The following is a 114,259-nucleotide window of genomic DNA, read 5'->3' as shown; positions in this document are numbered from 1 at the left end:
GATGAGCCCCGCCGCGCTGTACATCCACTACAAGACCAAGGAAGAGCTGCTCCACCGGATCAGCCGCATCGGTCACGAGAAGGCCCTGGACGTCCTGCGTACGGCGGCCCGTTCCGAGGGAGGACCGGCCGACCGGCTCGCCGAGGCCGTGCGCTCCTTCGTCCGCTGGCACGCGGGGCAGCACACCGTCGCCCGTGTCGTGCAGTACGAGCTGGACGCCCTCGGCCCCGACGCCCGCGCCGAGATCGTCACCCTGCGCCGCGAGAACGACGCGGCCGTGCGCGGCATCATCGAGGACGGCGTCGCCTCGGGCGACTTCGACGTCCCCGACGTCCGCGGCACGACGGTCGCCATCCTCTCCCTCTGCATCGACGTGGCCCGCTGGTTCAACGTCAACGGCTCGCGCACCCCGGACGAGGTCGGCGCGCTCTACGCGGATCTGGTCCTGCGCATGGTGGGTGCGAAGAAGTGACCCCGGCGATCGGGCCGACCTTCGAAACATTCGAAGGTTGCGGCCGTTCCGCTGATCCCGCCCCTGACGGGCTTGGCGGGTAGTCGCTGGTGCGGGGTGCGAATGTTTCGGGTTCGGTGCCGAAAGTATTGACAGTTGGCAGGGGCAGGCCAACACTCCCGGGATGACAGGGCGAACCCCACGAGCCCGAGGAGGACGCGCGCGTATGAACGACGGCCCCGCACCCACTCCCACCCCACCCCCCAGCCGCCGGCTCTTCATGAGCGGCGTCTGCGCGACCGCCATGGCGGCGGCGACCACGCTGGCGCTGCCCGGCACGGCCCGCGCGGACACGGTGGTCACCACCAACCAGACCGGAAGCAACAACGGCTTCTACTACTCGTTCTGGACCGACGCCCCCGGCACGGTCTCCATGACCCTGGCCTCCGGCGGCACCTACCGGACCTCCTGGCGGAACACCGGCAACTTCGTCGCCGGCAAGGGCTGGAGCAACGGCTCCCGCAGGACCGTGACCTACTCGGGCTCGTTCAGCCCGTCCGGCAACGCCTATCTGACCCTCTACGGCTGGACCGCCAGTCCGCTCGTCGAGTACTACATCGTCGACAACTGGGGCACCTACCGGCCGACGGGCGCGTACAAGGGCACGGTCACCAGCGACGGCGGTACCTACGACATCTACCGGACCACGCGGTACAACGCGCCCTCCGTCGAGGGAACCCGCACCTTCGACCAGTACTGGAGCGTGCGCCAGTCGAAGCGGACCGGCGGGAACATCACCACCGGCAACCACTTCGACGCCTGGGCCCGCGCCGGGATGCCCCTCGGCAGCTTCCGGTACTACATGATCATGGCCACCGAGGGATACCAGAGCAGCGGCAGCTCCAGTATCACGGTGTCCCCGTGATCGCCGGACCGCGCCGCTCGCCGCGCCGGTCGGTGAAGCGGCTGGCCGCCGTCGCGACCGCCCTGGCGAGCGTCGTCCCGCTGACGCTCACCGCCGCCACGGCCGCACCGCAGCGGGCCGCCGCCTGCACCGGCTATGTCGGGCTCACGTTCGACGACGGTCCGTCCGGCAGCACGTCGGCCCTGCTGACCGCGCTCCGGCAGAACGGCCTCAGGGCCACCATGTTCAACCAGGGCCAGTACGCCGCCGCGAACCCCGCCCTGGTCCGGGCGCAGGTCACCGCCGGCATGTGGGTGGCCAACCACAGCTACACCCACCCGCACCTCACCCAGCTGAGCCAGGCGCAGATCGACTCGGAGATCTCCCGCACCCAGCAGGCCGTGGCGGGCGCGGGCGGCGGCACCCCGAAGCTGTTCCGGCCGCCGTACGGCGAGACCAACGCGGCCGTGCGGTCGGCGGCGTCCAGGTACGGCCTGACCGAGATCCTCTGGAACGTCGACTCGCAGGACTGGAACGGCGCGAGCACCGACGCGATCGTGCAGGCGGCGGCCCGCCTGACGAACGGCCAGGTCATCCTCATGCACGACTGGTCCGCCAACTCCCGCGCCGCGCTCCCGCGCATCGCGCAGCAACTGTCCGGCCGTGGTCTGTGCGCGGGGACGATCTCGCCGCAGACCGGCCGGGCCGTGGCGCCGGGATAGGGCACGCGTGTGGCGCGGCGGTCGCGAACGCCGCGCCACGGCGCGCTCAGAAGTAGTACCGGGACACCGACTCCGCCACGCACACCGGCTTCTCCCCGCCCTCGCGTTCCACGACGACCGCGGCCGTGAGCTGGACACCGCCGCCGACCTCCGTGACGTCCTGGAGTGTCGCGGTGGCCCGCAGCCGGGAACCGACCGGCACCGGTGCCGGGAAACGGACCTTGTTGGTGCCGTAGTTCACCCCCATGGTGACGTTGTCGACCCTGAGGATCTGCGGGACGAGCAACGGCAGCAGGGACAGGGTCAGATAGCCGTGGGCGATGGTCGTCCCGAAGGGCCCGGCCGCGGCCTTCTCGGGGTCCACGTGGATCCACTGGTGGTCACCGGTGGCCTCGGCGAAGAGGTCGATGCGCTTCTGGTCGACCTCCAGCCAGTCGCTGTGCCCCAGCGACTCACCCACCGCCGCCTTCAGCTCCTCGGCGGACGTGAAGATCCTCGGCTCTGCCATCTCTCGGCCTCCCTGGTCCCGATGTCTAAGCGACTGCTTAGCATGGTCGGCCGGGCGGTCCCTGTCAACGGACCACGACCCTTTCGGGTATGGGTAGGCTCGGAGGGGTGCCCCAGATCCCTGAGAAGATCCACGAGTTGACCGTCGGCCAGCTGTCGGCCCGTAGCGGTGCCGCCGTCTCCGCATTGCACTTCTACGAGTCCAAGGGGCTGATCAGCAGCCGCCGGACCGCGGGCAACCAGCGCCGCTACAGCCGCGACGCCCTGCGCCGGGTGGCGTTCGTCCGGGCCGCGCAGCGCGTCGGCATCCCGCTCGCCACCATCCGCGAGGCGCTCGCCGAACTGCCCGACGAGCGGACGCCCACCCGCGAGGACTGGGCCCATCTCTCCGAGGCGTGGCGGTCCGAGCTGGACGAACGGATCAAGCAGCTGAACCGGCTGCGGGACCACCTCACCGACTGCATCGGCTGTGGCTGTCTGTCCATGGACACCTGTGTGCTCTCCAACCCCGACGACGTCTTCGGTGAACGGCAGAGCGGCTCCCGCCTCCTGGTGGAGCGCCGCAGGACCGAACGGCGGGAACCCGGGGGCTGACACGGCGGGAACCCGGGGGCTGACACGGCGGGAACCCGGGGGCTGACACGGCGGCTCCCGGGTCCCGGACACCCGGCCCGAGGGCGTCACTCGTACTCCGTGCCGCCCTTACGGGTCAGATACGCCGGGCTGACCGCCTTGGCGACGGCACGCCCACCGGTCACCGGGCTGTACCGCTCGGTGGCCGGCCGGATCACCACGCCCTCACGCAGGTGCAGTCCGCGCCCGGACACCGTCTCCCGTCCGCTCGCCACCTCCAGGACCCGGTCGACGGCGTACGGACCCTCGTACAGCCGCGGCACCAGCGGCAGTTCGCCGTCGAGCAGTTCCAAAAGCTCCGCCGAGTCCAGCCAGCGGACCCGGCCGTCGATGTCCGCGGAGACGTCGAACACGGCGTACCCGAGGCTCTCGCGGCGGCCGTCCGCGCCGTACGTCAGGTCCTGCACCCCGGCGCCGTAGACCTCGCCGAAGATCCCGACCCGGCGTGCGCCGAGCCGCTCGGCGAGCCGGGCGGCGACCTCGCCCACCCGGTGACCGTGGACGGCACGCCAGTACAGATTCCGCGGATCCTCCTTCAGGGCCAGGGACTTCGACCCGAAGCCCTTCGAGGAGACCTGGACGCGGCCGTCCTCGGCGAGATACGTGACCAGGCAGGCCGTGCCGTGCAGCTTCTCCGTCAGGACGACCGGCTCGCCGGGCGTGAAGATGTCGGGGTGGCGCTGGATGTTCTCGATGTCCACCCAGGGCAGCAGCTCCGGAGCCGACTCGACCTCACCGCTCATGGTGGGCGGGATCGGCGGTACCCACTTGACGATGCCGAGCCGCTCCGCGAAGTCCGTGCCCTCGGCAACGGCGGCCGTGAGATCGACGTCCGCGAGGGCCCGGGGGCGGCAGACGATGCCCTGCGACAGCTCGCCCCGCAGCCGTACCGCCTTCACACGGTCCGCGTTGCCGCCGGCCAGCCGGCCGGTGAGTCCCAGCTCCTCGATCAGCGGGGCGGGGAGCACGGACTGCTCCGGGATGTACACGGCGGTGTCACCGGTGCGGAACGCCCCCTTCGCCACGACGGCTCGGTACAGGCCCACCTGGGCCAGTTCGAGCGCGTCGGCGTTCGGGTGTTCGTGGATCGTCAGCACTTCGGCGGTGACGCGCAGCGTCGACATCGGCCTCTCCTCGGTCCTGGGTCGCTCAGGGCTGTTTCATCGCCCCCAACTGTCCGGACGGGAAAGGGGTGGAGCGAGGGAATTTCGTACTGGTAAGAGCACGCGCCGCAACCGCTTTCACCCCCAACGGTGTCATGGACACGGAGGGGCGACGCGGTGCGTCCCCCGGCCCGGCGGGGCACGTGCACAGCTAGGTCACAGTGAGGGCAGGGAGCGCCGATGAGCGTCGTCATCAGTTCGCTGAAGTGGGAGCGGGCACACTCGGGTCCGCAGCGGATCACCTACGACGCGGACGGCTACCACCTCGTGCGCTTCCCCTACGAGGCGACCGAGGAGTCGTACGACCCCTGGAAGATGCACGACCCGGCGAACGGTGCAGGCGCCGCCTCGAAGTTCCCCGACCCGCGCTCCGGCCTGATCTGGCCCAGCCACGACGGCTGGGGCGTGCTGTCGGCGATGGTCTTCTGGGAGGCCGACCCCAGGACGCTGGAGTACCGCACCCGCTTCGTGCGCGACCCGCTGAGCCTGACGAAGAAGAAGTACGACTCCACGGGCACCACGGACAGCGTGAGCACCCGGGGCGGCCAGTACCGCACCTGCGTGTGGCAGATGTTCGTGCACAAGGGCATGCCGCTGGGCCTGAAGATATCCGCGCGTGGGGCGGGGGACACCAGGCGGGCCACGGCGATCACCCTCGCCGAGTTCAAGCTCGCCATCCACACGGACGTCAAGAAGCCCTAGGAGTCCTGCTGATGGATCTCCGCGGCGTCGCCCTGGCCGTCGCGCCGTACCTGAGTGTCGTACCCGAGTGTCGTCCACGCACATGCATGGGGGTGCGGCATCCCCGGCGCACCCCCGCCGAGCTAGGCCGAGACCAGCAGTCGTCCGCGCCTGGACTCCGCCAGGGCCTCGGGTGTGAGCACCGGTCGCGGCACCACGATTCCGCACTCCGTGCAGACCGGGCCCGAGGACGGTTCATGGGCCAGGTCGTACATCCAGACGAGGCGCGCGCCCTCGCACACCGGGCAGGTCGAGCCCGGTTCGCGCTCCAGCGCGGCGATGAGCCGGCGCAGCACGTCCGCCAGGGGTTCCCGGGGGTGGACCCTCGGGTCGTCGCACCACGCGACACCGAAACCGCCCCAGGTCAGCCGGTGCCAGTCGTCGACACTGCCCGGCCTGCGCAGCCCGTCGTACTTCTCCTTCTTGCGGCGCCGCGCGAACTGCACCTCGTAGTCGAGCCAGACGGAGCGGGCTTCCTCCAACTCGTCCAGTGCGGCCACGAGCCGCGCCGGATCGGGGTCGCGGTCCTCGGGACCGAACCCGGCCCGGGAGCACAAGTGGTCCCAGGTCGCCCGATGTCCGTAGGGGGCGAATCGCTCAAGGCACTTGCGCAGCGAATAACGCCGCAGTGCCAGATCGCACCTGGGATCTCGCACCTGTCTTGCCAGACTCCGGAAACCGGCCATCGCCCTGCACCTCCGTCACACCTGCACCTGTACTTCGGTCACTTCGGCGTCGTCGTCGGGACGTCGCCGAATAGACGTATCGACACGCGATTCGGCTCCATCCGATTTCCGATGACCTCCATAAGTCGTCTGCTGAGCCGTTCACGGACCGTTCCTGCCTACGTCTGACTGCCTCTGACTTGTTGTCGCGCTTCTCGTCGCGCTTCTTGTTGTGCTTCTTCTTGGGCTTACGACTACTTCTGAGTACCTGTTCACGCTGTCCATCACCTGTCCGTCGACGGTGATCCCAAAAACGTGACGCATGTTCATCTTCAAAGTCGGGGATACCGGCGGTAACATCCGGCCCACCCCCGTCAGGAGGAGCTGCCATGCCCTGGCGCACCCCACGCACCTCACGCAACGCACCGGACGGACTGAGAACTCCCCGCAGATTCCCGGAGTTCCTCAAGGCCGCCTCCCTATGCGCACTCGTTGCCGGTCTTTTGTCGCCTCTTTCCCCGGCTTCCCCGGCGTCGGCCGCCGACACCGGCGCCGTGCAGGCCGCGGCGGTCACCGACCACTGCGGCGGACAGTGCTCCGACATCCTGCCGCCCGGCCAGAACGGCAATGCCACCCTCGCCCAGATCCTGCTCAACCAGGGGTTCGGCTCCATGCCGGAGAACGCGAGCAATCAGCTCGGCCCCTACAACAGCCTGGCCACCGGATACCCGGGCCTCACCAACTCCACGATCAACACCTTCTTCAACGACGCCTCCTTCGGCGTGGCCTCCGACCAGGTCGCCTCCACCCTGAAGCCGGCCGGCCGCACCGACGTCACGATCGTCCGCGACAAGAAGACCGGTGTGCCGCACATCACGGGCACCACCCGCTACGGCACCGAGTTCGGCGCGGGCTACGCCGCCGCCCAGGACCGGCTGTGGCTGATGGACGTCTTCCGGCACGTCGGCCGCGGCAAGCTGACCCCGTTCGCGGGCGGCGCCGCCTCCAACCAGGGCCTGGAGCAGGAGTTCTGGCGCCACGCCCCCTACACCGAGGCCGACCTCCAGGCCCAGATCGACAAGGCGGTCGCCACCAACGGCGAGCGCGGGCAGCTGGCCCTCGCCGACGTCAACGCCTACGTCGCCGGCATCAACGCCTACATCGACGCCGCCGACAGCGGGCGTTACTTCCCCGGCGAGTACGTCCTGACCGGCCACAAGGACTCCGTCACCAACGCCGGCACCATCGAGAAGTTCAAGTCCACCGACCTGGTCGCCCTGGCCTCCGTCATCGGCGCCCTCTTCGGCTCCGGCGGCGGCGGCGAGGTCAACAACGCCCTCTCCCTGCTGGCCGCCCAGGAGAAGTACGGCGTCACCGAGGGCACCAAGGTCTGGGAGTCCTTCCGCGAGCGCAACGATCCCGAGGCCGCCCTCACCGTCCACGACGGCAGCTTCCCGTACGCCACCAAGCCCGCGAACCCGCAGGGCAGGGCCCTCCCCGACGAGGGCACGGTGGCCGAGGAACCCCTCGTGTACGACCGCACCGGCAGCGCGGCCACGTCGGCGTCCACGAGCCTGTCCTCGAAGGCCACCGACAGCGCCCTCAGCTCCGCCCGGCGCGGTATGTCCAACGCCCTCGTCGTCAGCGGCGAGCACACCGCGAGCGGCCGTCCCGTCGCCGTCTTCGGCCCGCAGACCGGTTACTTCGCTCCGCAGTTGCTCATGCTCCAGGAGATCCAGGGCCCGGGCATCAGCGCCCGCGGCGCCTCCTTCGCGGGCCTGAGCATGTACGTCGAGCTGGGCCGGGGCCAGGACTACGCCTGGAGCGCCACCACCTCCGGCCAGGACATCATCGACGCGTACGCCGTCGAGCTGTGCCAGGACGACGTCCACTATCTCTACCACGGCACCTGTACGGCCATGGAGAAGATCGAACAGACCAACGCCTGGAAGCCCACCACCGCCGACTCCACCCCGGCGGGCTCGTACCGCATGCAGGTCTGGCGCACCAAGTACGGCCCCGTGACCCACCGCGCCACGGTCGACGGCAAGAAGGTCGCCTACACCACCCTGCGCTCCTCGTACCTGAACGAGGCCGAGTCGATCATCGGCTTCCAGATGCTGAACGACCCGGACTACGTCAAGGGTCCCGACACCTTCCAGAAGGCCGTCCAGAACATCAACTACACGTTCAACTGGTTCTACGCCGACTCCGCGCACACCGCGTACTACAACAGCGGCGACAACCCGGTGCGCGCGGCCAACGTCGATCCGGAGTTCCCGGCCTGGGCGCAGTCCGCGTACGAGTGGCGGGGCTGGAACCCCACCACCAACACCGCCGACTACACGGCACCCTCCGCCCACCCCAACTCCGTCGACCAGGACTACTACATCTCCTGGAACAACAAGCAGGCAGCCGACTACACCACCGCCCCCTGGGGCAACGGCTCCGTCCACCGCGGCAACCTCCTCGACGACCGGGTCAAACGCCTGGTCGCCGCGGGCGGTGTCACCCGGGCCTCGCTGACGAAGGCCATGGCCGAGGCGGGCCTCGCCGACCTGCGGGCCGAGGACGTCGTCCCCGACCTGCTCAAGGTCATCAACAGCAGCACGGTCACGGACACCGCGGCCGCCGCGGCGGTCACCAAGCTCCAGACCTGGGTCACCTCCGGCTCGAAACGCACGGAGACCTCCGCCGGTTCGAAGACCTACGCCGACGCCGAGGCGATCCGCATCCTGGACGCCTGGTGGCCGCTGCTGGTGAAGGCGGAGTTCGAACCCGGCCTCGGCACCGACCTGTACACCGCCATCACCGCCAACCTTCCCGTCGACGAGTCCCCGTCGGCCGCGCACGGCCCGACCGGCTCGCACGCCGGCAGCTCCTTCCAGTACGGCTGGTGGAGCTACGTCGACAAGGACATCCGCTCGGTGCTGGGCGAGACGGTGCGGGGCCCGCTGGCGAACCAGTACTGCGGCGGCGGCAGTCTCGGCGCCTGCCGCACCCTCCTGATCAACACCTTGAAGGAGGCGGCCGGCAAGACCGCCGCGCAGGTCTACCCCGGCGACGCGTACTGCTCGGCGGGCGACCAGTGGTGTGCCGACTCGATCATCCAGCAGCCCTTGGGCGGCATCAAGCACAACAAGATCAGCTGGCAGAACCGGCCGACCTACCAGCAGGTCGTGGAGTTCACCTCACACCGGTGAGCCCCGGCCGTCGCCCGCGGGCGACGGCCGGTGAACGTGTGACGGCGGCGGGCCGGGATCAGCCGATACGGCCCGCCGCCAGCACCACCCGGGCCAGCTCACGGTGGCAGATGTCACTGTGGGCGCCGGAGGGCGCGCCGCCGCGCCGCACCACGGCCGAGGCGTCGATGTTCACGCACCCCGCCGCCGGCAGCCGGGACTTGAGCGCGTCGGCCAGCTCGAACGACCGCGTGCCCTCGACCGCCTGCACCCCGTCGTAGCCGAGGGCGCCCCATTTCCTGCCCAGCAAACTGTTCACGCTCAGCCCCAGCACCGTGCGCGCGTCGCCCGCCATCCGGGAGGCCAGCGGGTAGATCGTGCCGAGCGCCGAGTCGTGCTTGGAGTGGCAGCACACCAACGGACCGTCGACGCGCTTGTGTTGCCCGTTCAGCACGCCGCTCGTCCGGGCGTCGTGCGGCAGCCGGGCCGCGAACGCGTAGTGGGAGAAAGCGGCCTGAAGGAGCGTCACCGATTTCACACAGCGCACGCCCTCCGGCAGACCGGGCAGCGCGAACGACACCAGCCGGGCGCCGAAGCTGTGCCCGACGAGGTGCACCCGCACCTTCGGCGAGGTCCGCGCGAGCCGGCCGAGCAGCGGCCCGAGCCCCCGCTCGCCGACGGTCCCCGCCCGGCGCTTCATCGCGAAGTAGGTGGCCTGCCGCAGGAGTTCGTGCGCGCCGTCCCACACCCGGGGCGGGGTGAGGGCGGCCCCGGCCGGCCCCGCCGGGGTCTCGACCTCCGCCAGCGCCGCCGCGAAGTCCGTGCACACCGCCCTCGCGTCCCCGCGGAGCATCCCGGGCGTGCCCTCCGGCACCCCCTCAGCGACGGTGTCCGCCGTGAACGCGCCCTGCGGCCCCTGCGGCTCCACCTCGACCAGCAGCCGTACGAGCCGTCCGAACTCCTCCAACGAGGCGCCGTCGTCCGGCTGTTGCTCCAGCAGCCGGGCGAGCTGCTCGACGACGACGGCCCGCCCGGGGAAGACCTCCACCAGCGCGTGCCGGGTGTGCTTGTCGAGCGCCGGGCGGCCTGGCGCCAGGGCCGGCACCGGCTTGAGGTCGGGGATCGGCTCGTCCGAGAACCGCATCGAGGGCCACAGCACGCCGACGTACCCCAGCTTCGCGTGCGGCGCGAGCACCGGGAACGGCTCGAAGAAGCGGCTGTAGAGCCCGGTCGCGCCGGACCGGTCGCTGTTCCAGCCGTGCGCGAAGACGACCAGATCGGCCACCCCGCGCCGCCCGACCCCGTCGAGCAGCCGGTCCCGCTGACCGGTGTCCACGTCCCCGTCCGCGTCGAAGGTCAGTTCCCAGTAGGGAGTCACGCTCATTTCCGGATCCGCCATGACGAGCCCCCTTCGGACCCCGTTGGTGGTGCGCTCAGGCGCATGGTCCTGCCAACGGCGAAAGATGGCCATACATCACGTACGGGCACATCCGCGGTGGGGCGGCCTAGCGGTACAGCAGATACTCCTCGCGCACCCGGCGGAACGCGGCCAGCTCCTCCTGCCAGCCCGCCACGACCTCGTCCGTGTCCGCCCCCGCGTCGATCATCGTCCGCACCCGCGCCGAACCGGTCAGCTTGTCGATCCAGTTGTCCGGCCGCCAGGCGAAGCCGCTCCACACCCGCCGGGCGGTCACCAGGAGACCGATCCCGGTGCGCACGGGGTCGTACGCGGCCCGGTCGTGGACATGGATCTGCACACCCCCGATGGTCTTCCCCTGGAACTTGGAGAACGTCGGCGCGAAGTACGCCTCCCTGAAGTGCGCGCCGGGCAGACCGAGGTCGTTCGCGGCGGCTGCCCACCGCCGGTCGATGCCCTCCGCGCCGAGCAGCTCGAACGGCCGCGTGGTGCCCCGCCCCTCCGACAGGTTCGTCCCCTCGAACAGACACGTCCCGGAGTACACGAGCGCGGTGTCCGGGGTCGGCATGTTCGGGCTCGGCGGCACCCACGGCAGCCCGAAGGAGTCGTAGAACCGCGACCGCTTCCATCCCGACATCAGTACGGTCTCCAGCGGTACGGGCGTGGCGAGGAACTCTCCGTTGAACAGGCGCGCCAGCTCCGCCACCGTCATCCCGTGCGCCTGCGCGACGGGCTGCCGCCCGACGAAGGACGCGAACTCCTTGTGCATCACCGGCCCCTGGGCGCTGCGCCCGGTCACCGGGTTCGGCCGGTCCAGCACGACGAAACGCTTCCCGGCCGGCTGCGCCGCCTCCATGCAGTCGTACAGCGTCCAGATGTACGTGTAGAAGCGGGCGCCCACGTCCTGGATGTCGAAGACGACCGTGTCCACGCCGGAGGCGGTGAAGACGTCCGCGAGGGCGCGGCCGGTCTTCTGATAGGTGTCATAAACGGGCAGCCCCGTCGCCGGGTCGTCGTGGCGGCCCTCGGAGCCACCGGCCTGGGCGGTGCCGCGGAAGCCGTGCTCGGGCCCGAAGACGGCCCTGAGGTCCACACGGTCGTCGGCGTGCATCACGTCGACGATGTGGCGGGCGTCGCGGGTGACGCCGGTCGGGTTGGTGACGATGCCGACCTTCTGGCCGCCGAGGAGTTTGTAGCCGTCGTGGGCCAGCCGCTCGAAGCCGGTACGGGGCCCTGGGCGGGCTGCCTCGGCCGGGGGCGCGGTGGTGAGGCCGGCGGTGGCTGCGGTCGCCGTGGCCGCCGTGGAGGCGGCGAGGAAGGTGCGGCGGGAGAGGTGCATGTGGGTGACCTCCGTCATCGCGGGGAGCGGTGCTATGTGCAAGCTAAGCGCTTCGGCAGGTGGTTTGTAGTCCGCGGGCCGCGTGTGGCTGGTCGCGCCCACGCGGCGGAGCCGCATGTGTCACAGCCCCGCGCCCCTTTGGGGCGGGGGTGGTGGCGCCCTTTCTCTGGCACATACCGACCGGTTAGTCTGGGCTCCTTGGTGGGCCTTTGTTGATGTGTCGCGTCGTAAGGAGACCGATCGTGGGAGCCGTGCAGGGTGCGGGTGTGGTCGTCACGGGAGCCGGTGGGGGGATCGGGGCCGCGCTGGCGCGGCGGTTCGCCGCCGAGGGGGCCCGGGTCGTCGTGAACGACCTCGACGGGGACCGGGCGAAGGCCGTGGCCGACGAGATCGGCGGGATCGCGCTGCCCGGGGACGCCTCGGCGATCGTCACGGCGGCGCGCGACGCGCTCGGCGGGACCGTGGACGTCTACTGCGCCAACGCCGGGCTCGCCTCCGGGGGGACCGAGGCCGCCGACGAGAAGGTGTGGGCGCTCGCCTGGGACGTCAACGTGATGGCACACGTCAGGGCGGCCCACGAGCTGCTGCCGACGTGGCTGGAGCGCGGCAGCGGGCGATTCGTGTCGACGGTCTCGGCGGCGGGCCTGCTGACGATGATCGGCGCGGCGCCCTACAGCGTCACCAAGCACGGGGCGTACGCCTTCGCCGAGTGGCTCTCCCTCACCTACCGCCACCGGGGCGTCAAGGTGCACGCGATCTGCCCGCAGGGTGTGCGCACCGACATGTTGACGGCCTCGGGCAGCGCCGGGGACCTGGTGCTCACGCCGACCGCGATCGAGCCCGAGGACGTGGCCGACGCGCTCTTCGAGGGCATCGAGAAGGACCGCTTCCTGATCCTGCCGCACCCCGAGGTGGCCGGTTACTACCAGGCCCGGGCCACCGATCCGGAGCGCTGGCTGACGAACATGAACCACATCCAGCAGAAGTGGGAGACGACGGGCTGACCGCCCTGCCCGGCGCACGGGCGCCGGAGAATGGGATGATCCTCCGGCGGGAGCGCCCGATTCCGCCCGATCGGGAACCGATCGAGGCGGGACGGGCGACCAGTAGGCGACAACAGAACCTCGGAAGGCAGGTGGCGGCAGTGCCCAGGACGACGGACGGAGACGGTACGCCCGTCCCGCAGCGGCTGCTGGCCGCCGCCACCCGGCTCTTCGCCGAGCGGGGGTACGACCGCACCTCCGTGCAGGAGATCGTCGAGGCGGCCGGGGTCACCAAGGGCGCGCTGTACCACTACTTCGGCTCCAAGGACGACCTGCTGCACGAGGTGTACGCGCGCGTGCTGCGGATCCAGCAGGAGCGGCTGGACGCGTTCGCGGGGGCCGACGCGCCGGTGGAGGAGCGGTTGCGGGGGGCCGCGGCGGACGTCGTCGTCACCACCATCGACAACCTCGACGACGCGTCGATCTTCTTCCGCTCGATGCACCACCTGAGCCCCGAGAAGAACAAGCAGGTCCGCGCGGAGCGCCGCCGCTACCACGAGCGCTTCCGCGCGCTCGTGGAGGAGGGCCAGGAGAACGGGGTCTTCTCCAGGGCGACCCCGGCGGACCTGGTCGTCGACTACCACTTCGGCTCGGTCCACCATCTGTCGACGTGGTACCGCCCCGACGGCCCGATGACCCCCCAGGAGGTCGCGGACCATCTGGCGGACCTGCTCCTGCGAGCGCTGCGCCCGTAGGTCCTCAGGGAGCCCTATAGCTCGGGGTGCGGGTTTCGTCGGCGGGTGCGGGTCCGGCGGGGCTTCTCGCGCAGTTCCCCGCGCCCCTGCTTTTCAGGGGCGCGGGGAACTGCGCGAGCAACCACGAACCACCCGCACCCGCCGACGAACCCGCACCCCCGAGTCACCAGGCGCCCAACCTCACACGTACCGCTTCAGCTCCCGCCGAGCCAACGACCGCTGATGCACCTCGTCAGGCCCGTCCGCGATCATCAGCGTCCGCGCCCCCGCGTACAGCTCCGCCAGCGGGAAGTCCTGACTGACACCCCCCGCGCCGTACAGCTGGATCGCCCGGTCGATGATGTCCACGACCGTCCGGGGCGTGGCGATCTTGATCGACTGGATCTCCGTGTGGGCCCCCTTGTTGCCCACCGTGTCCATCATCCAGGCCGTCTTCAGCACCAGCAGCCGCAGCTGCTCCACGGCCACCCGCGCGTCGGCGATCCAGTTGTGCACGACCCCCTGCTGCGCCAGCGCCTTGCCGAAGGCCTCCCGCGCCACCGCCCGTCGGCACATCAGCTCGATCGCCCGCTCGGCCATCCCGATGAGCCGCATGCAGTGGTGGATGCGCCCGGGACCCAGTCGCGCCTGCGCGATGGCGAACCCGCTGCCCTCCTCGCCGATCAGGTTCGACGCCGGCACCCGCGCGCCCTCGAAGATCACCTCGGCGTGACCGCCGTGGTAGTGGTCCTCGTACCCGAAGACCCGCATCGCCCGCTTCACGGTGACGCCCGGGGTGTCACGCGGCACCAGGATCATCGACTGCTGACGGCGGATGTCGGCCCCGTCCGGGTCCGTCTTGCCCATCACGATGAAGATCCGGCAGTCGGGGTTCATGGCCCCGGAGATGTACCACTTGCGTCCCGTGACGACGTAGTCGTCGCCGTCGCGCTCGATCAGCGTGGTGATGTTGGTGGCGTCCGACGACGCCACCTCCGGCTCGGTCATCGCGAACGCCGACCGGATCTCACCGGCGAGCAGCGGCTCCAGCCACTGCTTGCGCTGGGCCTCGTCGCCGAACTGGCTCAGCACCTCCATGTTGCCCGTGTCGGGCGCGGCGCAGTTCAGCGCGGTCGGTGCCAGCTGCGGGGACCGGCCGGTGATCTCGGCGAGCGGGGCGTACTGGAGGTTGGTGAGCCCCGCGCCGTACTCGGAGTCGGGCAGGAAGAGATTCCACAGGCCCTGCCTGCGGGCCTCGGCCTTCAGCTCCTCCACCACGGCCGGCGTGTCCCACGGCGAGTCCAGCTCGGCCCGCTGCTCCTCGGCCACGGCTTCCGCCGGGTACACGTACTCGTCCATGAAGGCGAGGAGCTTGGCGCGCAGCTCCTCCGTACGCGCGTCGAATGCGAAGTCCATGGGATCAGCCCTCCTGGGAGCCGGAACCGGAGCCGGTACGAAGAGTCGTCAGGCCGTGTTCGATGAAGACGGGGACCAGGTCGCCGATGCGGTCGAAGCCGCGGCCGACCGTCTGGCCGAGGGTGTACCGGTAGTGGATGCCCTCCAGGATCACGGCGAGCTTGAACCACGCGAACGCCGTGTACCAGGACACCGAGGAGACGTCGCGGCCCGAGCGCGCCGCGTACCGCTCGACGATCTCGGCCGGATCCGGGTGCCCGGCGGCCGTCGCGGTCGTCGAGACGGGGGAGTCGGGCGTGGCCAGCGGCACGCTGTACATCACCAGCAGGCCCAGGTCGGTGAGCGGATCACCGAGCGTGGACATCTCCCAGTCGAGGATGGCCTTGATCGCGTCGTCCTCGCCGAGCAGCACGTTGTCGAGGCGGTAGTCGCCGTGGATGACCGTCGCCGCAGGGGAGTGGGGGAGCCGACGGCCCAGCGTCGCGTGGAGTTCGTCGATGCCGGTCAGCTCACGGTTGCGGGACGCGTCCAACTGCTTCCCCCAGCGCCGCAGCTGGCGGTCCAGGAAGCCCTCGGGGCGCCCGAAGTCGGCGAGGCCCACCTCGGCCGGGTCCACCGCGTGCAGTTCGACGAGGGTGTCGACCAGGCCCAGCACGGCGGCCCGGGTGCGCTCCGGACCGAGCGGGGCCAGCTGCTCGGCGGTGCGGTACGGGGTGCCCTCGACGAAGTCCATGACGTAGAAGGGCGCGCCGAGCACCTCCTCGTCCTCACACAGCAGCACGGGGCGGGGCACCGGCACATCCGTCGGGTGCAGCGCGCTGATCACGCGGTGTTCCCGCTTCATGTCGTGCGCGGTCGCCAGTACATGGCCCAGCGGCGGCCGCCGTACGACCCACTTCGCGGTGCCGTCCGTGACCTCGTACGTCAGATTCGACCGCCCGCCCTCGATCAGCCGGCCGGTGAGCGGGCCGCTCACGAGTCCGGGCCGCTCGGCGTCGAGCAGGGCACGGAGCCGGTCGGGGTCGAGACCTGGCGGGTGGTCTGGGTGCATCATCGCTCCTACACGCGAACGCGTTCTACCGGGACCCGTCTCATGATGCCGACCGGTCGGTATGTCGTCCAGTGGGCCACACGAAAGTGATCGGCGTCTCCACGCGATCCGGCCGCTCACGGGCGGCCGGATCCCGCACACCCCGGCACGCGTGCCGTCACGCGTACTGCCGGGCGGGCCGTCACGCGTGGCAGGTCATCATCTCCCCGCCGTTCAGGGTCGCCATGTCCATGAACCCGGCGAACGGGTCGACGCCCTCGCCCTCCGGCTCCCCGTCCAGCTCGGCGTACGCCCGCCGCAGGTTCGCCACCAGCCGCTCGCTCTCCGGCAGCGCGGCGTACTCCCCGAGATCCGTGTTCCGGGCCGCCTCCAGCGGCGTGAGCCCCGCCGCGTGCGACTTCTCGGCGACCTCGGCCACGAACCGGATGTACCGCTCGGCCCTGTCGAACGCCGACGGGTCGGTCACGGGCCCGTGCCCCGGTACGACGGTCTCGGCGCCCAGCTCGCGCAGCAGCGCCAGCGCCCGCAGCGAACCGCTCAGCGACCCCATGAGGAAGAACGGCGTCCCGCCCTCGAAGACCAGGTCCCCCGCGAACAGGACCCGACGGTGCGGCAGCCACACCACCGAGTCGCCGACGGTGTGCGAGACGCCGGGGTGGATGACCTGGGCCTCGATGTCGCCGACGTGCAGCGTCACCCGGTCGTCGTACGTCAGATCCGCGCCCTGGATGCTCACGTCGCCGAAGTCGGTCTGCGGCCACAGCAGATGCAGGTGCTGCCCGCTGGCGAGGGCCTCCCGGCGGCAGGCCGAGTGCGACACGAGGGTGGCGGCCGGCGTGAAGAAGCCGTTGCCGTAGGTGTGGTCGCCGTGGTGGTGGGTGTTGACCAGGAGGCGGGGCCTGGGGACGCCGGTCGCGTCGAGCGCGGCGGCCAGGGCCCGGGTCCGGCGCTCCGTCGCCGCCGTGTCCACGAGCAGGGTGGAGGTGCCGTCACTGACGAGACCCGAGTTGTTCAGACACCATCCGCCGTCCGGCTGCACATAGGCGTACACATCGCTCGCGAGCTCGACGGTGTACGGCTCCTCCGCGGTCATAGTGATTCCCTTCATTCCCCCGGATCGTCGCCAACTGCTGGTCAGAGCCTGCCAGTCGGCGACGATCCGGTGGAATCCGGGGTGCGGGAACACCGTGGGTCAGTGGTCGTCCCAGTGCCCGTCGTGAGCGGCGTGCCGGTGTCCGTCGTGCACGTAGTCCACATGGTCCCCGTGCGTGACCGCCTGGTGCCCGCAGTCCTCGCCGTGCTCGTGGGAGTGCCCCTCGTGTGCCGCGTGCCCGCTCGGCTCGCACTCGTCCCAGTGCCCGGAGTGCTCGCGGTGCAGATGCCCGTCGTGCGCGTAGTCGGTGTGGTCACCGTGCGCGACGGCGGTGTGCCCGCAGGCAGGCCCGTGGTCGTGCTCGTGGACGGGGTGTTCCTGGTGAAGGGTGGTCATGGTGCTCGCCTTCGCTGGTACGAGGGGTGACATATCCAGGCTAGGCACAGAAGTCTCGATTCTTCCTTTCTGAAACTCCATGCACACACCACGACTTGCGCCTCAGAACACCAGCACCGCGCCGCACGCCGCGAGGGCGATCACGCACAGGACGGCCGTCGTGGCGGCCGGGGGCGCGAGGACGGGCGGCCGGGCGGCGGTCAGGGCGGCGATACGGCGGTGGGCGAGTGCCAGGAGGCCCAGCCACAGCACCGCGCACAGGGCCGCCGCCAGTAGGCCGCCCGTGGACGGTCCACCGTGCAGCGCGGACTTCGCCGCCAGCACGGCGATCACGGCCCCTGTGAGGGTCGTACGGCGCCAGGCGAGCCGGGTGCGCTCGGGCTGGAGCCCGGGATCGCGGTCGGGGGACGCCGGGGGAGCGGACGGCGTGCTCACCCCTCCCACCCGAGCAGGACGACGGCGACCATCGCCACGGCGACCACGGCGACGACGAGGCCGAGCAGCGCCGGGAAGCGCGAGACCGGCAGGTCCTCCCCGCGCCGCATCGCCCGCTCGCAGCGCACCCAGTGGTTGACCGCCCGCAGCGCGCACAGCACCCCCGCGGCCAGCAGGGCGAGCGCGAGCCCCACCCGCCAGCCCCAGCGCAGGTCGGGCAGGAACTGGTCCACGGCGAAGCCGCCGCCGATGAGCGCGAGCGAGGTGCGCAGCCAGGCCAGGAACGTCCGCTCGTTGGCCAGGGAGAACCGGTAGTCCGGGGTCCCGCCGTCCTTGCGGACGTCCTCGGGGACGAACCAGAGCCGGACGTTCCGTACAAATTCGATCACGCGCAGGACACTACCGGTCGACTTCGAAGCCTCCGCCGCCCCTGTGCTGCTTCAACCGCTCGTACGCCGCCTTCCCGTCCGGCACCCACGGCCACTCGCCCAGCCGCCGCTCCACCTCGTCCTCCGTGAGGAAGCCGTGCCAGGCGACCTCCTCGACCTGCGGGCTCACCGGCGACGCGCAGCGGACCTCGTACACGGCCGACCACCAGCTGGGCCCCGTCCCGTCCTCGTAGAGGAACGTGAACAGCGGCGTCGGGCGCGGCAGCCCCCTGACCCCCAGCTCCTCCTCGGCCTCGCGCAGCGCCGCGTCGTCGTAGGACTCGCCCGCGCCGACGACGCCGCCCACGAACATGTCGTACAGCGACGGGAAGACCAGCTTCGTCGCCGTGCGCCGGTGCACGAAGATCCGCCCCTCGGCGTCCCTGGCCAGCACGAACACGACCCGGTGCCGCATACCCCGGGCGTACACCTCCCCCCGCGGCGCCTGCCCGATGACCTGGTCGTTCTCGTCCACGATGTCAAGGATCTCGTCGGCGCTCATGACTCCATCCAAGCAGGGGGTGGGAGACGGCGAGTTTCGCCAGCGGGCCCGGTGGGGGTCGCTCGCGCAGTTCCCCGCGCCCCTGCTTTTCAGGGGCGCGGGGAACTGCGCGAGAACCCCCACCCACCCGCACCCGCCGACGCACCCGCACCCCCTCAGGCGCCCGACCCGCCCCTTCACGCCCCCCGCAGCTCCCGAACCCGCCCCACCCCGGCGGAGCCGCACGGCATGGCCGGATGCATCCCGAGCAGCACCACCCCCACCACGACCGCCGCCAACCCCACGCCCTCCCACGCGAGCGCCCCCGCGTCCATCCGCAGCCGGTCCCCCAGGAACCCCACCCCGCACGCGATCCCCGCCAACGGCTGCGCCGCCGTGAGCGCCGGCAGGGACATCCGCAGCGGCCCCGTCTCGAACGCGCTCTGCACCAGCACCAGGCCGGTCACGCCGAGCGCGGCGACCCCGTACGGCTGCCACGAGGTGAACAGCCCGCCCCAGCCCGTCTCCGCGAACAGCTGCCCACTGACCCGCGTGAGGGCGTCCTGCACGCCGTACAGCAGCCCGGCGGCCACCGCCAGCAGCACCGGCGTGGCGCTCATCCGCGACCGCTTCGCGTACGCCGCGAGCAGCAGCGCGAGCCCCACCATCACGCCGATGATCAGCCACTGCCGGAACGGGCCGCCGACCGCCGCCCCGCCCTCCGGCCGTCCGGCGACGATGAACGCGGTGACACCGCCCGCGAGCAGCAGCAGACCCGCCCAGCCCTGGCGGCCCAGCGGCTGCCGGGTCTGCCGCCGGGACAGGACCAGGGCGAAGAGCAGGTTCGTGGCGAGGAGCGGCTCCACGAGGGTGATCTCGCCCTGACCGAGCGCGACCGCCCCGAGCGCCATGCCGCACACCATCAGCCCGATGCCGCCGAGCCAGCGCGGCACCCGGATGAGGTCGAGCAGCAGGCGGGGCGAGAGGAAGTCGCTCAGCGGGGCGTGCGCCGCGGCCTGCTGCTGGAGGACGAAGCCGAAGCCCAGACAGCAGGCGGCGCCCACGGAGAGGAGGAGAACAAGAACCGACACGCGGAATACCTCGGGTCGTCGGACGGGCCGCGGCGGGTGCCCCCGGAAGGGTTTCCGCTCGACTTCCCGGTCGGAGGGGGATTTGTCCCTCTATGGGTGGCCCGATATGTATTCAGCCGACTGTAGCCGCCCCGCCGTGGGCTGTCCGTAAGAGGAGACACATCTCGGCAGTTGACTAGGTCACGCCTTCTGCCGAAGGATCTGATCCCTAAGCTGCTGACCGGCCGGTAACAAAGGGCGGGGCCGTACCCGGCCCGTTTCGGCGTGCCCCCGTTCGCCCCCGCTCGCCTGACCCGTTCCCGAGAGGACGTCCTCCATGTCGTACGACGCAGATGTGATCGTGATCGGGGCGGGCCTCGCCGGGCTCGCGGCGACCGCGGAGCTCGTCGACGCGGGCCGCAAGGTGATCCTGCTCGACCAGGAGCCGGAGCAGTCGATCGGCGGCCAGGCGCACTGGTCGTTCGGCGGGCTCTTCTTCGTCGACTCGCCCGAGCAGCGCCGGCTGCGGATCAAGGACAGCCACGCCCTCGCCCTCCAGGACTGGATGGGCACGGCCGCCTTCGACCGCGAGGAGGACCACTGGCCGCGCAAGTGGGCCGAGGCCTACGTGAACTTCGCGGCCACCGAGAAGCGGTCGTGGCTCCACCAGCAGGGCGTTCGGTTCTTCCCGGTGGTCGGCTGGGCCGAGCGCGGCGGCTACGACGCCAACGGACACGGCAACTCCGTCCCCCGGTTCCACATCACCTGGGGCACCGGCCCCGGCCTCGTCGCGCCGTTCGAGCGGCGGGTGCGCGAGGGGGTGGCCCGGGGACTGGTCCAGCTGAAGTTCCGGCACCGGGTGACGGGCCTGTCGCGCAGCGCGGGCGCCGTCGACACCGTCACCGGCGAGATCCTGGAACCGTCGACCATCGAACGCGGTCAGCCCAGCAGCCGCGACGTCACCGGCGCCTTCGAACTGAAGGCCCAGGCCGTGATCGTCACCTCCGGCGGCATCGGCGGCAACCACGACCTGGTCCGCGCCAACTGGCCCGAGCGCCTCGGCAAGGCCCCGGAGAAGATGATCTCCGGCGTCCCCGCGCACGTCGACGGCCGGATGCTCGGCATCGCCGAAGAAGCGGGCGCGCACCTGATCAACCGCGACCGGATGTGGCACTACACCGAGGGCATCCAGAACTGGAACCCCATCTGGGAGAACCACGGCATCCGTGTCCTGCCCGGCCCGTCCTCGCTCTGGCTGGACGCCCGCGGCAAGCGACTGCCCGTTCCGCTCTTCCCGGGCTTCGACACCCTCGGCACCCTCGAACACATCATGAAGACCGGGTACGACTACACCTGGTTCGTGCTCGACCAGAAGATCATCGGCAAGGAGTTCGCCCTCTCCGGCTCCGAGCAGAACCCCGACCTGACCGGCAAGTCCATCAAGGACGTCTTCATCCGGGCCCGCGCGGACGTCCCCGGCCCGGTGAAGGCCTTCATGGACCACGGTGTCGACTTCGTCGTCGAGAAGGACCTCGGCTCCCTGGTCCGCGGCATGAACGCGCTCACCAAGGAACCGCTGATCGACGAGGCCGAGCTGCGCCGCGAGATCGTCTCCCGGGACCGCGAGGTCGCCAACCCCTTCACCAAGGACCTCCAGGTCATGGCGATCCGAGGGGCCCGCAACTACCTCGGCGACAAACTCATCCGCACCGCCACCCCGCACCGCATCCTCGACCCCAAGGCCGGCCCGCTCATCGCGGTCCGCCTGAACATCCTGACCCGCAAGACCCTCGGCGGCCTGGAGACCGACCTCTCCTCCCGCGTCCTCACCGAGGGCGGCGACCCGCTGGACGGCGTGTACGCGGCGGGCGAGGCCGCCGGCTTCGGCGGCGGCGGCGTCCACGGCTACCGCTCCCTGGAGGGCACGTTCCTCGGCGGCTGCCTGTTCTCGGGCCGCACGGCGGGCCGGGCGGCGGCGAAGGCGACGGCCTGAGCGCCCCGACGTCCGCCCGGCGGAAGTGACGTGATTCCGACGAACATCCGCCGTCGCTGGCCCGACGGGGGCGGCGGATGTTCGAATCGGTACGTGAACCCTGAACATCCCGAGGCGCGACAGGCGCCGCCGGAGCACCCCGACGACGACACCAGGGAGGCGGAGCGCGGCAAACCCGTCGGCCGCCGCGTCCTCCTCGGCACCCTCGGCCTGGGCGCCCTCGGCGTCGTCGCCGCGCCGGTGCTCCAGCGCGGCATGGAGGCCTTCCTCGGCGAGGCGGCCCAGCAGGACCCCACCGGACTGACGGGCCTGCTTCCCAACGGCGGCGGCTTCCGCTACTACTCGGTGACGGCGTCGGTCCCCCGCAGGTCCGCCGCGAACTACCGCCTCACCGTCGGCGGACTGGTCGACAAATCCGCCACCTATACCCTCGCCGACCTGCGGGCCCTCCCGCAGACCCGGATGGTGAAGGACGTCCAGTGCGTCACCGGCTGGCGCGTGCCGGACACCCCGTTCGAGGGCGTACGGCTCTCCGCGCTGCTGGACGCGGCGGGCGTGCGCCCCTCGGCGACGGCGGTCCGCTTCACCTGCTTCGACGGGGCGTACAGCGAGAGCCTCACGCTGGAGCAGGCCCGCCGCGCGGACGTCCTGGTGGCCCTGCGCATGCAGGACAAGGACATCAGCCACAACCACGGCGGCCCCGTCCGCCTCTACGTGGCCCCCATGTACTTCTACAAGTCGGCGAAGTGGCTCTCCGGCATCGAGGTGACCGAGGAGGTCGAGCCCGGCTACTGGGAGGAGCGGGGCTACGACATCGACGCGTGGGTCGGCCGATCGAACGGACGGGACGATGAACCGACGACTTGAGGAGCGGCTGGTCGTCACCGACGCCCGTGTCGCCCGCTTCACCGCCGCCGAACGCTGGATCCACCGGACGACGGCCGCCCTGATGGGCATCTGCGTGGCGACGGCGGCCTGCCTGTACCTCCCCGTCCTCGCGGAACTGGTCGGCCGCCGGGCCCTGGTGGTGACGGTCCACCAGTGGGCCGGCCTGATCCTCCCGGTCCCGGTCCTGGCGGGCCTGGCCTCCCGCGCGTTCCGCGCGGACCTCGGCCGCCTCAACCGGTGGGGGCCGCACGACCGCCGCTGGCTCCGCGCCGCCCGCCGCCGGGTACCGGGCCCGCGCCCCGCCGCCAAGTTCAACGCCGGCCAGAAGCTCTACGCCGCCTGGATCGCCGGCGCCACCCTCGTCATGCTCGCCACCGGGCTGATGATGTGGTTCACCCACCTCACCCCCCTGATGTGGCGCACCAGCGCGACCTTCGTCCACGACTGGCTGGCTCTGACCATCGGCATCGTCCTGGCCGGCCACATCGGCATGGCCCTGGGCGACCCGGAGGCCCGCCGAGGGCTGCGCACGGGGTCGGTGAGCCGGGAGTGGGCGGACCGGGAACATCCGCTGTGGCGACCGTAGCGCCGGACACAGCGGATGCTCCCTCGGTCAGGCCCTGGTCCCGTACCGCCTAGATGATCAGCGACAGCAGCAGCACGATCGCCCCCGCCACCACCGAGATGATCGTCTCCATCACCGACCAGGTCTTGATGGTCTGGCCGACGCTCATCCCGAAGTACTCCTTCACCATCCAGAAGCCGGCGTCGTTGACGTGGCTGAAGAAGAGGGAGCCCGCGCCGATGGCGAGGACGAGCAGGGCGGTGTGGGCCGTCGACATGTCCGCGGCCAGCGGCGCCACCAGGCCCGCCGCCGAGATCGTGGCGACCGTGGCCGACCCGGTCGCCAGCCGGATCGCCACCGCGATCAGCCAGGCCAGCACGAGCGCGGGGATCGACCAGTCCTCGGAGATCTCCAGGATCATCTGCCCGACCCCGGAGTCGATGAGCGTCTGCTTGAACCCGCCGCCCGCGCCGACGATCAGCAGGATGCCCGCGATCGGCGCGAGCGACTTCTCGACCGTCGACCCCAGCCGCTCCTTGGTGAACCCGGCCGCCCTCCCCAGCGTGAACATGCCCACGATGACGGCCGCGAGGAGCGCGATCAGCGGCGAGCCGGCCACGTCGAAGACCCGCTGGACCATGTTCTCGGGATCGTCCACGACGATGTCCACGAGCGCCTTGGCCAGCATCAGCACCACCGGCAGCAGCACCGTCGTGATGGTCGCGCCGAACCCGGGCCGCTTCTCCAGCTCCTCCGAGGCGCGCGGAGGAATCATCCGCTCGGGCACCGGCACGTCCACCCAGCGGGCCGCGTACTTCGAGAACAGCGGCCCGGCGATGATCACGGTCGGTATCGCGACGACCAGCCCCAGCGCCAGCGTCACGCCCAGGTTGGCCCCCACGGCGTCGATCGCGACCAGCGGGCCGGGGTGCGGCGGGATCAGCCCGTGCATCACGGACAGACCGGCGAGGGCCGGGATGCCGATGCGCATCAGCGAGTAGTTGCCGCGCTTGGCGACCATCAGTACGACCGGGATCAGCAGCACGATCCCGACCTCGAAGAACAGCGGCAGCCCGATCACCGAGGCGATCAGCACCATCGCCCAGGGCATCGCCCGCCCGCCGGCCCTCGCGAGGATCGTGTCGACGATCTGGTCGGCGCCCCCGGAGTCCGCCAGCAGTTTGCCGAGGATCGCGCCCAACGCGATGAGCACGCCGACTCCGGCCACGGTCGTCCCGAGCCCGGTGGTGAAGCTGGCGATCGCCTTGTCCAGCGGGGCCCCGGCGAACGCGCCGAGCGCGAGCGAGCCGATGGTCAGCGCCAGGAAGGCGTGCACCTTGAACCTGGTGATGAGCACGACGATCACGGCGATGCCCGCCAGTACGGCGATGCCCAGCTGTGCGTGCCCCGCCGAGGTGATCGGCTCGACGGGGTCCGCTGCCAGCAGCTCGACGTTGAGTCTGGTCACGGTGATTCCTTGGTGGGTGGGTTTCGGGGGAGGTGAGGGGGTGGGGGAGGGGTGGGGGAAGGAGACGGCGGGCCGAGGGCCTACGACGACGCCGGATCCGACTACCGCAGCGCGGTGACCGCCCGCTCGGCGATCTCCTCGGGCGCGCCCGACACGTCGACCGTGACGCCCGCCTCGTCCGCCTCCAGCGGCTGAAGCGTGGCGAACTGCGAGTCGAGCAGGGCCGTGGGCATGAAGTGGCCCTGCCGGTGGGACATCCGGTCCTCGACGAGGGCCCGGTCACCGGCGAGATGCACGAAGACGACTCCGGGCGCCGCGGCCCGCAGCCGGTCCCGGTAGGCCCGCTTCAACGCGGAACAGCTGACCACCCCGCCGAGTCCGGCCCGGTCGTGCGCCCAGGCGCCGATGGCGTCCAGCCACGGCCCCCGGTCCGTGTCGTCCAGCGGTGTTCCGGCCGACATCTTGGCGATGTTGGCCGCGGGGTGGAAGTCGTCGCCCTCGGCGTAGGGAACGCCGAGCCGGGCCGCGAGCAGGGGACCGATCGTGGTCTTCCCGGTCCCTGCCACGCCCATCACCACGACGACATGAGGGGTTCGCATCACTACCTCGCTGTCTTCGTCGACATCTGGGACGTCATCCGACGCCGACGACACTGAAACCCATTAGGTACGACGAATTCAAGCCCCCGACACAATTAAGTCTGACTTTTTCTCCACTCCCCTCCCCTCGTACCCTGATCCCCATGACCACACCGGGCCGGGGGCTGCACGGCCGAGTTCTGGAGACCCTCGGACCGGCGATCACCGCGGGCGAGTACCCGCCGGGCAGCGTGCTGCGCACGGACGAACTCGCCCAGACCTTCGAGGTGTCCCGCTCCGTGATGCGCGAGGCGGTCCGCGTGCTGGAGTCCATGCACCTGGTCGAGTCCCGCCGCCGCGTCGGCGTGATCGTCCGCCCGCCCGCCGAGTGGAACGTCTACGACCCGCAGGTCATCCGCTGGCGGCTGGACGGCGCCGACCGCCCCCGCCAGCTGCGCTCCCTCACGGTCCTGCGCTCCGCGATCGAACCGATCGCCGCCGGTCTCGCCGCGCGCCACGCCACCGCCGAGCAGTGCGCCGCGCTCACCGAGTGCGCCATCGGCATGGTCGCCCACTCACGCGGCCACAAGCTGGAGGGCTACCTCCGGCACGACGTCGCCTTCCACCGCCTGATCCTCGACGCCTCCGGCAACGAGATGTTCGCCCGCCTCGGCGACGTCGTCGAGGAGGTCCTCGCCGGCCGCACCCACCACGCGGTGATGTTCCACGACCCCGACCCCGCCGCCGTCACCCTCCACGTCCAGGTCGCCGAGGCCATCCGCGAACACGACGCCCCCCGCGCCGAGAAACTCACCAGAGAGATCACCGAGGGCGCCCTCCAGGAACTGGACATCCTGGCCCCGTGAACGCGTGACCACGCGAGGGGCACCCGGCCCTCACAGCACGGGCAACCGGTCGCCGTCCCCGGGCGACCGCCGCTCCTCCAGCCAGTACAGGTACACCCGCAGGTCCGTGGCCAACCCGTCCGCGATGTACGCCTCGAAGTCCCGAACGGCCGCGACGATCCCCTGCCCCGACCGGGCGTCGAACTCCGCCCACTCGTCGCTCCGACCAGCCAGGTACTCCGTGATCCGTGCCCGCCCCCGCCACCACTCGCGCACCAGGTCCGACGTCCACCACGCGTCCCCGTCGCAGGCGTAGCAGGCGAACGGGTCCGCTCTCGCCGCCTCGACCAGCCGGGCCGTCTCCGCGGGCGTCCTCGGCTGGCGGTACACGTACTCGGACGCGTGCTCGCCGCCGTAGAGCACATGGGCGGGCGCGTGCAGCCGCCCGGTCCAGCAGTTGTCGGTGTCGGCGCCGTACAACGGACCCGGCACGTTCAGCCAGAGCCGGTCCTCCCAGCGCCCCTTGAACGCCTCCCGGTCGTCGCCGACGGACGGCAGCGGGTCGAAGTAGCGGGTCATGACTCCGGGAACTCGCCGTCCACGTACACCCATGCCCCGTCCACCCGCTCGAAGCGGCTGTGTTCGTGCGTCGAGCCGCCGCGGTACGAGGCGCGGAAGGTGACGGTGCCGGTGGTGTGGAAGGCGGAACCGTCCCGGGTGTCCAGGATCTCCAGGCCGGTCCACCGCATGGTCGTGTCGAAGGCGACGTCGGCGGGCCGCGTGCGGGGATGCCAGCTGCGCAGCAGATAGGCCTCGTCGCGCACGACGAACGCGCTGTACCGGGACCGCATCAGGGCCTCGGCGGTCGGCGCGGCGGCGCTCCCGGAGTGGTACCGCCCGCAGCACTCCTCGTAGGTCTTCCCCAGCCCGCAGGGACAGGTGCGAGGGGCCGGCGAGGACACCCCGGAGACGCTCTTCGACCTGGCCCTGGAACCACTGCGGCGCGACGACATGCCCGCCATTGTGCCCGCTACCCGGCCGACCCCGTGCACGCCGGCCGTTACGCCGACCCCGCGTTCGTCGGCGGATACGGCGGTCGCGCCGGGACCCCGGAGTCCCTCGGGGCGGGCAGGGGCGGCAGCGCCGGCTCCTGCAACCAGGCCCGGAACAGGTCGTCCAGCGGATCGTCGGCGTAGCGGCCGGCGTGCGCCGTGAAACCGGCCGTCGTCACGGCACCGCCGCGGTGCACGGTCGCCCAGCCGCGCAGCATCCGGAAGAACGCCTCGTCACCGAGGGCACAGCGCACGGCGTGGACGGTGAGACCGCCGCGCTCGTAGAGCCGGTCGTCGAACATCAGCTTGCGGCCCGGGTCGGCCAACCGCAGATCCTGGGGCAGCGCGGCGAGCTTCTGGTGCGCGGCGGCCGCCAGTTGCTGCGCCGTGCGCCCGCCGGAACGCTCCGACCACAGCCACTCGGCGTACTTGGCGAACCCCTCGTTCAGCCAGATGTGCCGCCAGTCGGCGATGGACACGCTGTTGCCGAACCACTGGTGCGCCAGCTCGTGCGCCACCAGCCGCTCCGAACCCCGCGCGCCGTCCACGTGGTTGGCGCCGAACAGCGACAACCCCTGGGCCTCGACCGGGACATCGAGCTCCTCCTCGGTCACCACCACCGCGTACTCCCCGAAGGGATACGGCCCGAAGAGTTCCTCGAACAGCTCCATCATGGCGGGCTGCCGCGCGAAGTCCCGCGAGAAGTCGGTGAGCAGGTGCGCCGGGATGTGCCCGTGCTGCGGCACCCCGCCCGGCCCCGGATCGCCCAGCAGCACCGTCTGGTACCGGCCGATCGCCAGCCCCACCAGATAGCTCGACGTCGGCGCCGACTGCTCGTACACCCACGTCGTCGTGGACGCCTTCGCCGTACGCGTGAGCAGCCGCCCGCCCGCCACCACCTGGTACGCCGACGGCGTCGTCACCGAGATCTGGTACGACGCCTTGTCCGCGGGCCGGTCGTTGCACGGATACCAGGACGGCGCCCCGACCGGCTGGCTCGCCACCAGCGCCCCGTCCGTCAGCTCCTCCCAACCGAGCCCGCCCCAGGGGCTGTTCACCGGCTTGGGATTGCCCGACCAGTGCACCTCCACCGTGAACGCGGCCCCGGGCCGGATCGGCTTGGCGGGCCGGATCCGCAGCCTGCCGCCCCGGTGAGAGTAGTGCGGCGCCCGCCCGTCGACCCGCACCCGCCCGATCTTGAAGTCGGCGAGGTTCAGCTGGAACTCGGCGAGCGCGGCCCGGCCCGCTATGGCGTTGAGCCGCGCGGTGCCCGACAGCCGGTTCGGCCCCGGCCGGTAGTCCACGGCCAGCTCGTACCGATGCACCCGGTAACGGGAATCACCGTTCGCCGGGAAGTACGGGTCCGGACCCACTGACTGCACAACCGCCACTGCCGCTTCTGCTCCCCGCTCCGCTCTCGTACGACGTCCATCGTCCCCCGGGTTCCCCCGCGCCGCACGAGCCGCGTTCAGCGGCGCCACGACTCGATCGGGTTGCCCAGCCACCGGGTGTCGTCGGGAACGGACTCCGCGGCCATGACCAGCGACGCCGGACCCAGCGTGGTGCGGGCCCCGACCACGCTGCCGGGCAGGACGATTCCGCCCGGGCCCAGGGTGGCACCCTCACGGAGTTCAACAGTATCCGTCCGCAAGATCCGGTCGTGGAAGAGGTGGGTCTGCAGGACGCACCCCCGGTTCACCGTGGCCCCGTCGCCGAGCGTCACGAGGTCGGTCTCCGGCAGCCAGTAGCTCTCGATCCACACCCCCTTGCCGATCCGCGCCCCCAGCCCGCGCAGCCACACGGTGAGCACCGGCGTACCGGGCACCGCGCCCGCCAGCCACGGCACGGCCAGCACTTCCACGAAGGTGTCCGCCAGCTCGTTGCGCCACACGAAACCGCTCCACAGCGGATGCTCACCCGTGCGGTGCCGCCCCACCAGCAGCCACTTGGCGACCACGGACACCAGACCCGCCAGCACGCCCGCCGAGAGCAGCACCACGCCGCCCGCCGGCCACGCCCAGCCGCCCAGCGCGCTCAGCGCCGCCACCGTCAGCAGCGCCAGCCCGGCGGAGCAGAACACCGGCACGATCCGGCACAGCTCCACCAGCCCCCGCGCCCACAGCAGCCGCGCCGGCGGTTCGTAGGTGAGGCTCTGGTCGCCGCCAGCCGCCGCCCGGGGCAGCCTGACCGGCGGCAGCCCCAGATACGAGCTGCCCTTCTTCGCCTTCTTCGGCGTCGCCGACAGCACCCCCACCAGACCGCCGTCCGGCACCGAACGCCCCGGCGCGGTCATCCCGGAGTTCCCCAGGAACGCCCGTCGCCCGATCTCCGCCCGCCCGATCCGCATCCAGCCGCCGCCCAGCTCGTACGGCGCGGTCAGGGTGTCGTCCGCGAGGAACGCCCCGTCCCCGACCGTCGTCAGACTCGGCAGCGCGAGCACCGTCGACACCTCGGCGCCCCGGCCGATCCGCATCCCCAGCAGCCGCAGCCACACCGGCGTGACCAGCCCCGCGTACAGCGGGAACAGCGTCTCCCGCGACCGGTCCATCAGCTGGGTGACCGTCCACGCCTGCCAGCCGACCCTGCTGTGCGTGGGATGCGTGCCCTCCCGCAGCCCGAGGCTCAGCAGCCGCACGGCCACCAGCAGGAGCAGCGCGTACGCCGCCCCGAACGCGAGCGTGGCCGGCACCAGCCCCAGGGCCGCGCCCCGCAGGGCACCGCCGAGCCCGGCGTCCGGGTCCACGAACAGACTCAGCACCACCAGGGCGGCGACCCCGGCGAGCACCGGCAGCGCGGTCAGCCCGAACCCGGTCACCCCGTACGACGTCCGCCAGATCAGGCCGCGCCGCGGACGCTCCTTGGGCCAGTTCCGCTTCGCCTTGCCCAGCTTGACCGCGGGCGCCCCGGCCCACCGCTGCCCGGTGGGAACCTGGCCGACCACGGCCGACCCGGGCGCCACCTCGGCCCGCTTGCCGACCCTGGCCCCCGGCAGCAGCATGCTCCGCGTCCCGACGACCGCGCCGGCGCCCACCTTGACCGGCCCGATCTCCAGCCGGTCCCCGTCGATCCAGTACCCGGAGAGGTCCACCTCGGACTCCACCGCCGCGCCCCGCCCGAGCTTGAGCATCCCCGTCACCGGCGGCAGCGCGTGCAGATCGACGTCGGCCCCGACCCTGGCACCCAGAGCGCGCGCGTACCGCTCCAGCCAGACCCCGGTGAGCGAGGTCGCCCCGCTGAACTCGGCCAGCCGCTCGGCCGCCCACAGCCGCAGGTGCACACCCCCGCCGCGCGCGTACCGGCCCGGCTCGACGCCGCGCAGCAGCAGCCGTGCCCCGCCCGCCGCGATCGCCAGCCGCCCCGGCGGGGTGAAGAACAGCACCGCCCCGGCCGCCACGGCCCACCAGGGCGCGGTCGGCAGCCAGGCGTACGAGCCGAGCAGATTCCCGAGCGCCGCCAGCGGGACGACCCACCGCAGGCCGAGCAGCGTGAACAGCGGCAGAAGCAGCGCGAGCTGGACGAGCCGCGCCCGCGCCGGCACGGGGGCCACGGCCCGCCGGGCCCCGTCCTCGCCGCCGGACTCCTCCAGGTACCGGGCCAGCTTCCTGAGTGTGGGCCGCTGGTAGACGTCCACCACCGCGACGCTCGGGTACCGGGTCCGCAGCCGCGTCGTCAGCTGCGCGGCGGCCAGACTGCCCCCGCCGACGGCGAAGAAGTCGTCGCCCGCGCCGCCGACCGGGATCCCCAGCACCTCGGTCCACTGTTCGGCGAGCCATGCCTCGGTCCCGTACAGCTCCTCGGTGGGACCGGCGGTCTCCAGATCCGCGAGCGGCCACGGCAGCGCGTTCCGGTCGACCTTCCCGGACGTCCGGGTCGGCAGCTCCGCCACGGGCGCCAGCAGCGGCACCAACGCGGCCGGCAGCTCGGCTCGCAGCTTCTCCACGGCCGCCGCGTGGTCCCACCCGTCCTGGGTGACCACATAGCCGACGAGGAGCTGGTTTCCGCTGCGCGCGGTCCGTACGGCCGCCGCGGCACCCGCGACACCGGGCAGGGCCTGCAAAGCGGCGTCGACCTCGCCCAGCTCGATCCGCCGGCCGCCGAGCTTGATCTGCTCGTCGGCCCGCCCGAGGAAGACCAGCCCCTCGGGCTCGGCCTTCACCAGGTCCCCACTGTGGTAGGCGCGCTCCCAGCCCAGCGACTGAAGCGGCGCGTACTTCTCCGCGTCCTTCTCGGCGTCGAGATACCGCGCGAGCCCGACCCCGCCGATCACCAGCTGTCCGCTGCCGCCCATCGGCACCGGCTCCCCGGCCTCGTCCACGACGGCCAGCTCCCACCCGTCGAGCGGCAGCCCGATCCGGATCGGCTCCGCACCGGACATCAGCGCGGCACAGGCGACGACGGTGGCCTCGGTCGGCCCGTACGTGTTCCAGACCTCCCGCCCCTCCGTCACCAGCCGCTGCGCCAGCTCCGGCGGACATGCCTCACCGCCGAAGATCAGCAGCCGTACGTCGTTGAGGGTCTCGGGCTCCCACAGCGCGGCCAGCGTCGGCACGGTCGACACCACCGTGATCTCCTGCTCGACCAGCCAGGGCCCCAGATCCGCGCCGCTCCTGACCTGCGCGCGCGGCACCGGCACCAGACAGGCGCCGTACCGCCAGGCCAGCCACATCTCCTCGCAGGACGCGTCGAAGGCCACCGAGAGGCCGGCCATCACCCGGTCCCCGGGCCCGATCGGCTCCTCGGTCAGGAACAGCGCCGCCTCCGCGTCCACGAACGCGGCGGCGCTGCGGTGGCTGACGGCCACTCCCTTGGGCTTGCCGGTCGACCCGGAGGTGAAGATGATCCACGCGTCGTGTTCGACGCCGGGCCGCGCGGCGGGGGAGCCGGACGCGCCGTGCACCGTCAGGTCGTGGCCGGCCCCGACGACCGCCCGTACCTCCGCCTCTCCGAACACCAGCTCGGCCCGCTCGTCGGGGTCCTCGGCGTCGACGGGCACATAGGCGGCCCCGGCGGCCAGCACCGCGAGGACGGCGACGTACAGCTCGTTGGTGCCGGACGGCACCCGCACCCCGACCCGGTCCCCGAGCCCGACGCCGACGGCTGCCAGCCGTCGCCGCAGGTGCTCCACCTCGACGGCCAGCGCGCGATAGGTCAGCCGGCGCTTCCCGTCGTCCAGCGCGGGCTCGTCCGGGTACGACCGCACGGACGCCTCGAAGACGTCGACGAGCGTGCGGGGGGAGGCCGCGGGACCGGCCGAGAAGCGCGCCACCTGGTCGAACCGCCCGGCTCCCTCGGCCAGCTCTCCGTCGAGCAGCGCCAGGTCAGGACTCTCGTACACGGCGGCCATCGGATCCTCGCCTCTCGAACCCGGACCATCCGGGGGCGCCGGAGGGCCACAGGTCTGCCTGGGGATATTTCCGTACCGGTGCCGAACAAGCCCCATACTCTAGTGCTCGGGTGACTACGGCCTGTCGTGACGGCCAAGCGAGGGCATCAGGACGGCGGCCCGCAGGGTTCGGCCGGGCGGCTGTGACCTGGGGTTTCTCGAACGCGGAGAGATACGTCCCACATTTCGTCCCCCAACGCGCGAAGGCCGCGACCCTTGGGTCGCGGCCTTCGCCACTGTGTGTCCGAGGGGGGACTTGAACCCCCACGCCCGATAAAGGGCACTAGCACCTCAAGCTAGCGCGTCTGCCATTCCGCCACCCGGACAAGGTGTCTGTCGCGCGAGGTCTCCCTCGCGGCGACGAAGGAAACATTACCAGGCTTTCGAGGGCCCCCGATCACACCCCGTCCCCGGCGACGGCCGGGCGTGAACGGCGTGTGACGGGCCGGTCCCGGTCTTGGGGCGGGTGGTGGGGCAGGAGGAGTATGAGGGGGAACCACCAGCAGCGACAGCGGGAGGAACCAGCGTGAGTGAGACGGACCCGGGCAGGCGCGTGACCGGCGAGGACGAGGTCGTCGACCTCTGCAGCGAGCTGATCCGCATCGACACCAGCAACTTCGGCGACCACTCGGGTCCGGGTGAGCGCGTGGCCGCCGAGTACGTCGCCGAGAAGCTCGCCGAGGTGGGGCTGGAACCGCGGATCTTCGAGTCGCACCCGGGCCGCGCCTCCACGGTGGCCCGGATCGAGGGCGAGGACCCGTCCCGGCCCGCGCTGCTCATCCACGGCCACACCGACGTCGTCCCGGCCAACGCGGCGGACTGGACCCACCACCCGTTCTCGGGCGAGGTCGCGGACGGCTGTGTGTGGGGCCGCGGCGCGGTCGACATGAAGGACATGGACGCCATGACGCTCGCGGTCGTCCGCGACCGCATGCGCAGCGGCCGCAAGCCCCCGCGCGACATCGTGCTCGCCTTCCTCGCGGACGAGGAGGCCGGCGGCACGTACGGGGCGAAGCACCTGGTGAAGAACCACGCCGATCTCTTCGAGGGCGTCAGCGAGGCGATCAGCGAGGTCGGCGGCTTCTCGTTCACGGTGAGCGAGCAGCGGCGCCTCTATCTGATCCAGACGGCCGAGAAGGGCATGCACTGGATGAAGCTGACCGTGGCCGGGACGGCGGGCCACGGTTCGATGATCCACCGCGACAACGCCATCACCGAGCTGTCGGAGGCCGTCGCCCGCCTCGGCCGCCACCAGTTCCCGGTGCGGGTCACCAAGACCACCCGCGCCTTCCTCGACGAACTCGGCGACGCGCTCGGCACCGAGCTCGACCCGGAGGACATGGAGGGCACCCTCGCCAAGCTGGGCGGCATCGCCAAGCTCATCGGCGCGACGCTGCGCAACACCGCCAACCCCACCCAGCTCGGCGCCGGTTACAAGGTCAACGTCATCCCCGGCGAGGCCACCGCGCACGTCGACGGACGGTTCCTGCCCGGGTTCGAGGAGGAGTTCCTCGCCGACCTCGACAAGATCCTCGGCCCGAAGGTGCGGCGTGAGGACGTGCACTCCGACAAGGCGCTGGAGACCTCCTTCGACGGAGCGATCGTCGACGCCATGCAGTCGGCGCTGCTCGCCGAGGACCCGGCCGCGAAGGCGGTCCCGTACATGCTCTCCGGCGGCACGGACGCCAAGTCCTTCGACGACCTCGGCATCCGGGGCTTCGGCTTCGCACCGCTGAAGCTGCCGCCGGAGCTGGACTTCGCGGGCATGTTCCACGGCGTCGACGAGAGGGTGCCGGTGGACGGCCTGAAGTTCGGTGTGCGCGTCCTCGACCGCTTCATCGACGCGTCCTGACCGTTCGGCACTTAAATCGGCCGGGCGTACGAAGGTCGACCGTGACGAGTGAATCCGACCATAAGCTCGTAGCTCCATTACTCCCTCCTCGTTACAGGTGATGTGACTCGCTACTTGGGGTCGCTTTGCCAACAAGGAGGAATAATGCTCAAGAAGGTCGTCGCCGCTGCGGCAGCCACCGGTGGTCTGGTTCTCGCGGGCGCGGGTCTGGCCGTCGCCGACGCCGGGGCTCAGGGTGCCGCCGTCGGCTCCCCGGGTGTCGCGTCCGGCAACGTCGTCCAGGTGCCGGTTCACGTCCCCGTGAACGTGTGCGGCAACACGATCTCGGTGATCGGGCTGCTGAACCCCGCCTTCGGCAACACCTGCATCAACAAGTGACGTTGTGCCTCACCCGGTGAGGGTCTGAACAAACCGTCGGCCCCGGAGTGCGCGCCATGCACTCCGGGGCCGTTCGGTCTCCCGACAAGGTGTACAAGATCACAACATAGGGCTTAAGGCAGGTAATTCAGCAATGCGACAGGTCACCCGCAAAGGCCTCATGACGGTGGCGGCCGCCTCCGGGGTCTTCGCCGCTGCCGGAGGCATGGCGCACGCCGACTCCGGCGCGCAGGGCTCCGCCACCAACTCACCGGGCGTGCTCTCCGGCAACACCGTGCAGGCGCCGGTGGAGGCCGAGGTCAACGTCTGCGGCAACACGGTGAACGTGGTCGGGCTGCTCAACCCGGCGGCCGGCAACACGTGTTCCAACGGCTCGGGCGGCAAGCACGCACGCGGCGGCCACTCCGACCAGGGCCACGGTTCCTCCCACGGGGGTTCCCAGGCCCGGGGTCACGCCAGTGACTCGCCGGGCGTGGCCTCCGGCAACGTCGTGCAGGCCCCGGTGCACGCGCCGGTCAACGTGTGCGGCAACAGCGTCAACGTGGTCGGCGTCGGCAACACCGCCGTGGGCAACGACTGCGCGAACGGCTCCGGTGGCGGCGGTTACGGCGACGACGGCCACGGTCCGTCGTACGGCGGCTCCCACGCAGGCGGTCACACCGGTGACTCGCCGGGGGTGGCCTCCGGGAACCACATCCAGGTTCCGGTCCACGTGCCGGTCAACGTCTGCGGCAACAGCGTCAGCGTGATCGGCATCGGCAACGGGGTCGCGGACGACGACTGCGGGAACTCGGGCGGCGGAGGGGCGCACGAGAACCCGGGCGGCCCGCAGAACCCGCCGGGCGACTCCGAGGAGGCGTCCCCGCAGGCACCGAGCAAGCCCGACCGTCCGGCTGGCCCCGGCGGCGAGGTCCCCGGCGGTGACACCAACACCCCGGGTACGCAGACCGTCACCCAGCCCGACGGTGCCGCGCAGCTCGCCCAGACCGGCGGCGACCTGCCCCTGGGGCTGATGCTCCCCGTGGGCGCGGGTGCACTGATCGGCGGCGCCCTGATCTACCGCAAGGCACGGGCCGCCGCGCTGTAACCGACCCGGGCGTCCACCGAACGGAGCGGGCCCCGCACCAGCGGGGCCCGCTCCGTTCCGTCGCGCCCACTCACCATGTGGCGCGTACCTGGCGGATGATCCGTCGGCGCAACCGCACCCTGCGGCTGCCGTCACGCAGCAGGCTCAGTCGGTCCAACTCCCAGTGTCCGTACTCGGCATGGTCCGTCAGCAGGCGTGTGGCGTCCTTGCGGGAGACCCCGCGCGGTACGTACACGTCGACAAATTCGTATTCCGGCATCGGTATCTATTGTGCGGGCTGGGGCCCGGTACGGATAGCGTCTGCACTATGTCTGATGCTGCGCAGCCCACCGCTGCCGAGGTACGCGCCGCCGCCGAGGCGGTCAAGACCGCGCTCGACCGCCACCTGGCCGCGGTCGAACGCCGGTCGGGGGAGGACGACCCGGCTGTCTACGAGGCGTTCAACGAGCTGGCCGCGGCCGCCGAGGAGTACGACGAACTGCTCTACGACCGCTATGACGAGGTCACTCCCTTCGAGATCCCCGGCACCGAGGACAGGCCGCCGTACATCGGCCCCGACGAGCCCGGCGCGCTCAGTGTGCTGATCCGCCGCGACTACACGGTGGGCGAGCCGCAGCGGCTGCTGGCACAGGCGCAGCGCGTGGAGGCGGCCGAGGAGCCGACCGCCTCCGAGGGGGCGGCGAGCACCGTGCTCGGCGCCCTCGGTGTGCTGTTCGGTGAGTTCGAACCGGACGAGATCGCCTCCCGGCACAAGGAGTTCGGCCTGGAGGAGGGCGACTCCACGCTCTGGGTGACCGCCGCGGACGACGCCGCCGAGCCCGGGGAGTGGCTGGAGGCCCCCTTCGAAGGGGTCGACACCCAGCGGACCGTCTGCCGCTTCGACGTCAGCGCGGTCTTCGACGACGAGCCGGACGACGACGACCTGGACGACGACGTCACCCTCGTCGCGGAGCTGGACGAGGACGAGGATCTGGAGCCGCTGGACGTGGACCGGTAGGGGTCCACGGCGGTGCCCCGTGGCCGGGAACGTCTCATAGCTCGGGGCTTTCCGTCGTCGGGCGGCCTCGGGTCGTGCGTGGTTGCTCGCGCAGTTCCCCGCGCCCCTGGAAGACGGCCCTGCGGGCCGCCCCAGGGGCGCGCGTCCGTTGTCGGGCGGTGCCTCAATCGGCCGACGGCACCTGGGCCTTGAGCAGCGCCGGCAGCCGGGTCGTGCGGGGCTTCGGCGGGATCTCGGCGACCGCGCGGGGCAGGGCCTGCTCCACGCCGTGCACCACGGACAGGTGCCGCTCGGCGCGACCGAAGGCCGTGTAGACCCAGGGGCGGGTGAGGGCCTGCGCCGCGTCACCCGGCAGCACCACCACCGCCGCCGGCCACCGGTGCCCCACGGCCTGGTGCGCGGTCAGCGCCCAACCGTGCCGCACGGTCCGCTCGACGCGCTCCTTCGGTACGACGACGGCCGCGCCCGCGCACTCCAGGTGCAGCCCCTCGGCATCGGCCTTCACCACGCGGCCCGGCGTCGTACGGCCCGGCGCGGGGGAGTGGGCCACACGGTCGCCCGGGTCGAAGCCGCCGAAACGACCAGGACCGGGGTTCAGCCGCTCCTTGAGCGCGGCGTTCAGCGCGCGCGTGCCGACGGCGCCGCCATGACCGGGGGTGATCACCTGCACGTGCTCCGCGGGGATCCCGAACGCCCTCGGCACCGAGTCCACGACGAGCTGCGCCGTCCGGTGCACCGCCTCACCGGCGTCCCGCACCGGCACGATCACGACCTCCTTGCCGGGCGCGTCGACCTGGTTCAGCTCGCCGATCCCGATGCCCGAGACCAGTTCGCCGATGGGCCCCGGGTCGGGTGTCCGCGAGGCCACCTGCGGGCAGGCGCGGGCGGCGAGCAGGTCGGCGAAGACCCGGCCCGGCCCGGCGGACCAGAGGACTCCCGGGTCGCCGCTGAGCACCAGCCGGGACCCGTCGGGCAGCGACTCGGCGAGCAGCGCGGCGGTCTCGACGTCCACCTGGGGAGCGTCCAGGACCACGAGCAGGTCCAGGGCGAGCGCGCCCTCCGCGTCACGGCCGGGTCCCTCCGCGCCGGACAGCAGCCCGGCGAGGGTCGTCACCACGGATGCGGCCCCCTCGACGGTGCCGGCCTCCTCGGCGGGCTCGCGGTCGGCGGAGCCCAGCTGCGCGGCGAAGCGGCGCCTGCCGTCCGCGCTGTGCGTCGCCGCGTAGGCCCGTAGTCCGAGCGTCCGCGCGGCCGTGACGAGTGCCGCCGGTTCCGCGCGGGCCGCCTCGCCGCCGGTGTGCAGCACGAGCCCGTGGCCGGCGACGGCACGGATCAGCTCCGCCGCGGAGCGCGGCGCCGACGCCGCTGCCGGGGCCCAGTCGGTCGGATCGTCCTTGGGCAGGGAGTTCATGACGCGGGCCAGGCCGTCGGCGAGGCTCTCCTCGGCGAGGGCGTAACGCTCCAGACCGATGAGGACACGGACCGGGCGCTCCTCCTCCGCCTCGCCGCCCTCGCCATCGCCCTCGGAGCCGGAGCCGGAGCCGGCGTCCGCGGAGGTCGACGTGGGGGCGGGTGCGGACCGGGGCGTGGACGGGGCGTCGTCCAGCGCGTCCTGGAAGACCAGGGCCTCGCCCTCGGCCACGGTGCTCTGGACGGCCTCGTCGGGGTCGGGGACGGAACGCTGACCCAGCGCGGCGATCAGGGCCGGGGCCTCCAGCGCCGTGTGGCCGGCCACGGCGGCCTGCTCCAGCAGCCACACGGTGACCGCCCGGCCCCGCCGCTCGTCGTCCGGGCCGCACTCCGCGCCGAGCAGGGCCCGCGCGAAGCCGTCCGCCTGCTCCGGCCGTACACCCGGCACGTGCAGCAGCTGCCAGGGATCCTCCCGCAGCCGGGCGCCCGCGCCCTCGCCGAGCGCCTCGGCGACCTGGGGCACCAGCGCCTCGGGAGCACCCCCCTCGGTCAGCACCGCGCGCACCGCCTCGACCGTCTCGCCGGAGGGCGCCGCCGTACCGACCGGGGGCGGCACGGGGTGCGGTCGCCGCGCCGGTTCCTGCGCGGGCCGACGGGGGGCGGGCTCCGGCTCGTCGAAGACGGTGGCCGTGGGCTTCCGGCCGCCCTCCACGGCCCGCACGGCGGCCAGCAGATCGGCGGCCGTCCCGCTGAGCTTGGCCCCGCTGGTGACCGGTGTCTTCTTCTCCGCCTTGCGCTTCTCGATCCGCTCCCGCTCCAGCCGTTGGGCCGCCAACTCGGCCTGGGCCTCGGAGACTTCGGCCGCGGTCCCGGAGGCGGCCTCGGAAGTGCTCTCGGGCGTGGCTCCGGACGTGGCCTCGGAAGTGGTCTCGGGCGTGGCTTCGGACGCGGTCCCGGCCGTCTCGGCGGTCTCGACAGTGCCGGCGTCGTCGGCGGAGCCTTCCGGAGTGCCCCCGGCGGTCGCGTCGTCGGGCGCCTCGGAGGCAGTCGCGTCGCCCCGTCCTCCCGGCTCGTCCGTCCCCGTGGTCGAGGGCTCCGTGCTCACAGCGTGCTCCAGTCGTGATCGGGATAGCGGTGCACGGGCGCCGACACGTCGTCGAGAGCCCGGCAGATCTCGTCAGGAAGACTAAGGCTCTCCACTGACAATGCCCCCGTGAGCTGCAGCGCGTTGCGCGCGCCCACGACGGGCGCGGCCACGCCCGGCCGGTCGCGCACCCAGGCGAGGGCCACCTGGAGCGGGGTAACGGCGAGACCGTCCGCGGCGGTCTGCACCGCTTCCACGATGCTGGTCGCCGTCTCGTCGAGGTAGGGCGCGACGAACGGCGCCATGTGCTCGGAGCCGCCCCGTGAGTCGGGGGGCGTGATGTGGCGGTACTTGGCGGTCAGCACACCGCGCCCCAGCGGTGACGAGGGGAGCAGACCGATGCCCAGGTCCAGCGCGGCGGGCAGCACCTCGCGCTCGACGCCGCGTTGCAGCAGGGAGTACTCCAGCTGCGTACTGGCCAGACGGGTGCGTATACCGGGGGCCGCGAGCTGCCAGGTGGCCGCCTTCGCGAGCTGCCAGCCGCAGAAGTTGGAGACCCCGGCGTACCGGGCGCGGCCGCTGCTGACGGCCAGGTCGAGGGCCTGGAGCGTTTCGTCGAGGGGCGTCTCGGGGTCGTAGGCGTGGATGTGCCAGACGTCGACGTAGTCCGTGCCGAGGCGGGCGAGGGAGGCGTCCAGGGCGGCGAGCAGGTGGCCCCGGGAGCCGTCGAAGCGGCGGTCGGGGTCGGGGACGCTGCCGGCCTTCGTGGAGATGACCAGGTCGCGGCGGGGCACCAGGCCGGCCATCAACTGCCCGAGCAGATACTCGGCTTCGCCGTCCCCGTACACGTCCGCCGTGTCCACGAGGTTGCCGCCCGCCTCCCAGAACACCTTCAACATGTCCGCGGCGTCGTGCTCGTCCGTGTCGCGGCCCCACGTCAGGGTGCCGAGCCCGATCCGGGACACGCGCAGGCCGGTACGGCCGAGATGCCTCTGCTCCATGAACGCCGACATTACTGGCCAGGGTTGGTCACGTGGGGGCCTGTGGATAACCGATCTGGCAGTGCGGGTTCGTCGTCCGCGGCCGAGTGGGGGCTGGTCGCACCCGCCGTACGACCTCCGCCTCCCGGGCTCTGCCGCGGCACCGCCCGGTAGGGTCGGCGGAAACACGGACGTTACCGATCGGTAAGGGAAGGCGGTCTCTATGAAGCTCGGGATCAACCTCGGCTACTGGGGTGCCGGAATGGACGGGGACAACCTGGCCGTGGCCCAGGAGGCCGACCGGCTGGGGTACGCGGTGTGCTGGGCCGCGGAGGCGTACGGCTCGGACGCCGCCACCGTCCTCAGCTGGGTCGCCGCCAAGACCGACCGCATCGACGTGGGTTCGGCCATCTTCCAGATCCCGGCCCGCCAGCCCGCGATGACCGCGATGACGGCCGCGACGCTGGACTCGCTCTCCGGCGGCCGCTTCCGGCTCGGCCTCGGCGTCTCCGGACCGCAGGTCTCCGAGGGCTGGTACGGGGTCAAGTTCGACAAGCCCCTCGCCCGCACCCGCGAGTACGTGGAGATCGTCCGCAAGGCGATGACCCGGGAGCGCCTGTCCCACGAGGGCGAGCACTGGACGCTGCCGCTGCCCGGCGGCCCCGGCAAGCCGCTGAAGCTGACCGTGCACCCCACCCGTGAGCACATCCCGCTGTACATCGCCGCGATCGGCCCGAAGAACCTGGAGCAGACCGGCGAGATCGCCGACGGCGCCCTGCTGATCTTCCCCTCCGCCGCGCACCTGGAGGACACGGCGATCACGTACCTGCGGGCGGGACGGGAGAAGGCCGGCAAGACCCTCGACGGGTTCGACGTCTGTCCGACCCTCCCCCTCGCCGTCGGCGACGACAAGGACGTGACGACGCTCGCCGACACCTTCCGCCCGTACACCGCGCTGTACGTCGGCGGCATGGGCAGCCGCAAGCAAAACTTCTACAACCAGCTCGCCCAGCGCATGGGGTACGAGAAGGAGGCCGCCGAGATCCAGGACAAGTACCTGGCCGGCGACAAGGCGGGCGCCGCGGCGGCCATTCCGCACGAGCTGATCGACCAGACGACGCTGCTCGGTTCCGTGGAGCGCATCGCCGACCGGATGAAGGCCTACGCCGAGGCCGGGGTCACCACCCTCACCCTCGCCCCGGCGGGCTTCACCCTGGACGAGCGGATCGCCTCGCTCCGGGCCGGCACCGAGGCCATGGAGCTGGCCGGGCTCGCGTAACCCGAACGGCGCAACCGCCGGCGAGCGCCGGAACCGGCCGCAACCGAAGGGCGGCGGCCGGGGGGCGGGGGTTCGGAGAGTTCCGCGGCCGTGGTGGGGGCTCGGGGGTCTTCCCCGCCACGGCCGTCACGGAGGACAACGCGGCGCGACCCGCTCGGTTACGCGTTCGCGCCGCCCCGGCATCCTTCGTTCGGCGGATTTGTCCGACACAGCTGTTGCCCGGCTCCTGGTACCCCATTTGACTCGTTTTCTGCAGGACCCCTGCCAGGACCCCTGCAGAGAGGTGCCTCAGATGCTTTCGGCCAAGAGTCTCTTCCAGGAGATCGTCGACAACGACGAGTCCTTCCGGCTGTTCTGTTCCATCGCCGCCAGCGGCGAGACACAGGGCGGCTGGGAGAACGGGCGCATCGCCGCGCTCGTCCCGCAGAGCGAGCGCGCGCTCGCACCGAAGATCACCCGTCACGGTGCCGACGAGGACAAGCACGGGCGGATCTTCCACGCCCTGATGAAGAAGCGCGGTCTCCAGCCGGTGGAGGTCCCGCCCGAGACCGACTACACCATGCTCCTCGAACGCCGCGGCATCGGTCTCGCGCACGAGAAGCTCAAGGCCGACCAGGCCCTCACGCTGCGGGACGTCATCGTCTACCTGTCCCACAGCCGGGTCACCGAACAGCGCGCCGCCGACCAGATGGTGATGCTCCGCAAGCACTTCGCGGACCACCCCGAGATCGGCAAGGCGGTCCGGATGATCTCCGACGACGAGGACAACCACCTCGCCTACACCCACGAGGAACTGCTGCGCTACGCGGCCGCCGGACACGGCCGTCTGATCCAGCGGACCCTGCGCGAGTGCGCCCTCGCGGAGATCGCCGTCCACCGGGACGTCAGCCTGGCCGTGATGGACCGGATGGGGCGCGTCCTCGGCTGGCCCAGGGCGAAGGCGGCCGTCCTCGCCGCCGGCATCCACGCCGTGTACGCGTACGAGCGGGCCGTCGGCTGGCGCCGCATGGTGACCCTGGCGATGCCGGAACGCCGCGACGCCCTGGGCGGACCGGCGACCGCCGCCCCCGAGTTCGCCTGAGCACCTCGCACACCCGCCACGCGCGCGTGGCCGCAAGGTCCGCCCACGCGCGCGTACGGCACGGGCGACGGCGGCAGGGGGCGTTCGTCGGCTACAGCCAGCCGCGGCGCTTGAAGAGCCGGTACACCAGCACCTCCGTCACGACCATCAGGGCCATCAGCGCCGGGTACGACCACACCCAGCGCAGTTCGGGCATGTGCTCGAAGTTCATGCCGTAGACGCCGGCGGCCATGGTCGGGATCGCGGCCATCGCCGCCCAGGCCGAGATCTTCCGCATGTCGTCGTTCTGGCGGACGCTCATCTGCGCCAGATGCGCGGAGAGGATGTCGGAGACCAGCCGGTCCAGCCCCTCGACGGACTCGTTGACGCGGGTGAGATGGTCGTTGACGTCACGGAAGAACGGCTGGGCCTTCTCCTCGACGAAGGGCACCGCCTGGGTGGAGGTGCCGGTGCCCGAGAGCCGGACGAGCGGTGCGGCGAGCGGGCCGGTGGCCCGGCGGAACTCCAATACCTGGCGTTTGAAGGTGTAGATCCGGGACGCCGTGTTCCGTGAGCCGCCGAGGTCGGGGGAGAAGACCTCCGTCTCCAGCTCCTCCAGGTCGGTCTGGAGCTCGGTCGCCACCTCCAGATAGTGGTCGACGGTGGCGTCCGTGATCGCGTACAGCACCGACGTGGGCCCCTTGCCGAGCAGTTCGGGCTCCTGCTCCAGACGACGGCGTACGACGCCCAGCGGTGCGCCCTCGCCGTGGCGGACGGTCACGACGAAGGCGTGGCCGAGGAAGACCATCACCTCGCCGCTGGTCACGGTGTCACTGGACGGCTCGTACACGACCGGCTTGAGGACCATGAACAGCGAGTCGTCGTACACCTCCAGCTTCGGCCGCTGGTGGGCCTTCAGCGCGTCCTCCACGGCCAGCGGATGCAGCGCGAACTCCTCGGTGACCAGGGCGAACTCCTTCTCCGACGGCTCGTGCAGGCCGATCCACACGAAGCCGCCGGAGGCACGGGCGGCGGCCAGTGCGTCGGAGAGGTCGTCGGGGCCCTCGGTGCGGTGCCCGTCGCGGTAGACGGCACAGTCGACGATCACGGGGAGTTTCCTTTCGCGGGGCCTTGTCCACAGGGCCGGGGGAGGTCGTCGGGCAGGCGTCTAGGCTGGGGCGCATGCCCACGTTGATCCTTGTCCGGCACGGACGTTCCACCGCCAACACCGAGCGCGTGCTCGCCGGGTGGACGCCCGGGGTCGCGCTCGACGAGCGAGGCGCCGCGCAGGCCGCGGCGCTGCCCGGCCGCCTCGCCGGGCTGCCGATCGCCGAGGTCGTCACCAGCCCGCTCCAGCGCTGCCAGGAGACGATCGGGCCGCTGCTCGACAGCCGGCCCGGCCTCGTCCCCCACACCGACGAGCGGATCGGCGAGTGCCACTACGGCGACTGGTCCGGCCGCAAGCTCGCCGAGCTGAACGACGAGCCGCTGATGCAGGTCGTCCAGGCGCATCCGACGGCCGCCGCGTTCCCGGGCGGTGAGTCGATGCGGGCCATGCAGCACCGGGCCGCGGAGGCGGTCCGGGAGTGGAACGCGCGCGTGGAGCGCGACCACGGCGCGGACGCCGTGTACGTGATGTGCTCGCACGGCGACATCATCAAGTCGCTCGTCGCGGACGCACTCGGACTTCATCTGGACCTCTTCCAGCGGATCTCTGTCGAACCGTGTTCCATCACCGCGATCCGTTACACCCGACTCAGGCCGTTTCTCGTCCGTCTCGGCGACACCGGGGACCTCTCGTCCCTGGCGCCGCGCGAGGAGCCCCCGAGCGGTGACGCGACCGTGGGGGGCGGTGCGGGGGCACCGTGATCGTCAACCGCAGTAGGGTGAAGCGGTCGCGGCGGCGCTGAACCTTCTCAGCAGCCGACGCGGCCCGGTCCCGACGTCGATTCCAATGGAGACAGGACGTGTCCCGTCAGGTGTTCCTCTACGACCCCCCGGACCGCTTCGTGGCCGGTACGGTCGGGCTGCCCGGGCGCCGTACCTTCTTCCTGCAGGCCTCCTCGGGGCAGCGCGTCACCAGCGTCGCCCTGGAGAAGACCCAGGTGGCCGCGCTCGCCGAGCGCATGGACGAACTGCTGGACGAGGTCGTGCGGCGCAGCGGCGGCAGCGCGGCGGTGCCGGCCGTCGCCCCCACCGAGGTGTCCGACACGGCACCGCTGGAGACCCCCGTCGAGGAGGAGTTCCGGGTCGGCACCATGGCGCTGGCCTGGGACGGCGACGAGGAGCGGATGATCGTCGAGGCCCAGGCCCTGGTCGAGCTGGACGCCGACTCCGAGGAGGACCTGGCCGAGGCGGAGGAGCGGATGCTCCAGGACGAGGAGAACGGCCCGCCGATGCTCCGCGTCCGCCTCACCGGCACGCAGGCCCGGGCCTTCGCCAAGCGCGCCCTCGACGTCGTCAACGCGGGGCGGCCGCCGTGCCCGCTGTGCAGTCTGCCGCTCGACCCGGAAGGACACGTATGTCCGCGCCAGAACGGATACCGGCGCGGGGAGTGACCTCCTCCGCCGAGCCGGCGCCCACCCCGCCGGCCGAGCCGTCGGTCCGGCTGCTGGCCGAGGGCGAGCTGACCGTGCGCGGACAGGTGCGGGAGGCGTCCAACGCGGTGCTGTACTGCACGGTCTCGCTCGAAGGCCAGGAGGCCGCCTGCGTCTACAAGCCCGTCGCCGGGGAGCGGCCCCTGTGGGATTTCCCCGACGGGACGCTCGCACAGCGGGAGGTCGCCGCGTACGAGGTGTCCGAGGCGACCGGCTGGGGGCTCGTCCCGCCCACCGTGCTGCGGGACGGGCCGTACGGGCAGGGCATGTGCCAGCTGTGGATCGAGGGCACGCCCGGGTCCGAGCTGCTGGCCCTCGTCGAGGGCGAGGAGGCCGGGGCGGGCTGGAAGGCCGTCGGCTTCGCGCAGGTCGGGGAGGGCGAGACCGCGCTCCTCGTGCACGCCGACGACCAGCGGCTGCGGCGGCTCGCCGTCCTCGACGCGGTCGTCAACAACGCCGACCGCAAGGGCGGGCACCTTCTGCCCGCCGCTGAGGGGCGGCTCTACGGCATCGACCACGGAGTGACCTTCAACGTCGAGAACAAGCTGCGCACGCTGCTGTGGGGCTGGGCGGGGGAGCCGCTCACGGACGAGGCCGTGGGCGTGCTGGAGCGGCTGCGGGACGCGCTCGGCGAGGGCGGGGCGCTGGCCGCGAAACTCGTCGCGTTGATCACACCGGCCGAGCTGGACGCCACACGGGAGCGGGTCGCCGCGCTGCTGAAGAGCGGACGCCACCCGGAGCCGAGCGGCGAGTGGCCGGCGATCCCCTGGCCCCCGGTCTGAGGGCACCCTCGGTCACGAGGCGCTGCTGCGCCCACCCGTGCCGCCCCAGCGGCACGACTGCCCGCAGAGAGCCGAAGACCAGGGCGCGCCCCATCAGGGGCACAGGGAACTGCGCGACCAGCCACGTACTGGCCGACAGCCGCAGAACAAGGCGTACCCCTGAGTACCCGGGCGCCCGGCATGGCAACGCGGCGATCGGGTTAGGCTCGTGGCATGCATGCCTGGCCCGCTTCTGAGGTCCCCGCCCTGCCCGGCAAGGGCCGCGACCTTCGGATCCACGACACCGCGACCGATGGGCTCATCACCCTTGACCCCGGTCCCGTCGCCCGTATCTACGTCTGCGGTATCACTCCGTACGACGCAACCCACATGGGTCACGCGGCGACCTACAACGCGTTCGACCTCGTTCAGCGTGTGTGGCTCGACACCAAGCGGCAGGTTCACTACGTCCAGAACGTGACGGACGTCGACGACCCCCTGCTGGAGCGGGCCGAGCGCGACGCCATCGACTGGGTGGCCCTCGCCGAGAAGGAGACCGCCCTCTTCCGCGAGGACATGACCGCCCTGCGGATGCTCCCGCCCCGCCACTACATCGGCGCGGTCGAGGCCATCCCCGGCATCGTTCCGCTCGTCGAGCGGCTCCGTGACTCCGGCGCCGCGTACGAACTCGAAGGGGACATCTACTTCTCCGTCGAGTCCGACCCCGACTTCGGCAAGGTCTCCCGCCTCGACGCCGCCACGATGCGCCTGCTCTCCGCCGAGCGCGGGGGCGACCCGGACCGGCCGGGCAAGAAGAACCCCCTCGACCCCATGCTCTGGATGGCCGCACGCGAGGGCGAGCCCAGCTGGGACGGCGGCTCCCTCGGCCGCGGTCGGCCCGGCTGGCACATCGAGTGTGTCGCCATCGCCCTCGACCATCTCGGCATGGGCTTCGACGTCCAGGGCGGCGGCTCCGACCTCGCCTTCCCGCACCACGAGATGGGCGCCTCCCACGCGCAGGCGCTGACCGGCGAGTTCCCCATGGCCAAGGCGTACGTCCACGCCGGCATGGTCGCGCTGCACGGCGAGAAGATGTCGAAGTCCAAGGGGAACCTGGTCTTCGTCTCCGCGCTGCGCCGCGACGGGGTCGACCCGGCCGCGATACGGCTCGCGCTCCTCGCCCACCACTACCGGTCCGACTGGGAGTGGACCGACCAGGTGCTCCAGGACGCCGTGGCCCGGCTCGACCGGTGGCGCGCCGCCGTCTCCCGGCCCGACGGACCGCCCGCGGAGGCGCTGGTCGAGGAGATCCGCGAGGCCCTCGCGAACGACCTGGACGCGCCCACCGCGCTCGCCGCGGTCGACCGCTGGGCCGCCCTCCAGCAGGAGCGGGGCGGTACGGACGAGAGCGCGCCCGGTGTGGTGTCGCGCGCCGTGGACGCGCTCCTGGGCGTGGCCCTGTGAGGCCGTTGCAGTAACGACCCTGCCGTTGCAGTAACGACTCTGCACAGGCGTCTCCGACGCCACACGTGCACGAGGAACCTCGATGGGGCGCGTCCTCCGACCGGAGGACGCGCCCCATCGCTCTGCGGCCGGGCCGCACGCCGGGCGGCCCGGCCGGCCCGCGAGCGGCCCGACCCGGACCCGAAGACGCGGTGCCCGGAGGGAAGTTCACCGGGCAGCGGAGGAGGAGCTGTTCGGCCGAGCCGGCCAGACCGTCACAATCCCGGCCGCGAGCCGTTCCGGGGCTGTCAAGGCGCTGTCGGTCGCGGGGCGAAGGGCTGCGGGGCCGGTCGGCATGTGATGGGGTGACAGACGTCAGTTGAAGCCGGACCGGCCAGCTGCCGGTCCCTTCGTGGAAGGGACGCACAGTGGCACCCCCGCTCCCCCCGCATCCCACGCACTCCCTGTCCGCCCGCCCCGCCCCCCACCTCAGTCGGCGAAGGCTGCTCACGGCGTCGGCCGCCACCGCCGGCGCACTGCTCGTCGGGACCTCCGCCGCCTCCGCCACGTCCGCCGCCTCCGCGACCGGCTCGGCCTCCGGGGACCCCTGGCCCGACGTCATCCCCCTGCCGAACGGCTTCCGTCCCGAGGGCATCACCATCGGCGCCGGCCCCTACGCCTACCTCGGCTCCCTCGGCGACGGCTCGATCTACCGCGCCGACCTGCGCACCGGCGCGGGCCGCGTCATCTCGGCGGGCCCCGGTACGCCCTCCGTGGGGCTCAAACTCGACGACCGGGGACGGCTGTTCGTCGCCGGGCGCGGTCAGGGCGCCCGGGTCGTGGACGTCCGTACCGGCAGGATCGTCGCGTCGTACACGCTCACCACAAGGACGCCGACCTTCGCCAACGACGTCTTCCTCACCCCGAGCGCCGCCTGGTTCACCGACTCGTTCCAGCCCGCCCTGTACGCCCTGCCGATCGGCTCCGACGGCCGGCTGCCGGGCCCGGACGAGGTCGTCACGGTCACCCTCAGCGGCGCCTGGACCCAGACGCCGGGCGAGGTGGTCAACGCCAACGGGATCACCCGCACCCCGGACGGCAAGGCCCTCCTGGTCGTCCAGTCCGGTGTCGGTGGCCTCCACCGGGTGAACCCGCGGACCGGCGTCACGACCCTGGTCGACCTGGGTGACGCGGCGCCCCTCACCAACGGTGACGGCCTGCTGCTGCTCGGCCGGCGGCTCTATGTCGTGCAGAACCGGCAGAACGCGATCGACGTGTTCCACCTCTCGGCCGACGGCCGCAGCGGCATCTTCGAGGGCCGCCTCCACGACGCCGACTTCGACGTCCCGACCACGGTCGCGGCCCACAAGAACCGCCTGTACCTGCCGAACGCCCGCTTCACCACGACCCCGACCTCGGACACGACCTACGCGGTGGTGGCGATCAAATGCTGAGCACCTAGCAACTCCCGGTCCAGTTCCCCGCGCCCCAAGGGGCGCGGGGAACTGCGCGACCAGCCACGACGAACCCGCAGATCCCGCGCAGCGTCACCGCAACGGCATCCCCGGCCCACTACTCCTCCGACGAATCCTCGCCCTCGTCCTCGCCTGCGGCCTCCGGCCGCGACGGCTTCGGCGGCCGTGCACGCCCGCCGGGGTTCTCCTTCGGATTCCACGCGCCGGGGCCCGTGTCACCTCCGTCGGCCGTGGCATGCCCCCCGGCCGGACCTGCGGTTCCGGGCCCACCGTCCCGCCGCCGCAGATAGCGCTCGAACTCACGGGCGATCGCCTCGCCCGACGCCTCCGGCAGCTCCGCCGTGTCCCGGGCCTCCTCCAGCGTCTGCACGTACTCGGCGACCTCGCTGTCCTCCGCCGCCAGCTGGTCCACGCCCACCTGCCAGGCGCGCGCGTCCTCGGGCAGCTCGCCCAGCGGGATGCGTACGTCGATGAGGTCCTCCAGGCGGTTCAGGAGGGCCAGTGTCGCCTTCGGGTTCGGCGGCTGCGACACGTAGTGCGGCACCGCCGCCCAGAGCGAGACCGCGGGGACACCGGCGTGCGTGCACGCCTCCTGGAGGATGCCGACGATGCCCGTGGGCCCCTCGTACTTGGTCTCCTCCAGATCCATCCGCTGCGCCAGGTCCGGGTCGGACGTGACACCGCTGACCGGGACCGGACGTGTGTGCGGGGTGTCGCCGAGCAGCGCGCCCAGGACGACCACCAGCTCCACGCCCAGCTCGTGGGCGAAGCCCAGCAGCTCGTTGCAGAACGAGCGCCAGCGCATCGACGGTTCGATGCCTCGGACGAGTACGAGATCGCGGGGCTTGTCGCCGCCGACCCTGACCACCGACAACCTTGTCGTCGGCCAGGTGATCTTCCGTACGCCGCCGTCCAGCCACACCGTGGGACGGTTCACCTGGAAGTCGTAGTAGTCCTCGGCGTCCAGCGCCGCGAACACCTCGCCCTTCCATTCCCGGTCCAGATGCGCGACCGCGGTGGAGGCGGCGTCGCCGGCGTCGTTCCAGCCTTCGAACGCGGCCACCATCACTGGGTCGATCAGCTCGGGAACCCCCTCCAGCTCGATCACCCAGCGCCTCCTTCCGACGTGCCCTCGCGTACGCCCCAACCTTACGGCGTGCCGAGGGGCCCTCCGCAGCCCCCTTGCACGGGGGAGTGAACGGATCACTGCCCCGTTCGCACGACTCAAACACGCGTCGGCGGCCGGAGCCTGAGGTGATCGACTTCTCGGAGCGACGTCAGAGCGACGATCGCAGCCACTGCTCCACGCTCGCGATGTGCGCCGTCGCCCAGGAACGCGCGGCGTCGGCGTCGCGGTCGCGGAGGGCGGCCAGGATGGCGCGGTGCTCGTGCAGGGTCCGGCTGACGGCGTCCTCCTGGGTCAGTCCGCGCCAGATGCGGGCCCGTGTGGTGGGGCCGGACAGACCGTCGAGCAGCGAGCAGAGCACGGAGTTCCCCGAGGAATGCACGATGCCCCGGTGGAACTCCAGGTCGCAGGCGACCAGTTCCTCCACCGACGGAGCGGTGCCGAGCTTGTCCAACTGGGCCGAGAGCGCGTCCAGTTGCTGCTCGCTGATCTTCAGGGCGGCCATCGCCGTCGCCGCCGGTTCCAGGATGCGGCGCACGGCGAGGAACTCCAGGACCGTGTCGTCGCGGTGGAAGTCGACGACGAAGCTCAGCGCCTCCAGCAGGAGTTGGGGATCGAGACTGGTCACGTAGGTGCCGTCGCCCTGCCGTACGTCCAGGATGCGGATCAACGACAGGGCGCGCACGGCCTCGCGCAGGGAGTTGCGGGACAGTCCGAGGTCGGCGGCGAGCTCGCTCTCCTTGGGGAGCCGGTCGCCGGGGCGCAGCGCGCCGGCGACGATCATGCCCTTGATCTTCTCGATCGCCTCGTCGGTGACTGCCATGGCGACCCCTCCCTGTCATGCGCGGTCGTTCCGGACATTCTTCGTGCTTCGGTGGTTACGGGTCGTTCAGACATCCGATGTATCAGGCCATTATGAGGGCTCCACCGTGTCCATCAGGCCAAAGTTTCCAGGTCCGCCAGGGCCGCCGCCTCGTCCAGGGTGGTGAGGACCCGCTCGCGCATCAGCACCCTCCCCTCGACGACGGTGTCGCGTACGTCCGCCGAGTGCGCGGCGTAGGCGAGGGTGGACCACGGGTCGTGGAGGGGCCGCAGATGCGGGGCGCCCAGGTCGAGCACGATCAGATCGGCCCGCTTGCCCGGCTCCAGGGAACCCAGGTGATCGCCGAGACCCAGCGCGCGGGCCCCCTCGATCGTCGCCATGCGCACCGCCCGCTCCGCGCCGACGGCGGTGGGGTCGCCGGCCGCCTTGTGCACCAGCGCCGCCTGCCGTACGGCCCCCAGCACGTCCAGCGTGTTCGAGCTGACCGCCCCGTCCGTGCCCAGCCCGACCGTGACGCCCGCGCCCAGCAGCCGGGGCACCGGCGCGATCCCGCAGCCCAGCTTCAGGTTCGACACCGGGCAGTGGGCGACCGAGGCCCCGGTCCGGGCCAGCGCCGCGATCTCCGGGCCGGTGAGGTCGACCGCGTGGGCGAGCAGCAGATCGGGGCCGAGCAGCCCGAGCGAGTCCAGCAGCTCCACCGGGCGCTTGCCGTACCGCCTCTCCACCGTGGCGACCTCGGTGGCGTTCTCCGCCGCGTGGATGTGCAGCAGCGCCCCGAACTCCCCTGCCAGGGCGGCTATGTCGAGCAGCTGATCCGGGTCGAGCGTGTACGTCGAGTGCGCGAAGAGGACCGGGCGGGTGCCCGGTCGGCAGGAGCGGTCGGCGAGGTCCCGCCGGGCCCACTCCAGCCGTTCCCCGTACGCCCGGCCGTCGGCGGGGTCGGGGACGTCCATGAAGGTCGGGCCGGTGTGCAGCCGCCAGCCCGTCTCGCGCGCCACCCGCTCGGCCGCCTCGTGGAACCAGTACATGTCCAGCGCGGACGTCACCCCGGCCCGCACGCTCTCGGCGATCGCCACCCGCACCGCCGCCGCCACGTTCCTCGGCGACAGCAGCCGCGCCTCCCACCGCAGCACCCGCTCCAGGAACCCCTGGAGCGTGACGTCGTCCGCGCGGCCCCGCAGGAGCGTCATCGCCAGGTGGGTGTGGGCGTTGACCAGCCCGGGGAGCACCAGGCAGCCCTCGGCGTCGAGGGTCTCGGCCGCCGCGTAGGCCGCCTTCAGGTCCTTTGCCGCTCCGACCGCGAGGATCTCGCCGTCCCGGACGGCGACCGCCCCGTCGCGCAGCAGGGTTCCGGCCTCGTCGACGGTCAGGACGTCACCGCCGTGGACCAGCAGATCGACGTGCTCGCTCACGCGGCGCCCCCCTCGACCCCGTCTCCCGGGGACCCGGTCCCCGCGTCCCCGAATCCCTCGTCCCCGTACTCCTCGGCCAGCAGCCGCAGTGCCTCCAGCGACACGACCGCCCCCCGCTCCACGCCCCGTGCGACGACCTCGCGGTGCGGGTCGTAGCCGCCGGTCGTCTCGACGTCGACCAGTTCGTCGGCGTTCGCACCGTCCACGACGAGGACCCCGCCGGCGAGCAGACCGCGCAGCGAAGCCGTCACGTACAGCGCCGACAGCTCCATCTCGATGGCCGCGAGCCCGGCACGGTCGTACGCGTCGAGCGGGATGAGGCCAGGCTGGAAGGCCGCCCTCGTCCATACGATGCCCCGATGATGCGGCGCTCCCACCTCGCGGGCGGCACGCTGGAGCGCGAGGACCGCCTCGGGGGCGGAGACGGCCGGGTACTCGGGCGGCAGCAACTGCTGGGTCACCCCGTCGTCGCGTACGGCCGCCTCGGCGATCACGAGATCGCCGTCGCCGATCCCGGGCCTCATCGCGCCGGCCGTGCCGAACCGCAGGAAGGTGCGGACCCCCGCGTCCGCCAGCTCCTGGAACAGCAGGATCGCGCCCGGACCGCCCACCCCGTGCGAGGCGACCACGACCGGCACACCCTTCCAACTCCCGCTGAACACACGGTACTCACGGTGGTACGACACCTCCTCGGCGCCGTCCAGCAGCGCGGCGACCGCCGCGGCGCGAGCCGGGTCGCCGACCACGACCGCGCGCGGCGGCAGCCCGGCCCTGGGTATGCGGGTGATGGGCAGGACGTCCTGTGTCATGCGGTGGCTCCAGAGCGATTCGTGCCGGTGCTGCGTGCGCCGGTGCTGCCTGTGCTGGTGCTGCGACCGGTACGGCGACGGCGGCGGGCCGTCGTCAGGAAGAGGGCGCCGAGCGTGACGACGTACGGCGCGGCGTCCGTCGCCTGCTGCGGCAGGCCGAGCCCCTGGAGGCGGAAGCCGGCCGCCTCGGCGAGACCGAAGAGCAGGGCGGCGAGCAGGACGCCGAGCGGCAGCGCGCGGCCGAGCATCACGGCCACCACGGCGATCCAGCCTCGGCCGGCCGTCATGTTCTCGGAGAACAACGTGACGTTCCCCAGGGCGAGTTGGGCTCCCGCGAGCCCGCACAGCACACCGGAGACGAGTACCGCCGCGTACTTGTACCTGGCCGGGCTCACCCCGAGCGTGGCCGCCGCGTCCGGCGCCTCGCCGACCCCGCGCAGCCGCAGCCCCCACACATGGCGGGAGAGCGCGAGCGCGGCGACCCCGACGGCCGCCCACGCCACGTACGCCAGCGGGGAGAGACCGCCGATCAGCGGGAGCCCGGCGAGCGACGGATCGTCGAACGTGCCCTGGACGCCGAAGACCGTGCGGAGCAGGAAGCTGGTGAGGCCCACGGCGAGGAGGTTCATGGCGATGCCGAGGACCACCGCGTCGCCGCGCAGGGTCACCGCGCCGACGGCGAGGACGAGGGAGTACACCGCCGCCGCCAGCGCCGCCGCGAGGACACCGAGCCACGGGCTGCCGGTGAACCAGCTGGTGGTCACCGCCGTGAAGCAGCCCAGCAGCATCATGCCCTCCAGGCCGATGTTGAAGACCCCCGCCCGCTCGCACAGGGCGCCGCCGAGTGCGGCCAGCAGGATGGGGGTGAGCGCCCGCAGCGCGGACATCACGAGATCGGAGTCGAAGAACATCAGACGAACTCCCCCTGTGGCGAAGGCTCTTGGGTGTTCTTCGGCGGCACGGTCCGTCGGCCGTCCGTCCGGCGTCGCGCCGGGAGACGCAGCCGGGCCGCGAGGAACACGATGACGACGGCCTGGAGGACCTGGGTCAGCTCGCGCGGCACCTCGGTCGTTCGCTCCATCGACAGCCCGCCGACCTGGAGGACCGCGAAGAAGAACGAGGCGAGGAGCGTGCCGAGCGGCGCCGCCGCCGCGAGGAGCGCGGCCGTCAGCCCCGTCCAGGTGTAGCCGGGCGCGGTGAGCGAGCCGTCAAGGAAGCGGTACGGGAAGCTCAGGACCCCGATCGCGCCGACCAGCCCGGCCAGCGCGCCCGACACCGTCATCAGCCGGAGCGTCAGCCCCGCCCGCTCCACACCGGCGTACGCCGTGAAACGCGGGTTGAGACCGGTCATCCGGATCTCGTAGCCGAGCGCCGTCCGCCGGTCGGTGAACCAGTACGCGACCGCCACCAGCACCACCAGCACCAACCCCGCGGTCACCGTCGATCCGCCGAACGCGGGCAGCGCCACGCCCTCCGGGAGCCGGCGCGTCTGGGGGAGGCTGGAGCCGGGCTCCTTGAGCGGATAGCGGGCCAGATAGGAGGCGAGCGACACCGCCGGATAGCTCAGCAGAAGGCTGCTGACCAGGAGCGGAACGCCGAGCCGGTTCTCGCACAGCGCGGCCAGGGCGGCGTACGCGGCGCCGGCCGCCATGCCCGCCAGCAGGGCGAGCGCGACGGTGAGCGGGGCCGGGAGCGGCGAGTACAGGCCGGTGACCGCGGCCGTGACGCCGCCCAGGACCAACTGCCCGTCGCCGCCGAGGTTGATCAGCCCCGCACGGAGCGGAATCGCGAGCGCCAGGGCCATGCCGAGCACACTCGTACCGGTGGTGAGCGTCGAGCCGATGCCGTCGGCGCCGAGCGAACCGGTCAGGACGGCACCGTACGCGGTCAACGGGTCGGCGCCCGTGCCGAACAGGAACAGGGCGCCGATGAGGACGCCCGCGAGGACGGAGAAGGCGACGGGGGAGCGCAGGGCCGCTGTCAGCCGGCCCCTGAGTATGGGGTTCATGTCAGTGCCCGGCCTCCACCGGGGCCGTGCCGCCTCCGGCGGCGCTCGTGGCGTCGGCGGCGTCGGCTTCGTCGTCGGTGTCGTCGAGGTCGCCGCTCGCGCCGCTGCCGCCGCTCGCGCCGCTGCCGCCGCTCGCGCCGCTGCCGCCGCTCGCGCCGCTGCCGCCGCTCGCGCCGCTGCCGCCGGCCATCGCGAGACCCAGCACGCTCTCGTCCGCGTCGCCCTTGTCGTACACGGCGGTCACCCGGCCCTCGTACATGACCAGCACCCGGTCCGACAGCCCCCGGATCTCGCTCAGTTCGGCGGAGACGAGGAGGACCGCGTGCCCGGCGTCACGGTGGGCGATCAGGTCGTCGTGGATGTTCTGGACGGCGCCGATGTCGACGCCGCGCGTGGGCTGTTCGCCAGCAACAGCGGTGACTCATGGGCGAGTTCGCGGCCGATGAGGAGCTTCTGCAGATTGCCGCCGGACAGCGCCGACGCGGGCGCCCCCGGGCTCGGCGTCCTGATGCCGAACCGCTCGATCAGCCGCCGCGCGTGGTCGCGTACGGCGGCGGGCGCGAGCAGACCGATCCGGGACCCGGCCGACAGCGACGTACGGTGGTGCCCCATGGCCAGGTTCTCCGCCACGGAGGCCGCCGGTGCAGTACCCACGGCGTGACGGTCCTCCGGCACGTACGCGAGGCCCCGGGCGCGCCGTTCGGTCGCCGAGGCGTGGGTGACGTCCTCGCCCCGCAGCCGGATCCGGCCCGAGGTCACCGGGCGCAACCCGGCGAGCGCCTCGACCAGTTCGCTCTGGCCGTTGCCGGCGACACCCGCGATGCCGAGGATCTCCCCGGCGCGGACGGTGAGCGCGACCTCGCGCACCCCGTCGGTGGTGAGGCCGTCGACGTCCAGCACGACCGCGCCCGGAGTGCCGGGCGCGTGCACCCGGTCCAACTCCACCGCACGGCCCGTCATCGCCGCCGCGATCTCGTCGGCGGTCGTGTCGGCGGTCCGCAGCCGGGCCACCACCCGGCCGTCCCGCAGCACCGTCACGTGGTCGCTGCCCTCCAGCACCTCGCGCAGCTTGTGTGTGACGAGGACCACCGTACGGCCTTGCTCCGCCAGCGACTTGAGCACCGCGAAGAGGGCGTCCGCCTCGGCGGGCGTCAGCACGGCCGTCGGCTCGTCCAGGATGAGGGTGCGGGCGCCGCGGTGCAGCAGCTTGAGGATCTCCACGCGCTGCCGCAGCCCGACCGGCAGATCGCCGACCCGGGCGTCCGGGTCGACCACCAGGCCGTGGTCCGCGCCGAGTTCACGGACCCGGTGGCGGGCAGCGGCCCGGTCCACCAGGCCGAAGCGGCGCGGCTCGGCGGCGTACACCACGTTCTCGGCGACCGTCAGCGAGTCGAACAGCTTGAAGCTCTGGTGGACCATGCCGAGCCCGGCGGCCATCGCGTCGGACGGCCCGGCGAAGGACACCTCGCGCCCGTCGATACGGATCGTGCCGGCGTCCGGGCGCTCCATGCCGTACAGGACCGACATGAGCGTGGACTTGCCCGCGCCGTTCTCGCCCATGAGGGCGTGGATCTCGCCGGGCCGGACGGCCAGGTCGACGCGGTCGTTGGCGAGGGTGCCGGGGTAGCGCTTGGTGATGCCGAGGAGTTCGACGGCGGGCGGCGCGTCGGAGCGGCCGGCCGCTCCCTCCGTGCGGGCGGGCCGGGCGTCGCCCGTGGACACCCCGGCTCCCGCCGGTTCGTCAGGCAGCCGCGGGGTCATCGACCTTCAGCTCTCCCGACACGATCCGGTCGCGCAGCGCCTCGACCTTCTCCAGCACGTCCTTGTGGTCGGCGATGACGCAACTCGACGACTCCACACCGTCCTCCAGGCCGGTGAGGGTGATGCCGCCCTCCTTCAGGCCGTACGACACGGTGCCGGTCCTGCCGTCGAGGACCCGCTCGATGCCCTTCTCCACCGCGACGTCCGTCCGCTTGACGACGTTGTCGACGACCGTGCCCGGCGCGGCGGGGCACTGGTTGACGTCGACGCCGTACGCGAACGCGCCCTTGGCCTTCGCCGCCTCGAACACGCCGTAGTTGCCCGCCGCGGCGGCGGCCATGATCTGGTCGTAGCCCTTGGCGAGCAGGGAGTTGGCCTGCTCCTTGGCGCGCGCGGAGTCGTCGAACGGGGACTGGCCGCCGACGAAGCGGGTCGAGGTCTCCGTCCTGGCCGCGACCTCCTTGGCACCGGCCGCGAACGGGTCGCTGAACCGGCGGAACTGGGGGGTGTCCAGCACGTCCACGGCGCCCACCTTGCCGCTCTCGCTCAGCAGGCCCGCCTCGGCGCCCGCGAGGAACACTCCTTCGTGCTCGCGGAACACCGCGCACGACACGTTCTCGAAGGTCTTCTCCGTGCACGCGTCCACGAGCAGGAACTGCTGCTTCGGGTGGGCCTCGGCCTGCTGGGCGACCAGGTCCGCGAACTCGAAGCCGACCAGCACGATCACATCCGGCTGCTCGTCGACCGCGGCCTGGACGTTCTGCTGCTGCGAGGAGGTGTCCGTGGACTCGTAGACCTTCTGCGAGCCGTCGTGCGCCTTCGCCGCCGCCTTCACGCCGGTCACGGCGTTCTTCAGGAACTCGTTCTGGCCGACGGCGTCCGGGGTGACGAGCGTGAAGCTCTTCCCGCTGCCACCACCGGCGGCGTCGTCGGCGGAGTCGTCCTTCTTCGCGGCCGCGTTGCAGGCGGTGGCCAGCAGGACGGTGCCGGTGGCGAGGGCGGCCAGCCGGAGCGAGCGGCGGGATCCGCGGGTGGGGCGGGCGGAGCGGGTGACGTCGGTGACGCCGGCGCTGCGGGGCATCGGGGGCGACCTTCCGGAGGGTGCGGCAAGGCGCGGGCTCGTCATCGTCGACGAGTCCTTAAAAAGGGGGTGGCGCGGGAGGTGGAGCGGTGCGGGGGAGGAGCGGCGGGGCGCCGAGGCGGTCTTCGCGACCGGCGTCAGCGGCGACAGCCGTCGCTCGCGCAGCGACCGTGGTCGAGGAAACGGCGCATGGTGAGCAGCACGGATCCTCCTTCACATCGGCCTACGGGCTGCGAGCGGTGCTGGACTGTAACACCGCTTTCCGGACGGACGCCCTGCCGTCTCGAACTGTGGTTTCCGACGGTTCTTCGAGGTCATGTACGGTGTCGGGCACCTTCGGAACACCAGGAGTGCCCCGCTATGCCCCAGGAACTGCGCGCCGTCGACTGGACCGGAAACAGCCTTGCGCTCATCGACCAGACGGTCCTGCCGCACCGCACCGAGACGGTCGAGATCCGTGACGTCGACGCCCTGGTCTCCGCCATCCAGCGCCTCGTCGTCCGGGGAGCTCCCGCGATCGGGGCCGCGGGCGCGTACGGGGTGGCGCTCGCGGTCCTGGAGGGCGAGCGGGAGGGCTGGTCGGCCGAGGAGGTACGGGCCGCGGTCGCCCGCGTGCGCGAGGCCCGGCCGACCGCGGTGAACCTGATGGTGTGCGTGGACCGGGTCATGACCCGGTTCGACGAGGGGCTGGAAGCGGTGCTGGAGGAGGCGGCCGCCGTCCAGCGCGAGGACGTCGAGGCGAACCGGGCGATGGGGGCGCATGGCGCCGACTGGCTGCTGAAGCGGGTGGGCGTCGACCGCCCGCTGCGTGTGCTGACGCACTGCAACACCGGGGCGCTGGCAACCGCCGGATGGGGTACGGCACTCGGCGTCATCCGCGAACTCCACGCACGCGGCCGCCTCGAGGTCGTCTACGCCGACGAGACACGCCCCCTCCTCCAGGGATCCCGCCTGACCGCCTGGGAGCTGGTCCAGGAGGGCATCCCGCACTACGTCCAGGCGGACAGCGCCGCCGCCGGCACGATCCTGCGGGGCGAGGTGGACGCCGCGATCGTGGGCGCGGACCGTATCGCCGCCAACGGCGACACCGCCAACAAGGTGGGCACGGTGGGCGTCGCCCTCGCCTGCGCCGACGCGGGCGTCCCGTTCCTCGTGGCCGCCCCCACGACCACGGTCGACCTCGACACCGCCTCCGGGTCCGACATCCACATCGAACTGAGGGGAGAGGACGAGGTGTTGGAGTGGGGCGGCATCCGCACGGCCCCGGCCGGGTCCCGGGGGCACAACCCGGCCTTCGACGTGACCCCGGGCCGCCTGGTGACGGCCCTGGTCACGGAGCGCGGGGTGCTGGAGGTGTCGACGGGCGAACTGCCGGGCGAGCGCCTGCGGTAGGTCCGCGCGTACCCCTGTACACGAGAAGGCGGCCCGGTCACCCTGACCGGGCCGCCTTCTGACGTGCCGTCAGCGCTCGGACAGTTCCAACTCCAGCAGCCACTCCACCACTTCGGTGTGGTGGCGGGCCTGACGGGGTGTGGCGCCCCAGACGTACAGGCCGTGCCCGGCGACGACCACCGCCGGCATACGGGGGTCACGGGCGGCCTCCAGACGGTCGCCCAGCTCCTTCATGTCCTGGCTGTTGGCGATGACGGGGAGGGTGACCTCGACGTCGTGGGCGGGCTGGCCGACTCCCTTGAGCATCTCCAGGTCCCGGAAGACGACGCCGCCGGGCTCGCGGCGCCCCATGGCGACCGAGGCGACCGTGTGGACGTGGACCACGGCCCCCGCCCCGGTCAGCGCGGCCACGCGCGCGTGCAGCTCGGCCTCGGCGGACGGCCTGCCACCCCGCACGGCGGCTCCGTTCCCGTCGACCAGCACCACGTCCGCGGGCGTCAGTTCACCCTTGTCGTGACCGCTCGCCGTCACCGCCAGCCGCAGCGGGTCGCGCGAGAGCACCACCGACAGATTGCCCGAGGTGCCGCGCATCCAGCCGAAGGAGGCGAAGCGGGCCGACTCGGCGGCCAGGACCGCGCCCGCCTCCTCCAGGTCGAGTGCCGAGATCTCGGTGGTCATGCGGTGCTCCTCGTGATGGTGATCTCGTCGAACGTCCCCGCCTGCGCGTGGTCGCCGACGCCGTGCTCGTAGTACGGCTCCCCGGGTCGGCGGATGCCGACGGTCCGCCAGCCGGCCTCCCGCGCCGCGTCCAGCTCGCCGGGCCGGTCGGAGAGGAAGAGGATGCGGCCGGGGGCGGCGGCGAGACCGAGGGCCGACGCGATCACACGGTACGACCCCGCCTCCTGCTTCGGCCCGGCGTTCTCCGTGTCGTACAACCCCTCGACCAGCGGCAGCAGATCCCCCTCGGGGCTCGACCGGAACCACGCGCGCTGGGCGGCCACGGAACCCGAGGAGTACACGTGGAGGCGTACGCCCGCCGCGTGCCAGGCGCGCAGGGCCGGCAGGACGTCGTCGTAGAAGTGGGAGACGAGGTCGCCGCGCGCGAAGCCCTCGGACCAGATGATGCCCTGGAGGGTCTTCAGCGGGGTCGCCTTGCGGTCCTCGTCCAGCCAGGCGTTGAGCGCCTTCTCGACCCGGGCGTCGTCCGCGTCCGGCTCGCCGAGGAGTTCCCGCACCTGGGCGACGGCCCGTGCCACGTCCGGATCGCCGCGCCGCTCGACGAGCAGTTCCCCGAACCGGGAGCGGGAGTACGGGTAGAGCACGTCGACGACGAACCCCGTGGCGCTCGTGGTGCCCTCGATGTCGAGCACCACGGAGTCGGGGGAGCCGATGCCGAGGTCCTGGCTCACGCCGCTGCCTTGTCCTGCCGGTATCCGGCGTCGATCGTGTCGTAGTCGGGGAAGCGGGAGGCGATGGTGGAGCCGGTGAAGTTGCCGATCCAGCCGTCCTCCTCGTGGAAGAAGCGGATCGCGGTGAACGACGGCGCGGTGCCCATGTCGAACCAGTGCGTGGTGCCGCGCGGCACGCCCAGCAGGTCGCCCTTCTCGCAGTAGACCGCGTGCACCTCACCGTCGACGTGCAGATAGAAGATGCCGGAGCCGGAGACGAAGAAGCGGACCTCGTCATCGTCGTCGTGGGTGTGCTCCTGGAGGAACTTCTCCCGGGCGGCCTTCGCCTTCACCGGGAACTCGGGGTCGTCGCTGGGGTGGAGGCCGAGGACGTCGACCGTGGTGAAGCCCTCCTCGGCGTTGAGCCGCTCGATCTCCGGGCCGTACGCGGCGAACACGGTCTCGCTGTCCGCGTCGAACGGGACGTCCTCACGGATCGGCCACTGCTCGTAGCGCACCCCGAGCGGCGCCAGCGCGGCCGCGATCTCGACGGGGTCGGCGGTACGGCGCACCACGGTCTCCGGACCGGACTCGGGCCAGGTGGTCAGCAGGGTCATGGGAGCAACTCCAGGAGTCTGGAAGGGATGTCCGGATACCGAGACGAGCACCCGGGCGGCTGGTAAGGGGGAAGTGAGGGGGCGAGCTACCGGTCAGCGGTGACACGGGGCGCCGGGACAACAGCGCGTACCGGGCATGCGCTGCGCCGTCGCGTCGGAAGTCGTCATCAGGGCCTCACTGTGGTGCCGGTCGGGTGCCGGTACCGCGATGGTAACGCCGGTCCGTGTACCGCCCACGTGTGACGTAGTCGTTGTCTCACGTGCTGAGAAACCGCTCTCATTGCTTTGACGCATGGCTGAAATCGTTCTCATGATCTGCGTATGAAGACGCTGCTGCTCGTACGGCGGCTGTACGTGGACCTGCTCCGGTCGACCACGGCCAGCTGTCGCTGACCACTCCCGGAGCCCCGTCGCGCCCTGACGTGCCCTGTCGTCCTGGGCGTTCGCCGTGCCTCGCACGGTGGCGCGTTTTCGCCCTCGCTCCGGGTCGAGTACGTCCTTCCTCCCCTCGCACCGCACCTGGAGCCGTCATGTCCCGCTCGTCCCGCCGTACCCGCCTCCCGCTCGCCGCCCTCTCCCTCGCCTCCGCCTCGGCCCTGCTGCTGTCGGCCTGCTCGCAGTCCACGGACGCCTCGAAGGACACCGGCGACACCGCCGCCAAGGCCTCCGCCGCCACCGGCAAGAAGCCCGCGCCCTTCGCTGACGGCGCGGTCAAGGTCGCCCTCGTCCGGCAGAGCGGCGCCGGCGACTACTTCGAGCAGTGGGGCAACGGCGCGAAGGCACAGGCCAAGGCCCTCGGCATCGACCTCACCGTGTACGACGCCCAGGCCGACAACGCCAAGCAGGCCACCGACCTGTCCTCGGCGATCAACTCCGGCGCCAAGGCGATCATCATCGACCACGGCTTCCCGGCGACGATCCAGCCGGAGATCGACAAGGCCGTGAAGAAGGGCATCAAGGTCGTCGTCTACGACGTGGAGACCGACACCAAGGGCGTCGTCTCCACCCGGCAGAACGACGCGAGCATGGCGCAGGCCGTCCTCGACGTGATGGCCAAGGAGGTCGGCAAGGACGCCAAGGTCGGTTACGTGAACGTCGCCGGCTACGCGGCCCTCGACAAGCGCGACACCGTCTGGAAGTCCACCGTCGAGGCGCAGGGCTGGAAGCAGGCCTTCAAGGTCGGCAAGGTCACCGACTCCACGGCCACCGACAACGTTCCCCTCGTCTCCGCCGCCCTCACCCAGAACTCCGACGTGGCGGGCGTCTTCGCCCCCTACGACGAACTGGCCAAGGGCACCGTCCTCGCCGTGCAGAACAAGAAGCTCCAGGACAAGGTCAAGGTCTTCGGCGCCGACGTCTCCAACGCCGACATCCAGGCCATCACGGCCAAGGACAGCCCCTGGGTCGCCACGGCCGGCACCGACCCGTCCGCCGTGGGCGCGGCCGTGGTCCGCACGACCGCGCTGGAGCTGGCCGGTCAGCTGAACAAGACCACCGTCGAGTTCCCGGCCGTCGCCATCACCCAGGACTTCCTGCGCGAGAAGAAGATCGAGAACATGGACCAGCTGCGCGAGGCGCTGCCCGCGCTGAACCTGTCGCAGGTCTCGACCGCCGACTGGATCTCGAATGTCGCCCACTGACACCGGTCCCGGGCAGGCGGACGGCGGCGCCGCCCTCGCCGCCGTCCGCCTGCGGGACATCAGCAAGGCCTTCGGCGGCAGAACGGTCCTCGCCTCCGTCTCGCTGGACATCGCGCCGGGCAGCGTGGTCGCGCTGCTCGGCGCGAACGGGGCCGGCAAATCCACGCTGATCAAGATCCTGTCCGGGGTCCACGCCGACCACGGCGGCGAGGTCCTGGTCGACGGCCGCCCGGTCGCCCTCCACAGCCCCCTGGCCGCCCGGCAGTTGGGCATCCAGACGGTCCACCAGCGCATCGGCGAGGGGGTCGTCCCCGGCCTGACCGTCGCCGAGAACCTGGTCTTCGAGGAACTGGCGCAGAGCCGCGGCAACCCGTTCCTCAACGGCGGCAGACTGCTCGCCCGCGCCCGGGAGATCCAGGCCGGCCTGGGCCTGGACTGGCCCGACGCCGTCCTCAAGCAGGACGTCACCGAACTCGGCATCTCCGACCGCCAGTTGCTGATCCTGGCCCGCGCCCTCGCCACCCGCCCCCGGCTGCTGATCCTGGACGAGCCGACCTCCGCGCTCTCCGCCGCCGAGGCCGAGCGCCTGTTCGCGCTGGTGGAGCGCATGCGGGCGGACGGCATCGCGGTCCTCTACGTCTCCCACCGCCTCGGTGAGATCGACGCCCTGGCCGACCGCCTGGTCGTCCTGCGGGACGGCCGTCTCACCGAGGACCAGGCGCGCCCCTTCGACTGGGACGCCGCCCTGCGCGCGATGCTCGCCCAGGCACAGGAGACCACCACCGCCCGCCCGGTCCGCGAGGGCGACCAGGGCGACGTCGTCCTCTCCCTGCGGGGCGTCCGCCTCTTCGAGGGCCGCACCCCGCTGGACCTCGACCTCCGCGGCGGTGAGGTCACCGGTGTCGTGGGCCTGCTGGGCGCCGGCAAGACCGAACTGGCCCGGGGCCTCTTCGGCGCTGAACCCTTCACCACCGGCACGGTCGAGCTGGACGGAAAGGCGTACACGCCCCGCCGCCCCGCCGACGCCATCCGCGGCGGCGTCCACCTCGTCCCCGAGGACCGGCACGCCGACGCCCTCGTCCCCGGCTGGTCGGTGGCCCGGAACATCTCCCTGCCGTTCCTGAAGTCCTTCTCCCGGCTGGGCCTGATGAACACGGCCCGGGAGAACGCCCTCGGCCGCGACACGATCGACGCCCTCGGTGTCGTCGCCCGCGACGAGCACAGCACCGTCGAGGAGCTGTCCGGCGGCAACCAGCAGAAGGTCGTCGTCGGCCGCTGGCTCGCCGAGACTCCCCGTGTCCTCATCCTGGACGAGCCGTTCCGAGGGGTGGACATCGGTGCCCGCCGGGACATCGGCCGCCGGGCCCGCGCCCTCGCCGGCGAGGGCGCCGCCGTGCTCGTCCTGTCCGCCGACGTCGACGAGGTCCTGGAGGTCGCCGACCGGGTCGTCGTGCTCGCCGCCGGAGAGATCCACCTCGACGCCTACGGCGAGGACGCGGAACGCGACCGCGTCATCCAGACCATCTCGGCGTCCGTGTGACCCCGGCCCGCCGCGCAGCGGCCCCAGCCCCGGGACCGGCACCCGGACCAGGACCAGGACCAGGAAGTCCGAGGAAGCACCCATGACCACTACCCAGAGCACCGAGGTCCCCACCAAGGCGGCGCTCCCGCCCGCCACCTCCACCGCCGTCCGCGTCCAGAACGCCGTCATCAAGTACGGCTTCATCTTCGTCACGGTCGCGCTCTTCGCGTACTTCGCGCTCAGCGAGGGCTCCTTCCGCGAGTCGGCGACCCTCCTCGACACCCTCCGGTACGTCTCCGTCGCCGCCATCCTCGGCCTCGGTGTCACCCTCACCATGGCCGTCGGCGGCATGGACATGTCCGTGGGTGCGGTCGCCGGCCTCGGTGTCTCGGTCGCCGCCCAGAGCATGGTCGTCTTCAACCAGATCGGCACGGTCGCGATCCTCGCCGTCCTCGCGGCGGGCGCCCTCGCGGGCCTCCTCAACGCCCTGCTGATCGTGGTGCTGAAGATCCCCGACATGCTGGCCACGCTCGGCACCATGTTCGTCATCCAGGGCACCAAGCTGATCCTCGTCGACGGCCAGTCGATCACCCCCGGCATGACCCTGGAGGACGGCACCACCGCCCCCGGCAAGTTCACCGCCGGCTTCCTGAAGATCGACCGGGGCACGGTCCTCGGCGTCCCGATCTCCGTGCTGATCTTCGGCGCGCTCACCGTCGTCGCCTGGGTCTTCCTGGCCCGCACCCGCTGGGGCCGCGTCTTCTACGCGATCGGCGCCAACCCCGAGGCCTCCCGGCTGGCCGGCATCCGCGTCGGCGCGTACCGCGCGCTGGCGTACGTCCTCTCCGGCGTCCTCGCCTCCGTCGGCGGCCTCATCCTGGCCTCCCGCATCGGCCAGGGAGACGTCAGCGCGGGCACCTCCCAACTCCTGGAGGCGGTCGCCGTCGCCCTCGTCGGCACCTCGGTCCTCGGCCGGGGCCGCCCCAACGTCTGGGGCACCGCCCTCGGCGCGGTCCTCATCGGCATCATCACCACCGGCCTCACCATCAAGGGCCTGCCCTACTACACCCAGGACGTCGTCGAGGGCGCGGTCCTCATCCTCGCCCTGGTCTTCAGCTTCACGTTGTCCAAGCGCCGCACCGCATAAGGGAGTTCACCGACCATGGGCTACCGCATCCTGGAGACCGACGACATCCCCGCGTACCTGCGCGAGCGGGGCCACTGGCAGGACGTGGACGACATCACCGTCCGCGAGGTGTCGGACGGCAACGTCAACCGGGTCTTCCTCGCCTCGAACCGCGACGGCACCCGCAGCCTCGCCCTCAAGCAGGCCCTGCCCTGGGTCCGCGTCGCCGGCCCCTCCTGGCCGCTGAGCCCCGACCGCTCCGACGCCGAGGCCCGCGCGTACGAGCAGCTCGCGAAGGTCGCCCCCGACGAGATCCCCGGCATCCACGGCTACGACCCCGAGAACCACGCCCTCGTGATGGAGGACCTCTCCGACCTGGAGGTCCTGCGCACCCTCCTCAACGAGGGCGCCTCCTACGGCCCGCACACCTCACCCCAGATCGGCCGTCTCGTCGCCCGGCTCTCCTTCGCCACCAGCGACTTCGGCATGACCTCCGCCGACCGCAAGGCGCTGCTCGCCGCCTCGGTCAACCCCGAGCTGTGCAAGATCACCGAGGATGTCGTCCTCTCCGAGCCGTACATCGAGCACGAGCACAACCACTGGCACCCTGGCCTGGACGACCTGGCCACCGCCTTCCGGGCGGACACCGTGCTGCGCACCGAGGTCGCCGATCTGCGCCATGCCTTCATGACGAGCGCCCAGGCCCTCCTGCACGGAGATCTCCACTCCGGCAGCGTCATGGTCGGGACCCGCGCGGGCGCCCATCTCGTGCGGGTCTTCGACCCCGAGTTCTCCTTCGTCGGCCCCATCGGCTTCGACCTCGGCCTGTACTGGGCCAACGCGCTGGTCTCCGAGGAACGGGCCCGCGCCCTGGGCACCCTGACGGACCACGGCGACCAACTGCGGCTCTCCTGGGCGGCCTTCGAGACCGAGTTCCGCAGTCTGTGGCCCACCCGCGTCGACACCTTCTTCGACGACGCCTACCTGGACCGCTTCCTGACCCGCGTCTGGACGGAGTCCCTCGGCTTCGCCGGCACGGAACTCGTCCGCCGCATCATCGGCTTCGCCCACCTCACGGACCTGACGACCCTGGACGACCCGGTCCCGGCGTCGCGCCGGGCGCTGCTGCTGGGCCGTGAACTCATCCTCCGTCGTACGGAGCTGACCTCACCGGACGCCGTCCGCGACCTCGTCGCCTCACCACTCGGCTGACTCGGCGTCGAACCACTCCTTCCCGGCGGCCCAGTGCGCCACCCAGCCGCCGAAGCCGGGCGCGGAGGTCGTATGCCCGAACTCCGCGCCGAACGGCATGGCACCCACGTCGGTGACGTGCCATATATGTCCCCGATGGGGGCCGGTGACGACGAGATGCCAGTTCATGGCGCAGCCGTCCGTGCCGAGCACGATCGAGCCGTGGTGGTGGACCTTGTCGACGGCTTCGTGCCAGTCGTCGTCGTACGGGCCCTCATCCTCCTCCCACAGCCAGGGCGCGGTGAGCGGGAACGGCTCGCCGAGGGCCCGGTCCTCGCCGCCCTCGCCCCAGTCCGCCGGCAGCTCGGCCGGCCCCATGAGGCCGTACTCGGGCGGCCCCTGCGAGGAGCCGTCGGAGATCTCCGCCACGAACGTCCGGTACGGCTCGGGGAGCACCACCGAGTGTTCCGCCTCGAAGGCGCGCACGGCGGCCCAGCCGAGCGCCGACCTCGCGTTGTCGTCGACGGCGAAGGCCGCGCGCAGGGCGGCCAGTTCGGCGGGGTCGGCGTGATCGATGTCCATGCGGTCATGAAAGCACCCGGCACTGACAACCGGCCCGGCGGCAGCGGCAGCGGCAGCGGCAACGGCGGCAAAGGCGAAAGCGACAAAGGGGCGGCTCCGTCGAGGGAGCCGCCCCTTTGCCGTGGTCCGGCCCCAGAGCGGAAGGGGGGCCGACCCTCTCGATGCCGGCCCCGGTCAGGGGGAGGGGCCGGCACCGACATCCGGTTACTTCTTGTCGAGCAGGTCCTGGACCTTCGCGCGGACCTCGTCCGTCGCCAGGCCCCGTATCGTCAGCGTCGTCCGGCGGCGCAGGACGTCGTCGGCCGTCTCGGCCCACTCGGTGTCGCGGGCGTAGACGACCTGCGCCCAGATCTCGGGCGCGTCGGGGTGGACCCGCTCGCCCAGCTCGGGGTTCTCGTTGGCGAGGCGGGCGATGTCGAAGGCGAGCGAACCGTAGTGCGTGGCCAGGTGCCGTGCCGTGTCGGCGCCCATCCGCGGGCCCGGCGCCGGACGGTCCACCAGCAGCCGGTGCGCGACCGCGCGCGGGTTGGCGACACCCGGCAGCGGCAGCTTCTTCGGCAGCGAGGCCACCGGCTCGAAGTCCTCGCCCAGCGGGTGCCCGGGCAGCGCCTCCAGCTTCTTCATGATCGTGCGGCCGATGTGCCGGAACGTCGTCCACTTGCCGCCCGCGACGGACAGCATGCCGCCCCGGCCCTCGGTGACGACCGTCTCCCGCTTGGCCTTGGCGGTGTCACCGGGCCCGCCCGGCAGCACCCGCAGACCGGCGAAGGAGTACGTGATCAGGTCACGGTCGAGCTGCTGGTCGCGGATGGAGAACGCGGCCTCGTCGAGTATCTGGGCGGTGTCCTTCTCGGTGACCGCGACATCCGCCGGGTCGCCCTCGTACACCTCGTCGGTCGTACCGAGCAGCAGCATGTCCTCCCAGGGGAGGGCGAAGGTGATGCGGTACTTGTCGATCGGGGTGGCGAGCGCGGCCTTCCAGGGCGCGGTCCGCTTCAGCACCAGGTGCGCGCCCTTGGACAGGCGGATGGAGGGGGCCGCGTCAGGGTTCTCCATCCGGCGCAGGTGGTCGACCCACGGCCCGGTCGCGTTCAGCACCAGCCGGGCGTTGACGCCGAACTCGTCGCCGGAGAGCCGGTCGCGCAGCTCGGCGCCGGTCACCCGGCCCTTGGTGAAGCGCAGCCCGGTGACCTCGGCGTGGTTCAGGACGACGGCACCCGACTCGACGGCCGCGCGGACCGTCATCAGGGCCATCCGGGAGTCGTTCATCTGGTCGTCGCCGTACACCGCGACGGCCTTGAGGTTGTCGGTGCGCAGCTCGGGCACGTCCTGCGCCGCCTTGGCGGGGGAGAGCAGGTGACCGACGCCGTCACCGAAGGCGGAGAGCGCGGAGTAGGCGAAGACGCCCGCCCCGAGCTTCGCCGCGCCGTGCGGCCCGCCCTTGTACACGGGGAGGTAGAACGTGAGCGGGTTCGCCAGGTGGGGGGCCACCTGGCGGGAGACCGCACGGCGCTCGAAGTGGTTCTCCGCCACCAGCTTCACCGCGCCGGTCTGCAGATAGCGCAGACCGCCGTGGAGCAGCTTGGAGGAGGCGGAGGAGGTGGCGCCGGCGAAGTCGCCGGCGTCGACCAGGGCCACCCTGAGCCCGGACTGCGCGGCGTGCCAGGCGGTGGAGATGCCCAGGATGCCACCGCCGATCACGAGGAGGTCGTACGACGCCTTGGAGAGCTGCTCCCGGGTCTCGGCACGGCTCGGGTTCGAGCCGGACGCCGGGCGCGTCCCCAGGGCAGGCAGGGTCTGCAGGGTGGTCTGACTGGTCATGTCGGGTTCTTACTCCTCATCAGAGCCGGTACGGAGCCTTCGCGGGCCCCTGACTCAGCTCTCGTCCTCGATCCAGCCCATGGTCCGCTCGACGGCCTTGAGCCAGCTCTTGTACTCGCGGTCGCGGGTCTCCGCGTCCATACGGGGGGTCCACTCGGCGGCCCGGCGCCAGTTGGCGCGCAGGTCGTCGGTGCTGGTCCAGAAGCCGACGGCGAGACCGGCGGCGTAGGCGGCGCCGAGGCAGGTCGTCTCGGCGACCATCGGACGGACCACGGGGGCGTCCAGGAAGTCCGAGAGGGTCTGCATCAGCAGGTTGTTGGAGGTCATGCCGCCGTCGACCTTGAGGGCCGCGAGCTCGACGCCCGAGTCCTTGGTCATGGCGTCCGTGATCTCACGGGTCTGCCAGGCGGTGGCCTCCAGGACGGCGCGCGCGAGGTGCGCCTTGGTGACGTACCGGGTGAGACCGGCGATCACACCGCGGGCGTCGGAGCGCCAGTACGGGGCGAACAGACCCGAGAAGGCCGGCACGAAGTACGCGCCGCCGTTGTCCTCGACCGAGAGCGCGAGGGTCTCGATCTCGGCGGCGGTGGAGATCAGGCCCATCTGGTCGCGCATCCACTGCACCAGCGAACCCGTGACGGCGATCGAGCCCTCCAGGGCGTAGACCGGCTTCTGGTCGCCGATCCGGTAGCCGACCGTGGTCAGCAGGCCGCTGTAGGAGTTGATGATCTTCTCACCGGTGTTCAGCAGCATGAACGTGCCGGTGCCGTACGTGGACTTGGCCTCGCCCTCCTCGAAGCAGGTCTGGCCGAACAGGGCCGCCTGCTGGTCGCCGAGCGCGGAGGCGACCGGGATGCCGCCGAGCAGGTCGCCGAGACGGCCGCCGGTGACCTCGCCGTACACCTCGGCGGAGGAGCGGATCTCGGGGAGCATCGACAGCGGGACGCCGATGGACTCGGCGATCTTCTCGTCCCACTGCAGCGTGTGCAGGTTCATCAGCATGGTGCGGGAGGCGTTGGTGACGTCGGTGTAGTGCTTGCCGCCGTCGACACCGCCCGTCAGGTTCCAGATGACCCAGCTGTCCATGGTGCCGAAGAGGATGTCGCCGGCCTCGGCGCGCTCGCGCAGGCCCTCGACGTTGTCGAGCAGCCAGCGGGCCTTCGGACCGGCGAAGTACGAGGCCAGCGGCAGACCGGTCTCGCGGCGGAAGCGGTCCTGGCCGACGTTGCGGCCGAGCTCGCGACAGAGGGCGTCGGTACGGGTGTCCTGCCAGACGATGGCGTTGTGGACGGGCTCACCGGTGTTCTTGTCCCAGAGCAGCGTGGTCTCGCGCTGGTTGGTGATGCCGATGGCCTTGATGTCGTCACGGGTGATGCCGGCCTTCTCGATGGCCCCGGCGACGACCTCCTGGACGTTCGTCCAGATCTCGGTGGCGTCGTGCTCGACCCAGCCCGGCTTCGGGAAGATCTGCTCGTGCTCCTTCTGGTCGACGGAGACGATGCGTCCGTCGCGGTCGAAGACGATGCAGCGGGACGAGGTCGTGCCCTGGTCGATGGCGGCGATGAACGGGCCGGCGGTGTGGGCGTCGGTCACGGTGTGCTCCTGAAAGGTCAACTGGTCAACGGGCTGTACGTACGGCGCGTGCTGAGCGTTCCGCGGGACGGGCCCGCGGAACGGCGGCTCAACGGGATTCTCAGACGAATGCGACGTTGTAGAGGCCTGCGGCGAGGGCGGCACCGATCAGGGGGCCGACCACCGGGACCCAGGCGTAGCTCCAGTCCGACCCGCCCTTGTTGGGCAGGGGCAGCAGGGCGTGCACGATGCGCGGACCGAGGTCACGGGCCGGGTTGATCGCGTAACCGGTCGGGCCACCGAGGGACAGACCGATGGAGACCACGACGAGCGAGGTGATCAGGGCACCGAGGGCGCCGAGGCCCTTGCCGGAGTCGTTGAGACCCTGTGTGAGCACGGCCAGGACCAGCACGACGGTGCCGATGACCTCGGTGGCGATGTTCAGGACCGCGTTGCGGACCTCCGGGCCGGTGGAGAAGATGCCGAGCACGGGGCCGGCGCCCTTCTCCCGGGCCTCGACCGACTTGGCCTTGCCCCGCGTCTCGTCGTCACCGACGATCTCCGCGTCGGTGAGGTGCGCCTGGAACTGCCCGTAGTAGGCGATCCAGACCAGAGCGGCACCGATCATGGCGCCGAGCAGCTGCCCGCCCCAGTAGATCGGGACGTCGCCCCACTCGATGCCGTCCTTCTTCAGCGCGAGCGCGAGGGTCACGGCCGGGTTCAGGTGGGCGCCGGAGAGCGGCGCGGAGGTGTAGACGGCGGTGAGAACGGCAAAACCCCACCCGAAGGTGATGGCGAGCCAACCGGCGTTACGGGCCTTGGAGGCCTTCAGCGTGACGGCCGCGCACACGCCGCCGCCGAGCAGGATGAGTATGGCGGTACCGATGGTCTCGCCGATGAAGATGTCGGAGCTGGACACCCGCGACTCCTTTGTCCTTCGTCCAGGGGAAAGAGTTCGGCCCATGGCGTTGTCACACTCTAGCGCGTATTGCCGGTAGGTGTTCGACAATGTCGACCGATGGACGGGAGTCTTGCTCCGGCGTCACAGGCACGTCAAGAGCTGAGTTGTCGAAAACGGGATCGTTATTGATCGAAACGGCCCGTTGATCTTGGGGTCGCTGCTATGGGCGTACACGCGCGCACGGCGAAGGCCGGGACATCGGGGGATGTCCCGGCCTTCGCCGTGTCGTGCCCGCGGGTGCGGAGGGCGGTCAGAACCGTCCGGCGCCCAGGTCCCGCGAGACCGCGCGGGCGCAGTCCCGCACGGCCGCGATCAGCTCCGGGCGCAGCTCGCCGTCGCGGCACAGCCGCTCCACGGCGCCGGTGACGCCGACCGCGCCGACGGGCATCCGCCGCCGGTCGTGGATGGGCGCGGCGATCGACGCCACGCCCTCCCAGGTCTCCTCGACGTCCGCCGCGTACCCGCGTGCGCGGGTGAGGTCCAGAACGTGCTCGAAGTCGGTCAGCGCGTGCACGGTCCGGTCGGTGAACGCCTTGCGCTCGCTCTCCAGCACCTCGCTGTGGGCCACCGGGTCGTAGGCCGACAGGACCTTGCCCAGGGCCGTGGAGTGCAGCGGCTGCATGGCCCCTATCTCCAGGACCTGCCGGCTGTCGTCGGGCCGGAACACGTGGTGCACGATCAGCACGCCCTGCTGGTGCAGCACCCCCAGGTGGACGCTCTCACCGCTGGAGCGGGCCAGGTCGTCCGTCCAGACCAGCGCGCGCGCCCGCAGTTCATGGACGTCGAGGTACGTCGTCCCGAGCCGCAGCAGCTCGGCCCCCAGCTGGTAGCGCCCCGAGGCGTCGTCCTGCTCGACGAAGCCCTCCTGCTGGAGCGTGCGCAGTATGCCGTGGGCGGTGCCCTTGGCGAGGCCCAGCGAGGAGGCGATGTCCGACAGGCCGAGCCGCCGTTCGCCGCCCGCGAGCAGGCGCAGCATCGCGGCCGCCCGTTCGAGCGACTGGATGTTCCGTGCCATCGCCGTCCTGCCTCCGTCCCCTTCGGCCGCCGTACGCGACTGAACTTCCATCGTTCGGCAATGTCGAACACTACCGGTCGTTGCCGACCTCCCGCTAATGGCCGTCACCAGCTTTTCGGCCACGCTCGCCGTGCGGTGGCGTTCACGTGCCCGTCCGGTGTCCGTCCGGTGCCCTCTGGAGCGCACATGTGGCCGTGGAGTGTCCGAAGCGTGCCGGAGGGGTGTCCGACGTTCTTTCCGTCGTCGGAGTAAACCGCACCCGAGCGGGTGCGCCACGCCGGTCCGCCCCGTGGACGCCCCTGACCATCCGTGCCCCGCCGGGCTAGGCTTGCCGCGTGCGCCTTCCGTGGGAGGGCGCAAAGCCGACAGCCGTCGCACTCCAGGGAGCAGCTCCATGGCCTCGTCGCCGAACACGTCCCTCACGTCCGCCGCCGCAGGCCGGGCCCGATCCGAGGCCCTCCGCGAGGCCCTCGCCACCCGTGTGGTGGTCGCCGACGGCGCGATGGGCACGATGCTGCAGGCGCAGGACCCCACCTTGGAGGACTTCCAGCAGCTGGAGGGCTGCAACGAGGTCCTCAACGTCACCCGTCCCGACATCGTCCGCTCGGTGCACGCCGCGTACTTCGACGCGGGCGTCGACTGCGTCGAGACCAACACCTTCGGCGCCAACCTCACCGCCCTGGGCGAGTACGACATCCCCGAGCGCACCGCCGAGCTGTCCGAGGCCGGCGCCCGCATCGCCCGCGAGACGGCCGACGAGTACGCCGCCCGCGACGGCCGTCAGCGGTGGGTGCTGGGCTCCATCGGCCCCGGCACCAAGCTGCCGACCCTCGGTCACACCACCTTCACCGCCATCCGCGACGCCTACCAGCAGAACGCCGAGGGCCTGCTGGCCGGCGGCGCCGACGCGCTGCTGGTGGAGACCACCCAGGACCTGCTGCAGACCAAGGCCTCCGTCATCGCCGCCCGCCGCGCGATGGAGACCGCCGGATACGACGTCCCCCTGATCGTGTCCGTGACGGTCGAGACGACCGGCACCATGCTCCTCGGCTCCGAGATCGGTGCCGCGCTGACCGCGCTGGAGCCGCTCGGTATCGACATGATCGGCCTGAACTGCGCGACCGGCCCCGCCGAGATGAGCGAGCACCTGCGCCATCTGGCCCGCCACTCCCGCATCCAGCTCTCCTGCATGCCCAACGCCGGCCTGCCGGTGCTGACCAAGGACGGCGCCCACTACCCGCTGACCGCGCCGGAGCTGGCCGACGCCCAGGAGAACTTCGTCCGCGAGTACGGCCTCTCCCTGGTCGGTGGCTGCTGCGGTACCACTCCGGAGCATCTGCGTCAGGTCGTCGAGCGGGTGCGGGACCTCGCCCCCACCGCCCGTGACCCGCGCCCCGAGCCGGGCGCCGCCTCCCTCTACCAGAGTGTGCCGTTCCGTCAGGACACCGCCTACATGGCGATCGGTGAGCGGACGAACGCCAACGGTTCGAAGAAGTTCCGCGAGGCCATGCTGGAGGCCCGCTGGGACGACTGTGTCGAGATGGCCCGCGACCAGATCCGCGAGGGCGCCCACATGCTCGACCTCTGCGTCGACTACGTGGGCCGCGACGGCGTGGCCGACATGGCCGAACTCGCGGGGCGTTTCGCCACCGCCTCCACCCTCCCCATCGTGCTGGACTCCACCGAGGTGGACGTCATCCGGGCGGGGCTGGAGAAGCTCGGCGGCCGGGCGGTCATCAACTCCGTCAACTACGAGGACGGCGACGGCCCCGAGTCCCGCTTCGCCAAGGTCACCCGCCTGGCGCAGGAGCATGGTGCGGCGCTGATCGCGCTGACCATCGACGAGGAGGGCCAGGCCCGCACCCCGGAGAAGAAGGTCGAGATCGCCGAGCGGCTGATCGGGGATCTGACCGGGAACTGGGGCATCCATGAGTCGGACATCCTCATCGACACCCTGACCTTCACCATCTGTACCGGTCAGGAGGAGTCCCGCCGGGACGGCATCGCCACCATCGAGGCGATCCGCGAGCTCAAGCGCCGCCACCCGGACGTGCAGACCACGCTGGGCCTGTCGAACATCTCCTTCGGCCTGAACCCGGCCGCCCGGATCCTGCTGAACTCGGTCTTCCTCGACGAGTGCGTCAAGGCCGGACTCGACTCCGCGATCGTGCACGCCTCGAAGATCCTGCCGATCGCGCGGTTCAGCGAGGAGGAGGTGCAGACGGCTCTCGATCTCATCCACGACCGCCGCGCCGAGGGTTACGACCCGCTGCAGAAGCTGATGGCGCTGTTCGAGGGCGCCACCGCCAGGTCCCTGAAGGCGGGCAAGGCCGAGGAGCTGGCCGCCCTGCCGCTGGAGGAGCGTCTCAAGCGCCGCATCATCGACGGCGAGAAGAACGGCCTGGAGGCCGACCTCGATGAGGCCCTCCAGACCCGCCCCGCCCTCGACATCGTCAACGACACCCTCCTGGACGGCATGAAGGTCGTCGGTGAACTCTTCGGCTCCGGCCAGATGCAGCTGCCGTTCGTCCTCCAGTCCGCCGAGGTCATGAAGACCGCGGTCGCCCACCTCGAACCGCACATGGAGAAGGTCGAGGGCGACGAGGCCGGCAAGGGCACCATCGTGCTGGCGACGGTCCGCGGTGACGTGCACGACATCGGCAAGAACCTGGTCGACATCATCCTGTCCAACAACGGCTACAACGTCGTCAACCTCGGCATCAAGCAGCCGGTCTCGGCGATCCTGGACGCCGCCGCCGAGCACCGCGCGGACGTCATCGGCATGTCGGGCCTGCTGGTGAAGTCCACGGTGATCATGAAGGAGAACCTTCAGGAGCTGAACCAGCGCGGCCTGGCCGCCGACTACCCCGTCATCCTCGGCGGCGCCGCGCTGACCAGGGCGTACGTCGAGCAGGACCTGCACGAGATCTACGAGGGCGAGGTCCGCTACGCCCGCGACGCCTTCGAGGGCCTGCGTCTGATGGACGCCCTCATCGGCGTCAAACGCGGCATCCCCGGCGCGCAGCTGCCCGAGCTGCGCCAGCGCCGGGTCAAGGCCACGGCCGGGGCCGGGGCCGCCGTGGTGGAGGACCGCCCGGCGGAGGGCCACGTCCGCTCCGACGTCGCCACCGACAACCCCGTCCCCACGCCCCCGTTCCGGGGCACGCGTGTGGTCAAGGGCATCCAGCTCAAGGAGTACGCGTCCTGGCTGGACGAGGGCGCCCTGTTCAAGGGCCAGTGGGGGCTGAAGCAGGCCCGCACCGGCGACGGCCCGAGCTATGAGGAGCTGGTCGAGACCGAGGGCCGGCCCCGGTTGCGCGGGCTGCTGGACCGCCTCCAGACCGACAACCTCCTCGAAGCGGCGGTCGTCTACGGCTACTTCCCGTGTGTGTCCAAGGACGACGACCTGATCGTCCTGGACGACGACGGCAACGAACGGACCCGGTTCTCCTTCCCGCGCCAGCGCCGTGGCCGCCGGCTGTGCCTGGCGGACTTCTTCCGCCCCGAGGAGTCCGGCGAGATCGACGTCGTCGGCTTCCAGGTCGTCACCGTCGGCTCCCGCATCGGCGAGGAGACCGCCAAGCTCTTCGAGGCCAACGCCTACCGCGACTACCTCGAACTCCACGGCCTGTCCGTGCAGTTGGCCGAGGCCCTCGCCGAGTACTGGCACGCCCGCGTCCGCTCCGAGCTGGGCTTCGCCGGCGAGGACCCCGCCGCGATCGAGGACATGTTCGACCTGAAGTACCGGGGCGCGCGGTTCTCCCTCGGCTACGGTGCCTGCCCCGACCTGGAGGACCGCGCCAAGATCGCGCAGCTGCTGGAACCCGAGCGGATCGGTGTCCAGCTCTCGGAGGAGTTCCAGCTCCACCCCGAACAGTCCACCGACGCCATCGTCATCCACCACCCCGAGGCGAAGTACTTCAACGCCCGGTAGGCCCCCCACACAGGGCCTCAGCCGCATCGAAAGGCGCTTGTCCGCGCGGCGTCGTAGACTGGTCGGTCCACCGCAGGCCGGTTCCCCACCCGGGAACCGGCCTGCTCGTCCCACAAGGAGGTGCGCCGGATGACCACGACGATTCCCGCGCCAGGAACCCGTACGGCCGAAGGCTCGGCCCTCCAGGCCGTGCTCCTGGACATGGACGGCACCCTGGTGGACACCGAGGGCTTCTGGTGGGACGTGGAGGTCGAGGTCTTCGCCGGCCTCGGACACGCCCTCGACGACTCCTGGCGCCATGTCGTGGTCGGCGGACCCATGACCCGCAGCGCGGGCTTCCTGATCGAGGCCACCGGCGCCGACATCACCCTCGCCGAGCTCACCGTGCTGCTCAACGACGGCTTCGAGGCACGTATCGGGCGCACCCTGCCGCTGATGCCAGGCGCCTCCCGGCTCCTCGCCGAACTCGCCGGGCACGGCGTCCCCACCGCCCTGGTCTCCGCCTCGCACCGGCGCATCATCGATCGCGTCCTGACCTCTCTCGGCCCCCAGCACTTCGCGCTGACCGTCGCCGGCGACGAGGTCGAGCGGACCAAGCCGTTCCCCGACCCCTACCTGCTCGCGGCCTCCGGCCTCGGCGCGGATCCGACCCGCTGCGCGGTCATCGAGGACACCGCGACCGGCGTCGCCGCCGCGGAGGCCGCCGGCTGCCACGTCGTCGCCGTCCCGTCGGTGGCCCCGATCGCCCCCGCCGTCCGGCGCACCGTCGTGACCTCGCTGGAAGAGGTCGACCTGCCATTTCTGCACAGCCTCATGGCGATCACGGCCAATTGAAAACGCAAGGAATTCCAAGATCGCGCCCACGGCCCCGCCACGCGGAATTCGACGGGCCGCGATGACTGAATTCCCGCGCAGGGGAATACCTTTCCACCTGTGACGTTGCCCACTTCCCAGGGCCGCCGACGCGGCGGCCTGACGCCCCCGGACCCCGGGTCCGGGGGCGTCAGGCACGCCTTTGTGTCCTGATTGACGAAGCGTGCCCCAAACATTCCGTGGGCACTACACCATTTGCGTCCACAGCCGGTTCCGCAGCGTGATGGGAACTCAACTCCGGTGCGCGCGGGCCCCTCTGGCGGTGCGGGCTAATCTCGTCGCGAGAACATCGCCGTACTTCCCGGGACGCGCTCGCACCACCCCGCCAGCACCCGTCTCGGAACACAGCTCTGGAGAATCGCGAGCATGAACCGCAAGACCTTGGTGCTGCCGGCCGTGATCGGTCTGCTCACCCCGGTACTCGCCGCCTGCGGTGCCACCGACAGCGCGGGCGACAGCGGTGACGCGATCGTCGTCGGCACCACCGACCAGTTCACCGCCTCGAAGGACGCCCCGGCCCCCGTCGACCCGGCCTACGCCTACGACGTCGGCACCTGGAACATCCTCCGCCAGACCGTCCAGACCCTCCTGGTCCAGCCGCGTGGCGACGGCGAACCGGAGCCCGAGGCCGCCTCCAGCTGCTCCTTCACCGACACCGGCAACGAGCGCTACGCCTGCACCCTGCGCGACGGCCTGAAGTTCGCGAACGGCGACCCGATCACCGCCGAGGACGTGAAGTTCTCCATCGACCGGGCCCGCTCCCTCAAGGCCGACAGCGGTGTCTTCGCGCTGCTGTCCACCATCGACCTCGTCGAGACCAAGGGCGACAACGAGGTGATCTTCCACCTCAACAGCCCCGACGCGACCCTCCCGTACAAGCTGTCCACCCCGGTCGCCGGCATCGTCAACCCGGCCGACTACGACAAGGGCAGGCTGCGCGACGGCTTCGAGGTCGACGGGTCGGGCCCGTACACTCTGGACGCCGAGGTCGAGAACAACGAGCTGGTCCGGGCCGTCTTCACCAAGAACCCCCACTACAAGGGGCAGTTGGACCCGAAGAACGACAAGGTCGAACTGCGCTCCTTCGCGAGCGCCGACGCCATGGGCACCGCCCTGAAGAACGGCGACATCGACCTGATGACCCGCACGATGACCCCCGAGCAGATCACCAAGCTCTCCGACGCGGCCGACAGCGACATCGACGTCATCGAGTCCGCCGGGCTGGAGATCCGCTACCTCGCCTTCAACACCGACGCCTCACCGGTCAGGAGCACCGCCGTCCGCCGGGCCATGGCCGAGGTCATCGACCGGGGCGAACTCGTCTCCAAGGTGTACGGCTCCCAGGCCGAACCCCTCTTCTCGCTGGTCCCCGCCGGGATCACCGGCCACTCCAACTCGTTCTTCAACACGTACGGCGATCCGGACGTCGCCCAGGCGAAGTCGACCCTGGAGGCGGCCGGCGTCACCGCCCCGGTCAAGCTGACCCTGCACTACACGACGGACCACTACGGCGCCGCCACGAAGAAGGAGTTCGAACTGCTGAAGAAGCAGCTCGACGACAGCGGCCTGTTCGACGTCACCATCAAGGGCACCCCCTGGTCCACGTTCCGCCCCGCCGAGCAGGAGGGCGAGTACGCCGTCTACGGCATGGGCTGGTTCCCGGACTTCCCCGACGCCGACAACTACCTCGCGCCCTTCCTCGACAAGGACAACTTCCTCGGCTCGCCCTACGCGAACCGCGAGATCCGCGCCAAGCTGATCCCCGAGTCCCGCCGCGCGGCCGACCGTCTCTCCGCCGCGCAGAGCCTCGCCGGTATCCAGGACATCGTCGCCGACGACGTGCCCATCCTGCCGCTGTGGCAGGGCAACCAGTACGTCGCCGCCCGCGACGACGTGACCGGTGCCGAGTACGCCCTCAACGCCGCCTCCACCCTCCAGCTCTGGGAGCTGGGCCGCGGCAGAAGCGACTGACCGGACTTCACCACCCCTCCGGACCAGGGCCGTTCGGCCTCGGGGGAGCCCGGAGCGCCCGCAATGCACCCACGACACAAGGCATCCATACGTGAACATACGCACCCAGTGGCCCGTCCTGACCATGGCGACAGGGCTTGCCGCCGGCCTGCTGACCGGTTGCGGCACCGACTCGGGGGGATCCGGTGACTCCGGCTCCAACGTCGTGATGGGAATGTCCGACGACGTCCTGGCCACCGACCCCGCCTCCGGCTACGACCCGGGATCCTGGCTCCTCTTCAACAACGTCTTCCAGTCGTTGCTGAGCTTCCCCAACGGCGCCACCGAGCCCGAACCGGACCTCGCCAAGGAGTGCTCCTTCCAGGCCGGCGGCACCACGGTCTACGAGTGCACCCTCAAGGACGGCCTGAAGTTCAGCAACGGTGAGGCGCTCACCGCGAAGGACGTCAAGTTCTCCTTCGACCGCATGCTGAAGATCAACGACGACGCCGGGCCGGCGATCATGTTCCCCATGCTCGACAAGGTCGAGACCCCGGACGACAAGACCGTCCGCTTCGACCTCAAGTACGCGGACGCCACCTTCCCCAGCAAGATCGCCTCCGGCGCCGGCTCGATCGTCGACGAGAGCTCCTACGACGCCGACGGCCTCCGCAAGGACGGCCAGGCGGTCGGCTCCGGCCCCTACAAGCTGGAGTCCTTCGGCGAGGACGAAGCCGTCTTCACCGTCAACGAGAACTACCAGGGCACCGCCGACGTCGAGAACAGCGGCGTCACCCTCAAGTTCTTCCACGGCGACCAGGACGCCCTGAAGAAGTCCCTGCTGGAGGGCGACCTCGACGTCACCTACCGCGGCCTGAGCGCCGCCGACATCTCCGACATCGAGACCGACACCTCCACCGCCAGCGGCATCGAGATCGTCGACGGCACCGGCGCCGAGGTCCAGCACCTCGTCTTCAACATGGACGACCCGGTCACCGGCAAGCTCGGCGTCCGCCAGGCCATCGCCTACCTCCTCGACCGCGAGGCACTCGTCGACGAGGTCTACCAGGGCACCGCCACCCCGCTGTACTCGATCATCCCGGCCGGCATCACCGGCCACAACACGGCCTTCTTCGACACCTACGGCGCTCGCCCCTCCAAGGCCAAGGCCGAGGCCGCGCTCCGCGCCGACGGCATCGACGACAAGGTCGAACTGACCCTCTGGTCCACCCCGTCGCGCTACGGTCCCTCCACCGACCAGGAGTTGGAGGCCATCGCCAAGCAGCTCAACGACAGCGGGCTCTTCGACGCCTCGGTGGAGTCCGTCCCCTTCGACCGGTACGAGAAGGACATCGCCGCCGGCAAGTACGGCCTCTACGTCAAGGGCTGGGTGCCCGACTACCCGGACCCCGACAACTTCACCGGCCCCTTCTTCGGCAAGGGCAACGTGCTGGACAACAACTACACCAACAACACCATCACCGGTGAACTCCTCACGAAGACCGCCGCCGAGAGCGAGCGCTCCTCCACGGAGCAGGAGTACGCCGAACTCCAGAACATCGTCGCCACCGACGTCCCGCTCATCCCCGTCTGGCAGGCCAAGCAGTACGCCGTCGTCCGTGACGACGTCTACGGCCTGGAGTACTGCCTGGACGCCTCGACCGTCTTCCGTTTCTGGGAGATCAGCAAGGGCTGACACCGAGCACGGGCCGACACCACGGCCCCGTAGAACCGAGGGCGCTCCCTTCCACAAGAAGGGAGCGCCCTCGGTGCGTACCGCCCAGTGCGCCTACTGCGCGCCGGGGCGCACCAACCCGCTCTCGTACGCGTACACCGCCGCCTGCACGCGGTCCCGCAGCCCCAACTTCGTCAGCACATGGCCCACATGTGTCTTCACCGTGGTCTCGCTGACGAACAGATCGGCGGCGATCTCCGCGTTCGACAGCCCCCGGGCCACCAGCTTCAACACCTCGACCTCACGGTCCGTCAACGTGTGCAGCGTGTCCGGCACCGGCTCCTCGCCCGACGGCAGATGCACCGCGTACTTGTCGAGCAGCCGGCGCGTGATGCTCGGCGCGAGCATCGCCTCCCCGTTCGCCACCACCCGGATCGCCTGCACCAGCTCATTGGCCGGAGCGTCCTTCAGCAGAAACCCGCTGGCTCCCGCACGCAGCGCCTCCACCACGTACTCGTCCAGATCGAACGTGGTCAGCACCAGCACCTTCGCCGGCCCGTCCCGCCCGGGACCGGTGATCTGACGGGTCGCCTCCACCCCGTCCATCCGGGGCATCCGGATGTCCATCAGCACCACATCGGGCTGCAGCGCCCGCACCTGGTCGATCGCCTGGAGGCCGTCCCCGGCCTCCCCGACGACCGCGAGGTCCTGCTCCGCCTCCAGAATCATCCGGAAACCGGTACGCAGCAGCGGCTGGTCGTCGACCAGTAGGACGCGGATGGCCACGAAAATCTCCTTCGGCTAGTCCGGGCCCATTCTGCCCTGCGCCTCGCCGACCGACTCGGGTGACCTCACCTGGAGGGGGTAGGGCGGGGGAGTGCCACCGAACTCCGGACACACCGCCTGGTGATCGCACCAGCCGCACAGCTTCGTCGGCCGCGGCCGCCAGTCACCCGTCTCGGTGGCCAGCCGGATCGCCTCCCACAGCGCCAGCAGCTTGCGCTCCACCCGCTCCAGATCGGCGACCACGGGGTCGTACGTCAGCACGTCACCACTGCCGAGATAGACCAGCTGAAGACGGCGCGGCACCACCTGCTTCAGCCGCCACACCACCAGCGCGTAGAACTTCATCTGGAACAGCGCGCCCTCGGCGTACTCCGGTCGCGGTGCCTTCCCCGTCTTGTAGTCGACGATCCGCACCTCGCCGGTGGGCGCCACATCCACCCGGTCGATGATCCCGCGCAGCCTGAGCCCCGACTCCAGCTCCGCCTCCACGAACAACTCCCGCTCGGCGGGCTCCAACCGCGTCGGGTCCTCCAGCGTGAACCAGCGCTCCACCAGCCGCTCGGCCTCCGACAGCCAGCGCGCCAGCCGCTCGCCCTCCGCGTCGTCCGCGAACAGCTCCACGACCTCCGGCCTGGACTCCCGCAGCCGGTCCCACTGCCCGGGCACCAGCGACCTGGCCCGCGGCGCAGTCCGCTCGGCCGCCGGCGCGTCGAAGAGTCTCTCCAGCACCGCGTGCACCAGCGTGCCGCGGGTCGCCGCCTCGCTCGGCTTCTCCGGCAGCCGGTCGATCACCCGGAACCGGTACAGCAGCGGACACTGCATGAAGTCACTGGCCCGCGACGGCGACAGCGAGGCGGGCGGCGCGGCGGCCCGCACGACAGGACGGTCGCCCTCGCCTCCCACGGGAACGGCGGGGGTGCCGTCGGTGCTGGTTTCCATGACCACAGACCATACGGCCCACCACTGACAGTGACAGCCATCGGCCTGTACGACCGCCGACCGACACCGTGTCCGCCGACACCTGTGTGCCTCGTGCGACGCGGGGGAAAACAGAGGGGTGCCGGGGCGGAACGCGTCCCGGAGACGGCATAGCATCGACGACAGACCCTTCCGCCCGGCCACCGGGTGCGGAAGACGCTTCGAACGAGGGGACATCGTGGAGACGAGCGGCGGGAGCCGGCAGCCGCGGTCCGACAGCGAGCAGGCGCCCGAGCGCGCCCACCGCGACGCGACCGGGGCACCGGCGAACCAGGACGCACCCACCGACCCCCACCCCACCACCCCCCGCCCGGACGCCCCCGCCCCGACGACCGCGAACCCGCCAGACAGTGCGCAGAGGCCCGCCGCGTCCGACGCCGACGGCGAAGCCACCGACGCTGCCGCGCCCGCCGACGCTGCCGCACCCGCCGACGCCGGCAAGACCGCTGCTGACTCGGCGTCGGCCGGCAATGGCTCGACGGCCGGCAACGGCGAGGTTCCGGAACCCTCCGCCACGCCCGCCTCTCCCACGCCCCCCGGCACCGGGACGCCCGCCGGCACCGGGACGCCCGCCGACACCGGAACGGCGAAGCCGCCGAGCGACCCGCCGGCCGCCTCCACCCCCGCCGACGCCGAAACGGCGACGCCGACGAAGGCCCCCGCGCCCGCCGACCCGGCGACGACCCCCGCGCCCGCCGACCCGGAGCAGGCCCCCGCACCTGACGGCCGGGGCGAGCCCCCCGCCCCCGCCGACCTCACCAAGGCACCCGCCCCGGCGGACGAGTCGGAGCGCACCGCGACGTCCTCGCGCCCCTTTGCCCACTCGGACGCCGCGCCCAAGCCCCCCGAGCGCCCCAAGGAGCCCGGCGGCGGCATCCTCATGGGCCGCCCCTTCGGCGTGCCCGTGTACGTCGCGCCCAGCTGGTTCCTGGTCGCCGCCCTGATCACCTGGGTCTTCGGCGGTCAACTCGACCGCGTCCTGCCCGAACTCGGCGCCCTCCGCTACCTCGTCGCCCTCTTCTTCGCGGTCGCCTTCTACGGTTCCGTACTCGTCCACGAACTCGCCCACACCATCGCCGCCCTGCGCTACAAACTGCCCGTGCGCCGCATCCAGCTCCAGTTCTTCGGCGGTGTCTCCGAGATCGAGAAGGAGTCCGAGACCCCCGGCCGCGAATTCGTCCTCGCCTTCGTGGGCCCCCTCCTCTCCCTGATCCTCGCGGGCGTCTTCTACGTCGCCCTGCTGGCCGTCGAGCCGGGCACCGTCCCCGGCGTCCTGCTCGCCGGCCTGATGATCTCCAACCTGATCGTGGCCGCGTTCAACCTGCTCCCCGGCCTGCCCCTCGACGGCGGCCGCATGCTCCGCGCCGTCGTCTGGAAGATCACCGGCAAGCCCATGAGCGGCACCATCGCCGCAGCCTGGGTCGGCCGCGCCCTCGCCGTCTCCGTCCTCATCGGGCTCCCGCTGCTGACCCAGTCCGGCCTGCTCGGCTCCGCCGCCGAGGACAGCGTCGGCATGGACACCGTCCTGGACGCCCTGCTCGCCGCGATCCTCGCAGCGATCATCTGGACCGGCGCCGGCAACAGCCTCCGCATGGCCCGCCTGCGCGAACACCTGCCCGAACTCCGGGCCCGCGCCCTCACCCGCCGCGCCGTCCCCGTCGAGACCGACACCCCCCTCTCCGAGGCCCTCCGCCGCGCCAACGAGGCCGGCGCCCGCGCCCTCGTCGTCGTCGACCCCGACGGCGAACCCCTCTCCCTCGTCCGCGAGGCCGCCATCGTCGGCGTCCCCGAACACCGCCGCCCCTGGGTCGCCGTCAGCGGCCTCGCCCACGACCTCACCGACGGCATGCGGGTCTCCGCGGAACTCGCCGGCGAGGAACTCCTCGACGCCCTCCGCGCGGCCCCGGCGACGGAGTACCTGGTGGTCGAGGAGTCCGGTGAGATCTACGGAGTCCTGTCAGCAGCCGACGTGGAACGAGCCTTCGTGAAGGCCATGGCCCGCCCCAACTGAGCGGGGCCTCTAGGACCCCGGTGCGTACCGGAGTGCCCCACGGGCCCTGGCTCACCCGGTGGTCGGCGGCCCCGCCAAACGCCGGTAGGCTGAGTCACATGTCCGAACCGACCGGTGCCGCCCGCCGTCGCGGGCCCTTCAAGGTCGGGGACCAGGTCCAGCTCACCGACCCCAAGGGACGCCACTACACGTTCACGCTCGAAGAGGGAAAGAACTTCCACACCCACAAGGGTTCCTTCCCGCACGACGAGCTGATCGGCGCTCCCGAGGGCAGTGTTGTCCGCACCACGGGGAACGTCGCCTACCTGGCGCTCCGCCCCCTGCTCCCCGACTACGTCCTGTCCATGCCCCGCGGCGCCGCCGTGGTCTACCCCAAGGACGCGGGGCAGATCCTCGCCTTCGCCGACATCTTCCCCGGCGCCCGCGTCGTCGAGGCCGGCGTCGGCTCCGGCTCGCTCAGCAGCTTCCTGCTGCGCGCCATCGGCGACCAGGGCATGCTGCACAGCTACGAGCGCCGCGCCGACTTCGCCGAGATCGCCCAGGCCAACGTGGAGCGCTACTTCGGCGGCCCCCACCCCGCCTGGCAGCTCACCGTCGGCGATCTCCAGGACAACCTGAGCGACACCGAGGTCGACCGCGTCATCCTCGACATGCTCGCCCCCTGGGAGTGCCTGGAGGCCGTCTCCAAGGCCCTCGTCCCCGGCGGCATCGTCTGCTGCTACGTGGCCACCACCACCCAGCTCGCCCGGACCGTGGAGTCCATCCGCGAGATCGGCTGCTTCAACGAGCCGAGCGCCTGGGAGTCGATGATCCGCAACTGGCACATCGAGGGCCTCGCCGTCCGCCCCGACCACCGGATGATCGGCCACACCGGCTTCCTGCTCACCGCCCGCCGCCTCGCCGACGGCGTCGAGCCACCCATGCGCCGCCGACGCCCCGCCAAGGGCGCCTACGGCGAGGACTACGCCGGCCCCAACGCCGACGGCGGCTCCGGCCGCTGACCGACGTACGACGAACGCGCCCTTGACGTGGCCGAGTTCCCCGCAGCGCCAGGGAACTCGGCCACGGCGCTTTTCCGTTGACGCGCCACCGAAAAGCTGCGGGAACCACGTACCCCGCCGTTCCACCCCCCTGTGACGTGTGGCACCATGCGGGTCATCCCACCGGCACAGCACCCTCAGGAGACGCTCCTAGTGCAGCAATCCGCCGTCCCGGAACTGGCACACGCGCACACCCGCCCCATCCACTGGCTCGCCACGGCCACCGCCCTCGCTGGCGTCGTCGCCCTGTCGTCCGCCCTCCAGCCCGACGCGGCGAGAGCGGCCCAGCCGGCCCCCGAGGCGGCCCACGCCCCCGCCGCCGTGGCGCCCCCCGACCCCGCCGAGGTGGACCTCCCGCTCGACTGCGGACCCGTCGGCGTCGTCGTGAAGAAGCAGGCGTCCGGGGACCTCGACGGGGACGGTCGGCCCGAGACCGTGGCGGTCGTCCACTGCGACGCCAGCATGGGCACCCCGCCCGACGGCGTGTACGTGCTGACCCGCTCCACCGACGCCGCGCAGCCGAGGGTCGTCGCCACCCTGGTGAACCCCAAGGACCGCACGACCGTCTCCGACTTCGCCGTCCGCGACGCCGCCGTCACCGCCACCCTGCACGGCTACTCCTCCGCCGAGGTCCCCAACTGCTGCCCGGACGTCACGGACCCCGTCAAGTGGCAGTGGAAGAACGGGGCGTTCGTGCGCTCCACACCCGCCGGGGCACAAAGCGTCTGACATCGGCCGCTCCGGGGCGAACGGGAAGTGATCACCCGGCAAACCCGGTGTGAGAAAACAGACAACGGGCGACGCGGAGTGCCCGCCGGGTCACTCCGCGTCAGGCCCGAAGACCTCGACCCTGTCCGAAACGCGACGTACATGGATGCACTCGCCCGGACACTCCTTCGCGGAGTCCACGACATCCGTGAGAAGCGGCAGCGGAACGGGCGTTGTCGCCCCCGGGGCCTGCAGCAACTCGTCGGCCGGACTCTTCACGTAGGCCAGTCCGTCGATGTCCAGCTCGAACACCTCGGGCGCGTACTGCACGCAGATGCCGTCACCGGTGCAGAGGTCCTGGTCGATCCAGACCTCGAGCGCCTCGCCCGCGGCCCCGGCCTCCTGCTGCACGCTCATCTCTCCTGCCGCCTCATGCGTCGGGTCATTCTTCGAGTCATTCGTCGAGCCGGTCGGGAACGATGCAGGCTCTGACGGGTGTTGAACACTTCGACCCTACCCGGGGCGGCTTCCCAATCATGTTCGGTGGGTATTCCCCTGGCGTGAGGGAGAGCGCAAGGGTGAAGATCGGACACACCCCGACCGTCTTTGTGATCTAGGGGTTTCAATCGACACCCACCCAGGTAGGGTCTGGAAGCGTCCAGCTCCCCTTGGAGGAGGTGAGGACCGTGGCAGCCCACGACGACGACATGAACCGCGGCATCCGCCCGGGACGAGGGTCCGACGACCCGGCCGGGCAGATTGCCTACCTTGAGCAGGAGATCGCCGTCCTGCGACGCAAGCTCGCCGACTCTCCGCGACACACGAGGATTCTCGAAGAGCGGATCGTCGAGCTGCAGACCAATCTGGCCGGCGTGTCCGCACAGAACGAGCGGCTCGCCAACACGCTCCGTGAGGCCCGAGACCAGATCGTGGCCCTCAAGGAGGAAGTCGACCGGCTCGCACAGCCGCCGGCCGGCTTCGGAGTCTTCCTCGCGGCGAACGAGGACGGCACGGCCGACATCTTCACCGGAGGCCGAAAGCTCCGCGTGAACGTCAGCCCGAGCGTCGACCTGGAAGAGCTCCGGCGCGGCCAGGAAGTGATGCTCAACGAGGCCCTCAACGTGGTCGAGGCCATGGAGTACGAGAGCGTCGGCGACATCGTCACCCTCAAGGAGATCCTCGAGGACGGCGAGCGAGCCCTCGTACAGGGGCACACCGACGAGGAACGGGTGGTGCGGCTCGCCGAGCCCCTGCTGGACATCACCATCCGCCCCGGCGACGCCCTCCTGCTCGAACCCCGCTCCGGCTACGTCTACGAGGTCGTGCCCAAGAGCGAGGTCGAGGAACTCGTCCTCGAAGAGGTCCCCGACATCGGGTACGAGCAGATCGGTGGCCTCGGCAACCAGATCGAGATGATCCGCGACGCGGTCGAGCTCCCCTATCTCTACCCGGACCTGTTCAAGGAGCACGAACTGCGCCCGCCCAAGGGCGTCCTGCTCTACGGACCCCCCGGATGCGGCAAGACGCTCATCGCCAAGGCCGTCGCCAACTCACTGGCGAAGAAGGTCGCCGAAGTCACCGGCCAGGCCCAGGGCAAGAGCTTCTTCCTCAACATCAAGGGCCCCGAGCTCCTCAACAAGTACGTCGGCGAGACCGAGCGACAGATCCGCCTGGTCTTCCAGCGTGCGAGGGAGAAGGCCAGCGAGGGCACCCCCGTCATCGTCTTCTTCGACGAGATGGAATCCCTCTTCCGCACCCGCGGATCCGGCGTCAGCTCGGACGTGGAGAACACCATCGTCCCGCAGCTGCTCGCCGAGATCGACGGCGTGGAAGGCCTGCAGAACGTCGTGGTCATCGGCGCCTCCAACCGCGAGGACATGATCGACCCCGCGATCCTGCGCCCCGGCCGGCTCGACGTGAAGATCAAGATCGAGCGTCCGGACGCCGAAGCGGCCAAGGACATCTTCCAGAAGTACCTCACCGAGCGTCTCCCCCTCCACACGGACGACCTCGGCGAACACGGCGGCTCGAAGACCACCACCGTCCAGAGCATGATCCAGACGGCAGTGGAACACATGTACGCCGAATCCGAGGAGAACCGCTTCCTGGAGGTCACCTACGCCAACGGCGACAAGGAAGTCCTCTACTTCAAGGACTTCAACTCCGGCGCCATGATCGAGAACATCGTCGGCCGCGCCAAGAAGATGGCGATCAAGGACTTCCTCGACAAGAACCAGAAGGGTCTCCGCGTCTCCCACCTGCTCCAGGCATGCGTGGACGAGTTCAAGGAGAACGAGGACCTGCCCAACACCACCAACCCGGACGACTGGGCCCGAATCTCCGGCAAGAAGGGCGAACGGATCGTCTACATCCGTACCCTGATCACCGGAAAGCAGGGCGCGGACACCGGTCGCTCCATCGACACGGTGGCGAACACCGGACAGTACCTGTAAAACACAGGGCGGCTGCGGGTGCCCTCAGTGGGTACCCGCAGCCGACTGTTTTCCAGGTAAAGGCCGGAGCACAGCAATGACGCAAATGATCTCCCCACCAGCGCGGAGCCGTTCTAGGCTCTTTCGTACCGCAGAGTCGCGCAGTGCGGGGACGGGCACCGCACACGCACCGGAGCGCCAGCGGTACTTGAGCAGCGTCCCCGACCGAGGGCGCCGCCGGGCAAGGAGGGCCGCATGACCGTACGGCGAGTAATGGGCATCGAGACGGAGTACGGGATCTCCGTCCCCGGCCACCCCAATGCCAATGCCATGCTCACCTCGTCCCAGATCGTCAACGCCTACGCAGCGGCGATGCACCGGGCCCGCCGGGCCCGCTGGGACTTCGAGGAGGAGAATCCGCTGCGGGACGCGCGAGGCTTCGACCTCGCCCGCGAGGCCGCCGACTCCAGCCAGCTCACCGACGAGGACATCGGCCTAGCCAATGTCATCCTCACCAACGGCGCGCGGCTCTACGTCGACCACGCCCACCCCGAGTACAGCGCACCCGAGGTGACCAACCCCCTCGACGCCGTCCTGTGGGACAAGGCCGGCGAGCGCATCATGGCCGAAGCCGCCGAACGCGCGGCACAGCTCCCCGGCGCCCAGCCGATCCACCTCTACAAGAACAACACCGACAACAAGGGCGCCTCCTACGGCACGCACGAGAACTACCTGATGAAGCGGGAAACCGCCTTCTCGGACATCGTGCGCCACCTCACCCCCTTCTTCGTCTCCCGCCAGGTCTTCGCCGGCGCCGGCCGCGTCGGCATCGGCCAGGACGGCCACGAACACGGCTTCCAGCTCAGCCAGCGCGCCGACTACTTCGAGGTCGAGGTCGGCCTGGAGACCACCCTCAAGCGCCCCATCATCAACACCCGCGACGAACCCCACGCGGACGCGGAGAAGTACCGCCGCCTCCACGTGATCATCGGCGACGCGAACCTCTCGGAGATCTCGACCTATCTGAAGCTGGGCACGACGGCCCTGGTGCTGTCGATGATCGAAGACGGCTTCATCGCCGTCGACCTCGCCGTCGACCAGCCCGTACGCACCCTCCACCAGGTCTCCCACGACCCGACCCTGCAACGCCTCATCACCCTCCGCAGCGGCCGCACCCTGACCGCCGTACAGCTCCAGATGGAGTACTACGAGCTGTCCCGCAAGTACGTGGAGGAGCGGTTCGGGGCGGACGCGGACGACCAGACGAAGGACGTCCTGAGCCGGTGGGAAGACACCCTGAACCGCCTGGAGAACGACCCCATGAGCCTCTCCGGCGAACTGGACTGGGTCGCCAAGCGGGAACTGATGGAGGGCTACCGGCGCCGTGACGGCCTCGACTGGGACGCCGCGCGCCTGCACCTCGTCGACCTCCAGTACGCCGACGTACGCGCCGAGAAGGGCCTCTACAACCGTCTGGTGGCCCGCGGCAAGATGAAGCGGCTGCTGACCGAGCAGGGCGTCGAGGAGGCCCGCACCAAGCCGCCGGAGGACACCCGTGCGTACTTCCGCGGTCGCTGTCTGGAGCAGTACGCGGACGACGTCGCCGCGGCCTCCTGGGACTCGGTGATCTTCGACCTGCCGGGCCGGGACTCGCTCCAGCGCGTCCCAACCCTCGAACCGCTTCGCGGAACGCGAAATCACGTCAAGGAGCTCCTGGACCGCTGCCGCACGGCGGAAGACCTGGTCAGGGTGCTGTCCGGACACTGAACCGGGGTTCAATCGTGATCAGCCGGGCAGGGTGGAAACACCGCCGTCCGGGAATCATCGAGGTGGCCCCCGGACGTTGTGGAAACAACAGGGCCAATGTCGGACCCGGCTTGTAGGGTCTGATCATCACCGATCGGCAGGAATGCCGACCTGTCGACCATGTCGGGCAACAGAGCGGGGTGAGGGTTATGGCGACCAAGGACACCGGCGGCGGCCAGCAGAAGGCCACCCGTTCCACGGAGGAGACCGAGGCGGCGCCGGAGGCGCAGGCGTCGGAGGACCTCAAGGAGCGGCAGGAGAAGCTCAGCGACGACGTGGACTCGGTTCTGGACGAGATCGACGATGTCCTCGAGGAGAATGCGGAGGACTTCGTTCGAAGCTTCGTTCAGAAGGGCGGCCAGTAGCCTTTGCTTTAAAGGCGGTGGGGGCGTACGGGTTGGCAAGTGAAGACGGTGTGAAGCGTTGCTCGCGGTGCAAGGAGTGCAAGCCGCGGGCAGCCTTCGCCAGCAACAAGTCGGCCCGTGACGGGCTGCAGGCTTACTGCCGGGAGTGCTGGGCGGGGTATCACCAGGCGCGGCAGCTGGCCAAGGGCAAGAATGTGCGACCGCGGGTGGACGCGCCTGAAGGGCACAAGTTCTGTCGTTGCTGTGGCCAGGTCAAGCCGCACAGCGAGTGGCATCGAAACGCAACGGCGTCCGACGGCGTGTCGACAAGCTGCAAGGCCTGCCGCGCGGTCAAGGGGCGTGCGGGGCATCTGAAGCGCAACTACGGCCTCACCGAAGCCGAACGTGACGAGATGGTCGCGTCCCAGATGGGGCTCTGCGTGATCTGTTTGAAAGCCCCGGCCGTTCATGTGGATCACTGCCACAAGACGGGTAAGGTCCGAGGCGTACTGTGCTTCAACTGTAATTCGGCCATCGGCAAGTTGGGAGACGATCCCGACGCTGTTCGTCGGGCTGCCGCCTACCTGGAAGGAACTCCGTGGAAGCCAACACTCGTAGCACCGGGCGTCTACCAGCTGCCTTCCTGACGCCTGGGTCGTCGTCCTTCATGGACTTCCTGTCGGACCACCAGCCGGAGCTGCTGCCCGGCAAGCGGCAGCTGCCGCCGACCCAGGGTGTCATCGAAGCTCCGCACGGCACGACGATCGTGGCCGTGACGTTCCCCGGCGGTGTGGTGCTCGCCGGTGACCGCCGGGCCACGATGGGGAACATGATCGCGCAGCGGGACATCGAGAAGGTGTTCCCGGCGGACGAGTACTCGGCGGTGGGTATCGCCGGCACGGCCGGTCTGGCCGTGGAGATGGTGAAGCTGTTCCAGCTGGAGCTGGAGCACTTCGAGAAGGTGGAAGGCGCCCAGCTCTCCCTGGAGGGCAAGGCGAACCGGCTGTCCACCATGATCCGTTCCAACCTCGGCATGGCCATGCAGGGTCTGGCCGTCGTCCCGCTCTTCGCCGGTTACGACGTGGACCGGGAGAAGGGCCGCATCTTCTCGTACGACGTGACGGGCGGCCGTTCCGAGGAGAGCGGATACGCGGCCACCGGCTCGGGCTCGATCTTCGCGCGCGGTGCCATGAAGAAGCTCTTCCGTGAAGATCTGACCGAGGACCAGGCCACGACCCTCGTGATCCAGGCCCTCTACGACGCGGCAGACGACGACTCGGCGACCGGTGGTCCCGATGTCGCCCGCCGGATCTACCCCATCGTCACCGTGATCACCGAGGACGGCTTCCGCCGGCTCACCGACCAGGAGTCCTCCGAGATCGCCCGTTCGATCCTGGAACGCCGTCTGGAGCAGCCGGACGGTCCCCGGGCCGCGCTGCTCTAGCCGGTCCGGCCCGCGACGGCCCTCTTATCAAGGTGATCCAGTGACTTCGACAGAAAGGGACGGATAACCGGTGTCGACGCCGTTCTATGTCTCACCCCAGCAGGCGATGGCGGACCGGGCGGAGTACGCCCGCAAGGGCATCGCCCGTGGCCGCAGCCTGGTCGTGCTGCAGTATGCCGACGGCATCGTGTTCGTCGGCGAGAACCCGTCCCGTGCGCTGCACAAGTTCAGCGAGATCTACGACCGGATCGGTTTCGCGGCCGCCGGTAAGTACAACGAGTACGAGAACCTCCGGATCGGTGGTGTGCGCTACGCCGACCTGCGGGGTTACACCTACGACCGTGACGACGTGACCGCCCGTGGTCTCGCCAACGTCTACGCCCAGACCCTGGGCACGATCTTCTCCTCGGCGGCCGAGAAGCCGTACGAGGTGGAGCTGGTCGTGGCCGAGGTGGGGGAGACCCCCGAGGGTGACCAGATCTATCGGCTGCCGCACGACGGTTCGATCGTCGACGAGCACGGTTCGGTGGCGGTCGGTGGCAACGCCGAGCAGATCAGCAGCTATCTGGACCAGCGGCACCAGGACGGCATGTCTCTGGCGGAGGCGCTGAAGCTCGCCGTCCAGGCCCTGTCGCGCGACACCAACGGCACCCAGCGGGAGATCCCCGCCGAGCGTCTGGAGGTGGCGGTGCTGGACCGTACGCGTCCGCAGCAGCGCAAGTTCAAGCGCATCGTCGGCCGTCAGCTGGACCGTCTGCTGGAGGCGGGCGGTGCCACCACGGAGGCGGAGAGCTCCGCGGAGGAGGACGACGAGTAGTCCGCACCGTCGTGCGCTCCCGCCCGTAGTGCGCCCCGGCCGGCCCAGGCCGGGGCGCGCGGCGTTCGGTGCCTGTGGCGGACCGGTGGACGGGCGGGGTGCTCAGTCCCCTGCCCGTGCCGTGGACCCCCGCGCCACCAGCTCCACCGGGATGTCCCCCTCCGCCGGCGTACGCCCCTCCAGGACGGCCAGCAGGGCCTCCATCCCGCGCTCGCCGAACAGTTCCGCGTCCAGCCGCACGGTGGTCAGCTCGGGATCGAGCGCCGTGGCGAGGGCGAGGTCGTCGAGGCCGGTCACGGACACGTCCTCCGGGATCCGCAGCCCGAGGCGTCGTACGGCCTTGTAGACCCCGGCGGCCAGTTTGTCGTCGTCGCAGACCACGGCGGTGGGGCGTCCTTCGGTGCCGCCGGTGTCGCTCAGGGCCGCTTCCGCCGCGGCCAGGGCTCCTTCGATGGAGATCGGCGCGGCGGCCGTCCGCAGGGACGTGCCCGGTACCGAGCCCACCCGGTCCGCCAGCTCCCGCGCGCGGACGTGGAAGGTCCAGGAGGGGATGTCTGCGGCCAGGTGCAGGAAGCGGCGGTGTCCCAGGGCGAGGAGGTGGTCGGCGACCTGGCGGACGCCGTCGCGGATGTCGAGGTTGACGGTCGCGGCTCCGAGGCTGCCGTCGGGGTCGCTGTCCAGCATGACGAGGGGGAGCTGGTCGCCGCGGATGGCGGTGAGCGCGTCCGCGGCCATGGACGAGGCGATCACGCCGTCGAGGGCGGCCTGGGCGGAGGCGAAGGGGTCGCGGGCGGGGCCGACGCCCTCGGGGGAGGGGTAGAGGACCACGCCGAAGCCGTGGCGGGCGGCGACGCGGGCGGCGCCGGTGTAGACGCCGGCGAAGAACTCGGTGGTCAGGGCGGGGACGACCAGCAGGACGGTGCGGGTGCGGCCGAGGCGGAGGTTGCGGGCGGCGAGGTTGGGCCGGTAGCCCAGGTCGCGTGCGGCCTCGCGGACGCGCTCGGCCGTGGTCTCGGAGACGCGGCCGCGCCATTTGTCGCCGAGGACCAGGGAGACGGCGGCCTGGGAGACGCCGGCGGCCTGGGCGACGTCACGGCTCGTGGGGCGCGTACTACCTCGTGCCACCGTCGGCCTGCTCCCTCGTCTGGACTCGTGGTCAGGGCACATGGTACGTATGACGGAAGACGTTATACGTAACACGTCGCTCGCGAGAGCCCGTCGAGAGGCAGGACATGGCCGCCGGATATCTCGAGATCCTCAGGACGCGGCATGCCGCGCGGCTGCTCGCCGGAACGCTGGTGGGCCGGCTGCCGAACGCCACGGCCGCCATCGCGATCGTGCTCTTCGTCCGCGCGGAGGGCGGCACCTACAGCCTGGCGGGCGCCCTGGCGGCCGTGTACGGACTGGCCAACGCGGTCGGGCAGCCGCTGCTGGGGCGGCTGGTGGACCTGTACGGACAGCCGAGGGTGCAGCTGCCCGCGGCGGTCGTCTCGGCCCTCGCCATGGTCGTCTTCGCGCTGTCGGGGCTGGACCCGCTTGTGCCGGCGTATCTGGCGATGGCGGTCGCCGGGCTGTGCACGCCGCCGCTGGAGGGCGGGCTGCGGGCGCTGTGGTCCTCGGTGCTCCGCAAGGAGGAGCAGGTGCACACGGCGTACGCGATGGACGCCGTGGCCCAGGAGGTCATGTTCACCGTCGGGCCGCTGCTGGTGACGCTGTGCGTGGCGCTGTGGTCCGCGTCGGCCGCGCTCGTCGTGCTGAGTGTGATCGGGGTGCTGGGGGCGCTGTGGGTGGTCGTCTCACCGCCCTCGCGGGCCTGGCGGTCCGCCCCGCGTGAGGCGCACTGGCTGGGCGCGCTGCGTTCGCCCGGGTTGCTGGCGCTGCTCGGCGCGTTCCTCTTCGTCGGAGTCGCGCTCGGCTCGATCACCGTCGCGGCGGTCTCGTACGCGGACGGCCACGGCGGGGACGCGGTGTACGGCTGGCTGATGGCGGGTGTCGGGCTGGGGGCGCTGGTCGGCGGTACGGCGTACGGCGCGCGGCGGTGGAGCGGTGCGCCGGAGCGGCGTCTGCAGGTGCTGGTGGCGCTGCTGGCGGTGTGTTACGTGCCGCTGACGCTGATGCCGGGTCCGGTGGGGATGACGGGGCTGACGACGCTCGCGGGGGTCTTCCTGGCGCCGTCGATCGCCTGTGTGTTCGTCCTCGTCGACCGGCACGCGCCGCGAGGGACGGTCACGGAGGCGTTCTCCTGGATCGTGACGACGTTCACGGTGGGCCAGTCGGTGGGCACGGCCGTGGCGGGACCGGTCGTGGAGTGGGGCGGGACGCTGTGGGGGTTCGTGGTGCCGGGCGCGGCGGGGGCCGTGTCGTTGCTGGTTCTTCTGGCGACCGGGAGGGTTCTCGCTGTTCCTTCCGGGGGTGCGGTGGTTGCGGTCTCATCGGAAAATGATCCAAACCGTGCTGCCGAACCCCGTTTCAGCTCGGTGGATCGGGCGTAATGTTCAGTCATGGACCGCCGCATTTTCGGGCTGGAGAACGAGTACGGCGTCACGTGCACGTTCAGGGGACAGCGCCGTCTGTCTCCTGACGAGGTGGCGCGGTACCTCTTCCGCCGTGTCGTGTCATGGGGCCGCAGCAGCAATGTGTTTCTGCGGAACGGGGCCCGCCTCTATCTCGACGTGGGCTCACATCCGGAATACGCGACACCCGAATGTGACAACGTGACCGAACTGGTCACTCACGACAAGGCCGGCGAGCGCATTCTCGAAGGACTGCTGGTCGACGCCGAACGCCGCCTGCACGAGGAGGGAATCGCGGGCGACGTCTACCTCTTCAAGAACAACACGGACTCGGCGGGCAACTCGTACGGTTGCCATGAGAACTATCTGGTGGCCCGGCACGGGGAGTTCTCCCGTCTCGCGGACATCCTGATTCCGTTCCTGGTCACCCGACAGCTGCTGTGCGGCGCGGGTAAGGTGCTGCAGACGCCGCGTGGTGCGGTGTACTGCGTGAGCCAGCGCGCGGAGCACATCTGGGAGGGCGTCAGCTCGGCGACGACCCGTTCCCGGCCGATCATCAACACCCGGGACGAGCCGCACGCGGACGCCGAGCGGTACCGCCGTCTCCACGTCATCGTGGGCGACTCGAACATGTCCGAGACGACCATGCTGCTCAAGGTCGGTGCCACCGACCTGGTGCTGCGCATGATCGAGGCGGGCACGGTCATGCGTGACCTCACCCTGGAGAACCCGATCCGGGCGATCCGCGAGGTCAGCCATGACATCACCGGCCGTCGCAAGGTGCGGCTGGCCAGTGGCCGGGAGGCGTCCGCGCTGGAGGTGCAGCGCGAGTACTACGAGAAGGCCGTGGACTTCGTGGAGCGCCGCGGCATCCGTACGGGCACCGTCGAGCAGGTCCTGGAGCTGTGGGGCCGCACGCTGGACGCGATCGAGGCGGAGGACCTCGACCGGATCGGCACCGAAATCGACTGGGTGATGAAGTACAAGCTCATCGAGCGGTACCGCGCCAAGCACAACATGACCATGTCGCATCCGCGGGTCGCGCAGATAGACCTCGCGTATCACGACATCCACCGCCGTCGTGGCCTCTACTACCTGCTGGAGAGGAAAGGTCAAGCCACCCGCATCTGCAATGACTTGAAGATCTTCGAGGGCAAGTCGGTTCCGCCGCAGACCACTCGGGCCCGGTTGCGCGGTGACTTCATCCGTCGCGCGCAGGAACAGCGCCGGGATTTCACGGTCGACTGGGTGCATCTCAAGCTCAACGACCAGGCACAACGCACGGTGTTGTGCAAGGACCCGTTCCGTTCGGTGGACGACCGGGTGGAGAAGCTGATCGCGGGAATGTGAGCCGGAATGTTCCGGACCTGATTGTCGGAACGCAACGCGGGGCGCCGTACGTTTGCCGTACGGCGCCCTTCTCACGCCGTAGAGTTGCGCGCACGCCATCCGACAAGATCGACCGATACGAGGCCTTCACCGTGCGCCGACGCTCCCTCCTCATCGCTGTTCCCGCTGGACTGGTCACGCTCGCCGCCTGTGGTGACGGCGAGTCCGACTCGGCCAAGGCCAGCAGCAGCCCGTCCGCGTCGGCGAGCGCGGCGAAGCCGCCGAAGATCGTGGACGGTCCGCTGCCGGCGATCACGGCGGGTGTGAAGTTCGACGAGAAGCCGACGATCGCCAAGGGCAGCGGCGATCCGTCGAAGGATCTGGCGGTGAAGACGGTCATCGCGGGCAACGGGAAGACGGTCGCCGAGGGCGACTACATCCAGGCGAACTACCTGGGGCAGATCTGGTCCTCGGCGAAGGTCTTCGACAACTCCTACGACCGCAAGACGCCGCTGGTCATCCAGCTCTCCCCGCAGGGCATCATCGACGGCTGGCGGTACGCGCTGACCGGCAAGAAGGCCGGCAGCCGGGTCCAGATGGCCGTGCCGCCGACCTGGGGCTACGGGACGAACGGCAACCCGCAGGCGGGGATCAAGGGCACCGACACGCTGGTCTTCGTCGTCGACATCCAGAACACCTTCAACGCCAAGAGCTCCGCCAAGGGCACGAAGGTCGCGCAGGACGACGTGGACCTGCCGAAGGTGGGCACCAACACCGACGGCAAGGCGCCCTCCGTCGAGGTGCCGAAGGTCGACCCGCCGAAGAAGCTCGTCGCGAACTACATCATCGAGGGCGACGGCCCCGAGGTCGGCGCGGACGACAGCCTGTTGGTGCAGTACAAGGGCGTGCTCTGGGACACCGGCAAGGAGTTCGACTCCTCGTACAGCCGGGAGGCGCTCAGCTCGTTCGGGCTGAAGCAGGTCGTCAAGGGCTGGTCGCAGGGCATGACCGGCAAGAAGGTGGGCAGTCGCCTCCTCATCGTCATCCCGCCGGAGCTGGGTTACGGGGACACGCCGCCGAGCGGCAGCGACATCAAGAAGGACTCCGTGATGGTGTTCACCGTGGACATCCTCGCGAAGATGTGAACCCCGGGGATGCGAGACTGTCCGCGTTGCCTAGTTCGTACACAAGCAGGAGCCTGAAGACGTGAGCATTGACAAGCCCGAGATCGACTTTCCCGAGGGCGAGCCGCCGGCGGACCTGGAGATCAAGGACATCTGGGAGGGCGACGGTGAGGTGGCCCAGGCCGGCCAGACCGTGACCGTGCACTACGTGGGTGTGTCCTTCTCCACCGGTGAGGAGTTCGACGCCAGCTGGAACCGTGGGACGCCGTTCCGCTTCCCGCTCGGCGGCGGTCGTGTCATCAAGGGCTGGGACCAGGGTGTGCAGGGCATGAAGGTCGGTGGCCGTCGCCAGCTGACCATTCCGGCCCACCTCGCCTACGGGAACCAGAGCCCGACTCCGGCGATCAAGCCCGGTGAGACGCTGATCTTCGTGGTCGACCTCCTCGGGGTCTGATCCGACGGATGCCGGGTCCACGGTGATCGTGCCGTGACCGGTCCCGACTGTCTGGGGTCCATGCCTTTTCGGGCATGGACCCTCGGCTTTTGCCGCGACGCTTCGTAGCGGTACGGTCGTGCCGCGGAATCACCCGGAGGAAGGGCGTCGATGGCCATTGCCAAGGCCGAGCGGTTGATGAACCTGGCGCTGTGTCTGCTGGGGACGCGCCGGCCGCTCAGCAAGCGGGAGCTGCGGGATTCGATCGAGGCGTACGTCGAGGCCGCCGGATCGGGCAGCGGCGCGGCCGGCAATGACGATTCCTTCAACCGCATGTTCGAGCGCGACAAGGACGATCTGCGCGAACTCGGCCTGGTCATCGAGACGGTGGAGAACCTCGACGGCGAGGTCGGCTATCTGGCCCGCCGCGACAGCAACAGCCTCCCGCCGATCACGCTGGACGCCGAGGAGGCCGCGGCGCTCGGGCTCGCCGCGAAGGTCTGGCAGCAGGCCCGCCTCGCCGGGGCCGCGAGCGGCGCGCTGCAGAAGCTGCGTGCGGCCGGGCTGCCCGAGGACGTCGACCCGTACGAGGCCCACGGGGCGCTGGAGCCGCGCATCCCGGTGCACGAGGCCGCCTTCGAGCCGCTGATGCTGGCCTGCCGTGACCGGCGCCCGGTCGTGTTCGAGTACCGCAAGGCGACCGCCGCGCGCCCCGAGCCCCGCCATGTCGAGCCGTGGGCGCTGGAGTGCTGGCGTGGTCACTGGTACCTGGCCGGTTTCGACCGGGACCGGGGTGCCGAGCGGGTCTTCCGGCTCTCCCGGATCACCGGCAAGGTCCGCAGCCGGGGGGCCGCCTTCACCGCAGAGGTCCCCGACGTCGTCACCGTGCGGGAGACCGTCGCGAGCTGGGCGGGGGAGACCGCCGACCGCTCCGCGCTGATCCGGCTGCGCTCCGGCGCCGGCTACCCGCTGCGCGCGAAGGCCTCCCTCGTCCGGGAACTCGGGGACGGCTGGGACGAGTTGGAGATTCCGTACGGGCACGGTCTGGATGCCTGGCTGGTGGAGTTCGGGCCCGACGTGGTGGTCCTGGAGCCCGCCGAGCTGCGGGCCGACGTGGTGGACCGGCTGCGTGCCGTGGCCAAGGGTTGAGGGGGACGTAAGAACGTGGTGGGAAAACCGGCCCGGCCGGCGAACGCCATCGACCAGACCCGGCGGATGCTCTCCCTGGTGACGTATCTGCGGGAGCGGCCCGGCGCCCGGATCGAGGACGTGGCCCGGGCCTTCGGGATCACCGAGGACGAGCTGGTCTCGGACCTCGATGTGCTGCCCATGTGCGGGACCAGCTTCCGCGGCGGTGATCTGCTGGACATCGACACCGACGGCGAGCGCATCTGGTGGCACAACCCGGCCGCCCTGGGCGCGGAGGCCGCCGAGCCGCTGCGGCTGGCCGCCGACGAGGCCACCGCCCTGCTGGTGGCCGCCCGCGCGGTCGCCACCCTGCCCGGACTGCGGGAGAGCGACCGGCAGGCCCTGCTGCGGGCCACCGCCAAGGTCGAGACCGCGGCCGGGGAGGCGGCGGGCGCCAGCTCACGTCTGTCGGTCACCTTCGAGGCCGAGGGCGGGGTCTTCGCGGACGTGGACCGGGCCATCTCGGAGCGCCGGCGGCTGTGGATCCGCTACTACTCGCCCGCCCGGGACGAGGTCACCGAGCGGGAGATCGACCCGATCCGCCTGGTCAGCGTCGGTCACACCTATGTCGAGGCCTGGTGCCGCCGCTCCGAGGCCCGGCGTACGTTCCGGCTGGACCGGGTCGCCGAGATCAAGATCCTCGACGAGCCGTCCGCGCCGCCCGAGATCGAGCTGCGGGACCTGTCGGAGGCGCTGGTGCAGCCGGCCGCCGAGGACCCCGAGGTCGTCGTCGAGGTCGGTCCCGGCGGGCGCTGGGTCGCCGAGTACTACCCGCACGACAGCGCCGAGGAGCTGCCGGACGGCGGGCTGCGCATCAGTCTGCGCACCCCCGACCCGGCCTCGCTGCGGCGGCTGGCGCTGCGGCTCGGGCGTGACGGCCGGATCGTCTCCCCGCAGGACCTCGCCGACAGTGCCCGCCGGGCGGCGCGTGAGGCGCTGGCGGCCTACGACGAGGGTGACGTGACGACCAGGCCGTGACGGGCGGGCGGCGTGACCGGGTGACTTCGGGAGCGCGGGGCCGTGACGGCGGGGCGCGACGACGACGTACGACCGGAAAAGGGAGATGCGAGGGCTGTGAGCGGCGGGTCTGTTGTGTCGGGTGTGAAGTCCGGTGTGAAGTCCGGGGTGCAGGAGATCCAGGAGATCCGGGAGATGACCGTGGCGGTCGCCTTCGCGGGGATGAAGAAGGCCGTCGACGTGGTGTTCAGGGCCGGCTGCCCCGACTGCCGGGCCAACTTCGAGCTGGGCGCGAACGCGCTGCGGCTGGCCATCGGCGCCACCAGTAAGACGACCTTCTACTCCTTCACCTGCCCCGCGTGCGGCACCGCCGTCCGCAAGCCGGCCGGTGAGCGCATCGTGGAGCTGCTGACCGGGGGCGGGGTGCGGACCCTCCGGCTGCATTCGGCGGGATAGGGCCAGGGGCTAGGGTCGGCTCATGTTCTGGGCGATGTTCGCGGTGGCTGTCGGTTTCGTGGGGCTGGTCGTGCTCGGGGTGCTGGCCGTACGGGTCTTCCTGGAGGCTCGGCGGCTCGGTGCGCAGGTCACGGAGTCGGCGCGGAGAATCAGCCGGGCCGCCGAGGATCTGGAGCGGGCGACGGCGAGCGCGACCCGCTCCGTGGACGCACTGTGAGGTACGGCCGAGGCCCCTGTGAGTTGAGCGCGCGGTGCGTTTTGCGCCACTTCGCCCTGTCACCTTCTCACCTTCGGCAGGTACGCTGCCTGTCGCGGCACGGAGAACGAGGCCCGGGTCGCGGAGCGGGAGTACGCACGGGGATTGCCCAGCGTTTACCCCTGAGCGTTACGATCGCTGCCAGCACGATCGTTCGGACACCTGTCCGACCGGTCGGACAGCCACCACCCGCCGCCTCGGTGAAGAAGGTAGACAGCTATGGGCAATCTCGGTCCCACCGAGATCATTCTGATCCTCGTCGTGGTCATCCTGCTGTTCGGTGCGAAGAAGCTTCCGGACATGGCGCGCTCGCTCGGCAAGTCCGCCCGCATCCTCAAGAGCGAGGCCAAGGCCATGAAGTCCGACGGCCAGGACGACACCCCCGCGTCGGCCCCCTCCAGCGCCGAGGCTCCGGCACAGCGCACCATCCAGGCCGCTCCCGGTGATGTGACCAGCTCCCGCCCGGTCGCCGAGCCCACGGACACCACGAAGCGATGACGCAAGGCCGGACCGGACGTCCGGCCTGCCGCACGAGATGAGGACGTGGGTTGCTCAAGTCTGCCCGCAAGACGGAGAAGGACAAGGATCCCGAGGGGCGGATGCCCCTCGCGGAGCACCTGCGCGAGCTGCGAAACCGCCTTGTCAAGAGCCTGCTGGCCATCGTCGTCACGACGGTTCTCGCGGTGATGTTCTACAAGGACATCATCCAGTTCTTCACGGATCCCATTCTCCAGGCGGTGGGATGCCAACACAGCTTCGCCGAGCTGGCGGAGGACACCAGCCAGGTCAAATGCGCGCGCATCGTGCAGAACGGTCTGCTGAGCCCGTTCACGCTCGCTCTCACGGTGTCGCTGTCGTCGGGCGTGGTGCTCGCCGCCCCGGTCTGGCTGTACCAGCTCTGGGCGTTCGTCGCTCCAGGTCTGCACCGCAACGAGAAGAAGTACAGTCTCGGCTTCGTGGCGGCGGGTTTCCCGCTGTTCCTCATGGGCTCGTACTTCGCCTACTGGTCGCTGCCCAAGATGGCGTCGGTCATGCTCCAGTTCTCGATCATCGGAAGCGACAACCAGCTTCCCCTCGATGATCTGCTGAACCTGATCATGCGGATGATCGTCGTCTTCGGCCTCTCCTTCGAGCTGCCACTGCTGCTCGTGATGCTGAACTTCGGCGGCGTCCTCTCGGGCAAGAAGATGGCCGGCTGGTGGCGGGGCATGATCCTCGGCATCACGCTCTTCGCGGCGATCGCCACCCCCAGCACCGACCCCATCTCGATGCTGGCGCTGGCGGGCCCCATCTGGGTCCTCTACTTCGTCGCGACGGCCATCGCGCTGACCAACGACAGGCGCCGGGCCCGCGTCCGGGCGCTGCAGCCGGACGACGACGAGGCCTCCGAGCTGGACCTCACCCCCGAGGACATCGGCGAGATCGAGACCGTGTCCGCGAGCAAGGCGCTCCCCGCGCAGACCGAGCCCGAACGGGAACGGATCAACGGGTACGACGACGTGACCTGACCCCCGGCACACGGCACACGGCGGAGCCCGCACCGAGCGGAGCCACGACGGCGGTGGGGCCCACCCGGCATCCCGGGCGGGCCCCACCGCCGTCGTCGTGCGTGCGTTCGCCGTGATTCCTTTTCGGACGGCGGACGGTCCTGATCTCGACGGTGCCACGATCCGGATAATGATCGTCCTGTTGTCAGTGGGGCCCGGTACGCTCGAAAGCACGATGACAGAGGATCTCTCACCGGCCGAGCGGTATGCGGCAGCACGCAGGCGCGCTGCCGAGCAGGCCACCGCGCTCGCCTCCTTCCGCGAGATGTACGACTTCGGTCTCGACCCCTTCCAGATCGAGGCCTGCCAGGCGCTGGAGGCGGGCAAGGGCGTCCTGGTGGCCGCCCCGACCGGCTCGGGCAAGACGATCGTCGGCGAGTTCGCCGTCCACCTCGCCCTGCGACAGGGCAAGAAGTGCTTCTACACGACACCCATCAAGGCCCTGTCGAACCAGAAGTACGCCGACCTGTGCCGCCGTTACGGCGCCGACAAGGTCGGTCTGCTCACCGGTGACAACAGCGTCAACTCCGACGCCCCCGTGGTCGTGATGACCACCGAGGTGCTGCGGAACATGCTGTATGCGGGCTCCCGGACCCTCCTCGGCCTCGGGTACGTGGTCATGGACGAGGTGCACTACCTCTCCGACCGCTTCCGGGGCGCGGTGTGGGAGGAGGTGATCATCCACCTACCCGAGTCGGTCACCCTCGTCTCCCTCTCCGCCACCGTGTCGAACGCGGAGGAGTTCGGCGACTGGCTGGACACCGTACGCGGCGACACCGACGTGATCGTCTCCGAACACCGGCCGGTGCCGCTGTTCCAGCACGTGCTCGCCGGGCGGCGGATGTACGACCTGTTCGAGGAGGGCGAGGGCAGCAAGAAGGCCGTCAACCCCGACCTGACCCGGATGGCGCGACTGGAGGCCAGCCGGCCCTCCTTCCAGGACCGCCGCCGCGGCCGCTCCATGCGCGAGGCCGACCGTGAGCGCGAGCGCAGACAGCGGTCGAGGATCTGGATCCCGAGCCGCCCCGAGGTCATCGAACGGCTCGACTCCGAAGGCCTGTTGCCCGCCATCACTTTCATCTTCAGCCGCGCCGCCTGCGAGGCCGCCGTCCAGCAGTGCCTGTACGCGGGCCTCCGGCTGAACGACGAGGAGTCCCGGCACAAGGTGCGCGGCCTCGTCGAGGAGCGCACCGCCTCCATCCCCCGCGAGGACCTCCATGTCCTCGGCTACTACGAGTGGTTGGAGGGGCTGGAGCGCGGCATCGCGGCCCATCACGCCGGCATGCTGCCGACGTTCAAGGAGGTCGTCGAGGAACTCTTCGTACGCGGCCTGGTCAAGGCCGTGTTCGCCACCGAGACCCTCGCGCTCGGCATCAACATGCCCGCCCGCTCCGTGGTGTTGGAGAAGCTCGTCAAGTGGAACGGCGAGCAGCACGCCGACATCACCCCCGGTGAGTACACCCAGCTGACGGGGCGTGCGGGCCGGCGCGGCATCGATGTCGAGGGCCACGCGGTGGTGCTGTGGCAGCGGGGCATGAACCCCGACCACCTCGCCGGGCTCGCCGGCACCCGTACGTATCCGCTGCGCTCCAGCTTCAAGCCGTCGTACAACATGGCGGTCAACCTGGTCGAACAGTTCGGGCGGCACCGCTCGCGCGAGCTGCTGGAGACCTCGTTCGCCCAGTTCCAGGCCGACAAGTCGGTCGTCGGGATCTCCCGGCAGGTGCAGCGCAACGAGGAGGGCCTGGAGGGCTACCAGGAGTCCATGACCTGCCACCTCGGGGACTTCGAGGAGTACGCGCGCCTCAGGCGGGAGCTCAAGGACCGCGAGACCGAGCTGGCCAAGCAGGGGGCCGCGCAGCGGCGCGCCGAGGCCGCCGTCGCGCTGGAGAAGCTCAAGCCCGGTGACGTCATCCATGTGCCGACCGGCAAGTACGCCGGGCTCGCTCTGGTGCTGGACCCGGGGCTGCCGGCCGGGCGGACCAACGGCCACCGGGGGTTCGAGCACCACGACGGGCCGCGTCCGCTGGTGCTGACCGCCGAACGGCAGGTCAAGCGGCTGGCGTCGATCGACTTCCCGGTTCCGGTGGAGGCGCTGGAGCGGATGCGCATCCCGAAGTCCTTCAACCCGCGCTCGCCGCAGTCGCGCCGGGATCTGGCGTCGGCGCTGCGCACCAAGGCCGGGCACCTGGTGCCGGACAGGCACCGCAAGCAGCGGGCCGCCGCCGCGGACGACCGTGAGATCGCCCGGCTGCGCGCCGCGCTGCGGGCGCATCCCTGCCACGGGTGCGACGAGCGCGAGGACCATGCGCGGTGGGCCGAGCGGTACCACCGGCTCAAGCGGGACACCGCGCAGCTGGAGCGGCGTATCGAGGGCCGCACGAACACGATCGCGCGGACCTTCGACCGGATCGTCGCGCTGCTGACCGAGCTGGACTATCTGCGGGGTGACGAGGTCACCGAGCACGGGAAGCGGCTCGCCCGGCTGTACGGCGAGCTGGATCTGCTCGCCAGTGAGTGTCTGCGGGCGGGTGTCTGGGAGGGGCTCGGGCCGGCGGAGCTCGCGGCGTGCGTCTCGGCGCTGGTCTACGAGGCCCGGGTGGGGGACGACGCGATGGCGCCGAAGCTGCCGTCCGGGAACGCCAAGGCCGCGCTGGGGGAGATGGTGCGGATCTGGGGGCGGCTGGACGCGCTGGAGGAGGAGTTCCGGATCACGCAGAGCGAAGGGGTGGGGCAGCGGGAGCCCGATCTCGGCTTCGCCTGGGCCGCGTACATGTGGGCTTCGGGGGCGGGGCTCGACGAGGTGTTGCGTGAGGCGGAGATGCCGGCGGGGGACTTCGTGCGGTGGTGCAAGCAGGTGATCGATGTGCTGGGGCAGCTTGCGGCGGCGGCGCCGGCCGGGTCGACGGTGGGGAAGAGTGCGCGTAAGGCGGTGGATGGGGTGCTGCGGGGGGTTGTGGCCTACTCGTCGGTCGGGTAAGGCGGGTTCGAACCGGGGTGGGGGTGGGTTCGCCTGAGGTGGGGGTGGGCTGGGGTGCGGGTGAGTGGGGGTTCTCGCGCAGTTCCCCGCGCCCCTAGGCCCGTAGGGGTTCTCATGTCGTTTCCCGTGTCCCTGAGCGAGGGCCGGGCTTTTGCTCAGCGGGCCAGGTAGCCTCTCCAGCCGCCGTGTCCCGTGATGTCCGGGGCGTTCTGGAGGGCGGCGGGCTCGCAGAGGAAGCCGGGGGTGCGGGTGCCGTCGGAGAGGTGCACGGTGCCCAGGGTCATGGGGCGGGGGAGGGTCGTCAGGAGTCTGCCCAGGCCCGCTGCCGGGAGGCGCCAGATCTCGGTCTCGATCGGGGCGCCGCCCTCGCCCACGTACACCAGACCCGGCTTGGGCGGGGTGGTCCGCAGGGCGTGGAGGCGGTAGACCGGTGCCGTCGTGGTCGTGCGCTCCAGGCGGGCACCCAGGGACAGCAGTTGGGGGTTCAGGGGCTGGCCCGAGAGATGGGCGCCCACGACCGCCAGACGGGCCTCCGGCTGGAGGAGAGCGGCGACGCGGGCCATGCGGTCGTCCGTGAAGGCCGGGCCGATGAGCATCACGCCGAAGGGGAGACCGTTCACCTCGCCCGCCGGGACGGCCACCGCCGCCAGGTCGAACAGGTTCGTGGAGTTGGTGAACCGGCCGAGGCGGGCGTTGGCGCCCAGTGGGTCGGCGACCACCTCGGCGAGCGTGGGGTGGCCCGGTGCCGTCGGCAGCAACAGGGCGTCCGCGTCGGCCAGTTCGGCGAGCGCCCGGGTGCGCAGCGCGGCCAGGTGGTCCTGGTCGGCGAAGAGCCGGTGCGCCGGGATGTCCCGGGCCCGGGTGATGATCCCCGCGACCGTGGGGTCCAGCGCACCGACGCCGTCCGCGATCGCCTTGTCGACGAAGGCGCCGACCGCGGTGTAGCGCTCGGCCACGAAGGCGCCCTGGTAGAGCATGGCCGCGGCCTCGGTGAAGGGGGCGAGGTCGAGATGGCGTACGTCCGCGCCCGTGGCCCGTAGGCGGGTCACCGTCGCCTCGAACGCCTCCGCCCAGCCCTCGTCCAGTTCGCCCAGCTGCTCGGGCCGGGGGACCGCGACGCGCCAGGGGCCCGGGGCGCGCGCGGGGAGCGGCGGGAGGGCGCGGTCGGGCGGGGAGGCCATGTGGGCGAGGGCCTGTTCCGCCTCCGGGAGGGTGCGGGCGAACACCGTGACGCAGTCAAGGGAGGCGCAGGCCGGGACCACGCCGGTGGTGGGGACCAGGCCCCGGGTGGGCTTCAGGCCGACGATGCCGTTGAGAGCGGCGGGCACCCTGCCGGAGCCCGCCGTGTCGGTGCCGAGGGCGAGGTCGACCAGGCCGAGCGCCACCGCCACGGCCGAGCCGGAGCTGGAGCCGCCGCTGATGCGGGACGGGTCGTGGGCGTTCCGGACGGCGCCGTACGGGGAGCGGGTGCCGACCAGGCCCGTGGCGAACTGGTCGAGGTTGGTGGTGCCGAGGACGAGGGCACCGGCGGCGCGGAGGCGGGCGACGACCGGGGCGTCGGCGTCGGGGGTGTACGCGTAGGCCGGGCAGCCGGCGGTGGTGGGGAGGCCGTGGACGTCGATGTTGCCCTTGACGGCGAGGAGGCGGCCGGCGAGGGGGAGGTGGGCGCCGGTGGCCAGGCGGGCGTCGATGGCCTCGGCCTCGGCCTCCACGTCGTGCTGGGGGCGCAGGTCGATCCAGATCTCGGGGCGGTCGACGGCTTCGATGCGGGCGTAGGCGGTGCGGACTCTGGTGAGGGTGGGCGAGAGGGGCATGTGGGCTCCTGGGGGCTGTGGGTGGGGTGGGGCGGGGTGCGCTTCAGGGTTTGTTCGCCCCCGCCGCCCCTACCCGTCCCGTCCTCCAGGGGCTGCGCCCCTTCGACCCCCTTGGGCGCCTCATGGGGTGGAGGGTTCGGAGTCGTCGGCGGGTGCGGGTGGGTGGGGCTTCTCGCGCGGTTCCCCGCGCCCCCTACGGGGCGGGGTCAGGAGTTGTCCGGGGTCAGGAGGATCAGGGGGGTGCCTGGGGTCACCTGAGCGCCCGGGACGGTGAGGATCCGGTCTACGACGCCGGCCGTGGGGGAGGGGACTCGGGACTCCATCTTCATGGCCTCCAGGGTCAGGAGGGGCTGGCCGGTGGTCACCCGGTCGCCCGGGCGGACGTTCACCTGCCAGACCGACGCCGTGAACTCGGCCTCGATCAGGTGGGCGCCTTCGGGCACGTGGACCTCGGCGGGCGGTAGCGGCTCGGCCGCCCCCGTCTCCACTCTGTCGAACTCGCCGGCGGCCTCCCAGGCGGCCCTCTCCGCCGCGAACGCGGTCTGTTGCCTGGTCCTGAACTCGGCTATGGAGTCGGCGTGTTCGGTGAGGAACGCCTCGTACGCGGCCAGGGAGAACGTGCCCTGTTCCACGCGGGGGACGAAGCGGCCCGAGACGATGTCCGCGCGCAGGGCCAGGAGTTCGTCGGCGTCCACCGGGTACCACCTGATGCGGTCGAAGAAGCGCAGCAGCCACGGGGAGCCGGGCTCGAAGGCGCCGCGCTGCTGCCAGGGGGACCAGACCTGGGTGGTGCGGCCGACGAACTGGTAACCGCCGGGTCCCTCCATGCCGTAGACACAGAGGTAGGCGCCGCCGATGCCGACCGAGTTCTCCGCCGTCCAGGTGCGGGCCGGGTTGTACTTCGTGGTCACCAGGCGGTGGCGGGGGTCAAGCGGGGTCGCCACCGGGGCGCCCAGGTAGACGTCCCCGAGGCCCAGGACCAGGTACTCGGCGGCGAAGACCGTGTCGTGGACGTCGGCCACCGTGTCCAGGCCGTTGACGCGGCGGATGAACTCGATGTTCCAGGGGCACCAGGGGGCGTCGTCGCGGACGCCCGCCATGTAGCGGGCGATGGCCTCGCGGGTCGCGGGGTCGTCCCAGGAGAGGGGGAGGTGGATCGTGCGGGAGGGGACGACCAGTTCGTCCGTCGGGGGGAGGGACGCCACGATCCGGCGTACCGCCGTGAGGAGTTCGGGCTGGGGGAGCAGTACCGGGTCGTTGCGGATCTGAAGGGAGCGGATGCCCGGGGTGAGGTCGGCGACGCCGTGGAGGCCCGCCTCGGCGACCGCCTCCATCAGGGCGTGGACGCGCATCCGCAGGGCCAGGTCGAGCCGCATCGGCCCGAACTCGACGAGGAGGTTGTCGTCGCCGCTGCGGCGGTACGTCACGTCGCCGTCGCGGGCCAGGACGCCGCCGTCGACGATCGCGGGGCGGGCCGAGGTGTCGTCGGCGACCGGGACGAAGCGGACGGTGTCTCCGGGGCGCAGCTGGCCGAGCTTCCAGCGCTCGGTGGAGACGACCGTGGCCGGGCAGACGAAGCCGCCGAGGGAGGGGCCGTCGGGGCCGAGGAGGACCGGCATGTCGCCGGTGTAGTCGACGGCGCCGACCGAGTACGGGGTGTCGTGGATGTTGGAGGGGTGCAGGCCCGCCTCGCCGCCGTCGGTGCGCGCCCAGCGGGGTTTGGGCCCGACGAGCCGTACGCCGGTGCGGGCCGAGTTGAAGTGGACCGTCCAGTCGGCCGCGTAGAACTCGTGGATGTCCTCCTCGGTGAAGAACTCCGGCGCCGCGTGCGGGCCTTCGAGGACGGCCACCTGCCAGGTGGCGGGGAAGGCGGGGCGGTCCTCCGGGGGGACGGGGCCCGTGCGGTCCGTGACCGCGCCGCCGTGCAGGACGTCGCCCGTGCGCAGGGCCCGGCCGCCGTGGCCGCCGAAGCGGCCGAGGGTGAATGTGGCCGCGCTGCCCAGGAACGACGGGACGTCCAGGCCGCCGCCCGCGATCAGGACATAGGTGCGCAGGCCGTGTTCCGTGGGCGCGCCGACGGACAGGACGGCTCCGGCGGGTACCCTCACCGGTTCCCAGCGGGCGATCGGTGAGCCGTCCACGGTCACCGGGGCGGGGGCGCCCGTCACGCAGACGGTGGTGGCGTGCGTGAAGCGCAGGGTGGGGCCCTGGAGGGTGCATTCGAGGCCCGGGGCGCCCTCGGGGTTGCCCAGTGCCCGGTTGCCGAGGCGGAAGGACAGGTCGTCCATGGGGCCGCTGGGCGGGACGCCGACCTGCCAGTGGCCGGTGCGGCCGGGCCAGTCCTGGACGGTGGTGAGGGTGCCGCCGGAGAGGACCTCGATCCGGGGGGTCGGGTCGGTGACGGCGGCGAGGGTCGCCGTGGAGTGGGTGGCCCGCCGGACGTCCGGGTCGGTGAGGGCCGCCCGGAGCTGGCCCAGGTTCGTCTCGATGCCGTCGACCCGGGTCCTCGCCAGCGCCTCGTCGAGCCGACGCAGGGCGTGGGCGCGGTCGGAGCCGTACGCGACGATCTTCGCCAGCAGCGGGTCGTACGACGTGGTGACCTCGGTGCCCGTCTCCGCCCAGCCGTCGACGCGGACGCCCGACGGGAACTCGACCCGGGTCAACAGGCCCGCGCTCGGCCGGTGTCCACGGCTGGGGTCCTCGGCGTAGAGCCGGGCCTCGACGGCGTGGCCGCGCGGCTGGCCCGGGGCGCGGACGACGGCGGCGTCGCCGCGGGCCAGACGCAGCATCCAGGCGACGAGGTCGACGCCGTAGATCTCCTCGGTGACCGGATGCTCCACCTGGAGGCGGGTGTTGACCTCCAGGAAGTACGCCTCCTCGCGCGCGGCGTCGTACACGAACTCGACCGTTCCGGCGGAGCGGTACTCGACGCTCGCGCAGAGGTCGCGGGCGGCGGCGGACAGCCGTGCGCGGACGTGGTCGGGCAGGCCGGGGGCCGGTGCCTCCTCGACGACCTTCTGGTTGCGGCGCTGGAGGGTGCAGTCGCGGTCGCCGAAGGTGACGACGAGGCCGTCGCCGTCGCCGAAGACCTGCACCTCGACATGGCGGGCCCGCTCGACGAGGCGTTCGAGGTAGACACCCGAGGAGGACGCCGTGGCGAAGGAGGCGGCGGCGACGCGCCGCACCCGGTCCCAGGCCTCGGTGAGTTCGCCCGCGGATCGACATGCCGACATGCCGATACCGCCGCCTCCGCCGCTGGCCTTGAGCATCACCGGGTAGCCGATGGCCGCGGCATGGGCGAGCGCCTCGTCGAGCGAGTCGAGCAGGTCGGTGCCGGGCAGCAGGGGCACGCCCGCGGCCTCGGCCGCCGCCCGCGCGGTGTGTTTGGCGCCGAACAGCTCCAGTTGATCGGCGGTGGGGCCGACGAACACGAGATCGGCCTCCGCGCAGCGGCGGGCGAAGTCGGCGTCCTCGGAGAGGAACCCGTACCCGGGGTGGACGGCACCCGCGCCGGTGTCCTTGGCGGCCTTCAGGATCAGGTCCGCGTCGAGGTACGACTCCTTCGCGGGCGCCGGGCCGAGCCGTACCGCCTCGTCGGCGAGCCGCACATGGGCGGCGGCGCGGTCGGCGTCGGAGTACACCGCGACCGTGCGCAGGCCCAGTTCGCGGGCGGTGCGGATGATCCGGACGGCGATCTCGCCCCGGTTCGCGACCAGCAGCGTGTCGAAGGTCATGTGTCCGTCCCGGTGATCGTCATCTCCACGGCCGTCGGCTCGAATCCGTTGCAGGGGTTGTTGATCTGGGGGCAGTTGGAGACCAGGACGAGCACGTCGCGTTCGGCGCGCAGGGTGACGGCGAGACCGGGGGCGGAGATCCCGTCGACGATGCCGAGGGTGCCGTCCTTCTCGACCGGCACGTTCATGTACCAGTTGATGTTCGACACCAGGTCGCGTTTGCCGAGGCCGTGCCGGGCGCCCTCGGCGAGGAAGTTGTCCACACAGGCGTGCTGCGACCAGGTGTGGTGCCCGTACCGCAGCGTGTTCGACTCCTTGGAGCAGGCGCCGCCGACCGTGTCGTGCCGGCCCACGTCGTCGGCGGTCACGGTCATCAGCGGGGTGTGCTCGTTGGACATCAGCACACTGCCGGTGGTGAGGAAGATGCCGCCCTGCGCGTGGATCGTGTCGGGCGCGCTGTAGCGGACGGCCGTGTCGTGGGCGTCGTACACGAGGAAGTCGACGGCCTGGTTGCCGTGCAGATCGGTGAGCGTGAGGGTCTCGCCGGCGCGGATCACCGACGACCAGGCGGCGCGGGCCGGGACCACGGTCGTCGTGCTCATACGAGCCCCCTCGCGGTGAGGAACTCGGCGGTGTTCAGGAAGGCCCGGCGGCCCTCGGGCGAGGCGTCCCACAGGGGGTCGCCGGGGCGGGTCGGCCGGGCACGCCAGGCGAGCACCTCCAGCGGGGTGCTGACGTACTCGGGACGCGGGTCGGCCGGGTGCGGCACATTGGCGATCAGCACGGTCACGTCCTGCTCGGCACGGAGGGTCACGGCGGCGCCGGGGCCGGCGGAGCCGGTGAAGTCGAGGGTGCCGTCCTCGCGTACCCGTACGCCCTGGAAGAAGGAGAGGGAGGGCGGCAGGTCCCGGGGTTCCAGGCCGTTCTTGGCGGCGGCCAGCTTGAACAGTTCACGCCCGGCGGGGGAGGCGGAGTGCGGGGTGCCGTCCCCGTACCGCTCGGTGTTGCGCGCCAGGGTGGAGGTGCCGCACAGGGCGTCGTGGCGGCCCGAGGTGTCGGCGACCACCGAGGCCAGAACACGGCCCTGGTCGGACAGCAGCAGGACGCCCTCGCCCAGGTAGGCGTTCCACTGCACCTTGACGGTGTCGGCCACGTTCAGCCGCTCCCAGGGGCGGTCGGCGTGGTGCAGCAGCAGATGCGCGCACGCGTCGCCGCGCAGGTCGGTCAGCCGGACCTCGGTGCCGCGGGCGAGCACCCGGTGCGTGTAGCTGCCGCCCGCCACGGTCTCCGCCCAGACCAGCCGCTCGGGTTCGCAGGGAGGGGAGGGCCAGTCGGTCGCGGGCACCACGGGCATGGACTCGGTCCGGGCGCCCTCCTGTGCGCGGGCGTGATCACGTGCTCCGTACGTCGTCGATGTCGCCATCGCGGGACCTCCGGGTGCGGCGTGTATTTCTGTCGTGCGACAGAAATTAGGAGCGGGGCGCGTCGACGCCATGTCCCTCGCGTTGCCGGGTGGTTACCGCTCTCTCACGATGTTCGGGCCTGTCGGGGGGCGGGGGAACAGGGCGATCGGGTATCGCCGGTGGCCGGGTGCCGTGTGCGAGGATCGAACACATGGGAAGCGCGGGTGGCGGAGGTGGTCGGCGGGTCGGCAGACCGCGTGCCGAGGGCCGGCCGGAGAGCGGCCTGTCGCCCCGGGACGAACTGCTCGCGGCCGCCGCGGAGTTGTTCACGACGCGGGGGTACGCGGCCACCACCACCCGCGCGGTCGCCGAGCGCGCCGGCATGCGGCAGGCGTCCATGTACCACTACGTGTCCGGCAAGGAGGAGCTGCTCGCCGGGCTGCTGGAGTCCACCGTCACGCCGTCGCTGGCCTGTGCCCGTGACCTCCTGGTCCGGGACACCGTCCCCGCCGAGGAACGGCTGTGGGAGCTGTGCCGCGCCGACGTGGCCCTGCTCTGCGGCGGCCCGCACAACCTCGGCGGTCTCTACCTCCTGCCGGAGGTCCGCGCCGAGCGCTTCGCCGGCTTCCACGCCGTACGGGCCGAACTCAAGGACGCCTACCGGCAGTTGATCGCCGCGACGGCCGTGGGCGGGACGCTCGCCAAGAGCGAGCTGGAGCTGCGGACGGATCTTGTCTTCGGGCTGATCGAGGGCGTCATCCTCGTCCACCGCTCGGAGCCCGACCGCCCCGTCTCCGTCTTCGCGGAGGCGACGGCGGACGCGGCGCTGCGCATCGCCGGGGTCTGACGGACCGCCTCGACGTCCTTCCCGGGGGTCGGTTCACCCTGTCAAGA

99 protein-coding genes, 1 tRNA gene and 1 pseudogene (1 of these 101 only partly in view) are annotated in these 114,259 nt (G+C 71.3%); 53 read left to right on the top strand and 48 right to left on the bottom strand.

The annotated features are described in order from the left end of the window. From ACZ52C_RS20550 to ACZ52C_RS20540, 3 genes are all read left to right on the top strand, one after another. Window positions 1–472 carry the 3' portion of a TetR/AcrR family transcriptional regulator gene (locus ACZ52C_RS20550; protein WP_045557026.1) on the top strand. The gene continues 155 nt to the left of window position 1, outside the view, so only the last 472 of its 627 coding nucleotides appear in the window; its start codon lies beyond the left edge, outside the window; it ends in the stop codon at window positions 470–472. A gap of 205 nt (window positions 473–677) precedes the next feature. Beyond that, window positions 678–1,376 carry a glycoside hydrolase family 11 protein gene (locus ACZ52C_RS20545; protein ID WP_469076056.1) on the top strand — a complete coding sequence of 233 codons (699 nt, stop codon included), beginning with the start codon at window positions 678–680 and terminating at the stop codon, window positions 1,374–1,376. Then, window positions 1,373–2,077 carry a polysaccharide deacetylase family protein gene (locus tag ACZ52C_RS20540; protein ID WP_469076055.1) on the top strand — a complete coding sequence of 235 codons (705 nt, stop codon included), beginning with the start codon at window positions 1,373–1,375 and terminating at the stop codon, window positions 2,075–2,077. Before ACZ52C_RS20545 ends, ACZ52C_RS20540 begins: the two co-directional genes overlap by 4 nt. Window positions 2,078–2,123: 46 nt before the next feature. On the opposite strand, the gene ACZ52C_RS20535 is transcribed toward ACZ52C_RS20540, so the two are convergent. Continuing rightward, window positions 2,124–2,585 (bottom strand): MaoC family dehydratase, encoded by a 462-nt coding sequence (locus ACZ52C_RS20535; protein ID WP_469076054.1) that lies wholly within the window; start codon window positions 2,583–2,585, stop codon window positions 2,124–2,126. Between the two features lie 107 nt (window positions 2,586–2,692). On the opposite strand from ACZ52C_RS20535, the gene soxR reads away from it, so the two are divergent. Continuing rightward, a complete protein-coding gene (gene soxR, locus ACZ52C_RS20530; protein ID WP_469076053.1) occupies window positions 2,693–3,178 on the top strand; it encodes a redox-sensitive transcriptional activator SoxR in 486 nt (161 codons plus the stop codon). Between the two features lie 86 nt (window positions 3,179–3,264). On the opposite strand, the gene ACZ52C_RS20525 is transcribed toward soxR, so the two are convergent. Next, window positions 3,265–4,341 carry an RNA ligase (ATP) gene (locus ACZ52C_RS20525; RefSeq protein WP_469076052.1) on the bottom strand — a complete coding sequence of 359 codons (1,077 nt, stop codon included), beginning with the start codon at window positions 4,339–4,341 and terminating at the stop codon, window positions 3,265–3,267. Window positions 4,342–4,560: 219 nt separating this feature from the next. Here ACZ52C_RS20525 and ACZ52C_RS20520 point away from each other — a divergent pair, with 219 nt between their 5' ends. After that, complete coding sequence (locus ACZ52C_RS20520) at window positions 4,561–5,082, top strand: hypothetical protein (protein ID WP_469076051.1); 522 nt, start codon at window positions 4,561–4,563, stop codon at window positions 5,080–5,082. 122 nt (window positions 5,083–5,204) lie between these two features. Here ACZ52C_RS20520 and ACZ52C_RS20515 read toward each other — a convergent pair whose 3' ends face one another. Then, on the bottom strand, window positions 5,205–5,807 hold the full coding sequence (locus ACZ52C_RS20515; protein WP_469076050.1) for a hypothetical protein: 603 nt from the start codon (window positions 5,805–5,807) through the stop codon (window positions 5,205–5,207). Window positions 5,808–6,175: 368 nt separating this feature from the next. Between ACZ52C_RS20515 and ACZ52C_RS20510 the strand changes: the two genes are divergently transcribed. Then, window positions 6,176–8,989: a penicillin acylase family protein gene (locus ACZ52C_RS20510; protein WP_469076049.1), complete on the top strand. Its 2,814-nt coding sequence runs from the start codon at window positions 6,176–6,178 to the stop codon at window positions 8,987–8,989. Between the two features lie 58 nt (window positions 8,990–9,047). Here ACZ52C_RS20510 and ACZ52C_RS20505 read toward each other — a convergent pair whose 3' ends face one another. Further along, complete coding sequence (locus ACZ52C_RS20505) at window positions 9,048–10,367, bottom strand: serine-threonine protein kinase (RefSeq protein WP_469076048.1); 1,320 nt, start codon at window positions 10,365–10,367, stop codon at window positions 9,048–9,050. Between the two features lie 106 nt (window positions 10,368–10,473). Continuing rightward, entirely contained in the window at window positions 10,474–11,724 is a 1,251-nt protein-coding gene (locus ACZ52C_RS20500) for an exo-beta-N-acetylmuramidase NamZ family protein (RefSeq protein ID WP_469076161.1), read from the bottom strand. A 239-nt stretch (window positions 11,725–11,963) separates the two neighbouring features. On the opposite strand from ACZ52C_RS20500, the gene ACZ52C_RS20495 reads away from it, so the two are divergent. Beyond that, the gene (locus ACZ52C_RS20495) at window positions 11,964–12,728 is read left to right on the top strand and encodes an SDR family oxidoreductase (protein ID WP_469076160.1); all 765 of its coding nucleotides are present in this window, start codon (window positions 11,964–11,966) and stop codon (window positions 12,726–12,728) included. Between the two features lie 140 nt (window positions 12,729–12,868). After that, window positions 12,869–13,462 carry a TetR/AcrR family transcriptional regulator gene (locus ACZ52C_RS20490; protein ID WP_469076047.1) on the top strand — a complete coding sequence of 198 codons (594 nt, stop codon included), beginning with the start codon at window positions 12,869–12,871 and terminating at the stop codon, window positions 13,460–13,462. Between the two features lie 180 nt (window positions 13,463–13,642). Here ACZ52C_RS20490 and ACZ52C_RS20485 read toward each other — a convergent pair whose 3' ends face one another. The 8 genes from ACZ52C_RS20485 to ACZ52C_RS20450 form a co-directional block, all read right to left on the bottom strand. Beyond that, on the bottom strand, window positions 13,643–14,857 hold the full coding sequence (locus ACZ52C_RS20485; RefSeq protein ID WP_469076046.1) for an acyl-CoA dehydrogenase family protein: 1,215 nt from the start codon (window positions 14,855–14,857) through the stop codon (window positions 13,643–13,645). A gap of 4 nt (window positions 14,858–14,861) precedes the next feature. Next, window positions 14,862–15,908 carry a phosphotransferase family protein gene (locus ACZ52C_RS20480; RefSeq protein ID WP_469076159.1) on the bottom strand — a complete coding sequence of 349 codons (1,047 nt, stop codon included), beginning with the start codon at window positions 15,906–15,908 and terminating at the stop codon, window positions 14,862–14,864. A 181-nt stretch (window positions 15,909–16,089) separates the two neighbouring features. Continuing rightward, entirely contained in the window at window positions 16,090–17,001 is a 912-nt protein-coding gene (locus tag ACZ52C_RS20475) for an MBL fold metallo-hydrolase (protein ID WP_469076158.1), read from the bottom strand. A gap of 99 nt (window positions 17,002–17,100) precedes the next feature. Further along, complete coding sequence (locus ACZ52C_RS20470; protein WP_469076045.1) at window positions 17,101–17,397, bottom strand: hypothetical protein; 297 nt, start codon at window positions 17,395–17,397, stop codon at window positions 17,101–17,103. 102 nt (window positions 17,398–17,499) lie between these two features. Beyond that, the gene (locus ACZ52C_RS20465; RefSeq protein WP_469076044.1) at window positions 17,500–17,832 is read right to left on the bottom strand and encodes a DUF202 domain-containing protein; all 333 of its coding nucleotides are present in this window, start codon (window positions 17,830–17,832) and stop codon (window positions 17,500–17,502) included. Next, window positions 17,829–18,221, bottom strand: coding sequence for a YidH family protein (locus ACZ52C_RS20460; RefSeq protein ID WP_329897623.1), 393 nt, complete (start codon window positions 18,219–18,221; stop codon window positions 17,829–17,831). Before ACZ52C_RS20460 ends, ACZ52C_RS20465 begins: the two co-directional genes overlap by 4 nt. A gap of 10 nt (window positions 18,222–18,231) precedes the next feature. Beyond that, the gene (locus ACZ52C_RS20455; protein WP_469076043.1) at window positions 18,232–18,762 is read right to left on the bottom strand and encodes an NUDIX hydrolase; all 531 of its coding nucleotides are present in this window, start codon (window positions 18,760–18,762) and stop codon (window positions 18,232–18,234) included. A gap of 176 nt (window positions 18,763–18,938) precedes the next feature. Next, a complete protein-coding gene (locus ACZ52C_RS20450) occupies window positions 18,939–19,832 on the bottom strand; it encodes a DMT family transporter (protein ID WP_469076042.1) in 894 nt (297 codons plus the stop codon). Window positions 19,833–20,148: 316 nt separating this feature from the next. Between ACZ52C_RS20450 and ACZ52C_RS20445 the strand changes: the two genes are divergently transcribed. The 3 genes from ACZ52C_RS20445 to ACZ52C_RS20435 all read left to right on the top strand — a co-directional run bounded on the left by ACZ52C_RS20445 (window position 20,149) and on the right by ACZ52C_RS20435 (window position 23,278). Beyond that, window positions 20,149–21,804, top strand: coding sequence for an FAD-binding dehydrogenase (locus ACZ52C_RS20445; RefSeq protein WP_469076041.1), 1,656 nt, complete (start codon window positions 20,149–20,151; stop codon window positions 21,802–21,804). Between the two features lie 93 nt (window positions 21,805–21,897). Then, complete coding sequence (locus ACZ52C_RS20440; RefSeq protein WP_469076040.1) at window positions 21,898–22,671, top strand: molybdopterin-dependent oxidoreductase; 774 nt, start codon at window positions 21,898–21,900, stop codon at window positions 22,669–22,671. Continuing rightward, the gene (locus tag ACZ52C_RS20435) at window positions 22,655–23,278 is read left to right on the top strand and encodes a cytochrome b/b6 domain-containing protein (protein ID WP_469076039.1); all 624 of its coding nucleotides are present in this window, start codon (window positions 22,655–22,657) and stop codon (window positions 23,276–23,278) included. The genes ACZ52C_RS20440 and ACZ52C_RS20435 overlap by 17 nt, the downstream gene beginning before the upstream one ends. A 49-nt stretch (window positions 23,279–23,327) precedes the next feature. On the opposite strand, the gene ACZ52C_RS20430 is transcribed toward ACZ52C_RS20435, so the two are convergent. Both ACZ52C_RS20430 and ACZ52C_RS20425 read right to left on the bottom strand, forming a co-directional pair. Next, on the bottom strand, window positions 23,328–24,725 hold the full coding sequence (locus tag ACZ52C_RS20430; RefSeq protein ID WP_469076038.1) for a GntP family permease: 1,398 nt from the start codon (window positions 24,723–24,725) through the stop codon (window positions 23,328–23,330). Window positions 24,726–24,826: 101 nt separating this feature from the next. Continuing rightward, a complete protein-coding gene (locus tag ACZ52C_RS20425; protein ID WP_469076037.1) occupies window positions 24,827–25,324 on the bottom strand; it encodes a gluconokinase in 498 nt (165 codons plus the stop codon). Window positions 25,325–25,467: 143 nt separating this feature from the next. Here ACZ52C_RS20425 and ACZ52C_RS20420 point away from each other — a divergent pair, with 143 nt between their 5' ends. Continuing rightward, window positions 25,468–26,169, top strand: coding sequence for a FadR/GntR family transcriptional regulator (locus ACZ52C_RS20420; RefSeq protein ID WP_469076036.1), 702 nt, complete (start codon window positions 25,468–25,470; stop codon window positions 26,167–26,169). Window positions 26,170–26,199: 30 nt separating this feature from the next. On the opposite strand, the gene ACZ52C_RS20415 is transcribed toward ACZ52C_RS20420, so the two are convergent. The 5 genes from ACZ52C_RS20415 to ACZ52C_RS20395 all read right to left on the bottom strand — a co-directional run bounded on the left by ACZ52C_RS20415 (window position 26,200) and on the right by ACZ52C_RS20395 (window position 32,909). Continuing rightward, window positions 26,200–26,727 carry a ferredoxin gene (locus ACZ52C_RS20415; RefSeq protein ID WP_469076035.1) on the bottom strand — a complete coding sequence of 176 codons (528 nt, stop codon included), beginning with the start codon at window positions 26,725–26,727 and terminating at the stop codon, window positions 26,200–26,202. Continuing rightward, window positions 26,724–27,161, bottom strand: coding sequence for a YchJ family protein (locus ACZ52C_RS20410; protein WP_469076034.1), 438 nt, complete (start codon window positions 27,159–27,161; stop codon window positions 26,724–26,726). The genes ACZ52C_RS20415 and ACZ52C_RS20410 overlap by 4 nt, the downstream gene beginning before the upstream one ends. Window positions 27,162–27,208: 47 nt before the next feature. Next, on the bottom strand, window positions 27,209–28,591 hold the full coding sequence (locus ACZ52C_RS20405; RefSeq protein WP_469076033.1) for a M1 family metallopeptidase: 1,383 nt from the start codon (window positions 28,589–28,591) through the stop codon (window positions 27,209–27,211). A 77-nt stretch (window positions 28,592–28,668) separates the two neighbouring features. Continuing rightward, entirely contained in the window at window positions 28,669–32,544 is a 3,876-nt protein-coding gene (locus ACZ52C_RS20400; protein WP_469076032.1) for a Pls/PosA family non-ribosomal peptide synthetase, read from the bottom strand. 280 nt (window positions 32,545–32,824) lie between these two features. Next, window positions 32,825–32,909 (bottom strand) — tRNA-Leu (locus ACZ52C_RS20395). 200 nt (window positions 32,910–33,109) lie between these two features. Between ACZ52C_RS20395 and ACZ52C_RS20390 the strand changes: the two genes are divergently transcribed. From ACZ52C_RS20390 to ACZ52C_RS20380, 3 genes are all read left to right on the top strand, one after another. After that, window positions 33,110–34,435 (top strand): M20/M25/M40 family metallo-hydrolase, encoded by a 1,326-nt coding sequence (locus ACZ52C_RS20390; protein WP_469076031.1) that lies wholly within the window; start codon window positions 33,110–33,112, stop codon window positions 34,433–34,435. A 144-nt stretch (window positions 34,436–34,579) separates the two neighbouring features. Further along, on the top strand, window positions 34,580–34,813 hold the full coding sequence (chpH, locus tag ACZ52C_RS20385) for a chaplin ChpH (RefSeq protein WP_033531632.1): 234 nt from the start codon (window positions 34,580–34,582) through the stop codon (window positions 34,811–34,813). Between the two features lie 133 nt (window positions 34,814–34,946). Next, the gene (locus ACZ52C_RS20380; protein WP_469076030.1) at window positions 34,947–35,900 is read left to right on the top strand and encodes a chaplin; all 954 of its coding nucleotides are present in this window, start codon (window positions 34,947–34,949) and stop codon (window positions 35,898–35,900) included. 70 nt (window positions 35,901–35,970) lie between these two features. Here the strand turns inward: ACZ52C_RS20380 and ACZ52C_RS20375 are convergent, their stop codons facing one another. After that, complete coding sequence (locus tag ACZ52C_RS20375; RefSeq protein ID WP_005485166.1) at window positions 35,971–36,159, bottom strand: DUF5703 family protein; 189 nt, start codon at window positions 36,157–36,159, stop codon at window positions 35,971–35,973. 48 nt (window positions 36,160–36,207) lie between these two features. Between ACZ52C_RS20375 and ACZ52C_RS20370 the strand changes: the two genes are divergently transcribed. Continuing rightward, window positions 36,208–36,897, top strand: a complete 690-nt coding sequence (locus tag ACZ52C_RS20370) for a hypothetical protein (RefSeq protein ID WP_086797745.1) — start codon at window positions 36,208–36,210, stop codon at window positions 36,895–36,897. A 163-nt stretch (window positions 36,898–37,060) separates the two neighbouring features. On the opposite strand, the gene ACZ52C_RS20365 is transcribed toward ACZ52C_RS20370, so the two are convergent. Beyond that, window positions 37,061–39,412, bottom strand: a complete 2,352-nt coding sequence (locus ACZ52C_RS20365) for a helix-hairpin-helix domain-containing protein (RefSeq protein ID WP_469076029.1) — start codon at window positions 39,410–39,412, stop codon at window positions 37,061–37,063. Further along, window positions 39,409–40,392, bottom strand: coding sequence for an aldo/keto reductase (locus ACZ52C_RS20360; RefSeq protein ID WP_469076028.1), 984 nt, complete (start codon window positions 40,390–40,392; stop codon window positions 39,409–39,411). The genes ACZ52C_RS20365 and ACZ52C_RS20360 overlap by 4 nt, the downstream gene beginning before the upstream one ends. 202 nt (window positions 40,393–40,594) lie before the next feature. Between ACZ52C_RS20360 and ACZ52C_RS20355 the strand changes: the two genes are divergently transcribed. Together ACZ52C_RS20355 and ACZ52C_RS20350 are read left to right on the top strand one after the other, a co-directional pair. Further along, window positions 40,595–41,650: an LLM class F420-dependent oxidoreductase gene (locus tag ACZ52C_RS20355; protein ID WP_469076027.1), complete on the top strand. Its 1,056-nt coding sequence runs from the start codon at window positions 40,595–40,597 to the stop codon at window positions 41,648–41,650. A 292-nt stretch (window positions 41,651–41,942) separates the two neighbouring features. After that, complete coding sequence (locus tag ACZ52C_RS20350; protein ID WP_469076026.1) at window positions 41,943–42,731, top strand: ferritin-like domain-containing protein; 789 nt, start codon at window positions 41,943–41,945, stop codon at window positions 42,729–42,731. 91 nt (window positions 42,732–42,822) lie between these two features. Here the strand turns inward: ACZ52C_RS20350 and corA are convergent, their stop codons facing one another. Beyond that, window positions 42,823–43,818 carry a magnesium/cobalt transporter CorA gene (corA, locus tag ACZ52C_RS20345; RefSeq protein ID WP_469076025.1) on the bottom strand — a complete coding sequence of 332 codons (996 nt, stop codon included), beginning with the start codon at window positions 43,816–43,818 and terminating at the stop codon, window positions 42,823–42,825. A gap of 74 nt (window positions 43,819–43,892) precedes the next feature. Between corA and ACZ52C_RS20340 the strand changes: the two genes are divergently transcribed. From ACZ52C_RS20340 to ACZ52C_RS20320, 5 genes are all read left to right on the top strand, one after another. After that, window positions 43,893–44,579, top strand: coding sequence for a histidine phosphatase family protein (locus tag ACZ52C_RS20340; RefSeq protein ID WP_469076024.1), 687 nt, complete (start codon window positions 43,893–43,895; stop codon window positions 44,577–44,579). Window positions 44,580–44,677: 98 nt separating this feature from the next. Beyond that, on the top strand, window positions 44,678–45,268 hold the full coding sequence (locus ACZ52C_RS20335; protein WP_033531640.1) for a DUF3090 domain-containing protein: 591 nt from the start codon (window positions 44,678–44,680) through the stop codon (window positions 45,266–45,268). Continuing rightward, a complete protein-coding gene (locus ACZ52C_RS20330; RefSeq protein ID WP_469076023.1) occupies window positions 45,232–46,089 on the top strand; it encodes an SCO1664 family protein in 858 nt (285 codons plus the stop codon). Before ACZ52C_RS20335 ends, ACZ52C_RS20330 begins: the two co-directional genes overlap by 37 nt. 213 nt (window positions 46,090–46,302) lie before the next feature. Further along, on the top strand, window positions 46,303–47,532 hold the full coding sequence (gene mshC / locus ACZ52C_RS20325; protein WP_469076022.1) for a cysteine--1-D-myo-inosityl 2-amino-2-deoxy-alpha-D-glucopyranoside ligase: 1,230 nt from the start codon (window positions 46,303–46,305) through the stop codon (window positions 47,530–47,532). Window positions 47,533–47,939: 407 nt separating this feature from the next. Further along, window positions 47,940–48,965, top strand: a complete 1,026-nt coding sequence (locus ACZ52C_RS20320) for an SMP-30/gluconolactonase/LRE family protein (RefSeq protein WP_469076021.1) — start codon at window positions 47,940–47,942, stop codon at window positions 48,963–48,965. Between the two features lie 118 nt (window positions 48,966–49,083). Here the strand turns inward: ACZ52C_RS20320 and ACZ52C_RS20315 are convergent, their stop codons facing one another. The 8 genes and pseudogenes from ACZ52C_RS20315 to ACZ52C_RS20280 form a co-directional block, all read right to left on the bottom strand. Then, complete coding sequence (locus ACZ52C_RS20315; protein ID WP_469076020.1) at window positions 49,084–50,094, bottom strand: PAC2 family protein; 1,011 nt, start codon at window positions 50,092–50,094, stop codon at window positions 49,084–49,086. A 169-nt stretch (window positions 50,095–50,263) separates the two neighbouring features. Next, window positions 50,264–50,935 (bottom strand): FadR/GntR family transcriptional regulator, encoded by a 672-nt coding sequence (locus tag ACZ52C_RS20310; protein WP_469076019.1) that lies wholly within the window; start codon window positions 50,933–50,935, stop codon window positions 50,264–50,266. A gap of 113 nt (window positions 50,936–51,048) precedes the next feature. Next, window positions 51,049–52,347 carry an amidohydrolase gene (locus tag ACZ52C_RS20305; RefSeq protein WP_469076018.1) on the bottom strand — a complete coding sequence of 433 codons (1,299 nt, stop codon included), beginning with the start codon at window positions 52,345–52,347 and terminating at the stop codon, window positions 51,049–51,051. Then, window positions 52,344–53,156 (bottom strand): nucleoside phosphorylase, encoded by an 813-nt coding sequence (locus ACZ52C_RS20300; protein ID WP_469076017.1) that lies wholly within the window; start codon window positions 53,154–53,156, stop codon window positions 52,344–52,346. The genes ACZ52C_RS20305 and ACZ52C_RS20300 overlap by 4 nt, the downstream gene beginning before the upstream one ends. Continuing rightward, on the bottom strand, window positions 53,153–54,067 hold the full coding sequence (locus ACZ52C_RS20295) for an ABC transporter permease (RefSeq protein WP_469076016.1): 915 nt from the start codon (window positions 54,065–54,067) through the stop codon (window positions 53,153–53,155). Before ACZ52C_RS20295 ends, ACZ52C_RS20300 begins: the two co-directional genes overlap by 4 nt. Then, complete coding sequence (locus ACZ52C_RS20290; protein ID WP_469076015.1) at window positions 54,067–55,164, bottom strand: ABC transporter permease; 1,098 nt, start codon at window positions 55,162–55,164, stop codon at window positions 54,067–54,069. Before ACZ52C_RS20290 ends, ACZ52C_RS20295 begins: the two co-directional genes overlap by 1 nt. Before the next feature lies 1 nt (window position 55,165). Further along, window positions 55,166–56,925: pseudogene (locus ACZ52C_RS20285) on the bottom strand (ABC transporter ATP-binding protein). After that, the gene (locus ACZ52C_RS20280) at window positions 56,906–58,006 is read right to left on the bottom strand and encodes a BMP family ABC transporter substrate-binding protein (RefSeq protein WP_469076014.1); all 1,101 of its coding nucleotides are present in this window, start codon (window positions 58,004–58,006) and stop codon (window positions 56,906–56,908) included. Before ACZ52C_RS20280 ends, ACZ52C_RS20285 begins: the two are co-directional and overlap by 20 nt. Before the next feature lie 360 nt (window positions 58,007–58,366). Here ACZ52C_RS20280 and mtnA point away from each other — a divergent pair, with 360 nt between their 5' ends. Further along, complete coding sequence (gene mtnA, locus ACZ52C_RS20275; RefSeq protein ID WP_469076013.1) at window positions 58,367–59,398, top strand: S-methyl-5-thioribose-1-phosphate isomerase; 1,032 nt, start codon at window positions 58,367–58,369, stop codon at window positions 59,396–59,398. A gap of 69 nt (window positions 59,399–59,467) precedes the next feature. Here the strand turns inward: mtnA and mtnB are convergent, their stop codons facing one another. From mtnB to ACZ52C_RS20260, 3 genes are read right to left on the bottom strand one after another with little or no spacing between them, the layout of a single operon-like run. Next, entirely contained in the window at window positions 59,468–60,076 is a 609-nt protein-coding gene (mtnB, locus tag ACZ52C_RS20270) for a methylthioribulose 1-phosphate dehydratase (RefSeq protein WP_469076012.1), read from the bottom strand. Then, window positions 60,073–60,807, bottom strand: a complete 735-nt coding sequence (gene mtnC / locus ACZ52C_RS20265) for an acireductone synthase (RefSeq protein ID WP_469076011.1) — start codon at window positions 60,805–60,807, stop codon at window positions 60,073–60,075. The genes mtnB and mtnC overlap by 4 nt, the downstream gene beginning before the upstream one ends. After that, window positions 60,804–61,403 carry a 1,2-dihydroxy-3-keto-5-methylthiopentene dioxygenase gene (locus ACZ52C_RS20260; protein ID WP_469076010.1) on the bottom strand — a complete coding sequence of 200 codons (600 nt, stop codon included), beginning with the start codon at window positions 61,401–61,403 and terminating at the stop codon, window positions 60,804–60,806. Before ACZ52C_RS20260 ends, mtnC begins: the two co-directional genes overlap by 4 nt. A gap of 530 nt (window positions 61,404–61,933) precedes the next feature. On the opposite strand from ACZ52C_RS20260, the gene ACZ52C_RS20255 reads away from it, so the two are divergent. The 4 genes from ACZ52C_RS20255 to mtnK all read left to right on the top strand — a co-directional run bounded on the left by ACZ52C_RS20255 (window position 61,934) and on the right by mtnK (window position 66,903). Next, window positions 61,934–63,043, top strand: a complete 1,110-nt coding sequence (locus tag ACZ52C_RS20255; protein ID WP_469076009.1) for a substrate-binding domain-containing protein — start codon at window positions 61,934–61,936, stop codon at window positions 63,041–63,043. Further along, window positions 63,030–64,583, top strand: coding sequence for a sugar ABC transporter ATP-binding protein (locus tag ACZ52C_RS20250; protein WP_469076008.1), 1,554 nt, complete (start codon window positions 63,030–63,032; stop codon window positions 64,581–64,583). The genes ACZ52C_RS20255 and ACZ52C_RS20250 overlap by 14 nt, the downstream gene beginning before the upstream one ends. Before the next feature lie 82 nt (window positions 64,584–64,665). Next, window positions 64,666–65,712 carry an ABC transporter permease gene (locus ACZ52C_RS20245; RefSeq protein WP_469076007.1) on the top strand — a complete coding sequence of 349 codons (1,047 nt, stop codon included), beginning with the start codon at window positions 64,666–64,668 and terminating at the stop codon, window positions 65,710–65,712. Window positions 65,713–65,727: 15 nt separating this feature from the next. Further along, a complete protein-coding gene (gene mtnK, locus ACZ52C_RS20240) occupies window positions 65,728–66,903 on the top strand; it encodes an S-methyl-5-thioribose kinase (protein ID WP_469076006.1) in 1,176 nt (391 codons plus the stop codon). On the opposite strand, the gene ACZ52C_RS20235 is transcribed toward mtnK, so the two are convergent. The 5 genes from ACZ52C_RS20235 to ACZ52C_RS20215 all read right to left on the bottom strand — a co-directional run bounded on the left by ACZ52C_RS20235 (window position 66,889) and on the right by ACZ52C_RS20215 (window position 72,833). Then, entirely contained in the window at window positions 66,889–67,464 is a 576-nt protein-coding gene (locus ACZ52C_RS20235; RefSeq protein WP_469076005.1) for an SMI1/KNR4 family protein, read from the bottom strand. The two genes, mtnK and ACZ52C_RS20235, sit on opposite strands and share 15 nt — an antisense overlap. A 204-nt stretch (window positions 67,465–67,668) precedes the next feature. Then, complete coding sequence (locus tag ACZ52C_RS20230; protein WP_469076004.1) at window positions 67,669–69,285, bottom strand: glycerol-3-phosphate dehydrogenase/oxidase; 1,617 nt, start codon at window positions 69,283–69,285, stop codon at window positions 67,669–67,671. A gap of 54 nt (window positions 69,286–69,339) precedes the next feature. Continuing rightward, window positions 69,340–70,878 carry a glycerol kinase GlpK gene (glpK, locus tag ACZ52C_RS20225; protein ID WP_329897663.1) on the bottom strand — a complete coding sequence of 513 codons (1,539 nt, stop codon included), beginning with the start codon at window positions 70,876–70,878 and terminating at the stop codon, window positions 69,340–69,342. A gap of 100 nt (window positions 70,879–70,978) precedes the next feature. Further along, window positions 70,979–71,776 (bottom strand): MIP/aquaporin family protein, encoded by a 798-nt coding sequence (locus ACZ52C_RS20220; protein WP_469076003.1) that lies wholly within the window; start codon window positions 71,774–71,776, stop codon window positions 70,979–70,981. Between the two features lie 292 nt (window positions 71,777–72,068). Continuing rightward, window positions 72,069–72,833, bottom strand: coding sequence for an IclR family transcriptional regulator (locus ACZ52C_RS20215; RefSeq protein WP_469076002.1), 765 nt, complete (start codon window positions 72,831–72,833; stop codon window positions 72,069–72,071). Between the two features lie 394 nt (window positions 72,834–73,227). Between ACZ52C_RS20215 and metH the strand changes: the two genes are divergently transcribed. The 4 genes from metH (at window position 73,228) to ACZ52C_RS20195 (ending at window position 81,286) form a co-directional block, all read left to right on the top strand. Beyond that, window positions 73,228–76,767 carry a methionine synthase gene (gene metH / locus ACZ52C_RS20210; protein ID WP_469076001.1) on the top strand — a complete coding sequence of 1,180 codons (3,540 nt, stop codon included), beginning with the start codon at window positions 73,228–73,230 and terminating at the stop codon, window positions 76,765–76,767. Between the two features lie 129 nt (window positions 76,768–76,896). Next, on the top strand, window positions 76,897–77,601 hold the full coding sequence (locus tag ACZ52C_RS20205) for an HAD family hydrolase (RefSeq protein WP_469076000.1): 705 nt from the start codon (window positions 76,897–76,899) through the stop codon (window positions 77,599–77,601). 405 nt (window positions 77,602–78,006) lie between these two features. Further along, entirely contained in the window at window positions 78,007–79,611 is a 1,605-nt protein-coding gene (locus tag ACZ52C_RS20200; RefSeq protein WP_469075999.1) for an ABC transporter substrate-binding protein, read from the top strand. 91 nt (window positions 79,612–79,702) lie between these two features. Next, on the top strand, window positions 79,703–81,286 hold the full coding sequence (locus tag ACZ52C_RS20195; RefSeq protein WP_469075998.1) for an ABC transporter substrate-binding protein: 1,584 nt from the start codon (window positions 79,703–79,705) through the stop codon (window positions 81,284–81,286). A gap of 93 nt (window positions 81,287–81,379) precedes the next feature. On the opposite strand, the gene ACZ52C_RS20190 is transcribed toward ACZ52C_RS20195, so the two are convergent. After that, window positions 81,380–82,051 (bottom strand): response regulator, encoded by a 672-nt coding sequence (locus ACZ52C_RS20190; protein ID WP_033531654.1) that lies wholly within the window; start codon window positions 82,049–82,051, stop codon window positions 81,380–81,382. A 15-nt stretch (window positions 82,052–82,066) separates the two neighbouring features. Further along, window positions 82,067–82,990, bottom strand: a complete 924-nt coding sequence (locus tag ACZ52C_RS20185; RefSeq protein WP_469075997.1) for a RecB family exonuclease — start codon at window positions 82,988–82,990, stop codon at window positions 82,067–82,069. Window positions 82,991–83,207: 217 nt separating this feature from the next. Between ACZ52C_RS20185 and ACZ52C_RS20180 the strand changes: the two genes are divergently transcribed. The 3 genes from ACZ52C_RS20180 (at window position 83,208) to ACZ52C_RS20170 (ending at window position 86,809) form a co-directional block, all read left to right on the top strand. Next, on the top strand, window positions 83,208–85,040 hold the full coding sequence (locus tag ACZ52C_RS20180) for a site-2 protease family protein (RefSeq protein WP_469075996.1): 1,833 nt from the start codon (window positions 83,208–83,210) through the stop codon (window positions 85,038–85,040). Window positions 85,041–85,138: 98 nt separating this feature from the next. Beyond that, entirely contained in the window at window positions 85,139–86,041 is a 903-nt protein-coding gene (locus ACZ52C_RS20175; RefSeq protein ID WP_045557089.1) for a tRNA (adenine-N1)-methyltransferase, read from the top strand. 192 nt (window positions 86,042–86,233) lie between these two features. After that, complete coding sequence (locus ACZ52C_RS20170) at window positions 86,234–86,809, top strand: hypothetical protein (RefSeq protein ID WP_469075995.1); 576 nt, start codon at window positions 86,234–86,236, stop codon at window positions 86,807–86,809. A gap of 90 nt (window positions 86,810–86,899) precedes the next feature. Here ACZ52C_RS20170 and ACZ52C_RS20165 read toward each other — a convergent pair whose 3' ends face one another. After that, the gene (locus ACZ52C_RS20165; RefSeq protein ID WP_045557348.1) at window positions 86,900–87,205 is read right to left on the bottom strand and encodes a ferredoxin; all 306 of its coding nucleotides are present in this window, start codon (window positions 87,203–87,205) and stop codon (window positions 86,900–86,902) included. A gap of 269 nt (window positions 87,206–87,474) precedes the next feature. On the opposite strand from ACZ52C_RS20165, the gene arc reads away from it, so the two are divergent. From arc to prcA, 6 genes are all read left to right on the top strand, one after another. Then, window positions 87,475–89,241, top strand: a complete 1,767-nt coding sequence (arc, locus tag ACZ52C_RS20160; protein WP_045557349.1) for a proteasome ATPase — start codon at window positions 87,475–87,477, stop codon at window positions 89,239–89,241. Window positions 89,242–89,475: 234 nt separating this feature from the next. Beyond that, complete coding sequence (dop, locus tag ACZ52C_RS20155) at window positions 89,476–90,987, top strand: depupylase/deamidase Dop (RefSeq protein ID WP_469075994.1); 1,512 nt, start codon at window positions 89,476–89,478, stop codon at window positions 90,985–90,987. A gap of 188 nt (window positions 90,988–91,175) precedes the next feature. Further along, window positions 91,176–91,391, top strand: a complete 216-nt coding sequence (locus ACZ52C_RS20150) for a ubiquitin-like protein Pup (RefSeq protein ID WP_045557092.1) — start codon at window positions 91,176–91,178, stop codon at window positions 91,389–91,391. Between the two features lie 32 nt (window positions 91,392–91,423). Further along, window positions 91,424–92,017 (top strand): endonuclease VII domain-containing protein, encoded by a 594-nt coding sequence (locus ACZ52C_RS20145; RefSeq protein WP_469075993.1) that lies wholly within the window; start codon window positions 91,424–91,426, stop codon window positions 92,015–92,017. Further along, window positions 91,969–92,814: a proteasome subunit beta gene (prcB, locus tag ACZ52C_RS20140; protein WP_469075992.1), complete on the top strand. Its 846-nt coding sequence runs from the start codon at window positions 91,969–91,971 to the stop codon at window positions 92,812–92,814. The genes ACZ52C_RS20145 and prcB overlap by 49 nt, the downstream gene beginning before the upstream one ends. A 70-nt stretch (window positions 92,815–92,884) precedes the next feature. Then, complete coding sequence (prcA, locus tag ACZ52C_RS20135; protein WP_319105725.1) at window positions 92,885–93,631, top strand: proteasome subunit alpha; 747 nt, start codon at window positions 92,885–92,887, stop codon at window positions 93,629–93,631. A 102-nt stretch (window positions 93,632–93,733) separates the two neighbouring features. On the opposite strand, the gene ACZ52C_RS20130 is transcribed toward prcA, so the two are convergent. Then, the gene (locus ACZ52C_RS20130; RefSeq protein ID WP_469075991.1) at window positions 93,734–94,756 is read right to left on the bottom strand and encodes a LacI family DNA-binding transcriptional regulator; all 1,023 of its coding nucleotides are present in this window, start codon (window positions 94,754–94,756) and stop codon (window positions 93,734–93,736) included. Window positions 94,757–94,863: 107 nt separating this feature from the next. Here ACZ52C_RS20130 and ACZ52C_RS20125 point away from each other — a divergent pair, with 107 nt between their 5' ends. From ACZ52C_RS20125 to ACZ52C_RS20075, 11 genes are all read left to right on the top strand, one after another. Beyond that, window positions 94,864–96,123 (top strand): MFS transporter, encoded by a 1,260-nt coding sequence (locus ACZ52C_RS20125; RefSeq protein ID WP_469075990.1) that lies wholly within the window; start codon window positions 94,864–94,866, stop codon window positions 96,121–96,123. Between the two features lie 9 nt (window positions 96,124–96,132). Next, window positions 96,133–97,494: a Pup--protein ligase gene (gene pafA, locus ACZ52C_RS20120; protein WP_013004876.1), complete on the top strand. Its 1,362-nt coding sequence runs from the start codon at window positions 96,133–96,135 to the stop codon at window positions 97,492–97,494. Between the two features lie 131 nt (window positions 97,495–97,625). Continuing rightward, entirely contained in the window at window positions 97,626–98,618 is a 993-nt protein-coding gene (locus ACZ52C_RS20115) for an FKBP-type peptidyl-prolyl cis-trans isomerase (RefSeq protein ID WP_469075989.1), read from the top strand. Between the two features lie 61 nt (window positions 98,619–98,679). Continuing rightward, complete coding sequence (locus ACZ52C_RS20110) at window positions 98,680–99,051, top strand: FKBP-type peptidyl-prolyl cis-trans isomerase (protein WP_469075988.1); 372 nt, start codon at window positions 98,680–98,682, stop codon at window positions 99,049–99,051. 150 nt (window positions 99,052–99,201) lie between these two features. Continuing rightward, the gene (locus ACZ52C_RS20105; RefSeq protein WP_469075987.1) at window positions 99,202–100,179 is read left to right on the top strand and encodes a helix-turn-helix transcriptional regulator; all 978 of its coding nucleotides are present in this window, start codon (window positions 99,202–99,204) and stop codon (window positions 100,177–100,179) included. A gap of 15 nt (window positions 100,180–100,194) precedes the next feature. Beyond that, a complete protein-coding gene (locus ACZ52C_RS20100; protein WP_469075986.1) occupies window positions 100,195–101,196 on the top strand; it encodes a helix-turn-helix transcriptional regulator in 1,002 nt (333 codons plus the stop codon). A gap of 174 nt (window positions 101,197–101,370) precedes the next feature. Next, window positions 101,371–101,631, top strand: coding sequence for a hypothetical protein (locus ACZ52C_RS20095; RefSeq protein ID WP_469076157.1), 261 nt, complete (start codon window positions 101,371–101,373; stop codon window positions 101,629–101,631). A gap of 22 nt (window positions 101,632–101,653) precedes the next feature. Then, complete coding sequence (locus tag ACZ52C_RS20090; protein ID WP_469075985.1) at window positions 101,654–101,848, top strand: hypothetical protein; 195 nt, start codon at window positions 101,654–101,656, stop codon at window positions 101,846–101,848. Window positions 101,849–102,106: 258 nt separating this feature from the next. Next, entirely contained in the window at window positions 102,107–102,385 is a 279-nt protein-coding gene (gene tatA, locus ACZ52C_RS20085; protein ID WP_060885368.1) for a Sec-independent protein translocase subunit TatA, read from the top strand. 50 nt (window positions 102,386–102,435) lie between these two features. Beyond that, window positions 102,436–103,395 carry a twin-arginine translocase subunit TatC gene (gene tatC / locus ACZ52C_RS20080; protein WP_469075984.1) on the top strand — a complete coding sequence of 320 codons (960 nt, stop codon included), beginning with the start codon at window positions 102,436–102,438 and terminating at the stop codon, window positions 103,393–103,395. A 169-nt stretch (window positions 103,396–103,564) separates the two neighbouring features. Beyond that, on the top strand, window positions 103,565–106,414 hold the full coding sequence (locus ACZ52C_RS20075; protein ID WP_469075983.1) for a DEAD/DEAH box helicase: 2,850 nt from the start codon (window positions 103,565–103,567) through the stop codon (window positions 106,412–106,414). A gap of 155 nt (window positions 106,415–106,569) precedes the next feature. Here ACZ52C_RS20075 and atzF read toward each other — a convergent pair whose 3' ends face one another. The 4 genes from atzF to ACZ52C_RS20055 all read right to left on the bottom strand — a co-directional run bounded on the left by atzF (window position 106,570) and on the right by ACZ52C_RS20055 (window position 113,385). Next, window positions 106,570–108,228, bottom strand: a complete 1,659-nt coding sequence (gene atzF, locus ACZ52C_RS20070; protein ID WP_469075982.1) for an allophanate hydrolase — start codon at window positions 108,226–108,228, stop codon at window positions 106,570–106,572. Window positions 108,229–108,434: 206 nt separating this feature from the next. After that, window positions 108,435–111,962 carry a 5-oxoprolinase/urea amidolyase family protein gene (locus tag ACZ52C_RS20065; protein WP_469075981.1) on the bottom strand — a complete coding sequence of 1,176 codons (3,528 nt, stop codon included), beginning with the start codon at window positions 111,960–111,962 and terminating at the stop codon, window positions 108,435–108,437. Further along, a complete protein-coding gene (locus ACZ52C_RS20060; protein ID WP_469075980.1) occupies window positions 111,959–112,564 on the bottom strand; it encodes an urea amidolyase associated protein UAAP2 in 606 nt (201 codons plus the stop codon). The genes ACZ52C_RS20065 and ACZ52C_RS20060 overlap by 4 nt, the downstream gene beginning before the upstream one ends. Continuing rightward, a complete protein-coding gene (locus ACZ52C_RS20055; protein ID WP_469075979.1) occupies window positions 112,561–113,385 on the bottom strand; it encodes an urea amidolyase associated protein UAAP1 in 825 nt (274 codons plus the stop codon). Before ACZ52C_RS20055 ends, ACZ52C_RS20060 begins: the two co-directional genes overlap by 4 nt. Window positions 113,386–113,576: 191 nt before the next feature. Between ACZ52C_RS20055 and ACZ52C_RS20050 the strand changes: the two genes are divergently transcribed. After that, the gene (locus ACZ52C_RS20050) at window positions 113,577–114,212 is read left to right on the top strand and encodes a TetR/AcrR family transcriptional regulator (RefSeq protein ID WP_469075978.1); all 636 of its coding nucleotides are present in this window, start codon (window positions 113,577–113,579) and stop codon (window positions 114,210–114,212) included. Window positions 114,213–114,259 lie beyond the last annotated feature (47 nt).

It is taken from the genome of Streptomyces sp. NPDC034049 (assembly GCF_055575575.1).
Note: the sequence above shows the minus strand (reverse complement) of the source record. Positions and strands in the feature narration are given on the sequence as shown.

What these genes read in the sequence shown, in the direction of transcription:
- ACZ52C_RS20545 (WP_469076056.1), top strand. Translation starts at nt 678, where the DNA reads ATGAACGACGGCCCCGCACCCACTCCCACCCCACCCCCCAGCCGCCGG.
- ACZ52C_RS20535 (WP_469076054.1), bottom strand. Translation starts at nt 2,585, where the DNA reads ATGGCAGAGCCGAGGATCTTCACGTCCGCCGAGGAGCTGAAGGCGGCG.
- ACZ52C_RS20525 (WP_469076052.1), bottom strand. Translation starts at nt 4,341, where the DNA reads ATGTCGACGCTGCGCGTCACCGCCGAAGTGCTGACGATCCACGAACAC.
- ACZ52C_RS20520 (WP_469076051.1), top strand. Translation starts at nt 4,561, where the DNA reads ATGAGCGTCGTCATCAGTTCGCTGAAGTGGGAGCGGGCACACTCGGGT.
- ACZ52C_RS20515 (WP_469076050.1), bottom strand. Translation starts at nt 5,807, where the DNA reads ATGGCCGGTTTCCGGAGTCTGGCAAGACAGGTGCGAGATCCCAGGTGC.
- ACZ52C_RS20510 (WP_469076049.1), top strand. Translation starts at nt 6,176, where the DNA reads ATGCCCTGGCGCACCCCACGCACCTCACGCAACGCACCGGACGGACTG.
- ACZ52C_RS20505 (WP_469076048.1), bottom strand. Translation starts at nt 10,367, where the DNA reads ATGGCGGATCCGGAAATGAGCGTGACTCCCTACTGGGAACTGACCTTC.
- ACZ52C_RS20500 (WP_469076161.1), bottom strand. Translation starts at nt 11,724, where the DNA reads ATGCACCTCTCCCGCCGCACCTTCCTCGCCGCCTCCACGGCGGCCACG.
- ACZ52C_RS20485 (WP_469076046.1), bottom strand. Translation starts at nt 14,857, where the DNA reads ATGGACTTCGCATTCGACGCGCGTACGGAGGAGCTGCGCGCCAAGCTC.
- ACZ52C_RS20480 (WP_469076159.1), bottom strand. Translation starts at nt 15,908, where the DNA reads ATGCACCCAGACCACCCGCCAGGTCTCGACCCCGACCGGCTCCGTGCC.
- ACZ52C_RS20475 (WP_469076158.1), bottom strand. Translation starts at nt 17,001, where the DNA reads ATGACCGCGGAGGAGCCGTACACCGTCGAGCTCGCGAGCGATGTGTAC.
- ACZ52C_RS20470 (WP_469076045.1), bottom strand. Translation starts at nt 17,397, where the DNA reads ATGACCACCCTTCACCAGGAACACCCCGTCCACGAGCACGACCACGGG.
- ACZ52C_RS20455 (WP_469076043.1), bottom strand. Translation starts at nt 18,762, where the DNA reads ATGAGCGCCGACGAGATCCTTGACATCGTGGACGAGAACGACCAGGTC.
- ACZ52C_RS20445 (WP_469076041.1), top strand. Translation starts at nt 20,149, where the DNA reads ATGTCGTACGACGCAGATGTGATCGTGATCGGGGCGGGCCTCGCCGGG.
- ACZ52C_RS20435 (WP_469076039.1), top strand. Translation starts at nt 22,655, where the DNA reads ATGAACCGACGACTTGAGGAGCGGCTGGTCGTCACCGACGCCCGTGTC.
- ACZ52C_RS20425 (WP_469076037.1), bottom strand. Translation starts at nt 25,324, where the DNA reads ATGCGAACCCCTCATGTCGTCGTGGTGATGGGCGTGGCAGGGACCGGG.
- ACZ52C_RS20420 (WP_469076036.1), top strand. Translation starts at nt 25,468, where the DNA reads ATGACCACACCGGGCCGGGGGCTGCACGGCCGAGTTCTGGAGACCCTC.
- ACZ52C_RS20415 (WP_469076035.1), bottom strand. Translation starts at nt 26,727, where the DNA reads ATGACCCGCTACTTCGACCCGCTGCCGTCCGTCGGCGACGACCGGGAG.
- ACZ52C_RS20410 (WP_469076034.1), bottom strand. Translation starts at nt 27,161, where the DNA reads ATGTCGTCGCGCCGCAGTGGTTCCAGGGCCAGGTCGAAGAGCGTCTCC.
- ACZ52C_RS20400 (WP_469076032.1), bottom strand. Translation starts at nt 32,544, where the DNA reads ATGGCCGCCGTGTACGAGAGTCCTGACCTGGCGCTGCTCGACGGAGAG.
- chpH (WP_033531632.1), top strand. Translation starts at nt 34,580, where the DNA reads ATGCTCAAGAAGGTCGTCGCCGCTGCGGCAGCCACCGGTGGTCTGGTT.
- ACZ52C_RS20380 (WP_469076030.1), top strand. Translation starts at nt 34,947, where the DNA reads ATGCGACAGGTCACCCGCAAAGGCCTCATGACGGTGGCGGCCGCCTCC.
- ACZ52C_RS20375 (WP_005485166.1), bottom strand. Translation starts at nt 36,159, where the DNA reads ATGCCGGAATACGAATTTGTCGACGTGTACGTACCGCGCGGGGTCTCC.
- ACZ52C_RS20370 (WP_086797745.1), top strand. Translation starts at nt 36,208, where the DNA reads ATGTCTGATGCTGCGCAGCCCACCGCTGCCGAGGTACGCGCCGCCGCC.
- ACZ52C_RS20360 (WP_469076028.1), bottom strand. Translation starts at nt 40,392, where the DNA reads ATGGAGCAGAGGCATCTCGGCCGTACCGGCCTGCGCGTGTCCCGGATC.
- ACZ52C_RS20355 (WP_469076027.1), top strand. Translation starts at nt 40,595, where the DNA reads ATGAAGCTCGGGATCAACCTCGGCTACTGGGGTGCCGGAATGGACGGG.
- ACZ52C_RS20350 (WP_469076026.1), top strand. Translation starts at nt 41,943, where the DNA reads ATGCTTTCGGCCAAGAGTCTCTTCCAGGAGATCGTCGACAACGACGAG.
- ACZ52C_RS20340 (WP_469076024.1), top strand. Translation starts at nt 43,893, where the DNA reads ATGCCCACGTTGATCCTTGTCCGGCACGGACGTTCCACCGCCAACACC.
- ACZ52C_RS20330 (WP_469076023.1), top strand. Translation starts at nt 45,232, where the DNA reads ATGTCCGCGCCAGAACGGATACCGGCGCGGGGAGTGACCTCCTCCGCC.
- mshC (WP_469076022.1), top strand. Translation starts at nt 46,303, where the DNA reads ATGCATGCCTGGCCCGCTTCTGAGGTCCCCGCCCTGCCCGGCAAGGGC.
- ACZ52C_RS20310 (WP_469076019.1), bottom strand. Translation starts at nt 50,935, where the DNA reads ATGGCAGTCACCGACGAGGCGATCGAGAAGATCAAGGGCATGATCGTC.
- ACZ52C_RS20300 (WP_469076017.1), bottom strand. Translation starts at nt 53,156, where the DNA reads ATGACACAGGACGTCCTGCCCATCACCCGCATACCCAGGGCCGGGCTG.
- ACZ52C_RS20295 (WP_469076016.1), bottom strand. Translation starts at nt 54,067, where the DNA reads ATGTTCTTCGACTCCGATCTCGTGATGTCCGCGCTGCGGGCGCTCACC.
- ACZ52C_RS20290 (WP_469076015.1), bottom strand. Translation starts at nt 55,164, where the DNA reads ATGAACCCCATACTCAGGGGCCGGCTGACAGCGGCCCTGCGCTCCCCC.
- ACZ52C_RS20280 (WP_469076014.1), bottom strand. Translation starts at nt 58,006, where the DNA reads ATGCCCCGCAGCGCCGGCGTCACCGACGTCACCCGCTCCGCCCGCCCC.
- mtnA (WP_469076013.1), top strand. Translation starts at nt 58,367, where the DNA reads ATGCCCCAGGAACTGCGCGCCGTCGACTGGACCGGAAACAGCCTTGCG.
- mtnB (WP_469076012.1), bottom strand. Translation starts at nt 60,076, where the DNA reads ATGACCACCGAGATCTCGGCACTCGACCTGGAGGAGGCGGGCGCGGTC.
- ACZ52C_RS20260 (WP_469076010.1), bottom strand. Translation starts at nt 61,403, where the DNA reads ATGACCCTGCTGACCACCTGGCCCGAGTCCGGTCCGGAGACCGTGGTG.
- ACZ52C_RS20255 (WP_469076009.1), top strand. Translation starts at nt 61,934, where the DNA reads ATGTCCCGCTCGTCCCGCCGTACCCGCCTCCCGCTCGCCGCCCTCTCC.
- ACZ52C_RS20250 (WP_469076008.1), top strand. Translation starts at nt 63,030, where the DNA reads ATGTCGCCCACTGACACCGGTCCCGGGCAGGCGGACGGCGGCGCCGCC.
- ACZ52C_RS20245 (WP_469076007.1), top strand. Translation starts at nt 64,666, where the DNA reads ATGACCACTACCCAGAGCACCGAGGTCCCCACCAAGGCGGCGCTCCCG.
- mtnK (WP_469076006.1), top strand. Translation starts at nt 65,728, where the DNA reads ATGGGCTACCGCATCCTGGAGACCGACGACATCCCCGCGTACCTGCGC.
- ACZ52C_RS20235 (WP_469076005.1), bottom strand. Translation starts at nt 67,464, where the DNA reads ATGGACATCGATCACGCCGACCCCGCCGAACTGGCCGCCCTGCGCGCG.
- ACZ52C_RS20230 (WP_469076004.1), bottom strand. Translation starts at nt 69,285, where the DNA reads ATGACCAGTCAGACCACCCTGCAGACCCTGCCTGCCCTGGGGACGCGC.
- ACZ52C_RS20215 (WP_469076002.1), bottom strand. Translation starts at nt 72,833, where the DNA reads ATGGCACGGAACATCCAGTCGCTCGAACGGGCGGCCGCGATGCTGCGC.
- metH (WP_469076001.1), top strand. Translation starts at nt 73,228, where the DNA reads ATGGCCTCGTCGCCGAACACGTCCCTCACGTCCGCCGCCGCAGGCCGG.
- ACZ52C_RS20205 (WP_469076000.1), top strand. Translation starts at nt 76,897, where the DNA reads ATGACCACGACGATTCCCGCGCCAGGAACCCGTACGGCCGAAGGCTCG.
- ACZ52C_RS20200 (WP_469075999.1), top strand. Translation starts at nt 78,007, where the DNA reads ATGAACCGCAAGACCTTGGTGCTGCCGGCCGTGATCGGTCTGCTCACC.
- ACZ52C_RS20185 (WP_469075997.1), bottom strand. Translation starts at nt 82,990, where the DNA reads ATGGAAACCAGCACCGACGGCACCCCCGCCGTTCCCGTGGGAGGCGAG.
- ACZ52C_RS20175 (WP_045557089.1), top strand. Translation starts at nt 85,139, where the DNA reads ATGTCCGAACCGACCGGTGCCGCCCGCCGTCGCGGGCCCTTCAAGGTC.
- ACZ52C_RS20165 (WP_045557348.1), bottom strand. Translation starts at nt 87,205, where the DNA reads ATGAGCGTGCAGCAGGAGGCCGGGGCCGCGGGCGAGGCGCTCGAGGTC.
- dop (WP_469075994.1), top strand. Translation starts at nt 89,476, where the DNA reads ATGACCGTACGGCGAGTAATGGGCATCGAGACGGAGTACGGGATCTCC.
- ACZ52C_RS20150 (WP_045557092.1), top strand. Translation starts at nt 91,176, where the DNA reads ATGGCGACCAAGGACACCGGCGGCGGCCAGCAGAAGGCCACCCGTTCC.
- ACZ52C_RS20125 (WP_469075990.1), top strand. Translation starts at nt 94,864, where the DNA reads ATGGCCGCCGGATATCTCGAGATCCTCAGGACGCGGCATGCCGCGCGG.
- pafA (WP_013004876.1), top strand. Translation starts at nt 96,133, where the DNA reads ATGGACCGCCGCATTTTCGGGCTGGAGAACGAGTACGGCGTCACGTGC.
- ACZ52C_RS20105 (WP_469075987.1), top strand. Translation starts at nt 99,202, where the DNA reads ATGGCCATTGCCAAGGCCGAGCGGTTGATGAACCTGGCGCTGTGTCTG.
- ACZ52C_RS20095 (WP_469076157.1), top strand. Translation starts at nt 101,371, where the DNA reads ATGACCGTGGCGGTCGCCTTCGCGGGGATGAAGAAGGCCGTCGACGTG.
- ACZ52C_RS20090 (WP_469075985.1), top strand. Translation starts at nt 101,654, where the DNA reads ATGTTCTGGGCGATGTTCGCGGTGGCTGTCGGTTTCGTGGGGCTGGTC.
- tatA (WP_060885368.1), top strand. Translation starts at nt 102,107, where the DNA reads ATGGGCAATCTCGGTCCCACCGAGATCATTCTGATCCTCGTCGTGGTC.
- ACZ52C_RS20075 (WP_469075983.1), top strand. Translation starts at nt 103,565, where the DNA reads ATGATCGTCCTGTTGTCAGTGGGGCCCGGTACGCTCGAAAGCACGATG.
- atzF (WP_469075982.1), bottom strand. Translation starts at nt 108,228, where the DNA reads ATGCCCCTCTCGCCCACCCTCACCAGAGTCCGCACCGCCTACGCCCGC.
- ACZ52C_RS20065 (WP_469075981.1), bottom strand. Translation starts at nt 111,962, where the DNA reads ATGACCTTCGACACGCTGCTGGTCGCGAACCGGGGCGAGATCGCCGTC.
- ACZ52C_RS20060 (WP_469075980.1), bottom strand. Translation starts at nt 112,564, where the DNA reads ATGAGCACGACGACCGTGGTCCCGGCCCGCGCCGCCTGGTCGTCGGTG.
- ACZ52C_RS20055 (WP_469075979.1), bottom strand. Translation starts at nt 113,385, where the DNA reads ATGGCGACATCGACGACGTACGGAGCACGTGATCACGCCCGCGCACAG.
- ACZ52C_RS20050 (WP_469075978.1), top strand. Translation starts at nt 113,577, where the DNA reads ATGGGAAGCGCGGGTGGCGGAGGTGGTCGGCGGGTCGGCAGACCGCGT.